General features: G+C 71.6%; 102 protein-coding genes. 55 read left to right on the top strand and 47 right to left on the bottom strand.

Annotated features, from left to right (window positions below; genetic code table 11):
- The first annotated feature begins 31 nt into the window (after positions 1–31).
- The 8 genes from ABT345_RS32000 (at position 32) to ABT345_RS31965 (ending at position 4,285) form a co-directional block, all read left to right on the top strand.
- Positions 32–238, top strand: a complete 207-nt coding sequence (locus ABT345_RS32000; RefSeq protein ID WP_345092666.1) for a DUF1427 family protein — start codon at positions 32–34, stop codon at positions 236–238.
- Entirely contained in the window at positions 235–525 is a 291-nt protein-coding gene (locus ABT345_RS31995) for a DUF1427 family protein (RefSeq protein WP_345092664.1), read from the top strand. The genes ABT345_RS32000 and ABT345_RS31995 overlap by 4 nt, the downstream gene beginning before the upstream one ends.
- Positions 526–533: 8 nt before the next feature.
- Entirely contained in the window at positions 534–1,217 is a 684-nt protein-coding gene (locus ABT345_RS31990; protein ID WP_345092661.1) for a DAPG hydrolase family protein, read from the top strand.
- Between the two features lie 296 nt (positions 1,218–1,513).
- Positions 1,514–2,272 (top strand): MBL fold metallo-hydrolase, encoded by a 759-nt coding sequence (locus tag ABT345_RS31985; RefSeq protein ID WP_345092658.1) that lies wholly within the window; start codon positions 1,514–1,516, stop codon positions 2,270–2,272.
- A 5-nt stretch (positions 2,273–2,277) separates the two neighbouring features.
- Positions 2,278–2,808, top strand: coding sequence for a carboxymuconolactone decarboxylase family protein (locus tag ABT345_RS31980; RefSeq protein WP_345092656.1), 531 nt, complete (start codon positions 2,278–2,280; stop codon positions 2,806–2,808).
- A 258-nt stretch (positions 2,809–3,066) separates the two neighbouring features.
- Positions 3,067–3,219: a DUF1427 family protein gene (locus tag ABT345_RS31975; protein WP_345092653.1), complete on the top strand. Its 153-nt coding sequence runs from the start codon at positions 3,067–3,069 to the stop codon at positions 3,217–3,219.
- Positions 3,216–3,479: a DUF1427 family protein gene (locus tag ABT345_RS31970; protein ID WP_345092649.1), complete on the top strand. Its 264-nt coding sequence runs from the start codon at positions 3,216–3,218 to the stop codon at positions 3,477–3,479. The genes ABT345_RS31975 and ABT345_RS31970 overlap by 4 nt, the downstream gene beginning before the upstream one ends.
- A gap of 11 nt (positions 3,480–3,490) precedes the next feature.
- Entirely contained in the window at positions 3,491–4,285 is a 795-nt protein-coding gene (locus ABT345_RS31965; protein ID WP_345092647.1) for a DAPG hydrolase family protein, read from the top strand.
- A 146-nt stretch (positions 4,286–4,431) separates the two neighbouring features.
- On the opposite strand, the gene ABT345_RS31960 is transcribed toward ABT345_RS31965, so the two are convergent.
- Complete coding sequence (locus tag ABT345_RS31960) at positions 4,432–4,893, bottom strand: pyridoxamine 5'-phosphate oxidase family protein (RefSeq protein WP_345092644.1); 462 nt, start codon at positions 4,891–4,893, stop codon at positions 4,432–4,434.
- A gap of 565 nt (positions 4,894–5,458) precedes the next feature.
- Here ABT345_RS31960 and ABT345_RS31955 point away from each other — a divergent pair.
- Positions 5,459–6,676 carry a cytochrome P450 gene (locus ABT345_RS31955; RefSeq protein ID WP_345092641.1) on the top strand — a complete coding sequence of 406 codons (1,218 nt, stop codon included), beginning with the start codon at positions 5,459–5,461 and terminating at the stop codon, positions 6,674–6,676.
- A gap of 430 nt (positions 6,677–7,106) precedes the next feature.
- Complete coding sequence (locus tag ABT345_RS31950) at positions 7,107–8,072, top strand: alpha/beta hydrolase fold domain-containing protein (protein ID WP_345092638.1); 966 nt, start codon at positions 7,107–7,109, stop codon at positions 8,070–8,072.
- Positions 8,073–8,329: 257 nt separating this feature from the next.
- On the opposite strand, the gene ABT345_RS31945 is transcribed toward ABT345_RS31950, so the two are convergent.
- Entirely contained in the window at positions 8,330–8,803 is a 474-nt protein-coding gene (locus ABT345_RS31945) for a nuclear transport factor 2 family protein (RefSeq protein WP_345092635.1), read from the bottom strand.
- Between the two features lie 1,088 nt (positions 8,804–9,891).
- Between ABT345_RS31945 and ABT345_RS31940 the strand changes: the two genes are divergently transcribed.
- From ABT345_RS31940 to ABT345_RS31880, 13 genes are all read left to right on the top strand, one after another.
- On the top strand, positions 9,892–10,176 hold the full coding sequence (locus ABT345_RS31940; protein WP_345092632.1) for a phosphopantetheine-binding protein: 285 nt from the start codon (positions 9,892–9,894) through the stop codon (positions 10,174–10,176).
- Between the two features lie 8 nt (positions 10,177–10,184).
- Positions 10,185–13,460, top strand: coding sequence for a non-ribosomal peptide synthetase (locus ABT345_RS31935; RefSeq protein ID WP_345092630.1), 3,276 nt, complete (start codon positions 10,185–10,187; stop codon positions 13,458–13,460).
- The gene (locus ABT345_RS31930) at positions 13,457–16,150 is read left to right on the top strand and encodes a type I polyketide synthase (RefSeq protein WP_345092626.1); all 2,694 of its coding nucleotides are present in this window, start codon (positions 13,457–13,459) and stop codon (positions 16,148–16,150) included. The genes ABT345_RS31935 and ABT345_RS31930 overlap by 4 nt, the downstream gene beginning before the upstream one ends.
- Positions 16,147–19,428 (top strand): non-ribosomal peptide synthetase, encoded by a 3,282-nt coding sequence (locus ABT345_RS31925; RefSeq protein ID WP_345092623.1) that lies wholly within the window; start codon positions 16,147–16,149, stop codon positions 19,426–19,428. The genes ABT345_RS31930 and ABT345_RS31925 overlap by 4 nt, the downstream gene beginning before the upstream one ends.
- Positions 19,425–20,261 carry a thioesterase II family protein gene (locus ABT345_RS31920; protein WP_345092620.1) on the top strand — a complete coding sequence of 279 codons (837 nt, stop codon included), beginning with the start codon at positions 19,425–19,427 and terminating at the stop codon, positions 20,259–20,261. Before ABT345_RS31925 ends, ABT345_RS31920 begins: the two co-directional genes overlap by 4 nt.
- Positions 20,254–20,445: an MbtH family protein gene (locus tag ABT345_RS31915; protein ID WP_345092617.1), complete on the top strand. Its 192-nt coding sequence runs from the start codon at positions 20,254–20,256 to the stop codon at positions 20,443–20,445. Before ABT345_RS31920 ends, ABT345_RS31915 begins: the two co-directional genes overlap by 8 nt.
- 17 nt (positions 20,446–20,462) lie before the next feature.
- Entirely contained in the window at positions 20,463–22,055 is a 1,593-nt protein-coding gene (locus tag ABT345_RS31910; RefSeq protein ID WP_345092613.1) for an amino acid adenylation domain-containing protein, read from the top strand.
- Positions 22,056–22,072: 17 nt separating this feature from the next.
- Positions 22,073–25,180, top strand: a complete 3,108-nt coding sequence (locus ABT345_RS31905; RefSeq protein ID WP_345092611.1) for a condensation domain-containing protein — start codon at positions 22,073–22,075, stop codon at positions 25,178–25,180.
- Entirely contained in the window at positions 25,177–26,064 is an 888-nt protein-coding gene (locus ABT345_RS31900) for a TIGR03621 family F420-dependent LLM class oxidoreductase (protein ID WP_345092609.1), read from the top strand. Before ABT345_RS31905 ends, ABT345_RS31900 begins: the two co-directional genes overlap by 4 nt.
- Before the next feature lie 308 nt (positions 26,065–26,372).
- Complete coding sequence (locus tag ABT345_RS31895; RefSeq protein WP_345092606.1) at positions 26,373–27,011, top strand: helix-turn-helix transcriptional regulator; 639 nt, start codon at positions 26,373–26,375, stop codon at positions 27,009–27,011.
- A gap of 465 nt (positions 27,012–27,476) precedes the next feature.
- Positions 27,477–28,088, top strand: coding sequence for a dihydrofolate reductase family protein (locus tag ABT345_RS31890; RefSeq protein WP_345092603.1), 612 nt, complete (start codon positions 27,477–27,479; stop codon positions 28,086–28,088).
- A 442-nt stretch (positions 28,089–28,530) separates the two neighbouring features.
- The gene (locus tag ABT345_RS31885) at positions 28,531–29,046 is read left to right on the top strand and encodes a hypothetical protein (RefSeq protein ID WP_345092601.1); all 516 of its coding nucleotides are present in this window, start codon (positions 28,531–28,533) and stop codon (positions 29,044–29,046) included.
- Positions 29,047–29,221: 175 nt separating this feature from the next.
- A complete protein-coding gene (locus tag ABT345_RS31880; RefSeq protein ID WP_351324070.1) occupies positions 29,222–29,764 on the top strand; it encodes a hypothetical protein in 543 nt (180 codons plus the stop codon).
- Between the two features lie 171 nt (positions 29,765–29,935).
- On the opposite strand, the gene ABT345_RS31875 is transcribed toward ABT345_RS31880, so the two are convergent.
- The 4 genes from ABT345_RS31875 to ABT345_RS31860 form a co-directional block, all read right to left on the bottom strand.
- The gene (locus ABT345_RS31875) at positions 29,936–30,946 is read right to left on the bottom strand and encodes an aldo/keto reductase (protein ID WP_345092595.1); all 1,011 of its coding nucleotides are present in this window, start codon (positions 30,944–30,946) and stop codon (positions 29,936–29,938) included.
- A 614-nt stretch (positions 30,947–31,560) separates the two neighbouring features.
- A complete protein-coding gene (locus ABT345_RS31870) occupies positions 31,561–32,169 on the bottom strand; it encodes a hypothetical protein (protein WP_345092591.1) in 609 nt (202 codons plus the stop codon).
- Between the two features lie 427 nt (positions 32,170–32,596).
- Complete coding sequence (locus ABT345_RS31865; RefSeq protein WP_345092588.1) at positions 32,597–34,783, bottom strand: GH92 family glycosyl hydrolase; 2,187 nt, start codon at positions 34,781–34,783, stop codon at positions 32,597–32,599.
- A gap of 181 nt (positions 34,784–34,964) precedes the next feature.
- Entirely contained in the window at positions 34,965–36,299 is a 1,335-nt protein-coding gene (locus tag ABT345_RS31860; RefSeq protein ID WP_345092585.1) for a GH1 family beta-glucosidase, read from the bottom strand.
- 62 nt (positions 36,300–36,361) lie between these two features.
- Between ABT345_RS31860 and ABT345_RS31855 the strand changes: the two genes are divergently transcribed.
- Positions 36,362–36,985, top strand: a complete 624-nt coding sequence (locus tag ABT345_RS31855; RefSeq protein ID WP_345092582.1) for a TetR/AcrR family transcriptional regulator — start codon at positions 36,362–36,364, stop codon at positions 36,983–36,985.
- 16 nt (positions 36,986–37,001) lie between these two features.
- On the opposite strand, the gene ABT345_RS31850 is transcribed toward ABT345_RS31855, so the two are convergent.
- From ABT345_RS31850 to ABT345_RS31840, 3 genes are all read right to left on the bottom strand, one after another.
- Positions 37,002–38,264, bottom strand: a complete 1,263-nt coding sequence (locus ABT345_RS31850; protein WP_345092579.1) for an MFS transporter — start codon at positions 38,262–38,264, stop codon at positions 37,002–37,004.
- Entirely contained in the window at positions 38,261–40,321 is a 2,061-nt protein-coding gene (locus ABT345_RS31845) for an alpha-galactosidase (RefSeq protein ID WP_345092576.1), read from the bottom strand. Before ABT345_RS31845 ends, ABT345_RS31850 begins: the two co-directional genes overlap by 4 nt.
- 159 nt (positions 40,322–40,480) lie before the next feature.
- Positions 40,481–42,547, bottom strand: coding sequence for a discoidin domain-containing protein (locus tag ABT345_RS31840; protein ID WP_345092574.1), 2,067 nt, complete (start codon positions 42,545–42,547; stop codon positions 40,481–40,483).
- Positions 42,548–42,764: 217 nt separating this feature from the next.
- On the opposite strand from ABT345_RS31840, the gene ABT345_RS31835 reads away from it, so the two are divergent.
- The 6 genes from ABT345_RS31835 to ABT345_RS31810 all read left to right on the top strand — a co-directional run bounded on the left by ABT345_RS31835 (position 42,765) and on the right by ABT345_RS31810 (position 48,800).
- Positions 42,765–43,781 carry an AraC family transcriptional regulator gene (locus tag ABT345_RS31835; protein WP_345092571.1) on the top strand — a complete coding sequence of 339 codons (1,017 nt, stop codon included), beginning with the start codon at positions 42,765–42,767 and terminating at the stop codon, positions 43,779–43,781.
- A 172-nt stretch (positions 43,782–43,953) separates the two neighbouring features.
- Positions 43,954–45,012: a beta-keto acid cleavage family enzyme gene (locus ABT345_RS31830; RefSeq protein ID WP_345092568.1), complete on the top strand. Its 1,059-nt coding sequence runs from the start codon at positions 43,954–43,956 to the stop codon at positions 45,010–45,012.
- Between the two features lie 26 nt (positions 45,013–45,038).
- Positions 45,039–46,010, top strand: a complete 972-nt coding sequence (locus tag ABT345_RS31825) for a quinone oxidoreductase family protein (protein WP_345092565.1) — start codon at positions 45,039–45,041, stop codon at positions 46,008–46,010.
- 60 nt (positions 46,011–46,070) lie between these two features.
- On the top strand, positions 46,071–46,946 hold the full coding sequence (locus ABT345_RS31820; RefSeq protein ID WP_345092562.1) for a TauD/TfdA dioxygenase family protein: 876 nt from the start codon (positions 46,071–46,073) through the stop codon (positions 46,944–46,946).
- A complete protein-coding gene (locus ABT345_RS31815; protein ID WP_345092559.1) occupies positions 46,930–48,216 on the top strand; it encodes an MFS transporter in 1,287 nt (428 codons plus the stop codon). The genes ABT345_RS31820 and ABT345_RS31815 overlap by 17 nt, the downstream gene beginning before the upstream one ends.
- Entirely contained in the window at positions 48,213–48,800 is a 588-nt protein-coding gene (locus ABT345_RS31810; protein WP_345092556.1) for an RBBP9/YdeN family alpha/beta hydrolase, read from the top strand. The genes ABT345_RS31815 and ABT345_RS31810 overlap by 4 nt, the downstream gene beginning before the upstream one ends.
- A 111-nt stretch (positions 48,801–48,911) precedes the next feature.
- On the opposite strand, the gene ABT345_RS31805 is transcribed toward ABT345_RS31810, so the two are convergent.
- Positions 48,912–49,937, bottom strand: coding sequence for a sensor histidine kinase (locus ABT345_RS31805; protein ID WP_345092680.1), 1,026 nt, complete (start codon positions 49,935–49,937; stop codon positions 48,912–48,914).
- Positions 49,938–50,008: 71 nt separating this feature from the next.
- A complete protein-coding gene (locus ABT345_RS31800; RefSeq protein WP_345092553.1) occupies positions 50,009–50,671 on the bottom strand; it encodes a response regulator in 663 nt (220 codons plus the stop codon).
- Between the two features lie 371 nt (positions 50,672–51,042).
- Between ABT345_RS31800 and ABT345_RS31795 the strand changes: the two genes are divergently transcribed.
- Positions 51,043–52,266 carry a DUF418 domain-containing protein gene (locus ABT345_RS31795; RefSeq protein ID WP_345092550.1) on the top strand — a complete coding sequence of 408 codons (1,224 nt, stop codon included), beginning with the start codon at positions 51,043–51,045 and terminating at the stop codon, positions 52,264–52,266.
- Positions 52,267–52,447: 181 nt separating this feature from the next.
- On the opposite strand, the gene ABT345_RS31790 is transcribed toward ABT345_RS31795, so the two are convergent.
- The 13 genes from ABT345_RS31790 to ABT345_RS31730 form a co-directional block, all read right to left on the bottom strand.
- Entirely contained in the window at positions 52,448–53,836 is a 1,389-nt protein-coding gene (locus ABT345_RS31790) for an aminopeptidase P family protein (protein WP_345092547.1), read from the bottom strand.
- Positions 53,837–53,936: 100 nt separating this feature from the next.
- The gene (locus tag ABT345_RS31785) at positions 53,937–55,172 is read right to left on the bottom strand and encodes a 4-hydroxybenzoate 3-monooxygenase (RefSeq protein WP_345092544.1); all 1,236 of its coding nucleotides are present in this window, start codon (positions 55,170–55,172) and stop codon (positions 53,937–53,939) included.
- A gap of 4 nt (positions 55,173–55,176) precedes the next feature.
- The gene (pcaDC, locus tag ABT345_RS31780) at positions 55,177–56,328 is read right to left on the bottom strand and encodes a bifunctional 3-oxoadipate enol-lactonase/4-carboxymuconolactone decarboxylase PcaDC (RefSeq protein ID WP_345092542.1); all 1,152 of its coding nucleotides are present in this window, start codon (positions 56,326–56,328) and stop codon (positions 55,177–55,179) included.
- A complete protein-coding gene (gene pcaB, locus ABT345_RS31775) occupies positions 56,325–57,713 on the bottom strand; it encodes a 3-carboxy-cis,cis-muconate cycloisomerase (protein WP_345092539.1) in 1,389 nt (462 codons plus the stop codon). The genes pcaDC and pcaB overlap by 4 nt, the downstream gene beginning before the upstream one ends.
- The gene (gene pcaG, locus ABT345_RS31770; protein WP_345092535.1) at positions 57,700–58,287 is read right to left on the bottom strand and encodes a protocatechuate 3,4-dioxygenase subunit alpha; all 588 of its coding nucleotides are present in this window, start codon (positions 58,285–58,287) and stop codon (positions 57,700–57,702) included. Before pcaG ends, pcaB begins: the two co-directional genes overlap by 14 nt.
- A complete protein-coding gene (gene pcaH / locus ABT345_RS31765; RefSeq protein WP_386458681.1) occupies positions 58,287–59,063 on the bottom strand; it encodes a protocatechuate 3,4-dioxygenase subunit beta in 777 nt (258 codons plus the stop codon). Before pcaH ends, pcaG begins: the two co-directional genes overlap by 1 nt.
- A 4-nt stretch (positions 59,064–59,067) precedes the next feature.
- Positions 59,068–59,217, bottom strand: coding sequence for a hypothetical protein (locus tag ABT345_RS31760; RefSeq protein ID WP_345092532.1), 150 nt, complete (start codon positions 59,215–59,217; stop codon positions 59,068–59,070).
- A gap of 2 nt (positions 59,218–59,219) precedes the next feature.
- On the bottom strand, positions 59,220–59,864 hold the full coding sequence (locus tag ABT345_RS31755; RefSeq protein WP_345092529.1) for a 3-oxoacid CoA-transferase subunit B: 645 nt from the start codon (positions 59,862–59,864) through the stop codon (positions 59,220–59,222).
- Entirely contained in the window at positions 59,864–60,628 is a 765-nt protein-coding gene (locus ABT345_RS31750; protein ID WP_345092526.1) for a CoA transferase subunit A, read from the bottom strand. Before ABT345_RS31750 ends, ABT345_RS31755 begins: the two co-directional genes overlap by 1 nt.
- Positions 60,629–60,702: 74 nt before the next feature.
- The gene (locus ABT345_RS31745) at positions 60,703–61,161 is read right to left on the bottom strand and encodes a MaoC family dehydratase (protein WP_345092523.1); all 459 of its coding nucleotides are present in this window, start codon (positions 61,159–61,161) and stop codon (positions 60,703–60,705) included.
- Between the two features lie 39 nt (positions 61,162–61,200).
- Positions 61,201–62,739 carry an acyl-CoA synthetase gene (locus ABT345_RS31740; RefSeq protein WP_345092520.1) on the bottom strand — a complete coding sequence of 513 codons (1,539 nt, stop codon included), beginning with the start codon at positions 62,737–62,739 and terminating at the stop codon, positions 61,201–61,203.
- A gap of 10 nt (positions 62,740–62,749) precedes the next feature.
- Complete coding sequence (locus tag ABT345_RS31735) at positions 62,750–63,622, bottom strand: amidohydrolase family protein (protein WP_345092674.1); 873 nt, start codon at positions 63,620–63,622, stop codon at positions 62,750–62,752.
- 16 nt (positions 63,623–63,638) lie between these two features.
- On the bottom strand, positions 63,639–64,550 hold the full coding sequence (locus ABT345_RS31730; RefSeq protein WP_345092517.1) for an SDR family oxidoreductase: 912 nt from the start codon (positions 64,548–64,550) through the stop codon (positions 63,639–63,641).
- A gap of 183 nt (positions 64,551–64,733) precedes the next feature.
- On the opposite strand from ABT345_RS31730, the gene ABT345_RS31725 reads away from it, so the two are divergent.
- Entirely contained in the window at positions 64,734–65,189 is a 456-nt protein-coding gene (locus ABT345_RS31725; RefSeq protein WP_345092514.1) for a MarR family winged helix-turn-helix transcriptional regulator, read from the top strand.
- Positions 65,190–65,297: 108 nt separating this feature from the next.
- Here ABT345_RS31725 and ABT345_RS31720 read toward each other — a convergent pair whose 3' ends face one another.
- Genes ABT345_RS31720 through ABT345_RS31700 form a run of 5 tightly spaced genes read right to left on the bottom strand, consistent with a single transcriptional unit; the run spans position 65,298 to position 70,618 of the window.
- Positions 65,298–66,164: an ABC transporter ATP-binding protein gene (locus ABT345_RS31720; protein ID WP_345092511.1), complete on the bottom strand. Its 867-nt coding sequence runs from the start codon at positions 66,162–66,164 to the stop codon at positions 65,298–65,300.
- Entirely contained in the window at positions 66,131–67,147 is a 1,017-nt protein-coding gene (locus ABT345_RS31715; protein ID WP_345092508.1) for an ABC transporter ATP-binding protein, read from the bottom strand. The genes ABT345_RS31720 and ABT345_RS31715 overlap by 34 nt, the downstream gene beginning before the upstream one ends.
- A gap of 5 nt (positions 67,148–67,152) precedes the next feature.
- Positions 67,153–68,037, bottom strand: coding sequence for an ABC transporter permease (locus ABT345_RS31710; RefSeq protein WP_345092505.1), 885 nt, complete (start codon positions 68,035–68,037; stop codon positions 67,153–67,155).
- Entirely contained in the window at positions 68,034–68,987 is a 954-nt protein-coding gene (locus tag ABT345_RS31705; protein WP_345092502.1) for an ABC transporter permease, read from the bottom strand. The genes ABT345_RS31710 and ABT345_RS31705 overlap by 4 nt, the downstream gene beginning before the upstream one ends.
- A complete protein-coding gene (locus ABT345_RS31700) occupies positions 68,984–70,618 on the bottom strand; it encodes an ABC transporter substrate-binding protein (RefSeq protein WP_345092499.1) in 1,635 nt (544 codons plus the stop codon). The genes ABT345_RS31705 and ABT345_RS31700 overlap by 4 nt, the downstream gene beginning before the upstream one ends.
- A 131-nt stretch (positions 70,619–70,749) precedes the next feature.
- Between ABT345_RS31700 and ABT345_RS31695 the strand changes: the two genes are divergently transcribed.
- The gene (locus tag ABT345_RS31695) at positions 70,750–71,799 is read left to right on the top strand and encodes a LacI family DNA-binding transcriptional regulator (RefSeq protein ID WP_345092496.1); all 1,050 of its coding nucleotides are present in this window, start codon (positions 70,750–70,752) and stop codon (positions 71,797–71,799) included.
- Positions 71,800–71,853: 54 nt separating this feature from the next.
- Here ABT345_RS31695 and ABT345_RS31690 read toward each other — a convergent pair whose 3' ends face one another.
- Positions 71,854–73,488, bottom strand: coding sequence for an amidohydrolase (locus ABT345_RS31690; protein WP_345092493.1), 1,635 nt, complete (start codon positions 73,486–73,488; stop codon positions 71,854–71,856).
- Between the two features lie 139 nt (positions 73,489–73,627).
- Between ABT345_RS31690 and ABT345_RS31685 the strand changes: the two genes are divergently transcribed.
- On the top strand, positions 73,628–74,338 hold the full coding sequence (locus ABT345_RS31685; RefSeq protein WP_345092490.1) for a TetR/AcrR family transcriptional regulator: 711 nt from the start codon (positions 73,628–73,630) through the stop codon (positions 74,336–74,338).
- A 118-nt stretch (positions 74,339–74,456) separates the two neighbouring features.
- Positions 74,457–75,851 carry an NAD(P)/FAD-dependent oxidoreductase gene (locus ABT345_RS31680; protein WP_345092487.1) on the top strand — a complete coding sequence of 465 codons (1,395 nt, stop codon included), beginning with the start codon at positions 74,457–74,459 and terminating at the stop codon, positions 75,849–75,851.
- Here ABT345_RS31680 and ABT345_RS31675 read toward each other — a convergent pair.
- Positions 75,811–76,515: a recombinase family protein gene (locus tag ABT345_RS31675; RefSeq protein ID WP_345092485.1), complete on the bottom strand. Its 705-nt coding sequence runs from the start codon at positions 76,513–76,515 to the stop codon at positions 75,811–75,813. The two genes, ABT345_RS31680 and ABT345_RS31675, sit on opposite strands and share 41 nt — an antisense overlap.
- A 14-nt stretch (positions 76,516–76,529) precedes the next feature.
- Here ABT345_RS31675 and ABT345_RS31670 point away from each other — a divergent pair, with 14 nt between their 5' ends.
- Complete coding sequence (locus ABT345_RS31670) at positions 76,530–77,150, top strand: flavin reductase family protein (protein WP_345092482.1); 621 nt, start codon at positions 76,530–76,532, stop codon at positions 77,148–77,150.
- 51 nt (positions 77,151–77,201) lie between these two features.
- Here the strand turns inward: ABT345_RS31670 and ABT345_RS31665 are convergent, their stop codons facing one another.
- The 3 genes from ABT345_RS31665 to ABT345_RS31655 form a co-directional block, all read right to left on the bottom strand.
- Complete coding sequence (locus ABT345_RS31665; protein WP_345092479.1) at positions 77,202–77,438, bottom strand: DUF2277 domain-containing protein; 237 nt, start codon at positions 77,436–77,438, stop codon at positions 77,202–77,204.
- A gap of 84 nt (positions 77,439–77,522) precedes the next feature.
- A complete protein-coding gene (locus tag ABT345_RS31660; protein ID WP_345092476.1) occupies positions 77,523–78,218 on the bottom strand; it encodes an alpha-ketoglutarate-dependent dioxygenase AlkB family protein in 696 nt (231 codons plus the stop codon).
- Between the two features lie 63 nt (positions 78,219–78,281).
- Positions 78,282–78,956, bottom strand: a complete 675-nt coding sequence (locus ABT345_RS31655; RefSeq protein WP_345092473.1) for a hypothetical protein — start codon at positions 78,954–78,956, stop codon at positions 78,282–78,284.
- A 510-nt stretch (positions 78,957–79,466) separates the two neighbouring features.
- Here ABT345_RS31655 and ABT345_RS31650 point away from each other — a divergent pair.
- Together ABT345_RS31650 and ABT345_RS31645 are read left to right on the top strand one after the other, a co-directional pair.
- Positions 79,467–80,216: a DUF4232 domain-containing protein gene (locus ABT345_RS31650; RefSeq protein WP_345092470.1), complete on the top strand. Its 750-nt coding sequence runs from the start codon at positions 79,467–79,469 to the stop codon at positions 80,214–80,216.
- Positions 80,217–80,517: 301 nt separating this feature from the next.
- Positions 80,518–81,291: an SDR family oxidoreductase gene (locus tag ABT345_RS31645; RefSeq protein ID WP_345092467.1), complete on the top strand. Its 774-nt coding sequence runs from the start codon at positions 80,518–80,520 to the stop codon at positions 81,289–81,291.
- A gap of 85 nt (positions 81,292–81,376) precedes the next feature.
- Here ABT345_RS31645 and ABT345_RS31640 read toward each other — a convergent pair whose 3' ends face one another.
- Positions 81,377–82,324 (bottom strand): ScbA/BarX family gamma-butyrolactone biosynthesis protein, encoded by a 948-nt coding sequence (locus tag ABT345_RS31640; protein WP_345092464.1) that lies wholly within the window; start codon positions 82,322–82,324, stop codon positions 81,377–81,379.
- A 192-nt stretch (positions 82,325–82,516) separates the two neighbouring features.
- Between ABT345_RS31640 and ABT345_RS31635 the strand changes: the two genes are divergently transcribed.
- Entirely contained in the window at positions 82,517–83,179 is a 663-nt protein-coding gene (locus ABT345_RS31635) for a ScbR family autoregulator-binding transcription factor (protein WP_345092461.1), read from the top strand.
- Between the two features lie 23 nt (positions 83,180–83,202).
- On the opposite strand, the gene ABT345_RS31630 is transcribed toward ABT345_RS31635, so the two are convergent.
- A complete protein-coding gene (locus ABT345_RS31630; RefSeq protein ID WP_345092457.1) occupies positions 83,203–83,874 on the bottom strand; it encodes a ScbR family autoregulator-binding transcription factor in 672 nt (223 codons plus the stop codon).
- A 541-nt stretch (positions 83,875–84,415) separates the two neighbouring features.
- On the opposite strand from ABT345_RS31630, the gene ABT345_RS31625 reads away from it, so the two are divergent.
- Positions 84,416–85,537, top strand: a complete 1,122-nt coding sequence (locus ABT345_RS31625) for a PP2C family protein-serine/threonine phosphatase (protein ID WP_345092454.1) — start codon at positions 84,416–84,418, stop codon at positions 85,535–85,537.
- Positions 85,538–85,616: 79 nt separating this feature from the next.
- Here the strand turns inward: ABT345_RS31625 and ABT345_RS31620 are convergent, their stop codons facing one another.
- Positions 85,617–86,591 carry a quinone oxidoreductase family protein gene (locus ABT345_RS31620; RefSeq protein ID WP_345092452.1) on the bottom strand — a complete coding sequence of 325 codons (975 nt, stop codon included), beginning with the start codon at positions 86,589–86,591 and terminating at the stop codon, positions 85,617–85,619.
- Between the two features lie 129 nt (positions 86,592–86,720).
- Between ABT345_RS31620 and ABT345_RS31615 the strand changes: the two genes are divergently transcribed.
- The gene (locus ABT345_RS31615; RefSeq protein WP_345092449.1) at positions 86,721–87,314 is read left to right on the top strand and encodes a TetR/AcrR family transcriptional regulator; all 594 of its coding nucleotides are present in this window, start codon (positions 86,721–86,723) and stop codon (positions 87,312–87,314) included.
- A 104-nt stretch (positions 87,315–87,418) separates the two neighbouring features.
- Here the strand turns inward: ABT345_RS31615 and ABT345_RS31610 are convergent, their stop codons facing one another.
- Both ABT345_RS31610 and gntA read right to left on the bottom strand, forming a co-directional pair.
- The gene (locus tag ABT345_RS31610) at positions 87,419–87,853 is read right to left on the bottom strand and encodes a VOC family protein (protein ID WP_345092446.1); all 435 of its coding nucleotides are present in this window, start codon (positions 87,851–87,853) and stop codon (positions 87,419–87,421) included.
- Between the two features lie 187 nt (positions 87,854–88,040).
- Positions 88,041–88,709, bottom strand: coding sequence for a guanitoxin biosynthesis heme-dependent pre-guanitoxin N-hydroxylase GntA (gntA, locus tag ABT345_RS31605; RefSeq protein WP_345092443.1), 669 nt, complete (start codon positions 88,707–88,709; stop codon positions 88,041–88,043).
- A gap of 568 nt (positions 88,710–89,277) precedes the next feature.
- Here gntA and ABT345_RS31600 point away from each other — a divergent pair.
- The gene (locus ABT345_RS31600) at positions 89,278–90,657 is read left to right on the top strand and encodes a family 2B encapsulin nanocompartment shell protein (protein ID WP_345092441.1); all 1,380 of its coding nucleotides are present in this window, start codon (positions 89,278–89,280) and stop codon (positions 90,655–90,657) included.
- The gene (locus ABT345_RS31595; RefSeq protein WP_345092439.1) at positions 90,644–91,981 is read left to right on the top strand and encodes a SufS family cysteine desulfurase; all 1,338 of its coding nucleotides are present in this window, start codon (positions 90,644–90,646) and stop codon (positions 91,979–91,981) included. Before ABT345_RS31600 ends, ABT345_RS31595 begins: the two co-directional genes overlap by 14 nt.
- An 80-nt stretch (positions 91,982–92,061) precedes the next feature.
- Here the strand turns inward: ABT345_RS31595 and ABT345_RS31590 are convergent, their stop codons facing one another.
- Positions 92,062–92,739, bottom strand: a complete 678-nt coding sequence (locus ABT345_RS31590; RefSeq protein WP_345092437.1) for a DUF4232 domain-containing protein — start codon at positions 92,737–92,739, stop codon at positions 92,062–92,064.
- Between the two features lie 148 nt (positions 92,740–92,887).
- The gene (locus ABT345_RS31585) at positions 92,888–93,103 is read right to left on the bottom strand and encodes a hypothetical protein (RefSeq protein ID WP_345092435.1); all 216 of its coding nucleotides are present in this window, start codon (positions 93,101–93,103) and stop codon (positions 92,888–92,890) included.
- A gap of 258 nt (positions 93,104–93,361) precedes the next feature.
- On the opposite strand from ABT345_RS31585, the gene ABT345_RS31580 reads away from it, so the two are divergent.
- A complete protein-coding gene (locus tag ABT345_RS31580) occupies positions 93,362–93,931 on the top strand; it encodes a GNAT family N-acetyltransferase (protein WP_345092432.1) in 570 nt (189 codons plus the stop codon).
- A 74-nt stretch (positions 93,932–94,005) separates the two neighbouring features.
- On the opposite strand, the gene ABT345_RS31575 is transcribed toward ABT345_RS31580, so the two are convergent.
- Complete coding sequence (locus ABT345_RS31575; RefSeq protein WP_345092429.1) at positions 94,006–95,700, bottom strand: DUF885 domain-containing protein; 1,695 nt, start codon at positions 95,698–95,700, stop codon at positions 94,006–94,008.
- A 244-nt stretch (positions 95,701–95,944) separates the two neighbouring features.
- Here ABT345_RS31575 and ABT345_RS31570 point away from each other — a divergent pair, with 244 nt between their 5' ends.
- On the top strand, positions 95,945–96,325 hold the full coding sequence (locus ABT345_RS31570; protein ID WP_345092426.1) for a hypothetical protein: 381 nt from the start codon (positions 95,945–95,947) through the stop codon (positions 96,323–96,325).
- A 24-nt stretch (positions 96,326–96,349) separates the two neighbouring features.
- Here ABT345_RS31570 and ABT345_RS31565 read toward each other — a convergent pair whose 3' ends face one another.
- A complete protein-coding gene (locus ABT345_RS31565; protein WP_345092423.1) occupies positions 96,350–96,667 on the bottom strand; it encodes a hypothetical protein in 318 nt (105 codons plus the stop codon).
- A 332-nt stretch (positions 96,668–96,999) separates the two neighbouring features.
- On the opposite strand from ABT345_RS31565, the gene ABT345_RS31560 reads away from it, so the two are divergent.
- Positions 97,000–97,209, top strand: a complete 210-nt coding sequence (locus tag ABT345_RS31560) for a hypothetical protein (protein WP_345092421.1) — start codon at positions 97,000–97,002, stop codon at positions 97,207–97,209.
- Between the two features lie 75 nt (positions 97,210–97,284).
- On the opposite strand, the gene ABT345_RS31555 is transcribed toward ABT345_RS31560, so the two are convergent.
- Entirely contained in the window at positions 97,285–98,199 is a 915-nt protein-coding gene (locus ABT345_RS31555) for a LysR family transcriptional regulator (protein ID WP_345092419.1), read from the bottom strand.
- Between the two features lie 72 nt (positions 98,200–98,271).
- Here ABT345_RS31555 and dapA point away from each other — a divergent pair, with 72 nt between their 5' ends.
- From dapA to ABT345_RS31525, 6 genes are all read left to right on the top strand, one after another.
- Positions 98,272–99,180, top strand: coding sequence for a 4-hydroxy-tetrahydrodipicolinate synthase (dapA, locus tag ABT345_RS31550; RefSeq protein ID WP_345092416.1), 909 nt, complete (start codon positions 98,272–98,274; stop codon positions 99,178–99,180).
- Positions 99,181–99,339: 159 nt separating this feature from the next.
- On the top strand, positions 99,340–100,308 hold the full coding sequence (locus tag ABT345_RS31545; RefSeq protein WP_345092413.1) for a LacI family DNA-binding transcriptional regulator: 969 nt from the start codon (positions 99,340–99,342) through the stop codon (positions 100,306–100,308).
- Positions 100,309–100,442: 134 nt separating this feature from the next.
- Positions 100,443–101,765: a histidinol dehydrogenase gene (hisD, locus tag ABT345_RS31540; RefSeq protein WP_345092409.1), complete on the top strand. Its 1,323-nt coding sequence runs from the start codon at positions 100,443–100,445 to the stop codon at positions 101,763–101,765.
- Positions 101,766–101,807: 42 nt separating this feature from the next.
- Complete coding sequence (locus tag ABT345_RS31535; protein WP_345092406.1) at positions 101,808–103,175, top strand: MFS transporter; 1,368 nt, start codon at positions 101,808–101,810, stop codon at positions 103,173–103,175.
- Between the two features lie 148 nt (positions 103,176–103,323).
- Complete coding sequence (locus tag ABT345_RS31530; protein ID WP_345092404.1) at positions 103,324–104,253, top strand: NADP-dependent oxidoreductase; 930 nt, start codon at positions 103,324–103,326, stop codon at positions 104,251–104,253.
- Positions 104,254–104,483: 230 nt separating this feature from the next.
- Positions 104,484–104,666: a hypothetical protein gene (locus tag ABT345_RS31525; RefSeq protein ID WP_345092401.1), complete on the top strand. Its 183-nt coding sequence runs from the start codon at positions 104,484–104,486 to the stop codon at positions 104,664–104,666.
- 192 nt (positions 104,667–104,858) lie between these two features.
- Here ABT345_RS31525 and ABT345_RS31520 read toward each other — a convergent pair whose 3' ends face one another.
- Positions 104,859–105,335 (bottom strand): (2Fe-2S)-binding protein, encoded by a 477-nt coding sequence (locus ABT345_RS31520; RefSeq protein WP_345092398.1) that lies wholly within the window; start codon positions 105,333–105,335, stop codon positions 104,859–104,861.
- 9 nt (positions 105,336–105,344) lie between these two features.
- Entirely contained in the window at positions 105,345–107,678 is a 2,334-nt protein-coding gene (locus ABT345_RS31515) for a molybdopterin cofactor-binding domain-containing protein (protein ID WP_345092395.1), read from the bottom strand.
- Positions 107,679–108,266: 588 nt separating this feature from the next.
- Between ABT345_RS31515 and ABT345_RS31510 the strand changes: the two genes are divergently transcribed.
- Positions 108,267–109,331 (top strand): 2,3-butanediol dehydrogenase, encoded by a 1,065-nt coding sequence (locus ABT345_RS31510; protein ID WP_345092392.1) that lies wholly within the window; start codon positions 108,267–108,269, stop codon positions 109,329–109,331.
- Positions 109,332–109,571: 240 nt separating this feature from the next.
- Here ABT345_RS31510 and ABT345_RS31505 read toward each other — a convergent pair whose 3' ends face one another.
- Complete coding sequence (locus tag ABT345_RS31505) at positions 109,572–111,899, bottom strand: excinuclease ABC subunit UvrA (RefSeq protein WP_345092388.1); 2,328 nt, start codon at positions 111,897–111,899, stop codon at positions 109,572–109,574.
- 74 nt (positions 111,900–111,973) lie between these two features.
- Here ABT345_RS31505 and ABT345_RS31500 point away from each other — a divergent pair, with 74 nt between their 5' ends.
- Both ABT345_RS31500 and ABT345_RS31495 read left to right on the top strand, forming a co-directional pair.
- On the top strand, positions 111,974–112,924 hold the full coding sequence (locus ABT345_RS31500) for a helix-turn-helix transcriptional regulator (protein ID WP_345092386.1): 951 nt from the start codon (positions 111,974–111,976) through the stop codon (positions 112,922–112,924).
- 171 nt (positions 112,925–113,095) lie between these two features.
- Positions 113,096–113,671: a transcriptional regulator gene (locus tag ABT345_RS31495; protein WP_345092383.1), complete on the top strand. Its 576-nt coding sequence runs from the start codon at positions 113,096–113,098 to the stop codon at positions 113,669–113,671.
- Positions 113,672–113,977: the final 306 nt, after the last annotated feature.

The raw sequence follows: 113,977 nt of genomic DNA, 5'->3' as shown, positions 1-113,977 counted from the left end.
ATGAATGTGTATTCATGTTCATGTTACGGTGATGGGACCAGACGGTGGCTGTGACGGGGCCACCCGCTCGAACCAGGAGGTCGCGGTGCTCACCTATGCCGCTGTCGCCGGAGCCGGTCTTGTCGTCGGCGCGATGTACGCGCTGCTGCGCGTACGCTCGCCCGCTCCTCCGCTGATCGCTCTGACCGGACTGGCGGGAATGCTGATCGGCTACGGAATTTCGGGAGCCCCGACATGACCGGCTTCCGCGCCACAGCCCGGCGCTACGCCGTGTCCCTCGGCGCGGGAATCGCCGCCGGACTGCTGTACGGGCTCATGGGCGTGCGCTCACCGGCCCCGCCGTGGCCGGCGCTGCTCGGCCTGCTCGCCATCGTGGCGGCCGAGAGCGCGGTGCGCGGTCTGCTGACGCGGATGCGCTCCGCACGTACCCGGCCGCGACCCCACCCCGGTACCGACCACGCGAGCCGCGGGACGCCGACTGAACCGGCCGCCCGCTCCGACCTTGCGATGACACACGGAAAGTGAGAACAGAAATGCCTTTCACCGGCCTTGACACCCTGCTCGACCCGACGCCGCTACCGCTGGAGACCGGCTTCGAACGTGATGCGGACGGAGTCCTCCACATCGCTTGCCGGACCGACCTGCACGGCGTCAGCGGTGAGATGTTCGAGTGGTGGTTCCGCTCCCGTCCCCTCACCCAGCAGTACATCTGGTGGCACCCGATCGACCACGTCGCCAGCAACTGGACCGAAGGGACCGAGGGAGAGCTGCCCGGCTCGATTCACCTCGCCGAGGAGCGCTTCGGGCAGCTGCCCGCGCAGCAGGTCGCCATCCAATTCCGTGACCCGGAGGAATTCTTCACCCCCGCCGCCTACCGGCAGGCACGCGGCGAGGGCCGGATCACCGGCGCGGTCTGCGGACGCATCGGCATGGGCTTCGACGCCGAACGCGACGAGGACGGACGGGTCCTGGGCAACCGGCTCCTGCACCTGTGCCGCGACACGCCCTGGGGCAGCGCCCTGCGCAGCAACTTCTACTTCGGCGTGGACCTCGTCGGCGAGCTGACGCCGCAGCAGATGGCCGAGACCTTCACGGACGAGTTCGGCCGCGAAGTGCTGCGGCACTGCTACAACGAGTTCACCTTCCTGTCGCGGTTCCTCCCCTCCCTCTACGCGGGCGAGCACCGCGACACCCTCCCGGTCCCCGAACCCTGGTGACCCTTCCCCGGAGCTCCGGTGAAGTCCTCCGGAGACGGTCCGGCACGCGCTGTCTCCGGGGGTTCGCCGTTGTCGCCGGTCGTGTGCCGCACGTCGGCGACCGGCCCGGCGGGCACCGGTCGCGGATCGCCGGGCGCCGTACGACGATGGTGATTGTCGCGCCTTGTGCCTCGCCGGTCGGCGTCACGTCCCGCACCGAGCGCCGGCCGGTGACGGCCCGCAGGGGCCGCACGGCATCGGCAAGGCGACGCCAGCCTCCAGGCGTCCACCCGCACCCACACCGCGAAAGGAATGCCATGAGTGAGGCTGCCGAGAACGTGTTCTGTTTCGGCGGAACCGATGTCAACTGGATCATCCTCCGTGAGGGCACGGATCTGACGCTGATCGACGGTGGATGGCCGGGCGACGTCCCGGCGGTGGAGGAATCCATCCGCTCGATCGGCCAGAAGCCCGAAGACGTCCGCGCGATCCTGCTGACCCACGCACACATCGACCACATGGGAGCGGTCGAGGACTTCCACCGCCGCTTCGCGACCCCCGTCTACGCCGACCCGATCGAAGTCCACCACGCACGCCGCGAATACCTCGAACAGGCCGGCGCCGACGACGTGGACAAGGGCCCGATGCCGCAGACGCAGGAGTGGTGGGAGAAGGTGCAGAAGGTCGGCGCGACCAAGGAACTGAAGATCGACGACGTCAGGCCCGTCGGCGCCGGACCGCTCGACATCCCGGGACGGCCGATCGCGGTGCCCACCCACGGCCACACCTCCGGTCACGCCGCCTTCCACCTGCCGGACTCCCGCGCCGTGATCACCGGAGACGCCCTGCTCACCGCGCATCCGACCTCGCTGTTCGACGGACCACAGCTGTGCCCCTGGTTCTTCGCCCATTCGCTGCAGGACGCGCTGGCGGCACTGGACGCCCTGGAAGTCCTCGACGCCGACGTCATCCTTCCCGGCCACGGCGACCCCCTGCGCAGGGACATCGCGGAAGCCGTCGGCATCGCCCGCCGGCACGCACACGACAGCGGCTACGACCCGTCACGGAAGGCATGAACCCCATGGCACGCATCGACCTCCCCGACCCCGCCACGATGCCGGACGCGGACCGCGCCGCATACGACCGATTCCCGGCGAACCTGACCCGCGGGCTGCTGCGCACGACAGCCGAGATCGCCGACGGCTACCTCTCCCTGGGCACGGCCTTCCCACGGTCCCCCCTGGACCCGAAACTCCGCGAGATGGTCATCCTCCGGGTGGGCGCACTCAGCCACAGCGCCTACGAGCGGATGCAGCACATCGGCATCGCCCGGTCCGTCGGTGTCACCGATGCCGAAGTCACCGCACTGGAAGCCGGCCGCTTCGACGAGTTGACCGAGAAACAGGCGGCCGTCCTGCGGTTCGTCGACGAGTTGTACGCCACCCCGAATGCCACCGCCACCTTCGATGAGGCCATCAAGGCGCTGGGCGAACAGGGAGTGGCCACGGTCACCCTCCTCGTGGGCCACTACATGATGACCGCACGGTTCCTCGAAACCCTCGGCATCGAACTCGACGCCGAACCCACGAGCTGGGAATCGGCCCGCACGTAGGCACCCGACCGGGGCCGCGGCCTCGTGGAAGAAGCCGCCCCCGTCACTCCGTCACCCGTACCGGCATGCGCCTGGACCGGCCCTTGAAGAGACTGTCCGAGCAAAGGGTGCTTGAAGAGACCTTCCGAGCAGGGGGTGGGGGCCGGGGAGAGTTTCCCTTTGCGACTGTTTCTCCTTTGTAGCTGTTTCTCCTTTACGGCTGGTCGGTCCATCCGTATCGCCGGTGGTGCACGGCGGCCTGATCGCAGGAGGTGAAGGGTGCTCGCGTATGCCAAAGCGCTGGGTGCCGGAATCGGCCTCGGAATCATGTACGCGCTGATCAGGGTGGACTCACCGGCACCCCCTCCGGTCGCCCTGACCGGACTGGCCGGCATGCTGATCGGCTTCGGCCTTCTCGAAGCCGTCGCATGAGCCGCACCATCGTCCGCTACGCGCTGTCCCTCGGCGCCGGGATCCTCGCCGGATTCCTGTGCCGGCTCATGGGCGTGCCCACTCCGGCCCCGCCGTGGATCGCGCTGGTCGGACTGCTCGGCATCTTCCTCGGCGAATCCGGAGGACGAACGCTTCTCACCCGGCTGCGCCGCCGCTCCGCCCCGTCGTCCGACGCGCCCGCTCCGGACGGCGGCGAGTCCGCCCGCCGCGCCAACGGCCGAAAGAACAGAAGGGCATAGCCATGCTTCCCGTGACCTACTATCCGGTCGCCACCCAGGAACTGTTCCGGCACAACAGTGAACGGATCAAGGGCAAGCCGTACGCCCAGTACTTCAACGGCGACCTGTGGCTTCACGACGACGTGATGCCCTTCATCCAGCGCCCCATGCCCTCCGACGCGGCCCTCACCACCTCGCCCGAGGACCTCAACACCCTGCTGGACGCCGGATACCACAAGGTCGAGACCGGCTTCTGCGTGACCGACGACGGCCACCCGTACGTCACCAGCCTCACCCGCTTCCCCGGCTGCACACCGGAGATGTTCACCTGGTGGTTCTGGTGGCATTCCGTCGAGCCCGAGCGCTACTCCCTCTGGTATCCCTACAACCACCAGCAGGCCATCCCCCGCGACCAGGACGTCCTCACCCGGCCCGGTGTCGCCGACGTCGACCGCTACCTCGGCAACACCCACGACATCATCGAGTACATCGGCCCCCTGCGCTCGGAACTCACCATCCAGTTCCGCCACCCCACCGAACTGGGCTTCGACGCCGACCGCTTCGCCCGGTCGGACGTCAGCGCCCATGCGTGCGGCAAGCTCAGCATCAACAACGGCCTCATGCTTCACCTCGTCCGTACCACGGCCGACGGTTTCGAACTGCGCAGCCGCTACATCTTCGACCGCGGCAAGACCTACAGCACCGCCGAGGAACGCGCCGAGGCACTCGGCTTCGCCTACGAGATGCTCCTGCACGACCAGACCGAATTCACCCACCTGTCCACCTTCCTGGCCTCCATCCACCAGGAATTCGGCACCCGGGGATGAGCCGCCCGGGGGCACCCGGGCGGCGCCGAAAGAGGAACGTGCCGTTGCCACGCGATACGGCGAAATCGCGGTCCGCCACGAGGTGACCGTCCTCGTCGCGCCCCTCAACGAACGGCTGTGACCGGCGCATTCACACCGCGCCCGGGCTACTCCAGCCACGCCCCATCGCGCATCACCACCCTGCCGCGAAGTTCCGGTACTCCGCGCCAGGCGCGCACTGTCTGCGGCGCGACGCACACGTACAGGAAGGGGGTCTCTTCCGTACGCGGATCCCAGCCGAACTTTCCCGCGAACGCGTCTGCGGCATCATGTGGCACTTCCCGCGCGGGATAGCACTTCGCCTCTCCTTGCAGCAGCACCACGTCGAAGGAATCCGGTAGCGCCAGCCGTACGCGCGGTTCCTTCTGCACATTGCGCGCGGTCGCGGAATTCGCGCCGGTACACATCCACACTGCCTGCCCGTCCCACAGAAACCACAAGGGCACCTGATGCGGACCGTGGTCGGGGTGGGCCGTCGACACCCATATGTCGCGCTCCGAGCCGAGCCGCTCCAGGGTGTCCCGCCTGCGCTCCGCCGTCGTGCGGCGAATGATCTCCGTAGCCTGCATGGGCGCCGACCTTAGCCAGCAGGCTCACCGCGCGCATGAGGCGCAGGCCCTAAGCCCAGAGGCGGACCATCACCAAGGCGCCCGACGGCGTCGGGCGCAGACGGGAGCCGTCGGGCGGTGTTAGCATGCACGCGTGATCATTGAGGTTGACAGACTGTAGCCGCTTCGAAGGCGGCGTTCCGGGTGCATGTTCGCCAGATGTGGTGAGTGTGCTGCACCGCGTTTTCCGGCGCGGGGTCGCTTCCGTGTGTGCTGTCACCTCTTTCCTTGGGCCGTGAGTGTGATCTCCGGCCCTCTCGTGGCGACCGTTTCCTTCCCTCTGCGCCGTGCGCGTCTGCGGTCTTCTCGTGGAATGTGACGGGCTGTCGCTTCGTGCGGTGCCGTGGGCGTTGTCCCGGCCTTCGAATCTTCGAATCTGTTGTTTCGTGCGGGCTGCCCCGGTCGGCTTCGGCTGCCGGAGGTGATCGTGCCTGCTCGCCTGCTGCGACCCACCGCGCCGCAGGGGCCGGCGTTGGTCTCGTAGCCGGCCGCTTCCCGTCACTTTTTGACATGAGGAGAGACACCGGTGTCACGTCACACGCATTCCGGCTTCCCCTTCGACCGCGCTCCTGGCTGCCCTTTCGACCCACCGCCGCTCTACGCCGCTCTGCGCGCGCAGGCGCCGCTCGTGCGGGTCCGGATCTGGGACGGGCAGACGCCCTGGCTTGTCACGCGGTACGAGGATCAGCGGGCCGTGCTGGCCGATCCGCGTTTCAGCGCCGATCCGAGCAGGCCCGGATTTCCTTCGCCGACCGAAGGGTTCAAGGACCGGAGCGGTCAGGAGGCGCAGGCGCTGAGCATGCAGGACGATCCGGAGCATGCCCGTCAACGCCGCATGCTCACCGGGAGTTTCACGGTCCGGCAGGTCGCCGCGATGGCTCCTCGGCTGGTGCAGATCATCGACGATCTGCTGGACCGGATGGAGGCCGCCGGGCCGCCGGCCGACCTGGTCGAAGCCTTCGCGCTGCCGATGCCTTCCCTGGTCATCAGCGAACTGCTCGGCGTCCCACGGCAGGATCACGCCCTTTTCCAGCGGTCGGCCGGCACGTTGATCTCCCGGGAAAGCAGCGTGCAGGAGTTCACCGCCGCTCGCGGCGAACTCGCCGGATTTCTCGGTGATCTGATCCGGCGCAAGGACGACGATCCGGGTGACGATCTGCTCAGTTCCCTGGTCGTCACGCGTATGCGCACCGGTGAACTCACCCCCGAACTCCTCGTCGAGACGGCGATGACGCTGCTGGTCGCGGGGCATGAGACCACCGCCAATCAGCTCGCCCTCGGGACGTTGGTGCTGCTGCGTCATCCCGAGCAGCTTGCCGTCGTCCGGGACAGTGACGACCCCGCCCAGGTGGCGTCGGCGGTCGAGGAACTGCTGCGTTACCTGTCCATCACGCAGAACGGGCTCTCCCGGGTCGCCACCGAAGACGTCGAGATCGCAGGACACATGATTCGCGCGGGTGAGGGAGTGCTGGTGCCGAACGCGGCCGGGAACCGTGATGCGGCTGCCTTCCGCGAGCCCGACCGGTTCGACATCGGCAGGCCCGATGTGCGCGGACACCTCGCATTCGGCTACGGCATCCACCAGTGCCTGGGACAGAACCTGGCACGTAAGGAACTCCAGCTCGCCTACCCCGCGTTGCTACGCCGCTTCCCCGAGCTGCGCACCACCCTGCCCGACCAGGACATCCGCTTCAAGCACGACATGATCGCTTACGGCGTGCATGAACTGCCTGTCAGCTGGTGAGCGGGGCTTCTCGCGGTCCGCGAGGCCTGCGATCTGTGTGATCCCCCGCTGCCCGCGTGCTCCGAACTGCGTGTATTTCGCTGCCTGGGCGCTACCGCCCACGTCCTTCCTGCCGCCTGAACGCTCCCACCGGCGCGCTGGGCTCTGCCGCCCGCGTGGCCGAGGCGTGCCGCCGTGCGGCCCACATCTGTCCAAAGAGGAATTCATGAACGCCCGCCCTGTGCCGGACGACGATCCGCAACAGCCCCCTACGACTCCACCACCCGCCACCGGCCCGGCAGCCTCAGCAGCGTCGACCGGTTCGACGGGCTGCACGGCTTCGACGACCTCCGGCGCTCCTGTGACCCCTGCATCTCCCGGGGCATCCGGGACTTCGGCGGACCCGGGGGCTCAGGGGGGTGCGGCGAATCCGGCTGCCCGGCCCGCTCCCGTGCCGTTCGACCCAGAGGCAGCACTCGTCCTGGGCCGGCTGGGTGATCTGCGCGGTGCCGAGCCATCGTCACCAGCGGACGTACCACGGTGGCGTGCGCAGCTCGCCGAGGCCGCCCCCGATCCCGGACTGGAGGAACTGCGCGACGGCGGAAAGTTCGAGGTGGCCGAGCGTGCGGCGCCAGGACCGGGCGGAGCGCCGGACGTCCCCCTGCTGATCGCCCGCCCGGCAGGACTGCCCGACGGCGCGCCCGTCGTCTACCACCTGCACGGCGGCGGCATGATCGGCGGGACCGGCCGCACCGGTGTGCCCGGCATCCTGCACGAATGGGCCGCGCCCCTCGGGACCATCGTGGTCAGCGCCGACTACCGCCTGGCCCCCGAGCACCCCTACCCGGCAGGCGTCGAGGACTGCTACGCGGGCCTGGTGTGGGTGGCCCGGCATGCCACGGAGATCGGCGGAGACCCGGGGCGGATCGTGGTGGCGGGCGGCAGCGCGGGCGGAGGGCTGGCTGCGGCCGTTGCGCTCATGGCGCGAGACCGGGGCGGGCCCCATCTCGTCGGCCAGTTGGCCATGTGCCCCATGCTCGACGACCGCAACAACACGTTCTCCGCCCAGCAGATGGCCGGCCGCGGCGTGTGGGACCAGCGGGCCAACGAGGTCGGCTGGGCATCACTGCTCGGCGACGCCCACGGAACCGAACGGGTTCCGCCGTACGCGGCGACCGCTCGCGCCACGGACCTGTCCGGCCTGCCACCGGCTTACATCGACGCCGGTGCCGCCGAAACCTACCGCGACGAAAGCATCGCCTACGCCCATCGCATCTGGCAGGCCGGAGGCGATGCGGAACTTCACGTCTGGTCAGGCGGGTTCCACGGCTTCGATCAGATGGCCCCTGACACCGCGGTCGCCCGCGAGGCCCGTGAGACCCGCGTCCGCTGGCTGCGCCGCATCCTCAGCCGGTGAGCCTGCGCCGGGCGAACCTGCGCCGTGGCCGGTGAACCCGCACCGTATGCCTACGCTGTGTTGTCCCTCGGCTCGTGGCCTGATGCTCTCCGGATGACTGATCGTTCGGGGTGAGGTTGGCGGTCGGCGAAGGCGTATGAGGCGCGGAGGCGTATGAGGCGCGGTGATGACGCGAAGCCATGGCCCCGGTCGGCGTATGGCCGCCGGGGCCGTTGGCCGGCGCACCGTGTCAGACGTCTGACGCTGTCTGACGGCATCTACCGTGGCGCGGCAGTCTGTCGCAAGTGGCGGCTCACGTCGCCGACCAGGCGGATGTCGACGTGCCGTTCGGTGAAACGCCACCGGCCATCGCGACACCCGAAACGATCACGGTACCGGCCGGCCGCAATGGGCTGCAGCGGCAGGTCGGGCAGAGCCTGCAGCACCGTGACACAGGAACGTGCCGACGCCGTGCCGGTCCCTTGCTCGACGTCGATGACGACGTTGGAGATGACGTGCTGGGTCCGCGGTGTGCCATCGGCGTGGATGATCACGGTGTCGTGGAACATCTTCGCGATCGCCTCCCGACCACTCACCGGTCCGCCGCTGCCGACGAACGTGGCATCTGCGAGCAGGAGACCAAGCCCCGCAAAATCACCGTCGTCCACAAGCTCCGCATACCGCGCAAGCAGACTCTCAACCGCTCGGTAGCTCGATGCCGGATCGGTGGGTGTGGCGGAGGGCGAGGGCACGGTCTGTCTCCTGGTACGAGGGCGTCGTTGGCGTCTGCTGCCCGTGATGGCGACCAGGCAGCGGGCGCGCCGAAGCGGCGATAGGGCGTTATGGCGATCCGGCGATCCGGCGATACGGCGACCATTCTGCGTCTGCAGGCACAACTGCTCGCGATTGCACCGCCGTTCAGAGGTCAACCGACCCGCTAAGCCTGCATGCGGATGAGGCTACTGGTGTCCCTCGTTGCAAACCACCGGTGCGAAGGCCCACGGGCACATCCCGCCTGATCACCTGGCCTGTACGGGCGAATGGCGCTCGGTGGAAGCCGTCATGGTTGCTGTACTCCGCTGCTGTACCGCAAGATCCCGAGCGGGGTGACTGTGGACCGCGACGTACTCATTCGACTGCTGGCTGGGGGCGCTGAGGCCATGACCGCGGCGCGCGACGCGCTGCTGGCAGGTGGCACCTGCACACTCTGGGAGGGGGTAATGCCCGCGGGCACCCTCGCCCAGGTCTACGAACGCCGCCTTCGAAGAACTCGCCGGATCGGCCAAGAGACGTTGGGGCTGGAGCAAGCGGTGCAGCGTCTCCGTCAGTACGAAGGAGCCGTTCGACTCGGCCGCGTCGACGCTTCCGTCGGCCCATGGGCCTTCATGCTCTTCCTCGACCCGGAGGGCCGGTCCGTTATCGCGTGCACTGGTGTCAGGCAGCGGAAAGGCTGACCTCCGGGTTGCACGTTCGGTTGGGCCTCCGAAGCGTCGGCCCATGGCTCGCCCCTGGCGCCGTGTAGGGATACCTCCGCTCGCGTGGAGTCGACTTTCCGGACTCGCCCCGGCCCGGGGCGTCGGCTGATCGGGGCGCCTCCGTTTGCGCGGAGTGGTCCGCAGCTTTCCGATGTCGGCCTTCGCCGTCTGCGGTTCATCTCCGGGCGTGCGTCCGCCGCAGGCGCCACCCGTGCCGCTGCCCGACAGTGCAGTGGGCATTTCCCCTTCGGGCGTGAGGGTGGGAACTGGCCGGTGCGGCTTACATCTTGTGGGGCGGACAGAGGTTTCACGCATCACGGCGGGAAACCGTCGCATCCTTCACAGCCGGAAGGGGGCTTGTGGCCATGGTTTCCAAGTCCGGGCCAGCGGATCAGATCTCGGGCGAGGACGTGCGGCGCGCGATCGGTGAGATCTGGAGACAGGTGCTGCGCGTCGAGAAGCTGGGCGACCGCGACAACTTCTTCGAACTGGGCGGTCATTCGCTGACGGCCTCGCAGATCATCTCCCGCATCGAGCGGTCGCTGCACGTCGAGGTCCCGATGGGCGAGTTCTTCGAGCGGCCCACCGTCGAGCAGCTCACGGAGTTCGTCCTGCGGTGTCGCGGATACGAGGGAAGTGCGCAGGCGTGAGCACGGGCATGAGCGCGGACACGGCCCTCTCCTCGGCCCAGCAACGACTGTGGTTTCTGTGGCAGTTGCGGCCCGACGGCAATGAGTACAACGTGCCCAGGGCCACCCGGCTGCGCGGCGAGCTGGACAGCGACGCCCTGCGCCGGGCTCTCGACCGGCTGGTGGCGCGGCACGACGCGCTGCGCGCCTCCTTCCCGACCGTGGCCGGTGCGCCGGTGCTGCGGATCGCCGCCGAGGCGAATGTGCCGCTGCCGCTGACCGATCTGAGCGCGCTGCCCACGGCCGAGCGGGACGCGGCGCTCGACGAGGCGGTGGCCCGCGCCGCCCTGGCGCCGTTCGACCTGGTGCACGGCCCGGTGCTGCGCGCGGAACTGATCCGTCTGGCCCGGGACGACCACGCGCTGGTCCTCACCTTCCACCACATCGCCGTCGACGGCTGGTCCATGGGCATCATCGACCGCGAACTGGCCGTCCTGTACGCGGCCATGGCGTCCGGCGGCGGCGACCCGCTGCCCGCGCCGGCACGCTCGTACCGCGACTGCGTCGCCGCCGAGCAACGGCTCCTGGCGGGGCCCCGCCGCCACGAGGCACTGGACCACTGGCGCGCCGAACTCGCCGGCGCACCGCTCGAACTGGCCCTGCCGACCGACCGGCCGCACCCCGCGGCACCGAGCTTCGCGGGGGACAGCCGTGTCTTCCCCGTCCCGCCCGAACTGGCGGAACGCGTCGACGCCGTCGCCGCCGGTCACCGCGTCACCCGCTTCATCACCCTGCTCAGCGGCTACGCGGCCCTGCTCTCCCGGATGACCTCCGCGCCCGACCTGGTCATCGGCGTACCGGTCAGCGGCCGTACGGAGATGGAGGTCGAGGGCACCGTCGGGCTGTTCGTCAACATGATGCCGGTGCGCATCCGCTGCGCCGCGGACACCACCTTCGGCGCGCTCCTGCACCAGGTGCGCGACACCGTCCTCGCCGGGCACGAATTTCAGGACCTGCCCTTCCAGCTGCTGGTCGAGGAGGTGCAGCCGGACCGCTCGACCGCCCGCCACCCGCTGTTCCAGACGGTGGTCACCTACGAGGACCTGCCCGCCGACGGCACCGCGCTGCCCGGTCTCGACGCGTCGCCGCTGCCGATCCCGACGCGGACGGCCAAGTACGAACTGGCCCTGCATCTGGCGGGCAACCGGCAGCGCACCGAGGCATGGGTGGGCTACCGGACGGACGTCTTCGACGGCCGCAGCGCCGAGCTGATCGGCGACCGCTACCTCCGCCTGCTGTCCGCGGCCCTCGACGATCCGGACACCCCGGTGTCGCGGCTGCCCGTACTCGGGTCCGAGGAGGAGCGGATGCTGCTCACCGACTGGGCCGGAGCCCCGGAGCGGGCGGCACGGCACGCCGGGCGGGAGCGGGTCGACCAGCTCGTCGAGCGGCAGGCGCGGGCCCACCCGGACGCCGTGGCGGTACGGAGCGACGACGGCACCTTGACCTATGCCGAACTGGACCACGCGGCCGACCGGATCGCGGCCGGGCTGCGCGCGGCGGGCGCGGGACCGGGAACCCTCGTGGCGACCTGCCTGCCGCGCGGCGCGGACCTGGTCACCGCGCAGCTCGGCGTCCTCAAGAGCGGCGCGGCCTATCTGTCGCTCGACCCCGCACATCCCGCGCCCCGGCTGACCGCCCTCCTCGCCGAGGCGCGTCCGCTGCTGGCGCTGACCGGCCCGGAGCACCGCGCGGGCCTGGAGTACGGGCGGGTGGAGACCCTCCACTCCCTGCGGGATGCGGCGGACGCACCGAACGGCCCGCCCGCCGCACCCGCCGGCCTGGATGATCTCGCCTATGTGATGTACACCTCCGGATCGACAGGACGGCCCAAGGGCGTACTGGTCGAACACCACGCGCTGGCGAACCTGGTGGCCTGGCACCGCGCGGAGTTCGGCATCGGACCGGGCGACCGCTGCACCCTCATCGCCGCCCCCGGATTCGACGCGTCCGTCTGGGAGACCTGGTCGGCCCTGACCGCCGGCGCCACCGTGGAAGTGCCCGCGGCCGAGACCGTCCTGTCGCCGTCCGAGCTGCGCTCCTGGCTCACCGAACGGCGGATCACCAGCGCCTTCCTGCCCACGCCTCTCCTGGAGCGCATGCTCCAGGAGCCCTGGCCCGCCGCGTCGGCCCTGCGGTCCGTGCTGACCGGCGGCGACCGGCTGCACGGAACGGGCCGGCACCCGCTGCCCTTCCGGCTGGTCAACAACTACGGCCCCACGGAGAACACCGTCGTCGCCACCTCGGGCACGGTCCCGGCCGACGGCGGCGAGCGCGACACCCTGCCCGGCATCGGGCGGCCGATCGCGGGTGCCGAGGCGTATGTGCTGGATGCGGAGTTGCGGCCGGTGCCGGTGGGGGTGCCCGGTGAGCTGTACCTGGGCGGGGAGGGGCTGGCACGGGGGTACCTGGACCAGCCCGCGCTGACCGCGGACCGGTTCGTGCCCCACCCGTTCAGCAGGGCGCCCGGCGCGCGGCTGTACCGCACGGGCGATCTGGTGCGCCGGCGGACGGACGGGAGCCTGGATTTCCTGGGCCGTAACGACCATCAGGTCAAGATCCGGGGTATCCGGGTGGAGCCGGGTGAGATCGAGAACGTGCTGCGCGCCCACCCCGGCGTCCGCGACGCCGTCGTGGCGGCCGTGAGTCCGGACGGCACCGCGGAGCCCGAACTCACCGCCTATCTGGTGCCCGCCGACGCGTCCGGCGCCCCCGACCTCGCCGCGCTCCACGACCACATGACCCGGCACCTGCCCCGCCATATGCACCCGCGCCGCTATCTCCTCCTGCCCTCGGTGCGGCTCACCGCCAACGGCAAGGTCGATCGCACGGCGCTCGCCGAGGGCGCCCGGGAACTCGCCCCGCCGCCCGCCACCGCCCACCGGCGCGCCAGGACACCACTGGAGCGGCTGATCAGCGACGTCTGGGCGGGGGCGCTCGGCCACGAGTCCTTCGGGACGGACGACAACTTCTTCGACGCGGGCGGCCATTCGCTGCTGCTGGCGTCGGTCCGCGACCGGCTCACCGCCGAACTGGGCACCCCGGTGCGGATCGCCGACCTCTACGCGTACCCGACCATCGCCACCCTCGCCCGTCAGCTGTCCGGCGCCCCGGGCAGCACCGCCGAGGAACGGCCCGCGGGCCGCAGCGGCGGGGACGGCGGCGCCGAACGCCGCCGGCGCGGCGCCGCCCGGCTGACGGCGATGCGGGCGCGGACCTCTCACGGAAGGGCTGAACGACAGTGACCGCCGAGCACATCAACGAGCACGTCGAGGCGGCGGGCGTCGCATGCGACGACGAGGCCGACGACACCCTCATCGCCGTCGTCGGCATGGCCTGCCGCTACCCCGGAGCCGTGACCCCGGAGGAGTTCTGGCGCAACGTGGCGACCGGCGTCGACGGCGTACGGACCCTGACCGCGGACGAGTTGCGGGAGTGGGGCCAGGACCCGGAGCAGTGCTCCGATCCGCGCTATGTCCGCGAGCACGGTGTCGTCGAGGACATCGGCGACTTCGACGCCGCGTTCTTCGGGCTCTCGGAACGCGACGCCGATCTGCTCAATCCGCAGCACCGGATCTTCCTGGAATGCGCCTGGGAAGCGCTGGAACGGGCGGGATACGACCCGCTCGCGGTCCCGGGCACCACCGGGCTGTACGCGGGCGCCGGACGCAACGGCTACGCCGCGGTGATACGGGGCAGGGCCGACCGCTTCCCCGGCGTGGACGACCTCACCCTCAGCCTCGCCAACGACCCCGAGCACCTGTGCACCCGGGTGTCGTACGCCCTCGGCCTGACCGGACCGAGCGTGGCGGTCATGACCGCGTGCTCGACCTCGCTGGTCGCGGTGCACACGGCGAGCCTGGCGCTGCTGGCCGGTGAGTGCGACACGGCACTGGCGGGCGGGGTCACGCTGCGGGCGCCCCGGTCCGGATACCGGCACCGGGAGGGCGGGACCATGTCACCGGACGGGCGCTGCCGGACCTTCTCCGAGGACGCGCGGGGCATCGTGGCCGGGGACGGCGCCGGGATCGTCGTCCTGCGCCGGCTGCGGGACGCGATCGAGGACGGCGACCACATCCACGCGGTGATCCGCGGCTCGGCCGTGAACAACGACGGCCACGACCGCGCCGGTTACACGGCCCCCGGCGTCCGCGGCCAGGCGGAGGTCATCCGCCTGGCGCACCTCGCGGCCGGGGTGTCCCCGGATGACATCTCGTACATCGAGGCACACGGCACGGGCACGCCGGTCGGCGACCCCATCGAGGTGACCGCGCTGGCCCAGGCGTTCGACGCGGACGGCACCGGCGGGCGCACCACGCGGGACACCGGCGCCGAAGAGCCCGTGGCCCTGGGCTCGGTCAAGACGAACATCGGGCACACCGACACCGCCGCCGGAGTCGCGGGCCTCATCAAGACCGTCCTGGCGCTGGAGGACCGCACGCTCCCGGCCACCTTGCACTTCACCGGGCCGAACCCGCGGATCGACTTCGCGGCCACGCCCTTCGGCGTCACCACCCGGACCCGCAAATGGGAGACCAGCAGGCTGCCGCGGCGGGCCGGGGTCAGCTCCTTCGGGATCGGCGGCACCAACGCGCACGTGGTGCTGGAGGAGGCGCCCGACGCCGTACCGGCCGCGCTGCCGCCCGCCCCCGCCGAGCAGCTCCTGGTCCTCTCGGCCCGCACACCCACGGCCCTGGACACGATGGCCGGGCGGCTCGCCGAGCATCTGCGCGGGCACCCGGAACTGCCGCTGGACGCCGTCGCCCGGACCCTCCAGCGGGGACGGCACGCGTTCGGCCACCGCCGTCACCTGGTCTGCGCCGACCGCGCCCAGGCACTCGCGGCGCTCGCGGCACCGGCGGACACGTCCATATGGCCGGAGGGCGAGCCGGACGGGATACCGGCCGTCCTCGCGTTCGCGGGAGCCGGCGCGTGGGAGACCGGCTCCGTCCGCCGGCTGTACGCGTCCTACCCTGCCTTCCGGGACGCTGCCGACGCCTGCTGCCGGGCGACGGCCGCGCCTCTCGGCCGGGACGTCCAGCGGCTGCTGACCACGGACGAGGCGGTGGCCGGTCCGGAGCCGGAGCGGGTGGCGCGCTTCACCGTCGCCTACGCGCTGGCCCGCACGCTCATGGACTGGGGGGTGGCTCCCGCATCCGTCACGGGGCGGGGGCAGGGCGCCCTGGTGGCCGCGAGCGTCGCCGGGGCGCTGCCGCTCGCCGACGCGCTGCGGATCGCCGACGCGGCGGCGCGGGGCGCACAGCCGCTGCGGGACGCGGTCCGGGCGGCCGCCTGGCGCAGCCCCGAGACGCCCTGGACCCATGCCGGCACCGGCGCACCGGTGAGCCTGGACGAGGCGGCCGACCCGGGCTTTTGGACGGAGCTTGCGGAGCACACACCGCCGCGGCCGGCCGACGCTCCTGCCCTGCCGGCGGGAGCCGATCGGCTGGTGCTGGAGATCGGGCCGGGGCGGACCGCCGACGCCCGCGCCGCGCTGCTCGACGCCGTGGGCCGGGCATGGTGCGGCGGCGCGACGATCGACTGGGACCGCCTGCACACCGGGCCGGACCGAAGCCGGGTGCCGCTGCCCACCTACCCCTTCGAGCGGCGGACCCATCTGGTGCGGCCCCGGCCCGCACCCGAGACGGCCCGCGCCCCGGAAACCGCCAGCGCCCCGGCGGAGACGGAACCGCCGGGGCCGGGCGCGCCCGAGCCGGTCGAGCAGGCCCTCCTCGCCCTCTTCCGGCAGGTGCTCGGCACACCCGAGGACCTCACCGACCCGGACTTCTTCGAGCACGGCGGGGACTCCCTCGCCGCCGTCGAGCTGCTCGCCCTCATCGAGGAGCGGTTCGGGGTGGGGATGTCGCTCGACGACGTCTTCGACCACCCGACGGTCAGCGACCTGGCCCGCGTCATCGAAGGGAGCCTCACATGACGGACCTGACAGCTCCCGCGACCGGACCCGCCGGCACGGCGGACGCGCACCCGTCCCACCCGGCTTCCTTCGCCCAGCGGCGCCTGTGGTTCCTGGACCAGCTCGACCCGGGCAACGCCGCCTACAACCTGGTGGCCGCCCTCCGACTGCGCGGACCCCTGGACACCGAGGCACTGCGCTGGTCCCTGAACCGCGTCGTTGACCGGCACGAGGCGCTGCGCACGGTCTTCCGGGCCGACGGCGAAGGCGAGCCCCGGCAGCATGTGACGCCCCGCCGCCCCCTCGCCCTCCCGGTCACCGACCTGACGCCGCAGCCGCCGGAAGAGCGTGACGAGCGGGCCCGGACGCTCATCGAGACGGAGACCGGGCGGGCCTTCGACCTCGCCACGGGCCCCCTCATCAAGGCCCAGGTGGTGCGCCTGGACCAGCGGGAGCACGTGCTCGCCGTCGTCTGCCACCACACCGTGTGCGACGGCTGGTCCATGGACCGGCTCTTCGCGGAGCTGTCCGAGCTGTACGCGGCGCGCACCGCCGGGCGCGCCCCGGCCCTGGAGCCGCTGCCCCTGCAGTTCGGGGAGTACGCGGCCCGGCAGCGCGGCGAACTCGCGGGCGCCGAGGCCCAGGCCGCGCTCACCCACTGGCGGACCCGGCTGCACGGGGCGCCGACGCTCCTTGAGCTGCCCACCAGCTTTCCCCGCCCCGCCGTTCAGGGCTTCGACGGCGCGACGCACACCGTGCCGCTGAGCCCCGGGACCTGGCAGGCGGTACGGGCCGCCGCGGCGCGGCACAAGGCCACGCCGTTCATGCTGCTGCTGTCGGTGTTCGCCCTCCAGCTCTCCCGCCTGTCGGGCGCCGACGACCTGGTCATCGGCAGCCCGAGCGCCGGGCGGGCCCGGCCCGAACTCGCCCCCTTGATCGGCATGTTCGTCAACACCTTGCCGCTGCGCATCGACCTGTCCGGCGAGGTGACGTTCGAGGAGTTGCTGCGCCGGGTGCGCCGCAGCGCCCTGGACGCCTTCCCCCGGCAGGACGTACCGCTGGAGCGGATCGTCACGGAGCTGGGCCCCGAGCGAGCGCGCAGCCACGACCCGCTGTTCCAGGCGATGTTCGCGCTCCAGCAGCCGCTGTCCGCGCCCGAACTGGCCGGGCTGGCGACGGACATCTTCCCGGTGAGCCCGCGGACGACCTTCACGGACCTCTGGCTGGAGATCCGGCCCCACGCGGCCGGCCCGGACGGCCCGGGCGGCGCGGACTGCTGCTTCCGCTACCGCACGGAACTCTTCGACGCGGAGACGGTGGGCCGCCTGGCGCGGCAGTACCAGCACCTGCTGCGCACCGCGCTGGACGCCCCCGGGACCCGGCTGTCGCGGTTCTCGCTCACGGACGGCCAGGAGACGGCCCGGCTGCTGCGCCAGGGGAACCGGAGCGCACAGGCACACCCGTGGGACGGCCCGGTGCACGAGGCGATCGACCGGCAGGCGCGGCGTACGCCCCGGGCCACCGCCGTGGTCTTCGCGGACGAGCGGCTCAGCTACGCGCAACTCGCGTGCCGGACAAGCCAGTTGGCATGGCACCTGGCCGCACACGGCGCCGCGGCGGACACCCCCGTCGCGGTCTGCCTGCCCCGCGGCACCGGCCTGGTCACCTCGGCCTTGGCCGTCATGGCGAGCGGCAGCGCGTATCTGCCGCTGTCGCCCGAGGACCCGCCGGCCCGGCTGGTGCGGATGCTCCGCGCGGCGGGCGCCGCCCACATCCTCACCACGCAGGAGCTGGCTCCCGTCCTCGCCGACGCGGGCGTGCCCGTCACGGCCGTGGACACCTTTCCCTGGGAGGAAGGCGGGTGGCCGGACCGGCCCATGGCCCCCGGCCGGGCCGGCCCCGACCACCTCGCGTACGTCATCCACACCTCCGGATCCACCGGAGCCCCGAAGGCGGTGGGCGTCCCGCACCGCGGACTGGCCAACCGCATCCACGGCATCCAGGACACCCACGGTCTGGACGCCACGGACCGCGTCCTGCACAAGACTCCCGTCACCTTCGACGTCTCCCTGTGGGAGCTGCTGTGGCCGCTGACGGTGGGGGCCACGCTCGTCGTGGCGGCGCCGGGCGGCCACCGGGACCCGACCTACCTCGTCGAGCTGATCGAACGCGAGCAAGTCACCACCGTGCACTTCGTGCCGCCGCTGCTCGCCGCCTTCCTCGAAGAGCCCGGGCTGCACCGCTGTGCGTCGCTGCGCCGGGTGCTCTGCAGCGGCCAGGAGCTGCCCCGCGCCACCCGCGACCGCTGCCTGGAGCGCCTGCCCGCCCGGCTGTTCAACGCGTACGGGCCCACCGAGGCGTCGATCGAGGTGACCGAGGAGGAGTACGCGCCGAAGGCCGCCGGGGGAGGGGCGCCCGATCCTCGGGTCTCCATCGGGCGGCCGATCGCGGGTGCCGAGGTGTATGTGCTGGATGCGGAGTTGCGGCCGGTGCCGGTGGGGGTGCCCGGTGAGCTGTACCTGGGCGGGGTGGCGTTGGCCCGGGGGTATCTGGGTCAGCCGGCGCTGACGGCGGACCGGTTCGTGCCGCATCCGTTCAGCCGGACGCCCGGTGCGCGGCTGTACCGCACGGGCGATCTCGTGCGCTGGCGGGCCGACGCGGGTCTGGATTTCCTGGGCCGTAACGACCATCAGGTCAAGATCCGGGGTATCCGGGTGGAGCCGGGTGAGATCGAGAACGTGCTGCGCGCCCACCCCGGCGTCCGCGACGCCGTCGTGGTCGCCACCCGCCCGGACGGCGCCACGGGGGCAGGGCTCACCGCGTATCTCGTGCCGTTCGAAACCGACGGACCGCGGCCGGCGCCGGACGCCGACGCCCTCGTCGCCGCGGTGGACGGCCGGCTGCGCGCCTCGCTGCCCGGGTTCATGGTCCCGTCGCGGACCGTCGTGCTGCCCCGCCTCCCGCTCAACGCGAGCGGCAAGGTCGACCGCGCCGCCCTGCCCGAGCCCGCCGCCCCCGCGCCGGCCCCGGCGACCGTCCGCGTGGCACCCGCGGACCACGTCGAAGGCACGCTCGCACGCATCTGGTCCCAGGTGCTCGACCGGCCGGGGACCGATGTCACCGAGGACTTCTTCGCCCTCGGCGGGGACTCCCTCAAGAGCATCCAACTGGTGCACCGGGCGCGGGAGGCCGGACTGTCCCTGCGCGTCGGCGACATCTTCCACCACCCCACCGTCCGCGACCTCGCGGCCCATGTGCGGCGCACGGCCGCCCCCGCCGAGCCCCGGGAGGACCGGTGAAGAGCCCCTGGCTGCTGCGCTTCCCGCCGCGCCCCGACGCCCGGGTGCGCCTGGTGTGCCTGCCGGGGGCGGGCAGCGCGGCGTCCATGTACCACCCGTGGTCGGCGCTGCTCCCCGAGGAGGTGGAGATCTGCGCCGTCCAGCTGCCGGGCCGCGGCGGGCGGTTGCGGGAAGCCGCGTTCCGCCGGATGGAACCGCTGGCCGACGCCCTGACCGAGGTGTTGCGCGCCGAGTGCGACCGCCCCGTGGTCCTCTTCGGCCACAGCCTCGGCGCCCTGATCGCGTACGAGGTGGCCGCGCGGCTGCGGGAGCTGCCGGACACCTCGGTGGCCGCGCTGATCGTCGCGGCGCACAAGGCGCCCCATCTGGGCAGCGCGGAGGTGTCCGGCCACGATCTGCCGGACGAGGAACTGCTGGCCTTTCTCGACCGGTTGGGCGGCACGCCCGCGGGGGTGCTGGCCCGGCCGGACATCCGGCGGCTGGCACTTCCCGCCCTGCGGGCCGACTTCGAGCTGGACTTCACCTACGCGCATCGCGAACGGCCCCCGCTGGACATCCCCCTCAGCGCGTTCGGCGGCACGGACGACGCCCTGGTGCCGGAATCCGAACTCGTCGCCTGGGGCCGGCACACGGCGCGTGCCTTCCGGGCGTGGCACCTGCCCGGCGGCCATTTCTTCCTCACCGGTCCGCACGGCGCCGACATGCTCACCCGGATGCGTGCCCAGCTGCTCACCCTCGCCCGGCCCGGCCTGCCGGACCACGGCACACCCCGCACCGGAATCCCCCGCACCGGAACCGTTCACACAGGAGAGGACCGAGTTGCCCATGTTTGAGGACGATGAGGACCGCCGGTACACAGTGGTCCGCAATCACGAGGACCAGTACTCCGTCTGGCCGGCGGACCGCCCCGCCCCGGCCGGCTGGGAATCCGTGGGCGTCACGGGCCCCAAGTCCGTATGCCTGTCCCACATCGATACGGCGTGGACCGACCTGCGCCCCCTGAGCCTGCGTTCCTGACGAGGAAGAGATCCCACGTGCTGGCACAACTGACGCTGCACCGGCTGTTCGAGGAACAGGCGGCGCGCACCCCCCACGCGCAGGCCGTGACGGACGGCCGGCAGACCCTGACCTACCGTCAGCTGGACGAGCGGGCCGCCCGCCTGGCCTCCGCCCTCCTGCGGCACGACCCCGCACCGGGCACCCGGATCGGCCTCTACCTGCGGCGCGGGGCCGACGTGGTGGCCGCGGTGCTCGCCGTCATGAAGGCGGGCTGCGCCTACGTACCGCTGGACCCCGCGTATCCGGACGACCGGGTGCGCTACATGGCCCGCGACGCGTCGCTGGACCTGGTGGTGACCGACCAGGACGCGGCCGCGGTGTTGCCCGACGCCACCGTCATCACCGTCGAGGACGCCGTACGCTCCCAGCCTCCCCTGGAGGGCGGCCGGGTGACGGTCACCCCGGACATGCCCGCCTACGTCATCTACACCTCCGGGTCGAGCGGCGACCCCAAGGGCGTCGAGGTGTCCCACCGGAACGTCACGGCCCTGCTGGCGGCCTGCGACCGGGTGTTCGCGCTGCGCGGCGACGACGTGTGGACGCTGTTCCACTCGCCCTGCTTCGACTTCTCCGTCTGGGAGATGTGGGGTGCCCTGGCCCACGGCGCCAAGCTGGTCGTGGTGCCGGCCGAGGTCGCCCGTTCGCCCGAGGCGACCCTCGACCTCGTGGTGTCCGAGCGCGTCACCGTCCTCAACCAGGTGCCCTCGGTGTTCCGCTATCTGTCCCGGTCGGCGGTGGCCCGCGCCGAGGACACCGCCGACCGGCCCGCAACGGCCCTGCGGTACGTCATCTTCGGCGGTGAGCCGGTGGATGTGGACGCCGTCCGCGCCTGGCGCCGGCTCCACGGCACCCGTACGGAGTTCTTCAACATGTACGGCATCACCGAGACGACGGTGTTCGCCACCTGCCGAAGGCTGCCGGAGAGCGAGATCGACCCACGGCCGACGACCGCCCCCGACGCCCCGGCTCCCACCGGCGCGGCCGCCGACCCGGAGCTGAACATCGGACGCCCGCTCGACGGCTTCGAGGTGGTGCTGCTCGACGAGTGGGGAGGCCCCACCCCGCCGGGGAGGACCGGCGAACTCTGCCTCGCCGGTGACCAGCTGGCGATCGGCTACCTGAACCGACCGGAGCTGACCGACGAGCGCTACCCCCTCCTCGACGTGGCGGGCACCGGCGAGGCACGGCGCTACTACCGCAGCGGCGATCTGGCCGTGGCCCGGCCGGACGGCAGCTGGGAGTACGCGGGACGCGCCGATGACCAGGTGAAGATCAACGGCTACCGGATCGAGACGGGCGAGATCGAGGCCGCGCTGCGCACCACCGACGGCGTCCAGGACCTCGTGGTGCTGCCGGTCACCAGCCGGATCGGCGAACGCATGCTCGCGGCCTGCTACACCCCCGGGCCCGGCGTCGACCAGGAGGAGCTGGGCGCGCGCCTGGCGGCCCGCGCCGCCGCGGCGCTGCCCGGCTACATGGTGCCGCGCCGCTTCGTGCCCGTGCCCGAACTGCCGCTGAGCCCGTCGGGCAAGACCGACAAGCGCGCACTCGCCGCACACGTGTCATGACCCACACCGGAGGCCCCATGACTGACGCGACCGGCAACCGGCCCCACGGCCGTGGCACCGGGTGGTCCGCGCCGCACGACGCCCTGCCCCTGTCCGCCGTACAGGAGGCCATGTGGATCGCCTGGCAGCGCGACCCCGGGACACCGGCACACGTCGTCCCGCTGGTCCTGGAGGTCAGCGGCGACCTGGACACCGAGCGGCTGCGGGCGGCCGTCACCGAACTGGCCCGCCGCCACCCCATGCTGCGGGCCCGCGTCGAACCGGGCGCCACGGGAACCCGCCTGACCTGGGCCGGGGCGCCTCCCGTCCCGTTCGCGGTCCGTGCCGTCGACGCGGCCGCCGAGGAAGCCGTCGTGGCCGCCCGCCGGCCCCTCGACCTGAGCCGCGGCCCGCTGGCCCGCGCCGAGGTGCTGCACTGCCCGGACCGCACCGTGGTGCTGCTCACCGTCCACCACCTGGTCCTGGACGGCACCTCGGTACCGCTGCTCCTCGACGACCTGCGCCGCGCCTACGCCGGAGACCTGCTCGGCGGGCCGGACGCCCCCGGCCCGCTCGTCGCCCACGCCCGGCGCTCGTGGGAACTGGCCCTCGGGGACGACGGCGCGCCGCTGCGCGCGTACTGGCGCACCGCGCTCGCGGGAAGCACCGCCCCGGCCCGCCCGCTGCCCGTACGGGCCGAACCGGCCGGCTACCGCCAGTGGCCCTGTGCCATCGACCCCGAACTGGTCCGGCGCGCCCGGAAGCTGGCCCGCGAACTGGACGTCACGTACTTCACGGTCATGTTCGCCGCCCTCTTCGTCACCCTGCACCGCCACACCGACGCCGACGACCTCATCGTCTCGGCGCCCTACCACGGACGGCGCGATCCGGCCCTCGCCGAGCGGGTCGGCTGCTTCGTCAACGTCCTGCCCTACCGCGAGCGGCTGTCCGGCGCGCGCACCTACGCGGAGCTGCTGACCGGCCTGCGCGCCCAGGTGCGCACCGGCACCGCCCACGGTGAGCTGCCGCTGCCCGCGATCCTGCGGGCCGCGGACCTGTCGGCACCGGACGAGCGGGACCGTACCCACCAGGTGGTGCTCTCGTACACGCAGTTCGGGAACCACCAGGGCACCGGCGGGCGCGGCGCCGACGTGAGCCGGATCGCGCTCACCGGCGGGGACGCACGCGGCGAGCTGCGCCTCCTGGACCTGGCCGATGTGGCGGACCACCGGCTCACCGCCCTGCTCGTCGAGGACGGCCGCGGCAGCCGCATGCTGTGGAAGGACCCGCACGGCACGCTGGGCGCGGACCTGCTCGCCTCACTGGCCCGCGACCACCTCGCCGTCGTGGCGGACATGGTCGACGCCCCGCACCGCACCCTCGCCGAGGCCCAAGACACGCTGCCCGCGCTCGGCGTTCCGCCCGCGTCCCCGGGCCCCGCGGCACCCGCGCCGGCGGTCGCGGACGGGCCGCGACCGGACGGGCCGCCCGCACCCGCACCCGCGGCCCGCACGCCAGTCACCTCCCTGAACTCGCCCACCGCCGCCGCGCTCGCCGAGATCTGGCAGCAGGTCCTGGGCGCGCCCGTGACCTCGGTCGAGGACTCCTTCTTCGAGATGGGCGGGCACTCCCTGCTCGCCACCACGCTCCTGACCCGGATCGGCTGGCGCTTCGGCGTCGAGCTGTCCTTGCGCGAACTCTTCGGCCACCCCGGCTTCAGCGAGCTGGTCCGGGCCATCGACGCGCGCCGGGCCCCCGCCCCGGCCGGGGACCGGGCCCGGGACCGGCCCGCGGACGCCCCGGTGGCCCGCCCCACGCCCGGCGAGGCGTTCCCGGCGTCCGGTTTCCAGGAGAGCATCTGGCTCGCCCAGCGCCTGGACCCCGTCCACGCGACCTATCACGTACCGCTGTCCTGGGAGGTGACGGGAGACCTGGATCCGGCGGCGCTGCACCGCGCACTCGCCCTGCTGATCTCCCGGCACGAGATCCTGCGCACCCGCTTCGTCGACCGCGACGGCCGCCTGTACCAGGACGTCACCGAGCCCTGGACGCCCGACGTGGAGCATGTCGACCTCACCCGGTGGAGCGCGGCCGAGCGTGAGGTACGGCTGCGGCGCTGGGCGGCCGACGCCGCGCACGACCTGGTGCCGCGCAGCGGACGGCTGCTGCGCGCCGCGCTGTTCACGGTGGCGCCGCACCGCCACGTCCTGGCGTTCTGCGTCCACCACCTCGTCCTCGACGGCGAGTCGGTGCCGCTGTTCGTACGGGAACTGGAGCGCTGTTACGCGGCGGCCGGGCCGGCGGCGGCCCTGCCACCGGCGCCCCCGCACCAGTACCGCGACCTGGTGGCCGCCGAGCGGAACGGCTCGCCGGCGGCCGGCCTCGCGTACTGGCACGACCGGCTGGCGGGTGCCCCCAGCTCCCTGGACCTCGGCGCACCCGCCGTCCCCGAGCCGCCGGGGAACCTCGGGCTGCGGCTGGCGCCCGGCCTGGCCGGGCGGCTGCTGCCCGTGCAGCGCGCCGAGAAGACCTCGGCCTTCATCATCCAGGCCACCGCGGTCGCCGCGGCACTGCACCGCTGGACCGGGCGGGAGGACCTGACCTTCGGCATCCCGGTGGCGAGCCGTGGCGAGGCGGGATTCCAGGACGTCATCGGACCGTGCCTGAACACGCTGGTGCTGCGCTCCCGCTGCACGCGCGAGACGTCGCTGGCCGCGTTGCTGCGGGCCGTCCGGGAGGACGTCATCGCGGCCTTCGAACACCGCGCGACCCCGTTCGACGACGTGGTGCGCGCCCTCGCGCCGACGCGCTCCCGCGGGCACACCCCGTACGTCGATGTCCTGCTCAACAGCGTCAGCCTTACCCGCTGGTCGGGGACGCTGGGCGCGGCCGAGCTGACTCCGGTGGACTTCGTCGCCGCGCGCACGGAAACCAGTAAGTTCCCGCTCACCCTCACCTTCGCGGAAAACGGCACCACGCTACGGGGCTCGCTGGCCTATCGCGGCGACCGGATCAGCGGTGTGTCCGCCGGGGAACTGGCGGATGAAATCTCCGCGGTTCTCCATGAATTCGGTGCCCTTCTCCGGCGGCCGGTGTTCACTCCGCAGCCCCTCGAACTCTCGGGAAGGAAACACGAGAACTCATGAATGCATTCCGGTTCGGGGTCAACCTGAATTCCGCGACGGGACACCGGGAATGGACGGAAAAGTGCCGTGCCGCGGAAGCGCTCGGCTATGACGTCCTCACGGTGCCGGACCACCTCGGTGTGCAGGCGCCCTTTCCCGCACTGGTCGCCGCCGCCTCGGTGACCGAGCGGATCCGGGTGGCCCCTTTCGTGCTCAACAGCGCCTTCTGGAACCCGGTGCTGCTGGCCCGTGAGGTGATGACGACGGACCGGCTCACCGACCGGCGGCTCGACGTGGGGCTGGGCACCGGATACGTCCGCGCGGAGTTCGAAAAAGCCGGCGTGGACTGGGGCACGGCCAAAAGCCGGGTGAACCGCCTGGAGGCGACGGTCGTCGAATTGACACGGCTGCTGGACAATCCCCGTGAACTCGGCGACACCCAGCCCCCGTTCCGGCCCCCCGTGGTGATCGGCGGCAACGGTGACCGGGTGCTGCGGCTGGCCGCGCGGCATGCCGACATCGTCGCGTTCACCGGCGCCGCCCTCAAACCCGGCGCGCGTCGGGGTACGTTGGAGCTGCTGGACGCCGCCGCGGTCGCGGAACGGGTCGGCTGCTTCGAGCGAGCGGCCGGGGAGCGCGCCGCCCGTGTCGAGCGCAACATTCTGGTCCAGGCGGTGGTGGTGACGTCCCACCGCCGGGAAGCGGCCGAGGCGTTGAGCCGCCGGATGCCCCACCTGACGGCCGAGCGGGCGGCGGACGCACCCACGGTGCTGATCGGTTCTGTGAAGGAGATCACGTCCCAGCTCTTGGAACGGCGCGATCGATTCGGTTTTTCGTACATCAGTGTGCATGAATCGGCCATGCGTGATTTCGGGCCGGTGGTCGAAGCGCTCGCCGGACGGTGATACGGCGGGAGGTGGTGCCGGGGTCGAGGAGGGTCAGGGCCCGGCGCTACCGCCGAAACGGGTGACTGAAAACAATCACCCCGAAGAGGTCATCCCAGGTCAAAGTTTAAAACGGATTATCCGAATACAGGATTCCGCTTGGGTTACATTGGCTCCGACCACATGACCCGTGCATGCGAGGGGTTGCCGGAATGCGTCAAGCACGCACGACACATTCCGGTACGGCATGACACGGCCCCGCGCAGCGGACTGCTCTCCCGCCAGGAGGGGCGGCCCGATTGTGCGGGGGCCCTATCAAGGGGGAATCCTTGGGAAGCTCGATCGCCGTAGCCGTGCTCGCCGATGACCCCATCACGGAAGAAGGGGCCATTGTGCGGTTGGCGTCGTACGAGGAGATAGCGCCGCGTTCCCTGGACTGCCGGACCGCCGACGTGCTTCTGGTGCTGGCCAACGAAGTGACCGGGACCATGCTGACGAGGGTGGAGCGCGTGGGCCGCGAGTGCGCCCGCAACGGCCGTCGGCTGCCCGTCGTGCTCGTCGCCAATGAATTCCCGGAACACTCCATGCTGCGCGCGATCGGCCTCGGACTGGTCAGCCTGCTGCACCGGCGCAACAGCAGCTTCGACGCCGTGGTGCGCGCCGTCGTGGCGGCCGCGCCCGGCCGCGCGAAACCGGGCGACGGCGTGCAGCAGCGGCTGATCAGCCAGATCCACGCGCTCCGGGACAACGCCCTGGTACCGCACGGCCTCAACGTCGCGGGCCTGGTGGCCAGAGAGGTCGAGGTGCTCGGGCTGCTCGCCGACGGTCTGAACACCAAAGAGGTGGCGGAGAAGATCGGTCGCTCCGAGCGCACGGTCAAGAGCGTCATCCACGATCTGGTGGCCCGCCACAATCTGAGAAACCGCACCCATGCCGTGGCCTTCGCCCTGCGTACCGGCGTGCTGTGACCCGACGCGCCCCGGCGGCCACCTGCCCCGGGAGCCCTGTATCGGCTCCCGGAGGTGCCGCCGCCCCCCGTGCCGCAGTTCCGCGCCGAGCCGGCCGCGCCGGTGGCCGGCCGCCACATGATCTGCGGGCGATCAACGTCAACGAAACCGCCCACCACACCTGCGAGTTGGTCGCCACCCACCGCTGGCCCCGGCACATCCCCGACCTGCCGGCGCCGCACGATCGCACGGGTGCCGGGGGCGTGCCGGCGTACGTTGGTCGGAGATTCTTGAACAGTGCGGTAGATCGCCTGCTGGGCCGGGGCGCTGATGCCGGGGGGCAGCTCGCCGGTCACCTCGGCCTCGATGCCGCCGGCATTGAGCGTCCGAGGGCGCGCCGCGGGGTGACCGATGAGTTTCCGCACGTCATGGCGTCTGAATGGGCGGGGACGGATGTCTCCTTGCCCGAGAGGGAAGTGGTGCGCGATGAGGTTGGTACTGCAGGAGTTCCTGTCGCTGGACGGCGTCTCCCAGGGGCCTGGCTCCCCGGACGAGGACACCAGCGACGGGTTCGCCCGGGGCGGCTGGTTCGTGCCGCACCTGGACGAGGCGTTCGACCGGGTGGCCACCACCTGGCTCGGCACGGCGGACGCGTTCCTGTTCGGCCGCCGTACGTACGAGAACTTTGCTCGGGACTGGCCGGAGATGACCGACCACCCGAACGCCCGCATTCTGAACGGCTCGCCGAAATACGTCGCCTCCCAGAGCCTGGTCAAGGCTGAGTGGGAGCCGGCCACGATCCTGTCCGGCGACGTCCCCGCCCAGGTCGCCGAGCTGAAGCGGCAGCCCGGCCGCGAGCTCCAGATCCACGGCAGCGCCCGGCTCGGCCGGTCCCTGCTGGCCGCCGGCCTGATCGACGAGCTGCGGCTCGCGATCGCCCCGGTGGTCGTGGGCAGCGGACGACGCCTGTTCCCGGCCGGCGGCACCCCGGCCGGCCTGCGCTTGTTGCACCACGAGACGACGCCGAGCGGAATCGCGGTGCACGTCTACGAGTCGACGGGCCTTCCGGAGTACGGGACGTACGGGGCCGACGCGTAGGCGCCGGACCGGACTGATCGAAGCGGGCCGCCGGACCCAGGGTCTCCCCGGTCATCCACCGACCCCTTCGAATCGATCATCCAGGACCAGGGCGTTCGGTCAGGATGCCTGTGCCTGTGCCTATGTCTCTGCGGGCGGTGAGGAAGGCGTCCTGTGAACGGCTTGCCGGACTGCCGCGAACGCCTCCGCGAAGTCCAGTTCGGTGCCGGACGGTTCCGCGGCAACCGGCGGGCAGGGCCCGGTGGGCTCCGCCGTGACCAGCATCGATGTCGTATCGCCTATCAATCAGGTAGTAATGCGAATGCGCCCGGGAGTATTCAACGGCAGCAGTTGAGAGCAGAGTTCGGGTCGTTGAAGTCAATGCATCCGGGGGACACACGTGAAAGCAAGAAACAACCGCGCCAACCGCCGGCGTTGGGCGCGAAGCAGCCTGGTTGCGTCGGTGCTCACTGCCGTCGTCGTAGGACTCTCCGCCCCAGGCACACACGCACAGAGCCCTGATCCGACGTCGCAACGGAGCGCCTCGGTCGCCGCATCCGCCGCGAGTGGCCCGAAGCACTGCGCCGTCGTCATCAAGAAGGTCGAGCCGGGGGAGGCGGAGTCGGAAGTCGTCTCGCAGCGGTGTGCCGACAGCGCGTCGGCGCTCAACGCGTCGGCGCCCGGCACCGCGGCCGACACACAGTTGTTCCGGCTGTACGGGGCGCGCGACTTCACGGGCACCGTGTACACCATCTACGGCTCGGACGGCCCCTGTGACGGCGCCGGCTACAGGTACCCCACGCTGGGCTGGGCGTACAACGACTTCGCGTGGTCGATTGAGCTGGCTGATCCCTGCAACACGGCCAACGTCCACGAACACGCGAACTGGGGCGGCGCGGTGGCCCGGGTCAACGGAAAGATGTCCGACCTCGGCTACCTCGGCGGTCGCGTCAGCTCGATCGCGGTCTGGCACAGCTGAGCGCTGCCTCGTAAATGATCTGGACATGCTGGTTGACCAGCATTGTTTCCCGGTCATTCGGCGTGCTGCAGATCATTTGCGGGACAAGCCTCAGGGCAGTCGTGGCCCTGCAGATCAGCCTGCTGCGGGCCGTGTAAGCACTACGCATGGGGGAGCTGTGCAGATACGCACGACCGTGAAGAAGGCGCTGGTGGTGGGATCGGCCACGGCGGCGCTGGCGACACTATCGGGGGCGGTGGCTCCGGCGGCTTCGGCCAGTCCGATTCCGCCGGGCCCGGCAGACTGCGCGCCGCCGCACCGCAAGTACCACATCATGAACAAGGAGAGCGGCGGGATGGAAGGCACGGTGGCGATCAACATCAACGCCTGCGGCCGATCCGACACTGCCGCATGGGGAGAGATCATCACCGAGGCGGAGGCCGGCGACAAGGTCGGTGTCTTCGGCGGCACGGTACTGGCGTCAGGCCCGGAGACGGTCGACCTGCGGGCGGACCGGCGGGTGATGACGACGCGGATCGACTACAAGCAATGCCTGCCGGTTCCAGTCGACTGGACCAATGTGGCGTGCATACGCTGGGCTTCGTGGCTCGTGGAGCACAGCATGATCAAGACACCGGATGGCAAGCTGTCGTACTTCGAGAAGATCACGCAGCTTCCGGTGTACGGACGCGACCCGAACCGGTGGCCGGGCAATGCGTGGCGCATCGACACCGAGTAGCCGCGTCGCAAGCCACGTCGGCGCCGCACCGTGTGGTGCGGCGCCGACGCGGCGTCACTCGTCCCATGCCGGTGCCTCACCCGCTGCACTCGGTGGACTCCGCAGAGCCGACGCCGAGCTGCGCGATCCGCCTTGCGCCACACCCGCTCCCCAGCCCGGCGGTGGCCCGGACTACCGGGAGCCCGCCGCAGGCCGCTGCTTGTAGAAGGACTCCTCCAGGTAGGCGGCCTCGTGCGGCTGGTAGGGCTCCTCCAGGTAGGCGGCCTCGTCTTCGTCGAGTTCGACGTCCACCGCGGCGACCGCGTCGGCCAGTTGGGTCGGCTTGGTGACCCCGACGATGGGCGAGGTCACCGTCGGGTGGCGCATGACCCAGGCCAGGGCGACCTGGGCCGGGGACAGGCCCCGCTTGCCCGCGATCTCGTGGACGCGGTCAGCCACTGCCTGGTCCCCGTCGCGGTAGAGGATCTTGCCGCCCGGGTCGGTCTCGGCACGCGCGGTGGTGGTGTCCCGGGCCCGCGTCAGCCTGCCCCGCGCCAGCGGGCTCCACGGGATCACGCCGATGCCCTGATCGGCGCAGAGCGGGAACATCTCCCGCTCCGCTTCCCGGTGGATGAGGTTGTAGTGGTCCTGCATCGACACGAACCGGGTCCAGCCGTTCAGGTCAGCCAGGTACAGGGCCTTGGCGAACTGCCAGGCGTACATGGAAGAGGCTCCGATGTAGCGGACCTTCCCGGACTTGACCGCGTCGTGCAGCGCCTCAAGGGTTTCCTCGATCGGGGTGTCGTAGTCCCAGCGGTGGATCTGGTACAGGTCGATGTAGTCCGTCCCCAGTCGCTTCAGGGAGGCGTCGAGCTCGGCGAAGATCGCCTTGCGGGACAGCCCGGCGCCGTTCGGACCGGGGCGCATCCGCATCCAGACCTTGGTGGCCAGAACGACCTCATCGCGCCGGGCGAAGTCCTTGACCGCCTGGCCGACGATTTCCTCGCTGCTTCCGGCGCTGTACCCATTGGCCGTGTCGAGGAAGTTGACGCCGCTCTCAAGGGCCTGCCTGATGATCTCCCGGCCGGCGTCCGCGCCCAGCGACCAGGGCTCGCCGCCCCGGTCCGGCTCGCCGAAGCTCATACAGCCGAGGGTGATGGCGGAGACTTTCAGTCCCGTCGTCCCGAGTCTGATGTATCGCATGCCTCCGAACCTAGGCGTCGGAGTGCGCTCCAACGCAAATATGTCTCGGCCCGGAATTCGGAGGCGTGAGGAACGGGTGCTCTATCGGGTTTCGGCTGTTTCGACCGGACGTACCGGAGCATCCAGCCGACGGTGCCGGGGGATGACCCCTGCGTGGCCGAAGAGACGGGTGCGGACGCGGACGACGCTCATGCCTGGGATGAGCGGCTGGGCTGGGCGTTCGGGCTGATAGCAGATCATCCGGCTGCGAGGGGTGCGGCACGCGCCGGCCGTCGCCCTGCGGCTGAACGGCGCGAAGAACATCGCCTCCGGCCGTCCGCCTCCGGTCGTCGCCGCCATACGCGTGACGCCCGCCGCCCCCTCACGCCCCTCGGCCTCGCCTGAGCGCGAAGTGGACCTCACCCGACTCCGCCGAAGCCCTGAGGGCTGTCGCGGAATAACTTCAGGCTCCGCTCTTGATCAGGCGGGCTTTCTCGCGAGGCCGTCGAGTGGAATGGCGCCTTGGCGTCCGTGAGTTCTTTTCCGACGGCTCCCTGGGCCGCTCAGGGGTCGAGCGGGTCCGGCGCATGCGTTCTCGGTGTTCTCGCAGGCCGAGAACGAGAGGTATCGCCGCCTCAGATGGTCGGGGTGTCGTCAACAATCGGCTTGTGAACCTCAATGACCGGCTTCCACCCGGTGGAGAAATTGAGGAAGTCCGCACGGGTGGGGTAGGTGTCGAATGCGCGACGGTCACGCTTGGGGCTGTCGCTCGCCTTGCGCCCCCGGGGAATCTGCTCCTCGAAGATGTCGACCTTCACGTCGGGAACCTCCTTGAGGCCCTGGCGCCAGATCTGCACGACGTCGGCGCCGAAGGCCTGCCGGGCCGCGGCGTAAAGGGCCGTGAGGGACCCCTTGTCCCCACCAGGGACGAAAAGTGCCAGGTCCAGCACGACACCGGCGGACTGGAGGACCTCGATGGTCGCCGGGCCGTTCTCGTCGGCCAAGTAGATTCCGGCGTCATTCTCGTCGTCGGGAAGGCAGGAGACCTCTTCCTGGAATACGGTCCTCGCCGTGATCGAGCCGCCCTCGAAATCCTCACCGGGCTTGGTCAGGAAAGCAGGGACATAGCAGTCGGGAAGCTTGAGTTCTGCCGTGTTGGCGGAAATGAAGAGCTTGTCTTTCACGCTGAGATTCGTCACCTCTTCCAGAGAGAGGCGGCGGGCGGCGATCTTCTCCGTGTTCACGATTTCCCTTTCAGGTCGCATTGTCCCTACGGACAAGGACGCTATCACGAAACCGCGAGGTCAACTGCCCAGCATTCTCTGGGTAGATGGCCTCCGTCGACCTGTACGGGAGATGCCGAAGCGAGTGCCGATCGGCCGGGAACGCGCATCCGCCAGGTAGTGTCCCTCGTCGTGCTGTGGGGGATCAACTGGCGGTTGCATTTCGGTGCGTTGGGTGGCACGGAGGAAGTAAAGAGAGTTTACGGAAGATATCGCCCATATCTCCTTCGGAGAGGTGGTGGCGCGATAAGGCGATCCATTCGTCGTGCATCTCGAAGAGCGCAGCGGAAAGCAACCGGATGTCCGGCAACGCAACAACGGAGGCCCCCGTCGGCAACATCTGCGTGAAGCGCGAACCGGAAGTCGCGTACCACCGCGCCCTCTTCGGTCAGGAGCCCCAGTTCTGAGGTGTGTCGCTCATCGTGAAGCGCAGCCTGCCGCCCTTCAGCAGGTCGGCGTGGCGCAGCACGGGCCGGTCGACGCTCTTGCCGTTCAGGAACAGCGACCTGATGTAGGGGGCGCTCGCCGCCCCCTCGGCGGAGATCACCAACGGGCGGGAAGCGCCGGGCAGGTGAACGTCGGCCCGGTCGAAGAACGGGCTGCCGACCGCGTACGTCGCCGATGCCGGGTTGACCGGATAGATGCCCAACGAGGACAGCACGTACCAGGCGGACATCTGCCCGCAGTCGTCGTTGCCGCTGAGGCCGTCCGGGCGGTTCGCGTAGTTCGCCCCGGCGAGCTGACGCACCGTCCTCTGCGTCTTCCACGGCTGGCCCGCGTCGTCGTACAGGTAGGCGACATGGTGGCTCGGCTCGTTGGTGTGGTTGTTGTGGCCGCCGGCGAAGTAGCCGTCCAGCCAGGACGTGAACTTCTTCTCGCCGCCCATCAGGCCGATCAGGCCCGGCACGTCGTGCAGGACGTCCAGCGTGTAGACCCACCTGTCACCCTCGGTCCAGCTCCAGGTCTCGTCGCCCCAGGAGCCGTCGAGGTTGCGAGGCCGCAGGAAACCGGTGGCCGGGTCGTAGAGCTTCTTGTAGTTGGCGCTGCGCCGGAGGAACATCCGCGCGTCGTCGTTCTTGCCGACCGCCTTGGCGACCTGGGCGACCGCCCAGTCCTCGTATGCGTAGTCCAGCGTGCGGGACGCGGATTCGGCGGTGCGGTCCGCGGCGACCCAGCCGTTCTGCCGGTACGTGGTCAGGCCCGCCCGGGCCTCCACCGGAGTGCCCTCCTGGCGGTCGTAGTAGGACAGTTCGGTGTCCTTGTCCGGCGGGGTCATCGCGTCCTTGTACACCGCCTCGTAGGCGAGTCCGCGGTCGAAGCCGGTGAAGCCCTTGGCGATGGCCTCGGCGATCACCGAGTCGGCGTTGGTGCCGACCATGATGTTGGTCTCGGTGAGGTTCTTCCACATGGGCAGCCAGCCGCCCTCCCGGTAATCCTGCAGCATCGACGTGACCATGCCGTCGATCCGTTCGGGGGCGAAGAGCGTCAGGAACGCGTTCTCGGCGCGGAAGGTGTCCCACAGCGAGTAGCCGGTGTAGCTCGTGCCGGAGTGGACCTTGTCGTCGTACGCGCTGTAGTAGCGGCCGTGTTCGGAGTTCTCCGACGGGTACTGCAGGGCGTGGTACATCGACGTGGAGAAGATCGCCTGCTGGTCCGCGGTCGCGCCGTGCAGGGTGACCCGGTTCAGCTTGCGGTTCCACTGCGCCCGGGTCTTTCCCGCGGTCTGTTCGAAGGACTGGCCGTCCGGGGCCTCGGCGGCCAGATTGGCGCGTGCCTGCTCCGGCGAGATGAACGACGTCGCGATGCGCACCTGGACGGTCCGGGTGCCGGAGGGAAAGCGTACGTACGCGGACAGGTCGCCGTCGGTGCGTTCGCCCTGGCCCTCGTGCAGCGTCGCGCCGGTGGCGGTGCCGTAGCTGTCGAAGGCGGTGTCGAAGCGGGCGACGAAGTAGCCCTTGAAGGAGGGGGCCTTGAAGGGGCCGAGGTTGCTGTCCTGGCGGTCGGGGTTGTAGCCGGTGATCTCCCGGGCGGCGGGGTCCACGTGCACGTTGCCGGTGATGCCCGAACGGGTCGCCTGTACCACGAAGTTGGCGTCCGCGTCCGCCGGATACGTCGTACGCAACAGGCCCACGCGTGACGTCCCGGTCATCTCCGTCGTCAGCGTCCGGCCCGAACCGGCCTGCATCCGGACCGAGTAGCGGTCGGGCGCGGCGTGCTCGTCGGCGTGGCGGAACGGCAGCGCCCGGTCGTCGGCCGCCGTCTTCACCGCCCCGATGCCGGGCATTCCCGTCACGTAGCCGGAGTCACCCATCCAGATCGCCGGCTGATGGGTGCCGATGAAGCCGCTGATCTTCTTGTCGTCGTAGTGGTACGGGGTGCGGCTGACGTAGTTCTGCCGGGTCATCGGCGACCAGCGGGTCATGGCGAACGGTGGGGCGGTGCTCGGGATCATCCCGCCGTACTCGCTGTCGCTCTCGCCCGATGTGCCGATGAATGGGTTGACCAGGTCCACGTCCGCGCGCCCGGCGTCCGCACGCCCGGCGGCGGCGGACGGCGGCGGTGCGGACGCGGCCACCCATGCCGTCGTGACGACAAGGGCCCATGCCAGGATGGCCGGCCGCCTGCGCCGCGGGCGGAGGGGGCCCGGGGCCGGGGATCTGCCGTGACGCATGAGACTTCCTCCATCGATGTGAGGTCGCTGCCGGAGTTCCGTGCGGGGGCGCGCGGGGGCGTGCGGCACGCCGCGGCGGGGAGGCTCAACCGCGCTGGGCGCGGATGAGGTCGCGGTACCACGCGAAGGACGCCTTCGGGGTACGGACCTGGGTGTCGTGGTCGACGTGGACGAGGCCGAAGCGCTGATGGAAGCCCTCGGCCCATTCGAAGTTGTCGATCAGGGTCCAGGTGAAGTAGCCGCGCACATCCACTCCTTGGGCCACGGCGGCGTCGACGGCCCGCAGATGGGTGTCCAGGTAGTCGATGCGGTCGGGGTCGTGGACGGTGCCGTCCGCGTCGACGACGTCCTCGACCGAGCAGCCGTTCTCGGTGATGTAGACGGGCGGGAGTGCCGGGTACCGCTCCTTGAGGCCGACGAGCAGTTCCCGGAGACCGTCGGGGACGACGGGCCAGCCGAAGGCGGTGTGACGGTAGCCCTCGATGGGCGCGTCGTCGAAGGGCAGCCCTTCGGAGGCCGGCGCCTGGATCCGGGTCGGGTTGTAGTAATTGATGCCGAGCGCGTCCAAGGGAGCCGAGATCAGCTCCAGGTCACCGTCCCGGACGGAGCCGCCCAGGGTGGCGTCCGCCCCGAAAGGCGACAGGTCGGGGTACCTGCCCGTGAAGATCGGGTCGTTGAACAGGCGGTTGTGCAGCGCGTCGTAGGCGTCCGCGGCCGCGCGGTCGGCGGCCTCGTCCGAGGCGGGCCACACCGGGGTGCAGTTGTTGGCGATCATCACCTGGAGGCCGCGCGCCCGCAGCTCCCTCAACGCCAGGCCGTGGCCGAGCAGTTGGTGGTGGGCGACCGGGAGGCAGTCCAGGAACAGGGCGCGGCCCGGCGCGTGGGTACCGAGACCGTAGCCCCAGACCATGTGGATGAACGGCTCGTTGAGCGTGATCCACTTCTGGACGCGGTCGCCGAGCCGGTCGGCCGTGAGGGCGGCGTATTCGGCGAAGCGGTGCGCCGTGTCGCGGTTCAGCCAGCCGCCGGCATCCTCCAGGGCCTGCGGGAGGTCCCAGTGGTAGAGGGTCGGGACGGGCTCGATGCCGCGGGCGAGCAGGCCGTCGACCAGCCGGTCGTAGAAGTCCAGGCCCCGCGGGTTGGCCTCGCCCGCGCCGGTGGGCCGGATCCGGGGCCAGGCGATCGAGAAGCGGTAGCCGGTGAGACCCGCCTCGGCCATCAGCGCGAGGTCCTCCTCGTACCGGTGGTAGTGGTCGCAGGCCACGTCGCCGGTGTGGCCGTCGCGGATTGTGCCCGGCCGGGCGGTGAAGGTGTCCCACACCGACGGCCCGCGGCCGTCCTCCTCGGTGGCGCCCTCGATCTGATACGACGCCGTGGAGGCGCCCCAGATGAAGTCGGCGGGGAGATGGTGCAGTGTCATGTCTGACCTCCTGAAACATGAGCGCTGCTCATGTTAACTTCTCCGGATGGGATGATGGAAGCGTGAATCACGACCGCAATGCAGGGATGCTGCGCAGGACGCCGGTCCAAAGGCGCAGCGCCGAACGCTTCGAACGTCTGCTGGACGCCTGCGCCCAACTCCTGGACGAGGTCGGCTATGCCGGACTGACCACGAAGGAAGTGGCCCGCAGGGCCGACGTGCCCATCGGCACCCTTTACCAGTTCTTCTCCGACCGGGAGGGGCTGATCGGCGCGCTCGCCGTCCGCAACCTGGAGTCCTTCCTGGCGCGGGTGGCGGGCCGCCTCGAACGCGAGGAGCCCGAGGGGATCGCGGGCATCGTGGAGGTCACCGTCGACGAGTTCGTCACCATGCGCCGGACGATCGCCGGGTTCGGCGTGGTCGACTTCGGCGCGGTGGGACAGGACCACGTCCTGGAGGCGACCTTGGACAACAACACCGCGGTCGCCGGCAGGCTGCGCTCGTTCACCGCCTCCCTGGCCGGGGGGCAGGACGACGCCGAAGTCGACATCGCGGTGCGGGTGGCGCTGGAGTGCGCGGACAGCGTGCTGAAACTCGCGTTCGCCACCGATCCGCAGGGCGACGCCCGGCTGATCGCCGAGTGCAAACGCGTCCTCAACAGCTATTTGCACGACCGGCTCCGATGACACCCGCCGGCCCGGCTCACCGGACGCTCCTGATCTTCCAGACCAGGGCCGCGCCCAGGACGGACATGCCCGCGGAGCAGAGGAAGAGCGAGCGGTAGCCCCCCGGACCGCCGAGCACGACCGAGGCGATGGGCGGGACCAGCACGTAGGGCAGCGACGTCATCAGGTTGGCCAGGGCCATGTCCTTGCCGCGGTCCGCCGAGGCGGGGAGCACCTCGGTGACCAGAGCGGTGTCGACGGCCAGGTACACGCCGTAGCCCAGGCCCAGGACGACGGCCGCGACCAGCGTCACGGTCCACGTGGGCGCCAGCGCGAGGGGGATCGCGGCGACGGCCATCGTGAAGCCGCCGAGGAAGACGAGCATGCGCCGCTTGCCCAGCCGGTCGGAGAGCCAGCCGCTCAGCACGACCGTCGAGATCGTGGCCACGCAGTTGACCCCGATCACGATGAGCAGGCCGTCCACCGTGGACCGTCCGGGGAACAACTGCTCGTAGTGCAGGACGTCTTCGAGGAAGTACGGCAGGTACAGCGTGCCCGTCCCGTAGCCGAGGCCCATGAGGAACCGCGAGCTCATCGCCCAGACGAAGTCGGGGTGCGCGCGCGGACTGATCCGGTAACCGCGCAGGAAGATACGCAGCGAGAACGGGTCGCGGTGCCGGCGGGGAAGGGGGGCGTCCTTCATCCTGAAGGCGAACAGCAGTATCAGCAGCGGGAGCGCGGCCATCAGCAGGTACTGCGCGGGGAATCCCGCGACGAGACCGAGCAGCAGCCCGCCCGCGATCAGGCTGCCGGCCTGGGGAACCATGGCCCAGCCGAGCACCACGCCGCGCTGCTCCACCGGGACCTGGTCGGGCACCACCGGGGAGAGCCCGGCGCCGATGACCATGAACGAGGCGGAGAGCACGAGGGAGCCGACCGCGACCCCGGTGACCGTCGTCTGCAGGCCGGTGCCGACCAGCGCCGCCATGCAGACCAGCGAGCCGATGACCAGCCACGGCCTGCGGCGGCCGAACCGGCCCGTGGTGCGGTCGCTGAGGGCGCCGGCCAGCGGTGCGATGACGATGCCCGAGATCGCACCCATCATGCTGACCCAGGCGTAGCTGCCGACCTTGCCCACCGGGTCGATCTCGGCGATCTGCTCGGGCATCAGGAACGTGGTCGGCACCTGCATCGGCAGGAACATCCCGACGTTGGCCAGGACGAACAGAACGACCCAGCCGGAGCCGACCTTGCGGACCGGCTCGGCGAGGACCTGCGGGCGCTCGGGGGCGAGGCTCATCGGGGCACCTTCCTGAGGTGGACCAGCTCGCTCGTCCGGTCGAAGGGCAGCAGCGGCGGCAGCCCGTGGCCGAGCAGGACGGCGCCGGCGTGGACGGTGCCGGTGTCCTCGTCCCGGTAGCGGGCACCGGGGTCGAGCGCCTTCAGCCGGGTGCGGGCGAGTGGCCGGGTGGGTGCGGACGGCTGGAGCCGGAGGACGACGACCTCGTCCTCGGTGAGGTACTGCACCGCGTCGTGCTCCAGGCGGTACTGGACGCCGCCGTGCACCACGGGCCGGATCCGCTTGTACTGCCCGACCAGCGTCCGGGCCCAGGCGAGATCCTCCTCGCCCCACTTTCCGAGGTCGCCGCCGATGCCCATCGCCCCGGCCATCGAGACATGGAAGCGGTACCGGATCGACGTCTCGCGGGCGGTGAAGCCGTGCGGGCTGTCGGTGACCCAGGCGCCCATGGTCCGGGCGGGCAGCAGCTGGCCGTGGCCGTGCTGGATGGCGACCCGGTCGACGGCGTCGGTGTTGTCCGACGTCCAGACCTGGTCGGCGCGGGCCAGCACCCCCAGATCGGCCCGGCCGCCGCCGCCCGCGCACGACTCCAGGTACAGGCCGGGGCGGGCGGCGCGCAGCCGGTCCATCACCTCGTAGACCCCGTGGGTGTGCTCGATCCAGACCCGGTCGGGGTCGGCGGACCCGGGCTGTCCGGCCTCGCTGAAGGGCCGGTTCATGTCCCATTTGAGGAAGGCCACGTCCAGCTCGGTGACGGTCCTCACGAGCCACTCCACCGCCCATTCCCGGACGTCGCGGCGGGCGAAGTCGAGCACGTGCTGATGGCGGCGCTGCGTAGGGGACCGGCCCTCCTGGTGGAGGATCCAGTCGGGGTGCGTACGGAAGAGGTCGCTGTCGGGGTTGACCCCCTCGGGCTCGACCCACAGGCCGAATCCCATGCCGAGCGCGCGGACGTGATCCGCGAGCGGGCCGAGGCCCTTCGGGAAGCGCTCGGGGCTCGGCCACCAGTCGCCGAGCCCGGCCCGGTCGCTGGTGCGGGCGCCGAACCAGGCGTCGTCCACGACGAAGACCTCGACGCCGATCCCCGCGGCCAGCTCGGCCAGCTCCCGCTGCTGCCGTTCGTCGATGTCGAACTCGGTCGCCTCCCACGAGTTGAAGATCAGGGGGCGTTCGGCGGGGCGGGCGGGGAGCACCTGGCGTTCGACGTACGCGTGCCAGCGGCGGCTGGTGCCGCCGAAGCCGTCGGGGGCGTAGAGCCCGGTGAAGACGGGGGTCTCCAGACGCTCACCGGTGCCCAGCTTCCACACCAGCCCTTCGTGTCCGAATCCGCCGGTCCAGGACGCCCGGCCGTAGGGGTCGCGGCGCAGCGTGATCCGGCGGCTGCCGCTCCAGGCCAGGGCCGCGCTCCAGACCTCGCCGTGCTCCTCGGCGGCGTCGTGCGCATCGAGCATCAGCCAGGGTCCGGCGTGCGGTCCCGTGATGCCGAGGCGGCTGGTGAACACGGTCTCGCCGACGGGCACCCGGTCGCGCCGGAGCTGGCACTCCCGGCCCCATTGACCCACCACATGGCTGACCCGGTAGTCGTCGCGGGCGGGCAGCGTCCAGGCGGCGGAGTCGCACCGCAGGACGTCGACCGGCTCTCCCGCGGTGAGGACGGCCCACCGCTCGATCTGGTCATGGCCGTCCCTGATCCGGTAGTGGAGGTCGAGTCCGAGGGAGCGGACGCGATCGGTGAAGGAGAGGGTGAGCAGCCCCTCCTCGACCGTGTGCGTCACGAACCGCCAGGCGAAACCGCGGACACCGTCGCCGAACCGGACGGTCAGCGACGGCACGCCGAACCGCAGGCCGCCCTCCACCCCGTACTCCTCACCGCCGGGATCGTCGCCGCCGGGGTCCTCGGCGGGCAGGTCGGCCGCGACCGCGACGGCCTGCTCCAGGGTCAGCGGCCGGCCCCAGTGCACGTGCCGGGGGACGTCGCCGGCGTCCAGCTGGAAGGCGTAGGAGGTGCCGGGGGTGCTCAGCAGCCAGAGGCGGGCTGCGGGGTGATGAGTGATCACACCGTTCCTCAAATATGAGTGGGGCTCATGTTCTGCTCGTACGGTAGGCAGACGAGCCTGCGATGCCAAGCCCCTGGCGGCCGGAAGATCACCGGGGCCGGCCGGATCGGGGGAACCGATCCGGCCGGCCCCGGCCCTGGACGGCGCCGCACGGGCGGCTCAGTCGGCGTGGATACCGACCTCGCGCAGCGAGTAGCCCCACCGGGTGCCGCGCTCCAGCCCCTTGACGCGCACGTAGCGCGCCCGGGTTTCGGCGAACCGTGCCGTGTCGAGGCCGCCGTCACCGGAGTCCGTGGACCACGCCGTCCTCCAGTCCGTGCCGTCGTCCGACAGCTCGACGCGGTACGACTTCGCGTACGCCGCCTCCCAGTCGAGGGTGACGCGCCTGACCGGCTTCACGGATCCGAGGTCGATCCGCAGCCACTGGTCGTCGTTCCACTCACTGGCCCAGCGCGTGCCCGTGTCGCCGTCGACGGCCTTGCCGGGCGCGAAGCTTTCGAACGGGTTCCACCACTCCGAGGAGGACGCCGAGGCGGTCGCGCCCGAGGCCAGGTTCTTCCCGGGCCGGTACTTCTCGGTGTTGGCCCAGGTGCGGAGGTAGGACTCGGCGCCCGAGAACAGGTCCTGGACGACCTCCTCGCCGCCGACGTTGCGGATGTCCTGGATCCAGTCCGGGACCATGCCGTAGTGCGCACCGCCGGCGGTGTTGAAGTCCCAGGTGCGCTCGCCGGTGGTCTGCTTGTCGATCACCGAGCCGCCGTCCACGCTGCGGAAGGGGTACGTCACCGGGGCAGGGGCGTCCGCGCCCCGCGGAGCGGGCCAGCCGCCGACACCGTTCATGTCGGTGCCGTAGCCGTAGCCGACGTGGTACTTGTCGCGCAGGTCCTTGGTGCGCGCCGCTTCCCCGATGAAGCCCTTGGACTGGCTCATGTACTGGGCGGCGAACCCGCCGAGCCTGTAGAGGCGTTCGGTCCAGCCGAGGTCCATCCAGCTGTGCGAGGAGATGACGCCCGGGTACTTCTCGGACTCCAGGATGTCGAGTGCCTGGCCGACGCCCTTGACGCTCATGTGGTCGAGTTCGAGCATCATGTTGCGCTTCATCATGCCGCGCACCGCGTACGCGCCGAGGTCGGTGAGGCCGCGGGTGTTGCACTGCGCGCCCGACGCGTAGGCCGGGACCTTCTCGCCCTCGGGCAGCCGCTTCTCCGCCTCCGGCGCCGGCGCGTTGCCGATGGGGTTGTCGTGCTGCGGGCCCCGGCAGTCCTCCGTCTTCCAGTACGTGCCGGTCGACAGGAACTGACCCACGTTGATGGCCGTGCCGAGCGCGCCGGAGTCGTAGCGCACCCCGCACAGGGCGTTGTCGAACTTGTGGCACAGGAACATGCTGCTGACGCCGAGTTCCTTCAGCTCGTCCAGGCCGCGGTCGATGTCGTCCTTGCCGCACTGCGCGACGTCGAGGATCTGCTTGCAGCCGAACGGCTCCGAGGTCTCGACGCCCAGGACGACGGCCAGCTTGCCCTGCTCGATGACCTGCCTGGCCTGCGCGCTGTCGGTGACGATCCGGAACCAGCCCTTGCCCGGGCCGCCGTACATCTTGTCGATGAAGTCCTGCATCTCGTACGACTTCTTCGCCTCGAGGCGGATGGCGGTCATCTCGTCGCAGCTGCGGTCCTTGAAGAAGTACACCGAGCAGATCACGCCGTTGGTGACCAGGTCGTTGACCAGCACCCGCTGGCCGCCGCGCCAGGCCCGCTCGATCCCGGCGTAGTAGTTCTGCTGGTGGGTCAGCGAGTCGTGGGCGGGCCAGTCCTTGAAGGTGGGCCACCCGGTGGGGTCGTGCCTGCCGTCGCCGCCCTTGGTGATCATGTCGAAGATGGCGAGCGAGCCGTCGGGGTAGTGCTCGGGGCAGTCCTTGAGCGCGTCGGCGACGCCCTGCTCCGAGAACGGCTTGCCGCAGATCAGCCGGCCGCCGAAGCCCTCGTTGGACATGATGTGGTCGTGGGCGTCGACGAAACCCCGCACGTTCCCCCGGGAGTCGGTGCCCTTGAAGGGCTCACCCGTGACGTTGATCCCGGCGTCGGGCGTGGGCCGCGCGATCGGATCCCACCAGGGGGACTGCGCCGCGGAGCTGGGCACGGGCCCGAGCATCAGGGACATCGCGGTGAGGAGCAGGAGGACCGCCGTGAGGGATCTGCGTCTGCGGCGCGGCGGGTGAAAGATGACCATCGTCGTGATCCTTAAATGTGAGAGGTGCTCACGTTTTGCTCAGACGATAGGGAGGCGAGCCCGTGACGCCAACCCCTCTGACGGGGCCGGCGCCGGGAAAGAGGCAAGGGGACGCGGCTCCGCGGTGGTGTCACACCAGGTCACGGCCCGGTGCATCGCTTGACCTCGGGGGGAACGAATGGCCTATCGGTTCGGGACAGATCACTGGAGCGCCACGATGAAGCCACTGGTCCGCAACGCAGCGCTGAACGGCTACATGGAGCTCGGCGAGTCCCTCGGCGTCGATCCGCGCGCCCTGATGAAGCGCGTGGGACTCGACCCGGTCGGGCTCGCCGTCCAGGACCGGTGGATATCCGGCACCGCCGTCACCGACCTCCTCGAACTCTCCGCCGTGGCCGCCCGCCGCGAGGAGTTCGGTCTGCTGCTCGCCGAGCGTCGCCGCTTCTCGAATCTCGGGCCCATCAGCCTCGTCCTGCGGGAGGAGCCCGATGTCCGCAGCGCCCTCCAACTCCTGATCCGCCACGAGCGGATGTGCAACGAGATGATGCGCAGCCGGCTCACCGAGGCGGACGGACTCGCCACCGTCAAGGTGAGCCTGGAGCTCGGTGAGGCGCACCGGGCCCGGCAGGCCATCGAGCTGGCCGTCGGAGCCTTCCACGGATTTCTGCGGGTCTTCCTCGGTGCCCGCTGGCGGCCGGTGTCCGTGTGCTTCACCCACGGAGCCCCGCGCGACGTCACCGCACACCGGCGTTACTTCGGGCCGGTGGTGGAATTCGACCGGGAATTCAACGGACTTGTCGTCCACGCTGCCGCGCTCGACACCCCCAACACGATGTCGGACCCCCTGCTGCGCGGCTACGCCCGCCAGTATTTCGAGTCCATCGCGGTGACGTCGGAGACCACCGAGCTGGACCGGGTGCGCGAACTGATCGAGGTCCTGCTGCCGACCGGGCGCTGCTCGATCGAACAGGTCGCGGGGAGCCTGGGCGTCGACCGCAGAACCGTCCACCGGCATCTGGCCGCGTCCGGCGAGACGTTCTCCTCGCTCGTCAACGCCACGCGCGCACAGCTCGCCGAGCAACTGGTGGCGAACCCGCGCCGCTCCCTGACGGAGATCTCCGGCCTGCTCGGCTTCTCCGCCCCCAGCGCCTTCTCCCGCTGGTTCCGTGACCGGTTCGGCGTCAGCGCACGCGAGTGGCGCGCCCGCCGGGAGGCCGGCCCTGTCCCCAACTGACAAGTCTCCTGTCACCTCTGGTGAAGCGCGGCACGTCACCCGCTCCTAACGTGGCCGTACCGCAAGGAAAACCGCAGCTCCCGCGAGCAACGGCCTTGCGAACACACCGAGTTGGCCCGACGGCGACCGGCGGTCCCTCAGGCCGTCGCCTGCGCTCACCAGGAGATGACCCGTGCACTTCCTCGATGACTCCCTGCTGCCCGAGAACCAGGAGAAGCTGGTGATCCAGGCCGCTCCCTACGGCCCGGAGTGGCTCCCCGGCGACACCGACGACCTGCCCCTGACCATGGACGAGCACGTCCAGGCCGCCGTCGACTGCTACCGGGCCGGCGCCACCGTGCTCCACATCCACGTACGCGAACTGGACGGTCACGGCTCCAAGCGCATGTCCATGTTCAACGAACTGCTCGCACGGCTGCGCGAGGCCGTTCCCGACATGGTCCTGCAGATCGGGGGATCGATCTCGTTCGCCCCCGAGGACGAGGGCGCCGAGGCGAAGTGGCTGAGCTACGACACCCGTCACCTGCTGGCCGAACTCACCCCGCGCCCCGACCAGGTGACGATCGCCATCAACACCAGCCAGATGAACATCGTCGAGATCATGTCGGACGACGACCTGGCCGGCACCTCGATCGCCAAGCCCGACTACTACCGGGCCTACCGCGACATGGTCGTCGAGGCCGGTCCCGACTTCTACCTCGAACACCTCAAGCGCCTGCACGACAACGGCATCCAGCCGCACTTCCAGCTCGCCACCATGGCCCAGCTGGAGACCGTCGAGCGCCTCATCCGCAGCGGCGTCCACACCGGCCCCCTGGTCCTCAACTACGTGGCCATCGGCGGCGGGTTCGCCGGGCGCCACCCGGCCGATCTGATCGAGTTCGTCCGCCGGGTCCCCGACGGCGCCGTTCTCACCATCGAGTCCTCGATGCGCGCCGTCGCCCCCATGAACGCCATCGCCATCGCCCTGGGCGTCCACGTCCGCGTGGGCAACGAGGACAACCTGTGGGCGCGCAAGGGCGAGCGCATGAGCTCCGTCCGGCAGGTCGAGCAGATGGTGCGGATCGCCGACGCTCTCGGCCGCGACATCGCGAGCGGCGCGGAGGCCAAGGAGATCTACCACCTCGGCGAGGACTACGCCGACACCGACCAGACCCTGACCCGCCTCGGCATGGTGCCCAACCGGCGCCCCGGACAGCGCGGGTTCATGCTCCGCGACACCACCCGCTGACCACCACCGAACGAAGAGAGCACCCCGTGGCACACGCCATCCGCTTCCACGAGACCGGCGGCCCCGACGTCCTGCGACGGGAGCAGGTCACCGTCGGCTCACCGGGCCCCGGACAGGTCCGCGTCCGGCACGAGGCCATCGGCCTCAACTTCGCCGACACCTACTTCCGCACCGGCCTCTACCCCGCGCCGCTGCCCGCCGGTCTCGGCGTCGAGGGCGCCGGGGTCGTCGAGGCCGTCGGCACGGGCGTCACCCACGTCGCCGAGGGCGACCGCGTCACGTACACCGGCAGCCCGCTCGGCGCCTACAGCACCGAACGGATCATGCCGGCCGCCCCGCTGATCCGGTTGCCCGACGGCATCGACTGCGAGACCGCCGCCGCGATGACCATGCGGGGCCTCACCGCTGCCTACCTGCTGCGCCGGATCCATCCGCTGAAGCCGGGGGACACGATCCTGCTGCACGCCGCCGCCGGCGGTGTCGGCCTCATCGTCTGCCAGTGGGCGAAGCTGCTGGGCCTCACCGTGATCGGCACGGTCTCCACGCAGGCCAAGGCCGAACTCGCCCGGGCCCACGGCTGCGACCACACCATCCTGTACCGCCAGGAGGATGTCGCCGCGCGCGTGCGGGAGCTGACCCGTGGCGCAGGCGTGCCCCTCGTCCTCGACAGCATCGGCAAGGACACCGTCGCCGGGTCCATGGCCTCCCTCAGCCGCCGCGGCCTGCTGGTGTGCTTCGGCACGGCGTCCGGCGTGCCGCCCCTCGACGCGATGCAGCTCGCCGTCCACGGCTCGCTGTTCGTGACCCGGCCCGCGCTGGCCGACTACATCGCCGAGCCGGCGGAGCGGGACGATCTGGCCGGCGAGCTGTTCGGCCATGTCGCCGCCGGCCGGATCGCGATCCAGATCAACCAGCGCTACGCCCTCGACGACGCCGTGGCGGCGCACCGTGCGCTGGAAGCGGGCCGCACCACGGGTTCGTCCGTCCTGCTCCCCTGAGCCCCCGAACACTCCGAGCCACCCCGCCGTTTCGAGCCCCCGAACCGCAGGAGCGCACCCATGACTCAGACCTCCACCCGGACCCGGATCCAGGCCGAACCGTTGACCTGCACCATCGGAGCCGAACTGCACGGCGTCCAGCTCGGCGACGCCACCCGCGACGACGCACTCTTCGCCGAGATCAAACAGCTTCTGCTCCGCCACAAGGTGCTGTTCCTGCGCGATCAGGACCTGACCCGGGCCGAGCACGTCGCCTTCGCCTCCCGCCTCGGCCCGCTGGAGGACCACCCGGTCCTCGGCAGCGACCCCGAGCACCCGGGCCTCGTCCGCATCTACAAGGACCTGGACAGCAAACCCGAACACTACGAGAACGCCCTGCACTGCGACGCCACATGGCGCGACTGCCCGCCGATGGGCGCCGTGCTGCGCTGTGTCGAGACCCCCGAGGTGGGCGGCGACACGATCTGGGTCAACATGGTGGAGGCCCACCGCAGGCTCCCCGAGCACATCCGCACGCAGATCGCCGGTCTGCGTGCCCGGCACAGCATCGAGGCCAGTTTCGGCGCGGTCATGCCGAGGGAGGAGCGTCATCAGCTCAAGGCCCGCTACCCGGACCCGGAGCACCCGGTGGTCCGCACCCACCCGGAGACCGGGGAGAAGATCCTCTTCGTCAACGCCTTCACCACCCACTTCGTCAACCACCACACTCCCGAGAACGTACGGTTCGGCCAGGACCACGCCCCCGGCGCGAATCTCCTGCTGAACTACCTGATCAGCCAGGCGGCGGTCCCCGAGTACCAGGTCCGCTGGCGCTGGACGAAGAACAGCGTGGCCATCTGGGACAACCGCTCCACCCAGCACTACGCGGTCCAGGACTACTGGCCCGCCGTCCGCAAGATGGAGCGTGCCGGGATCGCCGGTGACCGGCCCTGCTGAGCCGGTGACCCGCCGCTACGCGTGGCTGGTGTTCGCCCTCAGCTTCGGACTGCTGCTGTCCGACTACATGTCGCGGCAGGTCCTGAACGCGGTGTTCCCGCTGCTGAAGGCCGAATGGGCGCTGTCCGACGCCCAGTTGGGGTCGTTGAGCGGCGTCGTCGCCCTGATGGTCGGCGTGCTGGCCTTCCCGTTGTCGCTGCTCGCCGACCGCTGGGGCCGGGTCAGGAGCCTGGTCGTGGCCGCGGTGGTGTGGAGCCTGGCGACCCTGGGCTGCGCCGTCTCCGCGAGCTACGGCCAGATGTTCCTGGGCCGCTTCATGGTCGGCGTGGGGGAGGCGGCCTACGGAAGCGTCGGCATCGCGGTGGTGCTGAGCGTGTTCCCGGCCCGCCTGCGGGCCACCCTCTCCGGCACCTTCATCGCCGGCGGCGCCTTCGGGTCCGTACTCGGCGTGTCGGCCGGCGGGGTCCTCGCCCAACATGTCGGCTGGCGCTGGACGTTCGCCGCCATGGGCCTGTTCGGACTGGCCCTGGCCGCGGTCTACGGCATCGTCGTGACGGACCGGAAAACGGCATCGACCGATGCCGGAACGGGCGGCGCGCCGGACACCGAAAGACCGCTGCGGACGCTCCTGCCGCGGCTGTTCTCCCCCGTCTCCGTCCTGTGCGCCTACGTCGGCAGCGGATTGCAGATGTTTCTCGCGATGGCGCTGCTGGCCTGGATGCCGAGCTTCCTCGACCGCTCCTACGGCCTGGCGCCCGCCGAGGCCGGACTCGCCGCCGGCGCCTTCGCGCTGATCACCGGGGTCGGCATGGTCGGCGGCGGCATGGTGTGCGACCGGCTGGGGCGCCGGAACGCCCAGCTGAAATGGACCGTCGCCCTCGTCTGCAGCGCCGGTTCGCTCATCCTCCTCACGGCAGGGTTCCACCTCCCTCCCGGCGCACCGCAACTCGTCCTCGTCGGCCTCGGCACCTTGCTGTCCAACGCCACGGCCGGACCTGCCGCCGCCATGGTGGTGAGCCTGACCCCGGCCGCCGTCGCGGCGACGGCCATGGCCACGCTCACCCTCGCCAACAGCCTGCTGGGCCTGGCACCCGGACCAGCGGTGACCGGAATCCTCGCCGACCACCTGGGCCTGCCCGCCGCCCTCCGCATCATCCCGCTCGTCTCGCTGGTGGCGGGCTCGGCCTTCGCGCTCGGCAGACGCCATCACGACAAGGGCCTCGTCCCGCTCCCGGGCCGGGCCCTGCGAGAATCGGAGCTCCCGACATGAACCCCACCCCCACGGTCGTGCTCGTGCCCGGTCTGCGTGACCACGTGCCCGACCACTGGCAGACGGTACTCGCCACCCGGTTCGCCGGAGCCGTGACCGTGCCGCCCGCGGCGGACGCCCGGCTCAGCCGCGACACGCAGGTGACGGCCTTGCACGACACGCTGTCCCGGATCCGGGGACCGGTCGTGCTCGTCGCGCACAGCGCCGGGGTGCACACCACCGTCCACTGGGCGGCCCGGCACCACCGCCCGGTGCGCGGCGCCCTGCTCGCGACGCCGCCGGACTTCGACACCCCGCTGCCCGCAGGCCACCCCGCACCACGGACCCTGCGGGAGAACGGCTGGCTGCCGACCCCGAGGACGCCGCTCCCGTTCCCCGCCGTCGTCGCGGCGAGCACGGACGACCCCATGGCCCGGTTCGGCCGGGTCGTCGAAATGGCCCACGACTGGGGCAGCCGCGTCGTGGACCTCGGCCCGGTCGGACACCTCAACCCGGCATCCGGATACGGGGACTGGCCCCAGGCCCTGGACCTCCTCCGGGAATTCGGCTGCCGCCCGGCCCCGGACACCGAGGCGTCCGCATGAGCGCGCACCACCGCGACACCGCCGGCTTCCTGCGGCGGCAGGAGAAGCAGGTCGCGGCGGGCAGGGAGCACACCCGCCCGCGGATGTCCGGACGGATCCCGTCGCCCGCCTTCACTCCGTCCATCTGGGCGCGCGCAGCCGCACCGCGTATCCGCCGTCAGCCGTCGGCCCGGAGGTCAGGGTGCCGCCCAGCAGCTCGGCGCGTTCGCCGAGACCGATCAGCCCGTGGTGGGAGCCGGGCAGGGGCAGGGCCGGGCGGTCCGGTCGCGTGTTGGTGACGTCGACGCCGAAATGCGTCGCGTCGTGCCACAGCCGCACGGTCGCACGGGCGCCGGGGGCGTGCTTGCGTACGTTGGTCAGGGATTCTTGAACGGTACGGTAGACCGCCCGCTGTGCCGGGGCGCTCAGGTCGGGGGGCAGCTCGCCGGTCACCTCGGTCTCGATACCGCTGGTGTCGAGGAGCTGACGCAGGTCGGCGAGGGTGGGTTGCGGCGTGAGCTCGACGGAGCGGCGGCCGGAGGCGCGCAGCAGGGTGACCATGTGCCGCAGTTCGTCCAAGGTGTCGACGCTGAGCGTGCGGATGGTGCGGGCGGCGTCCTCGGTGTCCGGGTCCCGGGCCGCGACCTGGAGCGCTCCGGCGCGTACCGCGATCAGGCTGACCTGGTGGGAGACGACGTCGTGCATCTCCCGGGCGAGCTGGGTGCGCTCGCGGGCCAAGGCGGCTTGGGCGTGCAGCTGCCGTTCGTGCTCGCGGACCTCGCCGATCTCCACCAGCCGCAGCGCGAGGTCACGCCGGGCCTGGACGAGCTGGCCGAGCAGGACCGGCGCGGCGGCGGTGGCCAGGGTGTAGACGAAGCTGATGAAGGTCCAGGTGCGGCCCTCGAAGCCGGACAGCGGCCAGGGCACCGTGCCGGCGACGGCGGAGACGACGGCGCAGGCGGTGATGAGCCGGCGGTTCCGGGAAGCGTCGGCAAGGGTGTACAAGGCGGCGAACGGGACGACCACCAGGTCGGCGATCACGGTGGCCGGGAGGGTGAGGAGGAACACCAGCAGCGGATGGCGCCGTCGCAGGGCGAGCGCTCCGGAGGCCAGGGCGGTGAGCGCCAGGTGGGCCGGGGTCGGCGCGGCGGGGTTCATGAGCCAGGCGTCCAGAGCGGCGAGGACGATGATTCCCGCATCGATGAGCCAGTGGGGCACGGACCGGCGGGTCACCGCTGCCCCTCCGGTCCGTCCAGCAGCCCGGCCCGTTGGGCCAGGAGCGCGGCCTGGACGCGGCCGGCGACCCGCAGCTTGGTGAGGATCGCGCTGACGTGATCCTTGACGGTGCCCGCGCTGAGGTGGAGGCGCGCGCCGATGTCGGCGTTGGACAGGCCTTCCGCGATCAGGACCAGGACGTCGCGCTCCCGGTCGGTGAGCCGGTCGACGCGGGCGGCCTCGGCGTCGCCGATACCGCCCTGCTCGGGATGGTCGTGCAGGAGGGCACGGGACGCCCTGGGGGAGAGGACGACGCCGCCCGCCGCGAGGGTGCGGACCAGCTGGGGCAGCTGGTCGGGTTCGGTGTCCTTGAGGAGGAACCCGGCAGCGCCCGACCGCAGTGCGGTGAGGATGTACTCGTCGGTGTCGAAGGTCGTCAGCATCGCCACCACCGGCCCCTCGGGCAGGGTCCGCAGCGCGCGCAGCACGCTCAGACCGTCGACGTCGGGCATGCGGATGTCGAGCAGGACGACGTCGGGGTGTGCGCGCCGTACGGTGCCGACCGCGTCCCGGCCGGTCGATGTCGCGACGACCTCGATGTCGTCCGAGGCGTTCAGGATGAGCTCGAAGCCGGACCGGACCAGCGCCTCGTCGTCCACCACCACTACCCGGATCAATGCGCACCTGCCTCGCTGTCGCACTCGCCCACGGAGCACCTGATCGTCTTCGTGCCGACCCTAAGGGCTGACCCGTGCTCCCCGGCTGACGCCGCGCGCCCGCCGGGGAGCACGGGACAGCCCCTGGAGGCGGTGGCCGCGCCACGGCCCCTGCGGCCGGGTGCGGCGATCGAGCGGCGGGGTACGCCCGGCCGTTCGGCGGGCGGGCACGGGACGCCCACCCCTCGGAGGCATCGCCGCAGGCATGTCGCGGAAGGCGGGGGAAGAGACCGGGTACCGCTGGTCGACGGGGTGATACCCGCCAGGTGGGGGGTGCGCACCGGACATCCGCCGGGTGTCCGAGGGGCTGCGTGCTTCCCGAACCTGGAAGCATGCATCAGACCTCACTTTCCGCAGCGGCTCCCGCACCGCAGCCGGCCGGTCACCCGGCCGGGGCGGCGACGGCTGCGGCCCCCGCCCGCGGCACGGGCCGGCTGGTCGGGGTGGACCTCGCCCGGGGCCTGGCGGTCTTCGGGATGTTCGCGGCGCATGTGGGCACCGACCCCTCCGAGGGCGGAACCACAGGCTTCCTGATGGAGCTCTCCCACGGACGGGCCTCGGCGCTCTTCGCCCTGCTGGCCGGCTTCTCGGTCGTCCTGATGACCGGCCGCCGCGCTCCCAAGACCGGGCGCGAGGGCCGTCAGGCCGTCGTCAAGGTCCTCATCCGGGCCGCGATCCTGCTGGTGCTGGGCACGCTGCTGACCATGACCGGCACTCCCGTCGAGGTGATCCTCGCCTACTACGGGTTGTATTTCGTGCTGGTGCTGCCGCTGTACCGGCTCGGCGCCGGGCCGCTCGCCGCCCTCGCCGTCGGCACGGCGCTCGTGCTCCCGCAGGTGCGGTTCGTGGTGGCGGGAGCGATCGAGAGCGGCGGTCCGGGAGCGGGCGGTCTCGGTGGCGGCCTGGTCGATCTGCTGGTCACCGGCAGTTATCCCGCGCTGAGCTGGCTGCCGTTCGTCATCGCCGGGATGGCCGTCGCCCGCCTCGACCTCGCCTCCACGGCGGTCCGCCGCCGCCTCGCGCTCACCGGCGCCGCCGCCGCCGTCCTCGGCTACGGCGGGTCCTGGCTCGCCCTGCACCTGGTGCCGGGCGCCGCGGGAGCCCTCGCCGGGGCATACGAGTCCGGTACCGGCACCGGAGCGGTGATGTCGGCGTGGTGGTCGGACATCGCGGGCGATCCGGTCCACGACACCCCGGCCTGGCTGCTGACCGCCGTACCGCACAGCGAGACCACGCTGTCCATCCTGGGCAACACGGGAGTCGCCGTGCTCGTGCTGGTCGCCTGCATCGCCGTCTGCGACCGTCCGGCTTCCTCCCGGCGCCTGGCCCAGCCGGTGATCGCGGTCGGCACCATGTCCCTGACCGCGTACGTTTTCCACATCGTCGCGATCAACCTGCTCGGTTTCGAGGAGCTGCCGGGCGAACCCCTGCCGGTCCTGATCGCATTCACCGTGGTGACCGCGCTGTTCGCCGTCTCCTGGTCACGGCATTTCCCGCGCGGACCGCTCGAATCCTGTCTCCACGGCGCCACCCGGATCGCGCGGCACATCAGGTGAACCGTGCGGCCGATGCGGCGGCACCGCTCCCCACCGGCGCCCCGGCAGCGAAGCGAGCCGGGGCGCCCAGGGTGGCGGGCGCGGCCACCGGGAGCGGGCGGGGCGGCCCGCCGGGGGCGCGTGGGCACACGGGTGACGCTCCGGCCGCCCAGGGCGCGTCACCCTTCGGTGCGCCGCCCTCTCAGCCCTCCAGGAGAGCGCCCATCCAGGCTTCGATCGCGTCCGGAGTCCTGGGCAGTGCCGAGGACATGAGCTGAGCCCCCTCGGCGGTGATGACCAGATCGTCCTCGATGCGCACGCCGATGCCGCGCAGTTCGGGCGGCAGCGTCTCATCGTCCGGCTGGAAGTACAGCCCGGGCTCCACGGTCAGGACGTTGCCCTGCGCCAGAACGCCGTCCAGGTACGCCTCGGCGCGGGCCTGGGCGCAGTCGTGCACGTCCAGGCCCAGCATGTGGCCGCTGCTGCACAGCGTGTAGCGGCGATACCGGTCGCCCTCCGGAGACGTGAGGATTCCCCACTCGGCCAGCCCCTCGGCGATGACCCGCATCCCCGCACGATGGAAGTCGCGGAAGGTCGCCCCGGGGCGCAGAGCCGCCATGCCCGCTTCCTGTGCCGCGAGGACCAGTTCGTACACCTGGCGCTGGACGGGGGAGAAGCGGCCGGACAGGGGCAGAGTGCGGGTGATGTCGGCGGTGTAGAGGCTGTCGGTTTCGACCCCGGCGTCGAGCAGGAGGAGCTGGGCCGGGTCGAGCGGGCCGTCGTTGCGGATCCAGTGCAGGACGCATGCGTGGGCACCGGAGGCCGCGATGGTGTCGTACCCGGTGCCGTTGCCCTCCGCGCGGGCCCGCAGGTGGAACACGCCTTCGATCCAGCGCTCGCCGCGCGGGTGGGCGAGGGCCCTGGGCAGTGCCCGCACCACGTCGCCGAAGCCGGCGGTGGTGTACTCCACGGCGAGCCGTAGCTGCGAGACCTCCCACGCGTCCTTGACCAGCCGCACCTCGCTGAGCGCTGCGCGCAGCTCGGGATCGGTGGCGGCATGGCGGCCGGGCGGCAGCTTCCCGGAGCCGTCGAGGGGGGTGCAGCGGATGCCGGTCAGGCGCTCGGTCTCGTCGAGGTCGGGCCGGCGCCCCACCCAGAATTCGCCGTGGCGGCGGTCACGGTAGAACTCGTCGCTGCCGACGCGGCGGGGGGAGCGGGGCCGGATGTGCAGAACCGCCTCGTGTCCCGAAGGCCCGCTCGGCTCCAGGACGAGGACGTGACCCACCTGATCCTCGCCGGTCAGGCCCGTGAGATGGGCGTACGCGCTGTGCGGACGGAACCGGTGGTCGCAGTCGTTGGAGCGGACGCTGAGCTCACCGGCGGGGACGATGAGCCGTTCACCGGGGAAGCGCGCGGACAGGCGCGCCCGCCGTTCGGCCGTCAAGTCCGTGACGGGGAGCGGGGTTTCACCGATGGACGGGCTCCCGGCCCAGTCGGCCGCCATGAACGCGGCCAGTTCCGGGGACACGGGGAGGTCGTGGCTCGTGGTGTTGAGGCGCCCGGAGGCGGGTCGTGCGGGCAAGCCGGCCATGGGGTCTCCAGGGGGCGGGTGCCGCACCGGCTGAGGTGGCGGCAGCGGGTCCGTGAACGCTCTCCGGACCTCGGGCGGCTCCGGAGGCATCAGTGCAATGTCACATTGCCAGATCCCTCGGCGCGGCGGTACCACGCCTTTCGGAAATCCGGGGGAGAGCGGTCCCGGTGTAGTTCGCCGCGAGTTCCGCCGCCGCGTGCGGTGAGGAGGCGAGGCGGTCCAACTGGGCCTGCTGGAGGCGGGCATCGAAGGAGGACTGGTCCGGCGCGGTGTGGAGCGCCGTCGTCAGGACGTACGAGAAGTGCTCGGCCCGCCATATGCGCCGCAGACAGATGTCGGAGTAGGCGTCGAGCAGTTCCGTGGAACCCGAGTCGTACAGCTCGGCGAAGGCGGCGGCGAGGACCGTGACGTCGGAGGCGGCGAGGTTGAGACCCTTGGCCCCGGTCGGCGGGACGGTGTGGGCGGCGTCGCCGGCCAGCAGGATCCGGCCGTACCGCATCGGTTCGGTGACCCGACTGCGCATCGGCAGAACCGACTTGGCGGTGAGGGGGCCGCGGTGGAGCCGCCAGGAGGTGTCGGCGCCGAGCCGCAGGTCGAGTTCGTCCCAGATCCGGTTGCCGCTCCAGGCGTCGGGGTCCTCGCCGTTGGGGACCTGGAGGTAGAGGCGGCTCACCGACGGGGAGCGCATGCTCGCGAGGGCGAAGCCGCGAGCGGAGTGGGCATAGATCAGCTCGTCGTAGGCGGGTGGGGCGTCGGCGAGGACGCCGAGCCAGGAGTAGGGGTACGTGCGCTCGTGCACCCGGGTGGCTCCTGCGGGGACGGCGCCGCTGACCACGCCGTGGAAGCCGTCGCACCCGATGACGTAGTCACAGGTGAGGGTGCGAGGCTGTCCCTCGTGGGTGTAGTGGACGACGCAGCTGTCCGAGTCCGCTCCCTCCACCGCGTGGACCGGCGCGTCGAAGTACAACGGCGCACCGTCCCTGAGCTGAAGGGCGATGAGGTCCTTCACGACCTCGGTCTGGGCGTACACCCACACGCGGCTGCCGTCCGTCAGGGACGGGAAGTCGATCCGGTGGCGGACCCCGCCGAAGCGCAGCTCGATGCCGTCGTGGGGCATGCCCTCCCGTTCGAGCCGGGCGGCCGCGCCCGCACGGCGGAGCGTGTCGACCGTGCCCTGTTCAAGGATTCCGGCGCGCTGGCGCTGTTCGACGTAGCCGCGGTCACGGCTCTCCAGGACCACGCAGTCGATGCCGCTCCGGTGGAGCAGACGGGCGAGCAGCAGTCCGGCGGGGCCGGCTCCGACGACGGCGACGCGGGCACGGACGGGACGGTTCACGGGGTCACTCCTCGGAGAACGCGGTGTCGAGGACGCGTTGGGCGACGGTGAAGGCGGCGTTGGCGGCGGGGACGCCGCAGTAGACGGCGGACTGGAGCAGCACCTCGCCGATCTCGTCCGGTGTGAGGCCGTTGGTGAGGGCCGCGCGTACGTGCAGGGCGAGCTCGTCGTGATGACCGCCCGCGGTCAAGGCGGTGAGGGTGAGGCAACTGCGGGTCCGGCGGTCGAGGCCGGGGCGGGTCCAGATCTCGCCCCAGGCATACCGGGTGAGGAAGTCCTGGAAGGCGGCGGTGAAGGGGGTGGTACGGGCGGTGGCCCGGTCGACGTGCGTGTCGCCGAGGACGGCACGCCGGACGGCCGTTCCCGCCCGGTGGCTGCCGGACGCGCCGAGGTGGTCCAGGAGGGCCGCTGCCACGGCGTCGGGGCGTTCGGCGCCGGCCAGATGCGCGGCGCCGGCGATCTCGGTGAGAGAGGAGCCGTCGATGCCGTCGACGAGTTCCCGGGCCTGGGAGGGCGGGGTGACCGCGTCCCGGCGGCCCGCGATCACGAGAGCCGGGGCGGTGATCAGACCGAGCTGGTCCCGCAGGTCGTAGGCGGCCAGCGCGTCGCAGCAGGCGGCGTAGGCATCGGGGGCGGTGGCGGCGAGGTCGGCCAGCAGCGCCTTGCCGAGGGGCGTGCCGGCGGTCGACCGGTCGGCGAACCAGCGCCGCGGCGTGTCGGGCAGCAGCGGTCCGGTGCCGTGCGAACGGACCTGCCCGGCACGCTCGCGCCAGCCGGCCGGGGGCCCGAAGCGGGCGGAGGCGCAGACGAGGGCGAGGGAGGTGAGGCGTTCGGGGTGATGGACGGCGAGGTGGGCGCCGATCGCGCCGCCGAGGGAGATGCCCGCGTAGTGGAAGCTGTCCCAGCCGTGGTGGTCGGCGACGTCGAGGACGAGCGAGGCGAGGCGGCCGACGGTCGTTCCGTGCGCGGCGGGCGCGTGCAGGACGGCTGCGGGGGAGGCGCCGTGCCCGGGAAGGTCGTAGCGCAGGACCCGGTGCCCGCGGGTGAGGGCGGCGAGTTGCGGCTCCCACACGCGCAGGGACGTGCCGAGCGACGGCCCCAGGATCAGCCGGGCCCCGTGGAGCGGACCGTCGATACGGTGGTGAAGGACTGTCACATGATCTCCTCGGTGGTGCCATATGCGGCAGGCCGCTCCGCGAGGGCGCGGTCGACCAGGAGGGGGCCGCAGCCGAGATAGCGGTCCGGAGCCGCGAGGTCGTACCAGACGGCGTCGGGGACACCCGCGAACGGCGGTGAGGCACGCAGGACGTCGGCGAGCGGGAGGCGTTCCGCCCTCGCGCGCGACGCGGCGTCGGCGAGCAGGGCGCGCAGCGGGACGTCCCCGGCGTAGGGGGCGAGCGCGACGGCGAAGCGCTCCGACACGATCGCGCCGCCGGTGACGTCCAGGTTGGCGCGCATCCGGGCGGGATCCGGACGCAGCTCCGCGGAGAGTTCGGCGGCGCACCGGGCCGCGCCCCCGGTGAGCCGGAGGGCCTCCCGCAGGGTGTGCCACTCGGCGTGCCAGGCACCCGCGGGGCGTTCGTCCTCCGCGACAAGGGCCCCCTGGAGCACCGCCGCGAGCCCGGGGACCTGACGGGCGGCAGCGGCGATCAGGGTCGCGGCGACGGGGTTGGACTTGTGCGGCATGGCGGACGAGGCACCGCCCGCGCCCACGCTCAACTCCGCGATCTCACTCCGTGACAGCACCAGGACGTCGGCCGCGAACTTGCCGAGGGCGCCGGTGGCGAAGGCCAGGACTCCGCCGAGGTCGGCGACGGGCGCGCGCAGCGCGTGCCAGGGCAACGCCGGCTCCGCCAGCCCCGTCTCCTGGGCGTAGACGGTGACCAGACGCAGGGCGGCCTCCGGGGTGGCGGACTCCGCGAAGGCCGCCAAGGTGCCGGCCGCGCCGCCGAGTTGCGCGGGCAGCGAGTCGCGTACGGCGGCCACCCGCCGCCGGGCGTCCCGCAGCAGCGAGCACCAGCCCGCCGCCTTGAGCCCGAAGGTCGTCGGAACGGCGTGCTGGGTGAGCGTGCGTCCGGGCATCGGGGTGTCACGGTGCCGCGCGGCCAGTGCGGCCGCCTGTCCGATGGCGCGGTCCAGATCGGTCAGCACCAGGGCGCAGGTCCGGCGGGCGACCAGCATGGCCGCGGTGTCCAGCACGTCCTGGCTGGTGGCGCCGCGGTGCACCTGGCCGGCCACGGCGGGGCCCACGGCGGTCCGCAGCGCGGCCACCAGCGGGAGCACCGGGTTCCCGGTGGCTTCGGCCTGCCGGGCGAGGTCCGCCGGGTCGAAGGCGTCGGCACGGGCGGCGGCCGTGACCGCCGACGCGGCGGACGCGGGCGCGAGGCCGAGGCGGGCCTGCGCACGGGTCAAGGCGGCCTCGGCGTCCAGCATGGCCTGGAGGAACGCGCGGTCACCGGTGGCCGCCTCGGCGGCGGACCCCGCCCGTACGGGAGAGAGCAACCCGACATCGGCGCCGTCGCGGGCGTCAGCGGAAGTCAAGGAACACCGTCTCCCGGTCGCCCTGCAGGTGGACGTCGAACCGGTACCTGCGGTCGCGTTCGGGCACGGCGAGCAGAGTGCCCCGGCGATCCTCCGGCAGGGCGCCGAGCACCGGATCGTCCGCCAGGGCGTCGGCGTGCTCCGGCAGATGGATCCGGGTGTGGAGGTGGTGCAGCAGACCGCGGGCGAAGACGGCCACGGCCACATACGGGACGGCGCCTTCCGGGTGCGCGCCCGGTGCGAGGGTGCACACCGCCCAGTGCCCGTCCCCGTCCGTGGGCACGCGGGCGAACCCGGTGAAGCGGACGCCGTCACGGCCGACGGCCCGTCCGGTCACGGGGTCCCGGCGCAGCGTTCCGGGGGCGCCCGCCGTGGATCCGGAGGGGTCGGCCTGCCAGAACTCCAGGAGCGCATCCGGCACCGGTGCGCCCGCGCCGTCGTACACATGGCCGTGGACGGTGACGGCGCCGGGCTCCCCGGCAGGGGCGAGGTCGCCGCCGCGCGCGAACGGCAACGCCAACCCGTGGAAGGGCCCCACGGTCTGCGACGGGGTGGGCGGCAGGAGGGGGGCCATCAGTCGCGTCCTTCCTCGAACCAGGTGGCGGCCGGGCCGTCGAGGACGATGTCCCAGCGGTAGCCGAGGGCGTGGCCGGGCGTGGAGAGGTCGTGGTCGTAGGCGGCGATGAGCCGGTCCCGGGCGGCCGGGTCCGTGACGGACTGCAGGATCGGGTCGTACGGGAGCAGCGGATCGCCGGGGAAGTAGAGCTGGCTGACGAGGCGCTGGGTGAACGCCTCGCCGAACAGCGAGAAGTGGACGTGGGCGGGCCGCCAGGCGTTCGCGTGATTGCGCCACGGGTAGGCGCCGGGCTTGATCGTGGTGAAGGAGTAGCGGCCCTCGCCGTCGGTCAGGCAACGGCCGAAACCGGTGAAGTGGGGGTCGAGGGGCGCCGGATGCCGGTCCGCCAGATGGGCATAGCGCCCGGCGGCGTTGGCCTGCCAGATCTCCACGAGCTGGCCACGCAGGGGGCGGCCCCGGCGGTCCAGGACGCGGCCGGTCAGCGTGATCCGTTCGCCCAGGGGCTCACCGGTGTGCTGCCGGGTCAGGTCCCGGTCGGGGGCGGCCACGTCGGTGGTGCCGAACACGGGGCCGGTCAGCTCGACGGCTTCGGGATCGCGTGGGTGCACCGGCGCCTGCTTCGGGTGGCGCAGCGCGCTGCTCCGGTAGGGCGGGAAGTCGCGCGGCGGGTGGCCCTGCCAGGCGCCGTCCGAGGCGGCGCGGGCCTGGGCGCGACAGATCTGGACGTCCATGTCCCGCTGGGAGGGGAGCGGGGGAGACGGAGGTGTCGTCATGGTGTCAGCGGCTTTCGTATTGCGTCGTGGACTGCTCGGCGTTCGAGTCCCGCGGGGTGTGGGTGGCGAGGCCGTCCGGACGGGCGGCGGCGAGGGCGTCCGCGGAGCGGCCGAAGGGGGCGCGGACGGGCGCGACGACGTGGACCGCAGGCACGGTTATCGCAGCTCCTCGGGGATGCGGAGCTCGGCGGCGGTGGCCGCGAGAAGGTCATCGGCGCCCACCTCCGGGGCGCGTTCGACGAGGACGAGGCCGTCGGCGGTGACGTCGAGGACGCCCAGGTCGGTGATGATCCGCTGGACACAGGCCCGTCCCGTGAGCGGCAGGTCGCAGGTGGTCACGACCTTGGGGCGGCCGTCCTTGGTGGTGTGCGTCATGAGCACGATGACGCGCCGTGCACCGTGCACGAGGTCCATGGCGCCGCCGATTCCGGTGACCGTCTTGCCGGGGACGGCCCAGTTGGCGAGGTCGCCGCCGGCGGACACCTGCATGGCGCCGAGCACGGCGGTGTCGATATGACCGCCGCGGATCATCCCGAAGGACAGGGCGGAGTCGAAGTACGACGCGCCCGGCAGGACGGTGACCGTTTCCTTCCCCGCGTTGATCAGGTCCGGGTCGATGTCCTCCTCGGCGGGGTACGGACCGGTCCCCATGATCCCGTTCTCCGAGTGCAGCACCACGCGCACCCCGTCGGGCAGCTGCTCGGGGATGAGCGTCGGCAGGCCGATACCGAGGTTGACGTATGTGCCGTCGCGCAGTTCACGAGCGGCGCGTGCGGCCATCTCCGTTCTGGTCCACGCCATCAGTTCGGCTCCTTCTTGACCGTGCGCTTCTCGACGGCCTTGGCCGCTGCCTGTTCCGGGGTGAGCCGCACCACGCGCTGGACGAAGACGCCGGGCAGATGAACGGCGTCGGGGTCGAGTGCGCCCGGTTCGACGAGCCGCTCGACCTCCGCGACGGTGACCCGCCCCGCCATCGCCGCGAGCGGGTTGAAGTTGCGGGCGGACTTGGTGAAGACGAGGTTGCCCTCGGGGTCGCCGACGGCCGCTCGCACGAGCGCGAAGTCGGTACGGATGGCGTGCTCCAGGATGTGTGTGACGCCGTCGAAGACGCGTCCCTCTTTCCTGGGGGACGCGACGGCCGTGCCGCCGTCCTTGTCGTAGCGCCAGGGCAGACCGCCGTCGGCCACGAGGGTGCCCACCCCCGCCGGGGTGTAGAACGCGGGGATGCCGGCGCCGCCGGCCCGCAGCCGTTCCGCGAGCGTGCCCTGGGGAATCAGCTCCAACTCCAGCTCACCGGCGAGGTATTGGCGGGCGAACTCCTTGTTCCCGCCGACGTAGGAGGCGGTGACGCGGTCGATGCGGCGGGCCGAGAGCAGGACGGCCAGCCCCTCGTCCAGGGCTCCGCAGTTGTTGGACACGACGTGGAGCCCGGTGGACCCCCGGTCGTGGAGCGCGTCGATGAGTGTCTTCGGTACGCCGCTGAGGCCGAAGCCGCCGACGGCGAGTGAGGCGCCGTCCGCGATGTCCGCCACCGCCTCGGCGGCCGTGGCCACCACTTTGTCCATGGCCTGTCGGTTTTCCTTCCGGGAGTGCCGGCCGGCCGCGCGGCCATGGGCCGCGGTCCGTCGCCGGGCGCGGGTCAGGCGTAGTGGCGGTGGACGGCCCGTGCCACGCACACGGGCTTGTCGCTGCCCTCGGCCTCGACGGTGAAGGTCATCTGCATCTGGACGCCGTTGCCCTTGACCTTCTCCACGGCGTCGACCGCGCCGTGCAGGCGGATCCTCGCGCCGACCGGCACGGGATGGGGGAACCGGACCTTCTCCAGGCCGTAGTTGACGCTCAGGGAGGTACCCGTGATCTCCAGCAGCTCTCCGAACAAGGGGATGATCAGGGAGAGCGTGAGGTAGCCGTGGGCGATGGGTCCGCCGAAAGGGCCTGCCGCGGCCCGCTCGGGGTCGGTGTGGATCCACTGGTGGTCATCGGTGGCGTCGGCGAAGGTGTTCACCCTCTCCTGGGTGATCTCCAGCCAGTTGGTGCGGCCGAGGTCGCTTCCGGAGAGGGACATGAGCTCTTCGAGGCCGTTGACGTGGGTGGGCATGGTGTCCTGTTCTCTCGGGGGTGCCCGGACGGTGCCGGGTTACGGGTGGGAGGGGTTCGCGGGGGGCGTGGTGCGGGCCGCGGGCAGGGCGGACTTGACGACCTTTCCCGTGGCCGTGCGGGGCAGGCTGTCGGCGAAGGCGACGGTCCGCGGGATCTTGTACTTGGCGAGCCGGCCCCGCAGATGTTCCAGGATCGCCCGATCGTCGAGGTGCGCGCCGGTCTCCAGGACGACGACCGCGTGCCCGACCTCGCCCCAGATCTCGTGGGGCACGCCGATGACGGCGCACTCACGGACGGCGGGGTGGGTCAGGACCGCCTCTTCGACCTCGGCCGGGGAGACGTTCTCGCCGCCCGAGACGAACATGTCCTTGATCCGGCCGACGACGTACGCGTAGCCGTCCTCGTCGGTGTGTGCGAGGTCGCCGGTGCGCAGCCGGCCGTCAGGGGTGAAGGCGGCCGTGGTGTCCTCGGTACGTCCCCAGTAGCCGGTCATGACGGTGGGCCCGCTGACGAGGATCTCCCCGCGCTGCCCGGGCGCGGCGGCGCGGCCGTCCGGCAGCACCACGCGGGCGTCGGTGAAGAAGTGCGGCACTCCCGCCGAGCCGGCCTTGGCCGAGGCCTGTTCCCGGTCGAGGAAGAGGACGCCGGGGGACGCCTCGGTCATGCCGTAGCCCTGGCTGAAGGCCAGGCCGCGGGCGAGGTAGGTGGCGATGGTACGCGCCGGCACCGGCGCGCCCCCGCAGATGAGGGTCCGCAGGCCGGACAGGTCCGCCGTCGCCCACCGGGGCCGGGCGGCGAGGGCGTCGTACATCGTGGGGACGCCGAACATGCAGGTCACACGCTGCCGTTCGATGACGTCCAGGACCTGCTCGGCGTCGAAGGCGCCGAGCAGCACCACCCGGCCGCCCTTGAGGAGGGTGGGCAGGCACGTCATGTTGAGCCCGGCGGTGTGGAACAGCGGGGCGGCGACGAGGGTTACCTCGTCGCCGGCGAGGTCGGTGTCGACGAGGACGTTGACGCTGTTCCAGATGATGTTGGCGTGGGAGAGGACGGCGCCCTTGGGGCGTCCCGTGGTCCCGGAGGTGTACATGATCATGCAGGGGGCGTCGGGGGTGACGGTTTCGTCCAGCGGTGCCGTCCCCGCGCCCGCGAGCAGCTCCTCGTAGCCGACGGCATCCCCCGCGGCCAGGCCGATGCGGTGCCGGATCCCCGCCTCCCGCGCGGCGCTCGCGGCGGCGCCGGCCTGCTCGGGGCCGTGCACGAGGACGGTGGCCCCCGAGTCGGCGAGGCAGTACGCCAGTTCCGGGGCGGCGAGCCGGGTGTTGAGCGGGACGAAGACGGCACCGAGCACGCCGGCCGCGAACAGGGTCTCCAGGAAGGCCGGATGGTTGGGGCCCAGGTAGGCGACGCGGTCGCCGCGGACGGTTCCGAGGGCGCGCAGCGCGTGGGCCAGGCGCAGCACCCGTCGGTGCAGTTCCCGGTAGGTGAGCGCCTCGTCCCGGTGGACGACCGCGATCCGGTCCGGTGTCCTGCGGGCCCGGCGCGCGGGCCAGGAACCGATGCCCTGGTTCAGCACGACGTCTCCCTCAGTCCTTGGCCAGGCCGAGCAGGCGGGCGGCGTTGTCCTTGAGGATCTTGGGGCGGACCTCGGGCCTGATGTCGAGCTTCGCGAAGTCGGCGAGCCACCGGTCGGGGGTGATGACCGGGTAGTCGGAGCCGAAGAGCACCTTGTTCTTGAGCAGCGTGTTGGCGTACCGCACCAACTGCGGCGGGAAGTACTTCGGCGACCAGCCCGACAGGTCGATGTGCACATGCGGCTTGTGCGTGGCCACGGCCAGCGCCTCGTCCTGCCAGGGGAACGACGGGTGGGCCAGGATGATCCTCAGTTCCGGGAAGTCCACGGCGACGTCGTCGATCAGCAGGGGGTTGCTGTACCCGAGCCTGATGCCGCCGCCCCCGGGGACGCCGGCGCCGATACCGGTCTGCCCCGTGTGGAAGAGCGCGGGGACACCGAGCTCCTCGATGGCCTCGTAGAGCGGGTACGCCATCCGGTCGTTCGGGGCGAACCCCTGGAGGCCGGGGTGGAATTTGAAGCCGCGCACTCCGTGCTCCGCCACCAGGCGTCGGGCCTCCCGCACGCCCGCCCGGCCCTTGTGGGGGTCGACGCTCGCGAACGGGATGAGCACGTCGGCGTGGGCGGCGCAGCCCTCGGCGACCTCCTCGTTGGCGATGCGGGGGTGGCCCGTGGCGTGCTCGGCGTCGACGGTGAACACCACCGCGGCCATGCGGCGTTCGCGGTAGTGGGCGGCGATCTCGTCGATGGTCGGCTGCCGGTGGCCGTGTGCCTTGAAGTACTGCTCGGAGGCGCCGAGGAGTTCGGGACTCAGGGCACCGTGACCGGTCCGGGAGATCTCGGCGTGGGTGTGGACGTCGAGGGCGGTGAGCGCGTCGACGTCGATCGGCTGGTCGCCCATATCAGACCTCCGGTGCCTGCGGAGCGGGGATTCCGTACGTTTCGGGCTCGGCCCCGACACCGCTGTGCCACCGCGCGCCGATCTCGTCGGCGCTCCACCCGCCGTCGGCGAAGGCGACGGACTTCTCCGTGGGGTGGGCCCACAGCGCCAGGCGGTCCCCGCCGATGCCGATGGCCTGGCCGGTGACGTCCTCGGCGGCGTCCGAGGCCAGGAAGGTGATCAGACCCGCCACGTCCTCGACGGTGCCGAGGCCCTCGTCCTTGCGCAGCCGGTCCGGCAGTGGAGTGCCGGTGCGCTCGGCCTCCGCGATGACAGGGGCGAAGGCCGGGATGGTCTTGGTCATGTCGGTGGCCGCGACGGGGATGACGGCGTTGACGGTGATACGGGCCTTGGCCAGTTCCATGGCCCAGGTCCGTGCCATCGCCACCACTCCGGCCTTGGCGGCCGCGTAGTTGGTCTGGCCGAAGTTGCCCCGCTGCCCGGCCGGGGAGGAGATCAGGACGAGACGGCCGCCGGTTCCCTGTGCGCGCATCCGGATCGCGGCGGCGCGGGCGCAGGTGAAGGTGGCGCGCAGATGGACCTTGACGACCGCGTCGAAGTCGTCGTCCGCCATCTTCCACAGCACGCGGTCGCGGAGGATGCCCGCGTTGGTGACGAGTACGTCCAGACGCCCGAATTCCCGTACCGCGGTCTCGACGAGTTGCTCGGCCGCCGCCGTGTCGCCCACGGCTGCCACGACGCCCACGGCTCTGCCGCCCGCCGAGGTGAGGGTGCCGACCGCGGTGTCGACCGCGGTGGGGTCGATGTCGTTGACGACGACGGCGGCTCCGGCGGCTGCGAGGGCCTGGGCGTATGCCAGACCGAGTCCGCGTCCGCTTCCGGTGACGACGGCGACCTTGCCCTGGAGATCCATGACTGCCCTCTTCGCTGAGATGTGTGGTGGTGCCCGGGTGAGGCCGGTGGCGTCGGGCGGGCACCCACCGTCAGATCGACAGGAATCCTGTCGGTTGCTTCAGTGTGGTCATTCGTCAGGATTCCTGTCAATGCCCTAGAGTGGGCCGATGAGATCCAGAACGGCACCTCGGGGAGGCACGGCATGACGGAAGGCGCAAAGTCCGCGGCCGTCGAAAAGGGCGAGACGGGCCCGTCGTTGCTCTATCTGCTCAAGCGGGCCGAGCTGGTGGTGCGCGCCCGGTTGGAGGAGCTGCTCAAGCCCGCGGGCGTCACCGCCCTGCAGTACACGGCACTCACCGTCCTGGAGCGACAGGACGGGGTGTCCGCCGCCCAGTTGGCCCGGGACTCCTTCGTGACGGCCCAGTCCATGGCCGACATGGTGCGCGCCCTGGAGGGCCGCGGCCTCATCCGCCGTGAGCCCAACCCCCGCAACCGGCGCGAGAAGGTCATCCTGCTCGCGGACCCGGGCCGCCGGCTGCTCGCCGCGTACGCGGAACCGGCCCGGCAGCTCGAAGAACGCATGGTCGCCGACCTGCGGTCCGATGAGGTCGCACAGTTCCGCGAAGCGTTGCGGCGCGCCCACCGGGCGCTCTCCTGACGCCGGGAGCGCTCCCAGGGCGGGCGGCGGCGCGCCCGGTGGGTGCCGGGCCCGTGCGGAGGCCGGACCCGGGCCGGGCGGACGTCCGCCCGGCCCGGGCGCCGGTGATCACCCCGGCAGCCGGCGCTCCGGTGCCGCGGGGGAGGCGTGCCACCCGCGCCCGGGAACGGAGCTGAGGAGCAGCCTGGTGTAGGGGTGTTCCGGCGCGTCCAGCACCCGGGCGGTCGGCCCCGCCTCCACGGCCCGGCCCCCCTTGAGCACCAGGACCTCGTCCGCGACGTGCCGGACCACGGTCAGGTCGTGCGTGACGAAGAGGTAGGAGACCTCCGCCTCGCGGCGGATCGTGGCGAGCAGATCGAGGATCTGCGCCTGGATGGACACATCCAGCGCCGCGACCGCCTCGTCCAGTACGAGGATCCGCGGTTCGACCGCGAGGGCACGTGCGAGCGCCGCCCGCTGACGCTGCCCGCCGGACAGCCGCCGGGGCAGTGCCGTCGCCTCACGCGCGCCGAGGCCGACCTTTTCCAGGAGTTCACGTACCCGCGCCGTGCGGGCCACGGGGGTGAGCCGGGTGTGCAACCGCAGCACCTCGGCCACGCAGTCCGCCACCGTCACCCGGGGATCCAGCGAGAGGTACGGGTCCTGGAAGACCATCTGGATCTCCCGGGCCCGGGCCAGCCGTTCGCCTCGGCTGCGGGCCCGCGCGGAACGGTCCCGGCCGTCGAGGCGCACCGTGCCGCCGTCGGGGCGCTCCAGTCCGACGAGCATCCGTACGGTGGTGGTCTTGCCGCTGCCGGACTCCCCGACGAGAGCGAGGCAGGAGCCCGGAGCCACGGTGAACGACACATCGTCGACCGCCTGATGGCCGCCGTACCGCTTGCGCAGCCCCTCGACGACGAGGCCGTCCGCCGCGGTGGTCACCGTGGTCCTCTCGGTCCGCTTCACGGCGTGATCCCTTCGTCGGCGCGATGGCATGCGGCGAGACCGTCGCCGTCCCACGCCAGTTCGGGGGGCTCCTCGGAGCAGCGCGGCAGGGCGTGGGCGCAGCGCGTGGCGAAGGCACATCCCGGCGGGGCCTCGGCGAGCGAGAGCGGCCGGCCGGGGAGGGGCCTCGGCGGCGGCGCGTCCCGTTCGATACGGGGCGTGCAGGCGAGCAGCCCCGCCGTGTACGGATGACGCGGCCGGTCGAACAACTCGTCCGTGCCCCGCGTCTCGACGATCCGGCCCGCGTACATCACGTACACGCGGTCGCAGATCGCAGAAGCCAGTTCGAGGTCGTGCGTGACGAACAGCAACCCGGTGCCGCGCTCGGCCCGCAGCCTGGTGAGGAGCGCGATGATCTCCGCCTGGGTCGTGACGTCCAGTGCGGTGGTCGGCTCGTCGGCGATGAGCAGCGCGGGCTTTGCGGCGAGCGCCGCGGCGATCACCACGCGTTGCAGCATGCCGCCGGAGAACTGGTGGGGGTGGCGGCGCAGCGCGCCCCGCGGATCACGGATGCCGACCGCGTCGAGCAGTTCCTCGGCCCGTGCCGTGGCCGCCGCGGCGGGGGTTCCTGCCGCGCGCAGCCCCTCGGTGAGGAAGTCCCCGATGCGCCGGAGCGGATTGACGCAGGCACGGGGGTCCTGGAAGACCATGGCGACCTGCCGGGTCCGCAGCGCGGTCAACTCCGCGCGGCTCATGGTGAGCACGTCCCGGCCGGCGACCCGCACCTCACCGGTGACGCGCGCGCCGGGCGGCAGCAGGCCGAGGACGCTGCGGCAGGCCACCGACTTCCCGGAGCCGGACTCGCCGACCAGGCCGACGGTCTCTCCCGCAGCGACCCGCAGGCCGACCCCGGCGAGGATCGGACGCGCGGCCCGGTCACCGGGCAGCTCGACGCCGAGCCCGTCGATCTCCAGGACCGGTGCGCCGGGGGGAGGAGCGCCGGCGTCGTGCGCGGGGTTCTTCTGCTCGGTCATGCGGTTCACCGCTCCCGCCGTGCGATCCGGTCGGCGAGCCCCTCGCCGACGATGCCGAATGCCACCACGGCGAGCACGATGCAGGCCGAGGGCGCGAGAGCGGGCAGCATCGCTCCCTGAAGGACGGCCGCCTGACCGTCGTTGATCATGGCACCCCAGTCGGCGGCCGGCGGCTGGACCCCGAAGCCGAGGAAGGACAGCGCCGCGAGGTCCATCAGCGCGTACCCGAAGTTCATCGCGGACTGCGCGAACACCGTCGGCGCGATGTTGGGCAACAGATGCCGCACACAGATGGTCCAGCCCGACCAGCCCTGCACCCGGTAGGACTCGATGTAGGGGCGGGCCATCTCCTGCCGGGCGATCCCGCGCACCAACCGGCCCACGTACGGGGTGTAGGCCACGGCCATGGCGGTCACGGGCGCCGCCATGCCGGAACCGGCCACGGCGACCAGCAGGATCGCGAGGAGCAGCCCAGGGAACGCGAACACCAGGTCCATCGACCGGGACAGGAAGGTGTCCGTCCAGCCGCCCCGCCACGCCGCGGCCGCGCCGAGCACGGTGCCGACAGCGGTGGAGACCCCGATGACGAGCAGCGGACCGAGCAGTCCGGTGCGCGCACCGTGGATCAGCCGGGAGAGGATGTCCCGCCCGGACTGGTCGGTGCCGAGCAGATGGTCGCCCGAGGTCCCGGCCAGGCCGGCCGAGAGGTCGAGCGCCTCGGGATCGTACGGAGCGATGACCGGGGCGAACACGGCGACCAGGACGAGCACGGCGAGCACCGCGACGGAGACCGTGAACAGGGGGCCCTGGCCGAGCAGCCGCAGGCCGCGCAGGCCCGGACGGCGAGGCGGCGCGAGGGAGGCGTGCGCCGCGGTGATGGGTGAGGTCATGAGGTGCCTTCCCCCCGGAGGGACAGACGGGGGTCGATGAGCGGGGCCAGCAGGTCGACGACGACGTTCACCACGGCGAAGGCCGCCACGCTGAGCAGCGTGATCGCCTGGACGACGGCGAAGTCCTTGGCCGTCACCGACTGCACGAGCAAGGACCCGAGCCCGGAGACGTTGAAAGCGGTCTCGACGATCGACGTGCTGATGAGCAGTCCGGCGAACATCGTCCCGCCGACGGTGACGACCGGGCCGAGCGCATTGCGCAGGACGTGCCTGCGCACCACCGTCCGCCCCGCGATGCCGCGGGCGCGCGCCACCTCGACATGGTCACGGCCGAGTTCGTCGAGCATCGCCGAGCGGGTCACCCGCGCGAGCAGTCCCGCGAAGGACAGGGCCAGGGCGAAGGCCGGGAGCGTCAGGTGGTACAGCCGCTCCGGCAGGCCGGAGGGCGTGCCGCCCGGACCGGGGAACCAGCCCAGGCGTACGGAGAAGACGGCCACCAGCACGATGGCGCCGACGAACGCGGGTGTCGCGGTGGCCACTCCGGTACCGATGAGCACGGTGCGGTCGAGCAGCCCCGGACGCAGCGCGGCGCCGATGCCGGCGGCCACTCCGAGCAGGGTCACGAGCAGCGCGGCGTACCCGATGAGCAGCAGCGTCCCCGGCAACCGGGAGCTGATGAGGGACGACACGTCCTGGTGGTACTGGGCGGAGACACCGAAGTCACCCCGCAGCGCCGAGCCGAGCCACTCCGCGTACTGCACGGGCAGCGGGGCGTCCAGGTGGTACCGGGAGCGCAGCGCTTCCACCGCCTCCGGGGTCGCCGGCCGGCCGTGCAGCAGGAAGGACACCGGGTCGCCGGGCGCGAGATGGACGGAGCCGAAGACCACCAGGGAGGTCACGAACAGGACGGCGACCAGGCCGAGCAGCCGCCCGGCGAGAAAACGGATCATCGCTTCGCCGCCCCGATGGTCGCCGCCCACGGGTAGTAGAGCTGCGCGATGCCGGTCGGCGCGCCGGTGATGCGGTTGCCGAGGAAGACCGTGTACGGGGCCTCGTACAGCGGGATGATCGGGAGTTCCCGCACGGCGATCCGCTGGAGTGAGGCGGTCAGCGCGGCGCGCGCCTTCGGGTCGGGTTCGGCGTTCGCCTTGTCGAAGGCGGCGTCGAACCCGGGGTCGGAGTACTTCCCGTAGTTCCCGAAGTCGCCGGTGCGCAGGTACTGGTAGAACTCCAGCGGGTCCGGGGTGTTGTCGTAGCCGTTGGTGACCACCAGGTCGAGACCGGCGCGTGCCGACGGGTCGGTGAAGATGCTGCCGTACGAGTCCGGGGAGACGGTCCTGAGCCGGACGTCGAGGCCGATCTGCCGGCCGGCCGCCTGCACGGCGTTGGCGACGACGCTGATCTCGGGGGAGAACGAGCTGGTCGCCATCGTGATCTCCCGGCCGGCCGCGCCGGCCTCCCGCACGAGCTTCTTCGCCGCCGCGACGTCGTACGCGGGCTCCGGAAGCGAGTCGTGGTACTCGCCGGTCTTGTCCGGGAGCAGCGCCCAGGCGCCGCGTGCCGCCGGAGCCCTGGCGGGGACGCCCACGCCGCCCGCCGCGGCCTTGACGATCCCCTTGCGGTCGAGCGCCATCGACAGGGCCCTGCGGACCCTGACGTCGCCGAGCGGGCCCTTGAAGTCGAGCACGGCGAGATCCGCGGCCGCCGTGTTGGGGCCGAACAGCACCTTCCCCTTGCCGCTGCCGCGCAACTGGGCCAGGGACGAGGGCGCCAGCAGATAGCCGCCGTCGGCGGTGCCGGAGAGGAACGCGTTGGCGCGGGCCGCCGGATCCTCGATGAAGGTGAACGTCACGGACTTCGACAGGGGGCGAAGCGAACGGTCCCAGTAGCCGGGGAACTTCTTCAGCGTCAGGTGGTCGCCGCCGGCCCACTTGTCGAAGGCATAGGGGCCGGTGCAGTTGACCCCGCCCCCCGCGGTGCCGTACTCCTTGCCGGTCTTCTTCAGGAAGGCGGCGCTCTCGACGGTGCCGGGCGACGCGGCCATCAACTCGTGCAGCAGGACGTCGGGCCTGGAGAGACGGATCGTGACCTCCAGCGGGCCGGTCTTGTCGATGGCCTTGACGTTCTTGAACGCCGAGGCCCAGGGCGAGCCGACGGCCGGCTTCCGGTGGCGCTCCAGGGAGGCGACCACGTCGTCCGCCGTCATGGTCGTGCCGTCGTGGAACCTGACGTCCGGGCGCAGGGTGTAGACGAGAGTGCGCGGGTCGGGGCGTTCGTATCCGACGGCGAGACCGGGCTCGATCCTGTGGTCGGGGGTGACCCGCATCAACTGCTCGCAGACGTTGGCGAGGACGGTGTTGGGCGGGTAGTCGTAGGCGAGGGCGTAGTCGAGGGTGTAGGGCTCCGCGTAGAGGGACCAGGTGACGGAGTCCAGTCCGCCCTTCGCGCGAGGTGAGTGCGGGCCGACCCGGTAGTGGGCGGCTCCGGCCTGCTGGGGGAAGTCGGCGCCGGAACAGGCGGTGGAGGCGGCCGCCAGGGTGGCGGTGCCGGCGAGCAGGGCGGCGGTTTTGCGCAGGCGCATACGAACCAACCCCTTTACGGGTGTTGTGACGGGCGCGGGGAGATGGAGTGAGTATTGATGCGGGAACGTTCCCGCACAAGGCTTTGCGGGAACGTTCCCGTGGAGGTCACGAGGGTGGCACCATCACCTGCATGACCGAAGCCCCACGCCGGCCCGGGAAGCCCCCGCGCGTCCGGCTCGTCGATGTCGCCCGGGAGGCGGGCCTGTCGAAGACCACCGTCTCGGCGGCGCTCAACGGCACCGGACGCCTCTCCCCGGCCGTACGGGAGAAGGCGCGTGAAGCCGCGCGGCGCATGGGCTACCGGCCCAACGCCACCGCACGTCAACTGCGCGCAGGACGCGCCCGGTTGATTGGATACGTGGTCGGGGAGAGGGCCCACGCCCCGTGGACGTTCCTGGAGTCCCCGTACTTCGCCCAGCTGACCGGTGCCACCGCGGCGACCGCGCTCCGGCGGGGCTACGCGGTGGTGCTGCTGCCCGCCGGGTCCTTGCAGCAGGAGTGGGCCGACCTGCCGCTCGACGCGGTGGTCGTCGCCGATCCCGTCGCGGGTGACCGCATCGTCGACGATCTGCTCGCCGCCGGGATCCCGGTGTTCAGCGACCGCTCCGTCGAGGGGCGGGCGGGCGCCCACTGGGTGGATGTCGATGCCTCCGCGGCCATCCGCGGGGCGCTGGACCATCTCCGGCAGGAGGGGGCCCGGCGCCCCGCGATGGTGCTGCCCGGCAGCGCGACCGGCTTCCACGCGGGGGTGCTCGCCGCGTACCGCGACTGGTGCGCCGCGCGCGCCCTGCCCGAGCGGATCGCCCACACCGCGACGCCCGGGAACGGGCCGGTCATCGCGGCGGTCGAGAGGGCCCTGACCGGGTGCGAGAAGAGCGGACGACCCGACGCCCTGCTGGTGGTCGCCGAGGCGAGCCCGCCCCTCGTCCTGGAGGCGGCCCGCCGCAACGGTTACGAGGTCCCCCGCGACCTGCTCCTGGTGTGCGTGAGCGAGGACATGACCGCCGAGCACACCCGGCCGACCACGACCACGCTCAGCCTGCGGCCCCAGGAGGTCGCTCGCGTGGGCACCGAACTCCTCATGGCCGTTCTGGAGGAGGGGCGTACGGAAACGTCCGGGGTATGGGTACCCAGCCGGCTCGATGTGCGGGAGTCCTCGCGGCGCCCGCGGTCCGGCTGAACGGTGTGGCGGCAGGGGCCGCCCCCTGCACGGTCCCTGCCGCCACGGCACGGGTCAGGCCGAGTGGACGAGGCGGCCGCCGACGTACGTCCGTTCCACCCGCGCCTGCGCGATGTCCTCCGGGGGCGCCGTGAAGATGTCCCGGTCGAGGACCACCAGGTCGGCGAGGTGTCCGGCCCGCAGGCTGCCCGCGTCGTCCAGGCCGTTCACATGGGCGCTGCCGGCGGTGTAGGCGGCGACCGCAGTCTGGAGGTCGAGCCGCTGCTCGGGCAGGAAGACCCGGTCGTCGGCGGTCTCCGGCTCCCTGCGGTTCACCGCCACGTGGATGCCTTCGAGCGGCGCCGGGCTGCTCACCGGCCAGTCGCTGCCGGCCGCCAGGGTCGCGCCGGCCCGCACCAGATCACCGAACGGGTACTGCCAGGAGGCGCGTTCGGGCCCGAGGAACGGGATGGTCAGCTCGTCCATCTGCGCCTCGTGGGCGGCCCACAGCGGCTGGACGTTGGCGATCGCGCCGAGCCGGGCGAACCGCGGTACGTCGTCGGGGTGGACGACCTGGAGATGGGCCAGGTGGTGGCGGTTGCCGCGCCATCCGTTGGCGGCGAGCGCGGCTTCCACGGCGTCGAGGGCCTCGCGGACCGCGCGGTCGCCCAGCGCGTGGAAGTGGACCTGGAAATCCAGCGCGTCGAGGCGCGTGACGTACTCGCGCAGCGCGACGGGGTCGACGAAGCTGAGGCCGGTATTGGCGGTGGCGCAGCCGCAGCCGTCGAGGTACGGAGCGGTCATGGCGGCGGTGAAGTTCTCCGCGATGCCGTCCTGCATGATCTTCACGGACCCCGCGCGGAACCTCCCGTGCGGCGACTCCGCGCGCCGGGCGACCAGGTCATCGATCTGTTCGGCGCCACGCTCCCGGTCCCACCACAGGGCACCGGTCACCCGGGCGGTGAGCGAACCGTCACGGGCCGCCGAGAGGTAGGCGTCCGACGGATCGGGCTTGCCGCCGAACACACCGAGCAGCGCGTCCTGCCAGCCGGTGACGCCGAGGGAGTGCAGCAGTTCCTGCGCGCGCAGCAGCCCGGCGAGCCGCTCCTTCGGAGTGGACGGCGGAATCAGCCGGGCGACCAGGGCGGTCGCGCCCTCCTGGAGCATTCCGGTCGGTGTGCCGTCCGGGTCCCGCTCGATCCGTCCGTCGGCCGGGTCGGGGGTCCGCGCGGTGACCCCGGCCAGTTCCAGCGCCCGGCTGTTGGCCCAGGCGCCGTGGTGGTCCCGGTTCGTCAGGAGCACCGGGCGGTCCGCGACGACCGAGTCCAGCAGCTGCCGGGTGGGCATCCCGCCCTCGAAGCTCTCCAAGGACCAGCCGCCCCCGGTGATCCACGCGTGGTCGGGATGGGCTCTCGCGTACGCCCCGATCAGGTCCAGGTACTCGGCGGCCCCGACCGTCCCGGTCAGGTCGCACTCGGCCAGCTCGACCCCGCCGTACACGGCGTGCACGTGGGCGTCCTGGAATCCCGGGAGCAGGAGCTTTCCCCGCAGGTCCACGACCTCGGTGGTGCGACCGATGAGGTCGCGCACCTCGTCGTGGCCGACCGCGGCGATCCGGTCGCCGACGACGGCGAGCGAGGATGCCCGGCTGCGGGCCGGGTCCGCGGTGAAGACGGGCCCGCGGGTGAAGACCAGATCGGCTGTGGTCATGGACGCTCCAGAGGACGGGGGGACAGCGGTCGGCGCGGCGCAGGGAGCCTCGGGGAGAGGGGCGCCGCGGAAGAGGAGGCGGACACCATGCAAGAGCGGGACGATCCGCACGTCAATGGTGTTGACGTAAGGTCGCGGCATGACCGACCGAGTGGTTCCCGAAGGCAGGCGGCAGCGCCGCAGGCCCACCAAGCAGGGCGCGGTGCTCTCCGAGCGGCTGATCGTCGAGACCGCGCTGAACCTGATCGCATGGCACGGCGCCGAAGCGCTCTCCGTACGGCGGCTCGGCGCCGCGCTGGGCGCCGACCCCAGCGCGCTGTACCGCTACTTCCGCAACACCGACGCCCTGCTGCTCGCCGTCGCCGACGAACTGATCGGCCGCGCCCAGCAGGGCTGGACCCCGACCGGCTACTGGCGGGCGGACCTGCGCACCATCGGTCTGCGGATCCACGCCTCGTACTGTTCGAATCCCCAGGCCGCGCTGCTCGCGGCGCACCGGACGACCGGCCGCCCCCACGAGATCCGCGCGGTCGAGACGGTCCTGGGCGTGCTGCGGGAAGCGGGCTTCCCGGACGGGCTCGCGGTGCGGATCTACCACGCCTTCGTGGACCAGGCCCTGGCCTTCGCCGCCCAGGACGCCGCGGCTCTCGCCCTGCCGCCCGCCGCCCGGGCGACCGACGCCGAGGTCTGGCAGGAGGTGTACGGGAGGCTGACGCCCGACACGCACCCGCACATCGCCGCTGCCTTCCCGCTGCTCGCCGCGGACATGAGGAGCAGCGGATATCCCTTCGCGCTGGAGCTGATGCTCGATGCGGTGGCGGCGCTCAAGCCCGCAGCCGATGCGGGGTAGCGAGGGGAGCGCCGCTTACGTCAACGCCATTGACGTTGAGGATGAGGGTGGATCTCATGGGCGGCACTTCGGAGGGCCCGCGCCCCGGCCACCTCCATGATCCGAAGGAGCCCGCCCCGTGAACCCTCTCGCCTCACTCGCCGACGCCGTCCCGACCCCGTTCTGGCTCGACGATCCGCAGCGCCCGGAACCGCACCCCACGCTCATCGGCGGCACCCGCTGCGATCTGCTCGTCGTCGGAGGGGGCTACACCGGCCTGTGGACCGCCCTCGTCGCCAAGGAACGGGACCCGGACCTGGACGTCGTGCTCATCGAGGCCGACCGGATCGGAGGCGCCGCCTCCGGCCGCAACGGCGGATTCTGCGAGGCGAGCCTCACCCACGGACTGGGCAACGGCCTGCAGCGCTGGCCCGACGAGATCGGACTGCTCGAACGGCTCGGCCGCGAAAACCTCCAGGCGATCGAGGACACCCTCGTCCGGCACGACATCGACTGCTCCTGGGAACGGACCGGATCCCTCGTCGTCGCCACCGAGCCCTACCAGCTCGACGGCCTGGCCGAAGAGGCCGAGGCATCCGCCCGGTACGGCGGCAACCCGCTCCTGCTCGATGCCCGGGCCGTCCGGACGGAGATCGATTCACCGACGTTCCTCGGCGGCCTGTGGGCCAGGGACGACGTGGCGATGGTCAACCCCGCCCGGCTCGCCTGGGGCCTCAAGCGCGCCTGCCTCGGCCTCGGCGTCCGGGTGTACGAGCACACGCCCGCCACCAGGCTCGACGGCCACGGCACGGTGATCACCGTCCGCACCCCCTACGGCCGCGTCACCGCCCGCAACGCCGCGCTCGCCACCAACGCCCACCCCTCGCTGCTCCGCCGCCACCGCCTGTACACCGTGCCGGTGTACGACTACGCGCTGATGACCGAGCCGCTGACCGAGACGCAGCTGGCCTCCGTGGGCTGGCGGAACCGCCAGGGCTTCGCGGACTGCGCCAACAAATTCCACTACGTACGGCTCTCCGCCGACAACCGCATCCTGTGGGGCGGCTACGACGCGGTCTACCGCTACGCGGGCCGGGTCCGCGCCGAACACGACCAGCGGCCCGAGACGTTCGCCACCCTCGCCCGGAACTTCTTCACCACCTTCCCGCAGCTCGAAGGGGTCGAGTTCACGCACGCCTGGGGTGGAGCCATCGACACCAGCACACGTTTCTGCGTCTTCTTCGACACCAGCCACCAGGGGAAAGTCGCCTACGCGGCCGGATTCACCGGTCTCGGGGTCGGCGCCAGCCGCTTCGGCGCCGAGACCATGCTCGACCTGCTCGCGGGCACCCGCACCGAACGCACGGGTCTGGAACTCGTCCGCCGCAAGCCCCTGCCGTTCCCGCCCGAGCCCGCCCGCGCTCTCGGCATCGGCATCACCCAGTGGTCCATGGCCCGCGCCGACCGCCATCAGGGCCGCCGCAACGCATGGCTCAAGACACTCGACCGCTTCGGCCTCGGCTTCGACAGCTGACCACCGGCCCCCGGGACCGGCTTCCCGGCGGCGGGGCGGTGCCGTGGATCCTCCGTGTGATGTCACCGGTCCTGCGCTGTACGGAGCGGTGCCCGACGAGGCCGCGGTGGCACTTGGCGCAACGCAGAATTCCGGAGAGGAAGTACCGGACCACCGGCGCCACGCCTGCCTCGCTCGGCTTGATGCCGGCCTTCTGGCCTTGGATCTCGCCGTCCTGGGCGGCGGAGAGATGCTGGCGGGCGACGCGGCGTGCGGTGTCTTCGGAGGACTTGAGGGCCGTCACGCACATCATGCGGGCCATGCGCCGGTCGTTGTCGTTGATCAGGTTCATGCGGCCGCCGGTGACTCCGGTAACGGGGCGTTGGGCGTATTCGACGATGTCGATGAGGTCTTCGAGGTCGCGTGGCTGACGGACGAGCCGGTCGGGGGCGTAGAAAATGACACCGTCGATCACCCCGAGGGTGAGGTCGGCGAGCTGCTGACGGAACTCAGGCCGTAGGACAACCCAGTCGATGGTGCCGTCGGGCTTGGTGATCTTGCGCTTCTTGAGGGCGGAGGTGTCGGCTCCTGGCGCTCGATGGTCCCGATCCCGGGCACTTTCCGACGAACTCCGCGGTGGGGCGGTGTGCCGTGAACCGTCCGTGGAATCCGCGGCTTCGCCCATGGATACTGATGATCATGCGCGTTGACTTCGACCCTGCCGAGATGCCCCGTACCGACTTCTACCGGCTGCTGACCGCCACGGTCGTGCCCCGGCCCATCGCCTGGGTGTCGACGGTCACCGCGGACGGCACACCCAACCTGGCCCCGCACTCGTTCTTCACCATCGCCGCCGTCGCCCCGCCCGTCGTGCAGTTCACCTCCGTGGGCCGCAAGGACTCGCTGCGCAATGTCGAGGCCACCGGTGAGTTCGTGGTCAACCTCGCTCCCGAGGGGCTCGCCGCGCAGGTCAACGACACCGGGACGAACTTCCCGCACGGTGTCAGCGAGTTCGAGGCCGCGGGGGTCGCCGCCGAGCCCAGTCTGCGGGTCGGGCCGCCGCGGGTCGCCGACTCGCCGGTGGCGCTCGAATGCGAGCTGCACAGCACGTTGCGGATCGGCGACTCCACCGTCGTCTTCGGACGCGTGGTGCACGCCGCGGTCGCCGAGGAGGTGCTGGTCGACGGGCATGCCGAGATCGGCCGGCTGCGGCCGCTGAGCCGCCTCGGCAAGGACGAATGGGGCACGCTCGGCGACGTCCGCGAGCTGTCCCGCATCCGCCACGCCGACTGGCAGGGACCGGCCGCCTCCGGCTCCTGACCGGCGGAGGGCGCGCGTCCGGCCGCGGCCGGACGCTGCCCTGGGGGCCCCTTACCGCGCCTCGCCCCCGGCGGCCGGATGGCCGCCCCGGACCCGGAGGCCGCCCAGCAGCTCCCGGGTCGCGGTGGTCACCGCGTCCACCGCCTCGTCGAACGCCTCGCGGTTGTGGGCGGCGGGCGCGCGGAAACCGGAGACCTTACGGACGTACTGCAGGGCCGCGGCCCTGATGTCGTCCTCGGTGACCTCGGGGGTCATGGGCGGGCGGAGCGTCTTGATGCTGCGGCACATGCTCCCAGTCTGCCTCCGTCCGGCCCCGCCGGTCAGCCGGACGGAAGCGGCTGCGCGCGCCACCCGGAACGAAGCGGATCCGGGTCAGCCGAGGCCCGTGACCCGCATCGTGATGTTGAGCCGCCCGCCCCGCAGCCCGCACGCGGGATCGCCGCTGCCCGGATACACCTTCGGCACCCCGTGGTACGCGAACCGGGACGGGCCGCCGAACACGAAGAGATCCCCGGACCGCAGCTCCACATCGGTGTACGGCTTTGCGCGGTTCTCGGTGTTGCCGAACCGGAAGACGCAGGTGTCACCGATGCTCAGGGACACCACCGGCGCCCCGGACCGCTCCTCCTTGTCCTGGTGCATGCCGAGCCGCGCCGCCTCGTCGTAGAAGTTGATCAGCGCCGTGTCGGGCGTGTAGCCACCGCCCGCCGCCGCGTCCCCGTACGCCTCGGTCACCGCTCGCCGCCCCAGCTCCACCATCCAGTCCGGGAAGGCGGCCACCTGCGCGCCGTTCACATCGTCGGCGGTGCGGGTGTACGCGTACGGCTGCCAGTGCCAGCCGATGCAGACCGTCTGGACCGACATCACCCCGCCGCGGGGCAGCTTGGTGTGCCGGATCGGCACCGGGCCGCGCGCCCACTCCCGGCACGCCGCGACCAGCTCCTGCTGCGCCGGCAGGTCCAGCCAGTCCGGGACGTGCACCGCCCCGGGCGCGAGCTGCCGACGGACGCGCGGTGCGCCGCCCGCCGGGGCGCCGAGCCCCTCGAACCCGGGCAGTGGCGTCGTCATCGGTATCCCTTCACTCCGGGTGGGCTGGTGCCGTGTCCCTTCCAGGCTGCCACCCCGACCGCACTACGCGGGCGGCGCCGGCAGGGTGCGGGTGACCCAGCCCCGGTCGATCACCCAGGTGTGTCCGTCGGCGGTGGCGCCCCGCATGCCGTCGAGGGTGCCGGGGCCGACGAGCGCGGCGAGCCGGGAGTCACCGAGGGCCGCGAAACCGACCGTACGGGCAGGGTCCCAGCCGGTGCTGTGCCGCAACCGCCGGCTCATCTGGGCCCAGCCCGGTGCCGTCGCGGCGATCACCCAGGCATCCGGCTCCGGAGCGGTCAGCCGGTCGGCGAACCGGAGCCATGAGGCGGCTTCTTCCGGCCAGTCGACGGTGGCCCACACCTGCCGCCCGGCCGCCCGCCACGCGCCGGCGAACGCCCGCGCCGCCGCGGCCGACGCCGCGTCCCGGCTGTGCCCGACGACGACCGCGTCGATCCGGTGGCGGCGGGCACCCGGCGGCTCCGTCAGCAGGCCGAGCACCGCGGCCAGTTCCGCGTCCGTGTGGTCGGCGGGTGCGGGGACGCCGCCGAGCTGCGCGGTCACCTCCGCCGCGGCGAGCAGCGGACTTGCCGCGCGCCGTCCCTCTCCGCCGCGCGCCGACATCGCGTCCTCCTCGTCCGGGGCCCGCGCGGGCGTCCCGGCGGCGCCCGCCACCGGAACCCCGACCGGCCGCTGCCGCCTCCTGCCATGGATGTTCACACCTCGATTCTGCGCCGCGGCCCGGCGGCGGACCGGCGGAAATCCGCCATGGTGATCGGCCGCCCCGACGGCTCGTCATCCCCGCCGCGACGGTGACGATCACCCGCCTTCCGGCCCTGGACACGGCGCGGGCGTCCGCCGTATCGTCCGCCGGCGTACGCCGTGCAGGCCGCCCCTGAACGACGTACCCGCCCTACGTAACGGAACCCGTCGGCGGCTGGACGCCCCGGCGGCCCGCTCCGGGGCGGCCGGAACCCCGCTCCACGCCCGGGACCTGGGACTTCGTGAGGGACTGCGGTGTCCGAAGGCGCCGCGGCGGCGGGAGGTTCATACTGCCGTCGAGGGGCGGCGCGGCCGGCGGGCGACCGAACGCGGCGGATTGTCGTTAGTGAGGCGTTAGCGCCCCGTTAGCCACCTGCCAGCGCCCCGGGGCACGCTGGCCGGGCAGCCGATTCGACCGTGCGTACCCACGCAAGGCGGGTACCCACCCACCACCCGAGGGGGAGCCGCATGTCGCTCACCAGCAAGGCTCTCGGCCGCGGCCGCCGTCTGGCAGCCGGGTCACTGATCGCCGTCGCCGCGCTCGCACTCACCGCCTGTCAGGACGGCTCCGGCAGTTCCGGTTCGCACGCCGCCCCGGCCTCGTCGCCCACCGCCGCAGGTCAGGACGCGCCCCGGCCGTCCGGTGGCGAGACCGGTCCCGCCGGCGGACCGAGCGCCGGAGCCAAGGAATCCACCGCGCCCGGCGACACCCCCGGAGCGGGCGACGCGACCTCCGCGAGCCCCGGGCACCACCAGGCCGAGCCCAGCCCGGGCACCAAGGAGGAGCCCCCGTCCGCGCTCGCCGCCTCGGACCGCTGCACCTCCGACCAGATGTCGCTGAGCCTGGGCGCCCCCGACGCCGGCGCCGGCAACTTCCGCTACCCGCTGACCTTCACCAACAAGGGCAAGAAGGCCTGCACGCTGCGCGGATACCCGGGCGTCTCGCTGATCTCCCGCGACGGCGGCAAGATCGGCAGGCCCGCCACCCGCGAGGGCGGCGCGGGCGGCGCCGTCCGTCTGGCGCCCGGCGCGAGCGCCCACGCCCTGATCCACACCGTCAACGAAGGCGTCTCCGACACCCCGTGCTGGAAGCGCGGCGCCTACGTGTACGTCTACGCGCCGGGCTCGAAGGAGTCCATGACGACCGGCAGCGGCAACCTCCGGGTCTGCGGCGGGGAGTTCACCGTCACCGCGGTCGAGCCCGGCACCTTCAGCTGACGCGGCGCGTCCGCCCGATCCGGCCCCACGGCGCGGTCACCCCACCGGTGACCGCGCCGTCCGCATGCGAGGGGGGAGCGGCCCGGAAGCGCCATACCACTCCGCCGCTCCCGCATTCCCGAAATGCGCCGGGCGCGTAATTTCCAAACCGTACGGTCTGGAAATTACGGCGCTCCGTACGCCGATGAGGCGCCCGAATGCGACCTTCCGGGTGCCCGTGTGCGGGCATCGCACAGAAAACCAGACCGCGGCGTCCCATTCTCCGGGAAATCCCCCGAAACGGGCGTGGCACAATCCGGCCGTGACTACCGAACACGGCCTTCTCGCCGGAAAAGTCGTTCTGATCACGGGGGCCAGCAGCGGCATCGGCGCCGCCGCGGCACGGGTCTTCGCCGCCGAACAGGCCACCCTCGTGCTCGCCGCCCGGCGCACCGACCGGCTCGCCGAGATCGCCGCCGAGCTGCGAGAAAAGGGCACTCAGGTGGAGTACGCGCCGACGGACGTCACCCGGCCCGACGAGGTGCGCAGGGTCGTGGATCTCGCGCTCGACACCTTCGGCCGTCTCGATTCGGCGTTCAACAACGCCGGGGTCGGCGGCGACCAGGACGCCATGCATCTCATGGACGACACGGTCTACGAACAGATCATGGAAACGAATGTCCGCGGCACCTGGAATTGCCTGCGGTACGAAATACGGGCGATGCTGCAAAACCCGCGCGGCGGCTCCATCGTGAACAACAGCAGCGTCGGCGGATTGCAGTCCATTCCGGCCGCCGCACCGTACGTCGCGTCGAAACACGCCGTCGCCGGGCTGACCAAAGCCGCCGCGGCCGAATACGCGAACCGGTCCATCCGCGTCAACAGCGTCGCGCCGGGCACCACCCGCAGCGAGATCATCGCCGACTGGTTCGCCCGCAACCCGGGGCTGGAGCCCCGGCTGCACGCCGCCACCCCGCAGGCGCGCACCGCCCGCGCCGAGGAGATCGCCGAGGCCGCGGCCTGGCTGTGCAGCGACCGCTCGTCGTTCGTCACGGGAGTGGTGGTGCCGGTCGACGGCGGCTTCACGATGGTGTGAGGCGACCGCCCCGGCGACGGCCGGAGCGCCGCGGTCCGCGGGTCGCCGCCCACGGCCCACCGGCCTCCGCCCGCCGGGGGCGGCGTTACGTCAGCGTGCTGCGGAAGACCTGCCGGTCGTGCTGGTAGCCGCGGACCACGACCCGGAAGCCGTCCCCGCCGGCCTCGCCGCCGTCGGTCTCCGCCTCGATCCAGCACGGCGCGTCGAACTCGACGTACTGGTTGAACGCCGACGTGACCGTCCGGGGCACGAACGAGGCCGGCGCCGTCAACCGCGCCGCCTGATGGGCGGATTCGATCAGCACCAGCCCCGGGATGTGGTCGACCGGGTGGTCGTACAGCAGCCGGTTGGCGAAGTCGCACCGCAGCTGCCAGCGCCGGGCCCGCTCGGTCGGTGACAGCGTCACCTGAGCCGGGTCGTGGCGCCCCACCCGCTCGGGTGCCACCGGCGCGGGCAGCGGCGGCTGGTCCCGGACGGCCTCGACGTGGCTGCCGCGCAGCCGCCGGTAGACCGCCGGGGCGATCCACTCGTAGTCCGATACGGCACTGCCGATCCGCACGCCCTCCGGGGTGGTCAGCTCCATCTCCATGCGCATCTGCGGCCGGCGGGTGCCGCGCCGGCCCCGCTCCGTGCCGCACACGTGCACGACGAGGTCGACCGGTACCCCCTCGGGGGGCTGGAAGGACGGCTCCAGACGGAAGTTGAAGGTCCGCAGCAGCACCGCGTGGTTCAGCGGCGCCCCGAGCTCCGCATGGGTGATCAGCAGGCCGGCCTGTCGGATGGTCTGCGCCACGAACAGCGGCTCGTGGCGCACTCCGCCGCGGGCCCCGGCTCTGGTGAAGCCGGGCCAGCGTGCCGTGAGGGCGAATTCCCTTTCCCCGCGCCGCTCGCATCCCGTCAGAAAGACGGAGTCGTCGAAGCTGAGATGGAGGAATTCCTTGCGCACCGCGGAGGTTGCCCGCTCCGGCGCATCGGGCTGACGTGAGCTGTGCGGCAGTTCAGGCCGGCCGGAGTGGCTCGGTATGAGCAACATTTGGCACTCGACTCCCCTGATGCGGTGGTCTGTACTGAACCGGCGGTTCCGGCAAATGCTAAGATACGTACTGCCCGGTTTTCTTTGCAATGCGTCGCTGCAGATAATGACGAACCGGTGCTCGGGCCCACCGGGACCCCGGCTCGTGCGATGCCGGTGGCACCGACAGCGACAGATGAATGAGGTCTCCTGATGGCGCGGCAGGCGCGGGCGATCCAGACCCGGCACACGATTCTGGAGGCGGCCGGAGAGGTCTTCGACGAACGTGGCTACGACGCCGCGACCATCGCGGAGATCCTCAGCCGGGCGGGCGTGACCAAGGGCGCCCTGTACTTCCACTTCACCTCGAAGGAGGACCTCGCCCGCGGCGTGCTCGGCGAGGCGCTGACCGTCGAGGGCGTCCTGCCGCAGGACTCCAAACTGCAGGAATGGGTCGACGCCGGCATGGTCCTGGCCCACCGCCTGCCCCGGGAGCCGCTGCTGCGCGCCTCCATCACGCTCTCCGCCGACCAGCACGCCCGCGCGCTCCTCGGCACCTCCTGGCCCGGCTGGATCGACTACCTCGGCGCCCTGCTGCGACGGGCCAAGGACCAGGGCGAACTGCTGCCGCACATCGACCCGCAGGAGACCGCGGCGCTCTTCGTCGGCGCCTGGACCGGCGTCGAGGTGGTGAACTCCGCCATCTCCGGCGGCAGCCTCGAAGCGAAGATCGCGGCGCTGTACGACCATGTGCTGCCGGGCGTGGCCGTCCCCGGAGTGCTCGGCCGGCTGGACACCGCCGTCGACCGCGGCGCCCGGATGTGGCGCGCGCACCAGCGCTCCCACGGCGCGGACACCCCCGCCTCCTCCGTCTGAACGCCCCCGCCGCGGCGGGGGATTCACCCGCCCGGCTGGCGGACCAGTGCCGGGGCCGTCCGCGCACGGCCCCGCGGCGCCCTGCGCGGACCGGACGGCTCCGGGGACTGCGACGCCCCGGGGCCCGCCAGTATCGGCAGGAACGACCGCCACAGGCCCGTCACCGCGGGCGGGGCGAGCCAGCTCGCGTCCTCCCGCGCCAGCACCTCGAAGCCGGTCGTCGCCCCCACCAGCGCCGCCGCCGACTCCTCGGCCACCAGGCCCGGCACCAGCAGGTCCTGCTCCCCGGCCCGCCGGAGGAGTTCGCATACGCACACATGCCAGTGTGCCCGCAGATCGGGTCCGGAGCGGTGCGCGGACTGGCAGTTGAGACGGTATCCGGCGCGGGCGACGACATCGGTGGCCAGCTGCCGTGCCAGGACATGCGTGGTGTCGACGAGTGCCTGGAGCGGATCGGGGGTGAGGTGGCGCACGGTGCGGGTGGCCTCGCGCAGCGTGCGCGCCGCCTCCTCCTCGACGGCCGCGGCCACCGCCGCCTTGGTGTCGAAATGGAAGTGCAGCGCGCCGGTGCTCACCCCGGCCCCCGCACTGATCTCGCTGAGCTTCGCCCGCGGGTAGCCGTGCTCGTCGAAGGTCCGGGCGGCGGAGCGGATCAACGCCCGCCGGGTCTGCACGGACCGGGGCTGCCGGCTCATCGGGCACCTCCCGGGGCCCGGACGCACCGGACCGGACCGGACGCCGCGCCCGCGAGGCGGGACGCGGGGATGGGAGGAAGAGGCAGGTGGGGGCGGCTCATGGCCCCATAAAACCAACGCCCCGGTCTGATTTCCACCGCCCGGAAGAGTGGTCGCGGCACGGGATCCCCTGTGCGGAAGGGGAGTTGGGGAGGGGCGCGGGGCCGGTCGGGGAGGCGTAGGCGAAGCGGTCGGCAGGAGGCCTCCGGAGGGATGCCTCGGCTCGGCCTCCCGGCGCGGTGCCTGATCCTGTCCGCCCGGCCCGGCCGGGCCTCGATGCGGGCCTCGACGCGGCGCTCCGGTCGTCCGGTCCTGTCCGGTGCTCCGGGAACCCGTCGCAACGGCCCCTCGCCCGCCCGCGGAGCGGGACGCCATGGACGAGTCCCGGCCCGCCGCACCGCGGGCGCGCGCCCTGCGGGCAGTCGAGGGAACGGGCGCGGCGCGGGCCCCGGCTCGTCACGGGTCGCCGGGCGCGTCGGCCGCAGCGGTGCGAGCATGACACATGGCCTTTCGTGAGCCGGGCACACCGCGGGAACGCCGGTTCTCCGCGCGGTACCTCGTGCTGATCCCGATCACGCTCATCTGCGCCGTCACCGTGATCGACAGCCTCTTCCCGCCCGAGGTGCACCTCGGGCCGCTGCTGGTGGCCGCCCCCACGTTCACCGCGGCGTTCGCCGGACCGCTGCTCACGGGGGCGATCGCGGCGCTCGCCGTCGTCGCCCAGGTCGTCATCGGGTTCATCAGCGGCGAGCCGGCCTCCCGCAACCACCAGGTGCAGATCGCCGCGCTGATCATCGTCGGCACCCTGGTGGTGCTCTTCACCGTGGTCCGCGACCGCACCGAGAGGCGGCTGGCCACGACCCGTTCGGTGGCGGCCGTCGCCCAGCGGGTACTGCTGCGCCCGCCGCCCGCCCGCAGCGGCCCCCTGGAGATCGCCTCGCTCTATCTCGCTGCCGAGGAGGAGGCGGAGATGGGCGGCGACCTGTACGCCGCCGCCCGTACGGACGACAGCACCCGGCTGCTCATCGGCGACGTCCGCGGCAAGGGGCTGCCCGCGTACGGGCACGCCGCGCTGCTCCTCGGGGCCTTCCGGGCGGCCGCACACCGCAAGGCGTCGCTGCCGGCCCTCGCGACCCATCTCGACGGCGCGATCCGCTGGGACGCCGCGCAGTGGGGGAGCGACGCCCCGGACGAAGAGGAGGTCTTCGCCACCGCCACCCTGCTCGACATCCCCGACCGCGCCGCACAGGTCCACACCATCACCTGCGGACACCCCTCGCCCCTGCTGCTGCGCGACGGGGAGGTGCGCACCCTCGGTGCCCGGCACGGCGCCCTGCCGATCGGCCTCGGCGGTCTCGGCGACCCCGGCGGCCCCGGGCCTTTCCGGGTCGACACCTTCCCCTTCGCACCGGGCGACCTGCTCCTGCTCTTCACGGACGGCGTCACCGAGGCCCGGAACGCCGAGGGCGTCTTCTACCCCCTGACCGACCGCGCCGCCGCATGGGGCGGACACGGCCCGCGCGAGGTCCTGCGGCTGCTCCATGCGGATCTGCTGACGTACACCAGCGGACGGCTCGGCGACGACGCGGCGGTCCTCGCGATCCGGCGCGGAGGGGCGCCGTAGAGGCCCCGTGCGGGCCGCAGCGGCGCGCACGGGGCCATCGGCGAGCCGCCCCGGCTCGCCGCCGGCCGCGCCCGGGCGCCTACGGGACGACCAGGATGCGGCCCTGCTGGGCCCGGCTCTCCAGCAGCCGGTGGACCTCGGCGGCGCCGGTCAGCGGCAGCCGGGCGTGGACCGCCGTGCGCAGCAGCCCCCGGATCGCGTACCCGGTGAGTTCGGCCAGGTCCTTGCGGGCCTGCTCGGGGGCGGCCGCCCGCGCGGCCAGGAGGGAGAAGCCGGTCACGGATCTCAGGGCGAACAGGTCGGCGACGGGGACGCTGCCGAGTTCCCCGCTCGCGGCGCCGTACGCCACCAGCCGCCCGTAGGGGGCCAGTACGTCCAGGCTGCGGCGGAGGATGTCGCCGCCGGCCGCGTCGAGGACGACGTCCACGCCGCCGGGCGCGGCCGCGCGGACCTGCTCCGGCCAGTCCTCGTCGGTGTAGTCGATGCCGATGTCGGCGCCGTGGGCGCGGGCGAAGTCCAGCTTGGCGGCGCCGCCGGCGGTGGCGATGACCGTACCCGCCCCGAGCACCTTGGCCAGCTGGACGGTGAGGTGGCCGATGGCGCCCGCGGCGGAGTGCACCAGGACGGTCTCGCCGTGCGCGAGCCGCCCGGCGCGCAGCACGCCCAGCGCCACCGGTGCCACCATGGGGAGCGCGCCGGCCGTGCCCGCGTCGAGCCCGTCGGGCACCGGGACGAGCCACTGCGCGTCCGCCACGACCAGATCGCAGAACGCGTCCTCGCAGGCCGCGGCGGTGCGTTGCCCGATCAGACCGGGATCCGTGCCCGGCCCGACCGCCTCGACCGTGCCCACCACATCGCCGGTGAGGGGGCGGGGGAAGGGGCGCGGGTAGAGCTCCGCCTGGGCCATCCCGCGCCGGAGCTGGGTGTCCACGAAATTGGCGCCGATCGCCTCGGGCCGGATGAGCACCTGCCCCGCCTCCGGGACGGGTACGGGGGCTTCCTCCAGGGCGAGGACCTCGGGGCCACCGTAGGAGTGGTAACGGATACGTCGCATGACAGCTCTCCCTGCACAGCGCACGGGTTAAACTGGACCGGCGGTCCAATTGGACCGTACTGGACCGATGGTCCAGTTGTCCACGGGGTTGGTCGGCCATGGCCGCGGTCCCGGAGGAGGGGAGAGGTGATGACCGAGGTCCGCCGCGAACGCGCCGATGCGGCCCGCAACCGGCGCGCGATCCTGGAGGCCGGCGAGCGGCTGCTCGCCGAGTACCCCCCGGAGCAGGTCTCGATGGAGCGCATCGCCGCCGCCGCCGGGGTCGGGAAGGGCACGGTGTTCCACCGCTTCGGCAGCCGGGCCGGGCTGATGCGGGAGCTGATGGTCGAACGCGCCCACGCCCTGCGCGAGGCGGTCACGGACGGGCCCCCGCCGCTGGGCCCGGGCGCCGCTCCCCGGGACCGGCTGCTCGCCTTCCTCGACGCGGTCGTGGACGTGGTCGGCCGCAACAAAGGGCTGCTGGCCGCGCTCGGCGAGACGGTAACGGCCTCCTGCGACGCCCCGGACGACGCGCGCGAACAGCACTCCGTCTACGGGTTCTGGCACGGCCACCTCCGCGCGCTGATCGCCGAGGAGCGCCCCGACCTGGATGCCGAACTGCTCGCCCACATCCTGCTGAGCGCCCTGCAGAACGGGCCGGTCGTGCGCCTGCTGGGGCAGGGGGAGGCCCAGCGGCTCGGGGCATCGCTGCGCCTGCTGGCCACGGGCGCGCTGGAGGCGTGACGGCCCGGGCTCACCGGCGGAAGGCGGGGCGCCCCGCCCCTACGGGACCGCCTCGGGCCTGAGCCCGAGGCGGTCGGCTACCGTCCCTCCGTCTCGAAGGGCGCTCAGTCGAGGCAGAACTCGTTGCCCTCGATGTCCTGCATCGCGATGCACGACTCGTTGAATCCGTCGGCGACCAGCACCTGCACGCAGGTCGCGCCGAGTTCGGTCAGCCGGGCGCGTTCGGCCTCCAGCGCGGCGAGGCGCTCCGCCCCCACCAGCCCGGTGCCGACGCGGACGTCGAGGTGGACGCGGTTCTTGACGACCTTGCCCTCGGGGACGCGCTGGAAGAACAGCCGCGGGCCCGCACCGGAGGGATCCACGCAGGCGAACGCCGAACCCTGCCGCTCGGGCGGCAGCGAGCGGTCGAAATCGCCCCAGGAGGCGAACCCCTCCGGCGGCGGCGGAACGACGTACCCCAGCACCTCGCACCAGAACCGGGCGACGCGCTCGGGGTCCGCGCAGTCGAAGGTGATCTGGACCTGCTTGATCGATGACATCGGCGCACCATAACAGGGCGCCCCGCGGTTCATCTCCCGCTGTGGACAAGCGGGTTGCCGGACGGGCGGGCGGGCGCCGCCGGCCGGCGGTGTGCCGCACGCCCGGAAGGGGCGCGGAGCCGGTGGCCGCGGCAGGCGAAGGGCCCGGCCGGAGTCGCCCGGCCGGGCCCGCGCCGTGTCCGACGGATCAGCCGTTCACCTGGGCGGAGAACGGGCACACCCAGTCCGCCGGCTTCGGGCGGCCCGAGTAGCGCCGGGCCTCCGACAGCTTCTCGTACTCCAGCAGGTTGGGGTTGATGTCGCCCTGCAGGTCGATGTCCTGCTTGCGGATCTTCTCCTGGAGGCGGTCCCAGAGCCCGGCTGCCTTTATGCGGTCGAACTGCTCGTGGGAGTTGAACGCCAGCATCGGGAACGGAGGGCGGCGGCCGACGCGGACGTGCGTCTCGTGCAGCCCGATCACGAAGAACGGGTGCCCGGCGACGCTGAAGGCGAACGCCCCGGACTGCGGGTCGTGGTCGTACCCCTCGGCCCAGCCGTGCGTACGGCTGTCGTGGTCGTGGACGCCCTGCAACTGCTGCCACATCAGCCGCTCGAACTCGGTCTCCGGCACCTCCAGCGGCCCGGAGAACGTCGCGACGAAGCTGGTGAAGGGCTTGGCCGTCCAGTCCACGGCCGCCACATACGCCTCAAGATCCTCCGCCAGCTGCCGCGCCGCCCCTTCGTCACCGAGCCAGGTGTAATGGCGATGGGTGATCCCGCCCTGCCGCCAGGCCGAACGACCGGCCAGGCAGGCGAACGAGTCACCGAGCAGGAACTGCCCGACCACTTCGGTGGCGGAGGGGGCGTCAGCCAGCATGTTCACGACCTTCGATGAGAGGTGCCCCGTGGCGGGGATGACCGTGGCAGTCAAGAACGATCACGCCCCCGGCGTCAAGAAAACGCCAGAAGTGCCTGGTCGGCCATGGTGCACAAGAGGTCCTGGGCGGCGCGTCCGCCTGACCCCGTCAAGAACCCTGCTTCGCGGGACCACATGGACGCGGCGGCGGGGGGAGAGCGGAGGACTTATGGGGCGATACGCGCCGGGTGAAGCGTGGACTGATGTCCGGTCATATTGGTGATATAAGCCGCACTTGAGGGTGGGCAAAGCTCTCGCGCGAGGCAAATCGCGTCGTGTAGCGGGACGTTCGCGGAACGCTGCGGCACGGCACGACGGAATCCGGCGACACGGACGCGCGCAGCGCAGCGGCGGTGCGGCGGCGGAGGTTCGATCAGAGGTGCGGAAGCCGTGCCTCCTCTCCGCCGAAGCTTTCCGGCCGTGCCCGCGCAGCCGCCGGTTGCGGCGGGCGGGATCGGAAATCGACGATCGGCGCACCGCGTACCAACCGGCGCCGCCCGGTGGGTACTTCCTTCGGCAAGGAGCCTCTGTGAGCGACCGGACCAGCCTCACCCCCGATGCCGCACGGCAACTCGCGACCACCACCAAGACCACCCCCCAGATGCGCGGCATCACCCCGCGCTACCTCCTGCGCGCCCTGCCCTGGGTGGACGTCGAATCCGGCGTCTTCCGCGTCAACCGCCGCCGCACCTATGTCCTCGGCGACGACCGCATCAGCACCCACCACGACGGCGGCACCACCCGCGTCGTCCCGGGCGACCTGCGCGAGGTGCCCTACCTCCGGGAGGCCGACGACGCGCTGCTCACCGAGCTGGCGGACGCCTTCACCGAGGTCGCCTTCGACGCCGGACAGATCCTGGCCGCGGAGGGCGAGGCGCACGACCGGCTGTGGGTGCTCTCCCAGGGCCGCGCCGAGAAGCGGGTGAGCGGTCGCTACGGCGAGGACGCCCTCCTCGAAGTGATCGCCGACGGCCAGTTCTTCGACCTCGACGCCTGGAGCCGCACCACCGCGCTGCCGTACCGCGTCAAGGCGCTCACCCCCGGTGTGGCGCTCTGTATCGACCGCGCCGTGCTCACCGGGCTCTGTGACCGCGCCCCGGAGGTACGGGCGGCGCTCGACGCCTACCTCGCCGACGGCGTCCTGCCGGGCACCGAAGTACCCGTCGACCTCAGCGCCGGGCACCACGGCGAGCCGGAACTCCCCGCGACCTACGTCGACTACGAGGACACGCCCCGCGAGTACCACATGACCCTCGCGCAGACCGTGCTGCGCGTCCACACCCGGGTCTCCGACCTCTACAACGGGCCCATCGACCAGACCCGCGCCCAGGCCAACCTCACCGTGCACGCCCTGCGCGAGCGCCAGGAAGCCGCCCTGCTCAACCACCCGGAGTTCGGCCTCTTCCACAACGTGGCCCCCGGCCAGCGGGTCCAGACCCGCACCGGCGCCCCGACCCCCGACGATCTCGACGAACTGCTCACCCGGGTCTGGAAGCAGCCCGCCTTCTTCCTGGCCCACCCGCGCGCCATCGCCGCGTTCGGCCGGGAGTGCACCCGCCGGGGCGTGCCCCCGGTGATCGACAACAGCTTCGGCAGCCCGCTGCTCACCTGGCGCGGTGTGCCGCTGCTCCCCTCCGACAAGGTGCGGTTCTCCGGCGGCGCCGGTGTCGGCACCACCGAGATCCTGCTGATGCGCGTCGGCGAGGCCGAGCAGGGCGTGGTGGGGCTGCGCCCCGCGAAGGTCGAGGACGAGGTGGAACCCGGCCTGGCGATGCGGAACATGGGCGTCGACGGCAAGGGCGTCACCTCGTACCTGATGACGGCGTACTTCAATGCGGCGGTGCTGGTCGAGGACGCCCTCGCGGTGCTCCAGAACGTCGAGGTCTCCCACTACCATGACTACTCCTGACCCGCTCCGGGGCTGGCGGCCGGGCCGGCCACCGGAACCGTCCCCGAACCGCGAGACCGCGCCCGCCACGCCCGCGCCGGCTCCCTCCGGTCTCCCAGGCCGGCGCACCGGCTTCTCGCCGGAGGCGGCGCGTGCGGACTTCCCGGTCCTGCACCGCACGGTGAACGGCCACCCGTTGGTCTGGCTGGACAACGGCGCCACCACGCAGAAGCCGCGCCAGGTCATCGAGGCGCTGGCGGCCTTCTACGGCTCCGCCAACTCCAACATCCACCGCGGCGCGCACACCATGGCCCGCGAGGCCACCGAGGCGTACGAGGAGGGCCGGGCGGCCGTCGCCGAATTCCTGGGGGCGCCGTCGCCGGACGACATCGTCTTCGCCCGCGGCACCACCGAGGCGGTCAACCTCGTCGCGCAGAGCTGGGGGCGCACCCACCTCGGGCCCGGCGACGACATCCTCGTACCGGTCCTGGAGCACCACTCGAACATCGTCCCCTGGCAGATGATCGCCAAGGAGACCCGGGCCCGCGTGGTGCCCGTACCGCTGCGGCCGGACGGGCAGATCGACCAGCGCGCCTACGCCGACCTGCTCTCCATGCGGACCCGGATCGTCGCGCTCAGCCATGCGTCGAACGTACTCGGCACCGTCCCGCCGGTCCGCGAGATGACCGCGCTGGCCCACCGCTACGGCGCCAAGGTGCTGGTCGACGGGGCCCAGGCGGTGGCGCACTTCCCCGTCGACGTGCAGGAGCTGGACGCCGACTTCTACGTGTTCTCCGGCCACAAGCTGTTCGCTCCCACGGGCATCGGCGCGCTCTACGCGAAGCCGGACGTCCTGCGGGAGATGGAGCCGTGGCAGGGCGGCGGCAACATGATCGAGTCGGTCTCCTTCGACCGGACCACCTTCGCGCCCGCCCCGCACCTCCTGGAGGCCGGCACCGGGCACATCGCCGGCGTCGTAGGCCTGCTGGCCGCGCTGAACTGGCTGACCGCCTTCGACCAGGACGCCGTCGTCGCTCACGAGACGTCCCTGCTGGCCCACGCCCACCAGGCGCTGGCGGACATCCCGGGGCTTGAGGTGCTGGGCTCGGCGCCGGAGCGGATCGCGGTGCTGACCTTCACCCTCGCCGGACACGACCCGGCCGAGGTCGCGTCCTGGCTCGACCGCGACGGCATCGCCGTACGGGCCGGCCACCACTGCGCCCAGCCCGCCCTCGCCCACTACGGCGTGCAGAGCGCGGTCCGCGCCTCGCTCGCGCTCTACAACACGACGGAGGAGGTGGACAAGCTGGCGGAGTCCCTCAGGCGCCTGCAAGGGGCGGACTGAGCTGCGGCTTCCGGGCCTACGCGGCGCCCGGCAGCGGTCGGTGGCGCACCGGCCGCTGCCGGGCCGCGGGCCAACGGCCCCTACCTGAGGGCGTCTTCCTCGGTGGACTGCCAGGAGGTGACGCGGGTGCTCGGATTGATCTGCAGTCCGGCCGGGCCGGGGGAGGAGACGGCGGTGTGGCCGTCCGTGCCGGTGTTGCCCTTGCCGGCGAGCGTGACGTCGAAGGTCTTGGTGCGGTGGTTCTGCGTCGACTCGGTGCGCGCCAGGGTGATCGCCGCATAGGCGGTCCTGCCCGGCGCCAGCACCACCACGGCCTGCGGCTCGGTGTCCGGGGCGACCGTGAGAGTGTGACCGGCGACCGGGTCCGCGACGAACGGCGCGTGGTACATCGAGCACGGCGTGGAGCCGTTGTTGGTGGCCGTCAGCAGCGCCGCCGACGGCTTGCCGGCGGCTTCCTTCAGGGCGAACTCGGTGGTGCCGAGTACGCAGCCGTCACCGGCGGCCCCGGCGTCGCTCTTCGGGTCCCTGGCCGGCGCGGCCGACGACGGGGCCTGGGCGTCGTCGCTCCCCTTCGCCGGCTTGCCGGGGGAGCTGTCGACGGCCTTGCCCGCGCCGCCCTCGGACCGCGTGGCCGAACTGCTCGCGGAGCCGGACGCCTTCGCCCCGTCCGCCCCTCCGTCACAGGCGGTCAAGGAGAGGGAGAGTGCCACGGCGGACGCGAGTCCGAGCGCGGAGCGGGTGCGAAGTGCGGTGCGCATGATGGTGGTACCCCAGGAGGAACGGATGGTGCGGTGGATCGTGCCGCCCACAGCATGCGTTCCGTTTCTCGCACTCCACCAACGATGAGTGAATCTTTCACCCATGCTTTTCCGGAGGTGTGTTCGGTGTGAAGGGTGAAGATCCTGGTCAGGGCAGTAGACGCAGCCGCGGGGGCGGTGGAGTCTCGTCGTCGGGCCCTTCGGAGGACTCGGGCTCGGGCTCGGGGGTGCGCCGCCTCTCGTCGTCGGAATCGGGTTCGGGGTCCTTCGGATGCCCTTGAAGAGCCGCCATCGCAGCTTCCAGCGTTTCCTTCGTCACCTGCATCCGGATCCGGGCCAGCCGTTCCAATTCGCTTCTCGACACGGTGTCAGCCTAGTGGGCTGGCCTGGACCTGTCCTTGATCGGGTCGTTCCCGCACACCGGATCGCTCCTTCCTCCTCATCGGCGCCCGCCGCGCGCCCTCTTTCTGCCAACTCCTCCCTCTGACAACACCATTGACGCCCGGATGGTTGCCTGCCGCGTGTACCGGAGGTGCGATCGTGCGCGCATCGCCCCCGAACCGCCCCAGCCGTCGATGCCACCGTGCCTCCGGCCGCGCCCCGTCCGTGACAGCATCGGCGTATGCAGTACCGCCACGCCACCGAGGCCGACGCGCCCGCCATGGCCGCGCTCTTCGCCGCCAACCACCACGACGCCCTCACCCCGGAACACCGCGCCGGTCAGGGCTTCGTCCAAGGCAGCCTGGACGAGCGCGGGTTGCGGGCGATGGCCGGGCGCGGGGAACTCCTCCTCGCGGACGACGACGGGCAGGTCGCCGGGCTCCTCGCCCTCTCCGCCCCCGACGGCCTGCCCGCCCCACCGCCCCCGGTCCGTGCGCTGCTCGCCGCGCAGGACACCCTCCGCTGGCAGGGCCGCCCGCTGCGCGCGGTGCGCTGGCTGCTGTACGGACCGCTGGTCGTGGACGCGTCCCACCGGGGCCAGGGCGTCGCCCGGCGGCTGTTCACCCTGGCGTGCGGCGCCGCCGACGGCCGCGCGGACGCGCTCGTCGCCTTCATCGAAGCCGCCAACCGGCCGTCCTGGCGCGTCCACGTCGACGGCTTCGGCATGACGCCCCTGGGGGACGTCGCCGTGGGCGAGCGCGTCTACCACGTGGTCGCGGTGGCGCCCCGAACGGCCGCGCCGGAGCGCTGACGGGCGGCGCCGCACAGGCGCCGCCCGCCGGGGCCACCCGCCGGGACCCGGGCGCGGGCCCCGGCCGGACGGCCTCAGAGCGCGGAAAGCTCCGCGAGCAGATCATCCAGGCCCAGCGAACCCTGCGACAGCGCGGCCATGTGCCACGCCTTCAGGTCGAAGGCGGCGCCGTGCCGGGCGCGGGCGGCCTCGCGGCCCTGGAGCCAGACGCGTTCGCCCAGCTTGTAGCCGATCGCCTGCCCGGGAATGCCCTGGTAGCGGACGACCTCGCTCTCCACGTAATCGGCCGGGCGGCTGCAGTGCGCCGCCAGGAAGGCGTGCGCCAGCTGCGGCGTCCACGTCTCACCGGGGTGGAACGGCGAGTCCGCCGGGATCTCCAGCTCCAGATGCATACCGATGTCGATGATCACGCGGATCGCCCGCATCATCTGCGCGTCCAGGTACCCCAGCCGCCGCTCCGGATCGGTCAGGAAGCCCAACTCGTCCATCAGCCGCTCCGCGTACAGCGCCCAGCCCTCGGCGTTGGCGCTGACCATGCCGCAGGTGGTCTGGTAGCGCGAAAGATCGTCCGCGACCTGCACCCACTGCGCCAGCTGCAGATGGTGCCCCGGCACGCCCTCGTGGTACCAGGTGGTCACCAAGTCGTACACCGGGAAACGGGTCTCGCCCATCGTGGGCAGCCAGGTGCGGCCGGGGCGGCTGAAGTCCAGCGACGGCTGCGTGTAGTACGGCGCGGCGGCGCTGCCGGGCGGCGCGATCCGCGACTCGACCCGCCGCACCTGCTCGGACAGCGCGAAATGCGTGCCGTCCAGCTCCGCGACGGTGTCGTCCATCAGCTCCTGGAGCCAGCGCCGGGTCTCCTCCACGCCCTCGATGTGCGTACCGTTGCCGTCCAGCCAGGCCAGCGCCTCCCACGGGGTGGCGGCGCCGGGCAGCACCTTCTCCGCCTCGGTACGCATCTCCGCCAGCAGCCGGTGGAACTCCGACCAGCCGTACGCGTACGCCTCGTCGAGATCGAGGTCCATCCCCGTGTAGTACCGCGCCAGCCGCGCGTAGCGCTCCCGGCCCACCACGTCCGGGGCGCCGGCGACGGCCGGGGCGTAATCGGTGTGCAGCCAGTGGCGCAGCTCCGCCAGCGCCCCCGTGGCCACCGCAGCCGCCTCCTCCAGCTCGGTCCGCAGCGCCTGAGGACCCGGCGCGACGAACTCGGCGAACCAACTGCGCGCACCCGCACCGATCCACTCGTCCAACTGCTCCACGACCGTGGCGACCTGCAACGGCCCGGCGGGCAGCGCACGGCGCAAACCGGCGTCGAGAGCGGCGCGGTACCCCTCCAGCGCGTCCGGCACGGCGCGCAGCCGCCGGGCGATGGCCGCCCAGTCCTCGTCGGACTCGGCCGGCGTGAGGGTGAAGATCTCGCGGACGTGGTGCAGCGGCGAGCCCAGGTTGCTGACCGCCCGCAGGCCCTCACCCGCCTCGTGCACCGCCAGCTCCGCCGTCAACCGCTCGCGCAGCAGCCGGGCGCAACGCTGCTCGACCGGGTTCGCCGCCCCCGGCAACGCCTCGGCGACCGCGAGGCGCTCCAGCGTGGTGCGGGCCAGCTGGGCCAGGGCCTCCTGCCCGGTGGGCGACAGATCGGGCAACCGGTCGGAGGAGGCGGCATCACCGAGGTAGGTGCCGGTGATCGGGTCCAGCGCGATGAGGGCGTCGACATAGGCGTCGGCGACCTGACGGGGCAGCGACTCGTCGGAGGTGTGGGTGTTCGACATACGGCCATCCTCGTACGCCCCACCCGTCCGCGTCACGAATTTCGGCCGGGGCGGACAGAGGTCACACGGGCGGACGGAACGGCGGAACCCGCCACGGAGCGGCTGCCGTGCCCGCTCCGGCGGCAGACGGCGGTCGTAGAGCCAGAGGGAGCGGGCCGGGGCCCGTTCATCTCGACGAAGTAGCCGGTGGCCTTCGGCGGGCACGACCGGGCCCCGCACGGCCCGGGTGCGCGACCATGGAGCCATGGAGACCGACGCGCCCGGGGAGCCCGGCCCCACCGCGGAACGAGACGCAACCATCGAGATCGACGTACTCGTGGTACCGGACTGCCCGAACCGGCAGCTCGCCGAGGAGCGGCTGCGGCAGGCGCTGGACGAGACCGGTCTGCGCGCCGCCCGCCTCACCACCCGGACCGTCACCGACGGGACGACGGCCGCGCGGACGGGCTTCACCGGCTCCCCGACGATCCTGATCAACGGCCGCGACCCGTTCGCCGAACCGGGCGCCGTCCCCTCCCTCACCTGCCGGATGTACCGCACCCAGGACGGCCTGGACGGCGCACCCGCCGCCGCCCGCATCCGGGAGGCGCTGCGCGCGGCGGCCGCGGCCGGCGGGGGAGCGTGAACGTACGGGCGCGGTGCCCGCCGCTCAGGTGCGCCGTGCGTCCCGCGCGGCCTGCTGCGCCTTTTCGAGGTGTGCGGCGAGGGTGGTGGCGCTGGTCACCGCCTCGCCGACGCACCGTGCGGCCTCGGCGGCGTGCTCCGGGTTGCGGGCCGTCTGTTCAAGAACGGACGATGCGCGGCTCAGCAGCAGCGGCATGTGCTCGGAGATCTGCTGGAGGTACTTGAAGACGCGGACCGCGTTGTCCGCGTTCTCGAAGGCTCCCCGGCCGTTGGTCAGCTCCTCGGCGAGGTAATTGATCTTCCGGGCGCCTTCTTTGACCAGGTCGCTGGGTTCGTACGTCATTGCTGCCCCTCGGGTTGACGGATCACCGCCATTCTTGGGTGAACTGCCGGGCGGGGGAGCGGCGTTCGGCCAACGCGATCGGGACCTGCCGCGTGGCCCGTCCGGCGTCACGGGGCCCGCAGCCCCGCCACCCATGGCATGATCACCTCATGACGTTCTCCCGAAAGGCGTATGCCGCGTAGACGGCCCGGGCGCCTGCGCGCCGAACAACAGCCACGCCATCCCTGCATCCGCCATCCCCGTCTGCGGCGCCCCTTCCCCGTAGCCTGTCACCCGCCGCCCTCGCCGAGGTCTCCCGGGTCGAGCGGGACCGCAACTACCTGTGGCAGGGCGTGACCGCCGCCGCCCTGCTGCTCTGGCGCGATTTCGTCCGCGACCCGGCCCGCAGGCTCTGGACCGAGGACAGCGGGTGCGGGGAGTGGGGATGCTGCGGCAGCCCGTTGGAGGCGCGCGCCTTCCTGGAAGGCGTGCTCCGCGGAATGTCCCGCCGCCGCTCCCGCGAGCTGAGAGCCGTCGTCGATGCCCTCGACGACGCCTACTGACGCGGTGCGCCCCCCCCCGCGTCCCGCCGCTCCGCCCGCCGCGTTCCCGCGGAGGCGGACACCGCCGTACCGCGCCTACTGGACTTGAGCAGCCGTCGCCTGCCGCGGCAACTCCGCCAACAGCGCGCGGATCGCCGGGCTGGCCTGGGCGCTCCGCCGCCAGGCCGCGTACACCTCCCGCTTCGGCGGTTGCCGCAGCGGCCGGACGACCAGCCCGTCCGGCAGGGGCGGGCGGGCGAGGCGCGGGATCAGCGCGATGACCTCACCGGAGGCGACCAGCGACAGCTGGGTGGAGAAGTCGTCGATCAGATGCCGCACCTCCGGCTCCTTCGGCAACTCCGCCACCAACCGCCGGAACCACTGGTGGCACACCGTGTGTGGCGGGCTCGTCGCCCAGACGTGGCCGGCCAGATCGCCGGCGGCCAGCGGCGAGGCGTCCGACGCCAGCGGATGCGTGCGGTGCATCACGATGTCGCCGACGTCGGTATGGAGATGACGCTGCGTCAGCGACGGCGGCAGAGGCACGGGCAGCCCGTCGACGTCGTGCAGCAGGGCGAGATCGGCGGTGGCCGCGTCGACGCAGTGTAGCGCCTGACCGGGCTCCTGCTCGGTGATGTGCACCCGCAGCTCCGGGCAGCGCTCCGCCACCCGCGCCATGACCGGCGCGAGCAGCCCGCGGATGCCCGTCGAGAACGACACCACCCGCAGCGTCCCGCGCGGCGCCCCCTCCGCCACCGACCGCGCCGCCTGCGCACAGCGCTCCAGCGCCTGGAAGACCTCGGGCGCCGCATCGACGATCGCCCGCCCGGCCAGCGTCAGCACCACCCCGCGCCCCGCCGGCGCCAGCACCGGCACCCCCACCTGCCGCTCCAACCGCTTGATCTGCTGCGACACCGCCGAAGCGGTGAAGCCCAGCTCCTCGGCCGCCCGCGTCAGCGTCCCCAGCGCGGCCACCGACCGCAGCGCCTGCAAGGCCCCCACATCCATCATGAAGCCACACTACGCAGTACCCACGAAAAAGCATCGATGGACCGGCGGAATCGCACCGGGCAGGATCGCCCCATGAGCGACCCACAGCGCACCCCCGACCAGCTCTTCGGCTCCAACCTCGTCGCCATGGCGACCCCGATGCAGCCCGACGGCACGCTCAGCGCACCAGGGCTCACCGCCCTCGTCGACCACCTGCTGACCACCGGTTGCGACGGCATCGTCGTCGGCGGCACGACGGGGGAGTCACCCACCTTGACCCCCGCGGAGACGACCCACCTCATCCGCACCGTCGCGTCCCTGGCGCGCGGCCGCGCCCGCGTCGTCGCCGGCGTCGGCACCCACAGCACCGCCGAGAGCGTCCACCGCGCCCGCGAGGCCGAGGCCGCCGGGGCGGACGCCCTGCTGCTGGTCTGCCCCTACTACTCCCGGCCCACCCAGGACGGCGTCCGCGCCCACTGCACGGCCGTCGCCGACGCCACCGCCCTGCCGGTGATGCTCTACGACGTCCCGGCCCGCACCGGCATCACCCTGGAGGCCGCCACCCTCGTCGACCTCGCCCGCCACCCCCGCATCCGCGCCGTCAAGGACGCGAAGGGCGACCTGTTCGAGGCGATGACCGTCATGGACCGCACCCCGCTCGCCTACTACTGCGGCATCGACGAACTCAACCTCCCCTACCTCGCCTGCGGCGCCACCGGCCTGGTCAGCGTCGTCGGCAACGTCGCCGCCGACCGCAACGCCGACCTCATCCGCGCCGTCCGCCGCGGCGACCTCGCCACCGCGAAGGCGATCCAGGCGTCCCTGATCCCCTTGACGGACGCCCTCATGCACACCTCCCAGGGCGCGATCATGGCCAAGGCCGCACTGGCCGAACGGGGCGTCATCCCGCACGCGACGGTCCGCGGCCCCCTGAGCGAGTCCCCGACGTCCCACCTCCAGGTACTGAAGGAAGCGCTGACCACCTTGGCCGTACCGGCCTGAAGCTGACAGACCGTCAACCGGCATGCCATGGAGGGCCGTTCCGTCGAGCCCGTGCCCCGGGCGCGGGCTCCGGGGCGCGGCCCCGGCCCCGGTCCGTATCCTTGTCCCGGGACAACCCGGAGGTGAGGACCCATGGCGCGGCGGTCGACCGTCACGAGCGTGCAGATCGCGCGTGAGGCAGGGGTGGCGCAGTCCACGGTCTCCCGCGTCCTCAACGGCGGAAGCGTCGCCCCCGAGACCCGGCGCCGGGTGCTGGAGGTGGTCGCCAAGTACGACTTCCAGCCCAGCCAGGCCGCCCGCAGCCTGGTCGGCGCCCGCTCCGGCCTGATCGGCGTCGTCATCCGGGACCTGACCAACCCGTTCTACCCGGTCATGGTCAAGGCCATGGAGCGCGTCCTGCACGAGCACGGCATGCGGCTGTCGCTGGTCACGGACGTGATGACCGCCGAGGAGGGGCTGGCGCTGCTGCGCCGCGAGGGCGTCGACGGCGTCGTGTTCACCTCCGCCGTGCAGGACGAGCCCCTGGCACACCGCATGATCGGCCACGGCATCCCCGTCGTCCTGTGCCACCGCACCCTCGACGACTTCCCCGCCGACCAGGTCGAGGCCGACAACGACACCGCCGGGGAACTGGCCGCCGCGCACCTGCTGGACCTGGGGCACCGGCGGATCGCCATGGTCTGCGGGCTGGCCGGGGCGAGCACCGCCCGGCAGCGCGGCCACGGCTTCCGCAAGCGGCTGCGCACCGCCGAGGGCGTCACCCTCACCGAGATCGACGGCGCCTACGACTACGCCACCGCGTACGAGGCGGTCACCGCCCTGCTCGCCGGCGCCGAGCCCCCCACCGCGCTCTTCTGCCACAACGACGTCATGGCGTACGCGGCCCTCAACGCGGCCGCCGCCGCGGGCGTCGCGGTGCCGGACGAGCTGAGCGTGGTGGGCTGCGACGACGTGCCGCTGTCGGCATGGGAGCGCATCGCCCTGACCACGGTCCGCCAGCCCCTGGAGCGCATCGCCCAGGTCGGCGTCGAGCTGCTGCTGGAGCGGCTGGACCACCCGGAGCGGCCGCACCGCCACGAGGTCCTGCCGGTGGAGTTCGTCGGACGTTCCACCACCGGCCCCGCCTGACACCGGCCGGCGCCCCGTCGCGCCGGACCTGAATTTTTCCCCGGCCACACCCCTTGACCGCTGTGCCCTGCGGTGCTCATGCTGTGGATACGTATCCAATGGATACGTATCCATCACGAGCGAAGGAGCTGGGCGTGTCCCGCACCCTCAAGGCCGCCGTCACCTCGTCCACCGCACCGTCCGGCAACGACGCCGTCGGGCGGACCGTCCGCGAGCTGATCGCCGACGTGCGCACCCGCGGAGACGAGGCCGTCCGCGCACTGTCCGCGCGCTTCGACCGCTGGGAGCCGGAGTCGTTCCGGCTGGGCGACGAGCAGCTCGCCGAGATCATCGGCACGCTCGACCCGCAGGTCATCGAGGACATCAAGACCGTCCAGGCCAACGTCCGCCGCTTCGCCGAGGCGCAGCGCGACTCGATGTCCGAGATCGAGGTCGAGACCGCGCCCGGCGTCTTCCTCGGTCACCGCCATGTGCCGATCCGCTCCGTCGGCGCCTACATCCCCGGCGGTCGCTACCCGCTGACCGCCTCCGCCCACATGACGATCGTGACCGCCAAGGCCGCCGGGGTGCCGCGGGTGATCGCGTGCACCCCGCCGATCCGCGGCGAGATCCCCGCCGCGACCGTCGCCGCGATGCACTTCGCCGGCGCGGACGAGATCTACATCCTCGGCGGCGTCCAGGCCATCGCCGCGATGAGCGTCGGCACCGAGACGATCACCCCCGTGGACATGCTGGCCGGTCCCGGCAACGCCTATGTGGCCGAGGCCAAGCGCCAGCTGTTCGGCGAGGTCGGCATCGACCTGTTCGCCGGGCCCACGGAGATCCTGATCGTCGCCGACGACACCGCCGACCCGTTCGTCGTCGCCGTCGACCTGCTGTCCCAGGCGGAGCACGGCCCGGACTCGCCCGCCGTGCTGGTGACGACCAGCGAGCGGGTCGCCGCCGAGGTGCAGACGCACATCGACGCGATCCTGCCGGGCCTGCAGACCGGTGACATCGCCGGGCAGGCCTGGCGCGACCACGGCCAGATCATCCTCGCCGACGACCTCGACGAGGCCTACCGCGTCGCCGACGGATTCGCCTTCGAGCACGTCCAGATCCTCACCGCGCACCCCCGCGAGGCCCTGGAGAAGATGCACGCCTACGGCGCCCTGTTCCTCGGCGAGGGCACCTGCGTCTCCTACGGCGACAAGGTCATCGGCACCAACCACGTCCTGCCCACGCGCGGCGCCGCCCGCTACACCGGCGGCCTGTGGGTCGGCATGTACCTGCGCACCGTCACCTACCAGGAGGTCCGCGACCCGCAGGCGTCGGCCGACCTCGGTGTGCTGTGCGGCCGGGCGGCCCGCGTCGAGCTGTTCGAGGGCCACGCCCGCTCCGGTGACGTCCGCGCCGCCAAGTACGCCGGCGCCACGCTGCCGTGGACCGACCACTACGAGGCCGCCGCCCGCTCCTGACGCCCGTCCCCGCCCCACTCGCCCCCGATCAACGGAGATCCCATGGCACCCGCCGCCACCCCGACGCCGGAGCAGATCCGCCGCCGGTCACTCCAGTCCGGCACCATCGGCGCGATCGTCGAGTGGTACGAGTACACGATCTACGGCGTCGCCGCCGCGCTGGTCTTCGGGAACCTGTTCTTCCCGGACCTCTCGCCCGGCGTCGGCCAGATCGTCTCGCTCGCCACCTTCGGCGTGGGCTTCCTGGCCCGCCCGATCGGCGCGTTCGTCGCCGGGCACCTGGGGGACCGGATCGGGCGCAAGTCCACCCTGGTCCTGACGTTCTCGGTGATGACGGCGGCGACCGCCGCGATCGGCTTCGTGCCGACGTACCACCAGATCGGGGTGGCGGCGCCGCTGCTGCTGTGCGTGCTGCGGCTCGCCCAGGGCTTCGCGGTCGGCGGCGAGTGGGGCGGGGCGGCCATCGTCGCGGTGGAGAACGCGCCGCGCGCCCGGCGCGGCTACTTCGGCGCCTGGCCGCAGATCGGCGTCTCCGCGGGCCTGCTGCTGGGCACCGCCGCCGTGTCCTTCGCGTCCTGGGTCTCCGGGGACGCCTTCGACGAGTGGGGCTGGCGCCTGCCGTTCTGGCTCAGCGTCGTCCTCGCCGGCGTCGGCTTCTTCATCCGGCTACGGGCCACCGAGAGCCCCGCGTTCCTCGCCGAGAAGGCCAAGATGGACGCCGAGCTGGAACGCCGCAAGGCGCCCGCGGCGGTCCTCTTCCGCCACCACCGCAAGGCGCTGCTGATCACCGTCTTCGGCCGCTTCGCCGAGGCCGGGAACTACTACCTGTTCACCACCTTCATCCTGTCGTACGTCACCACCACGCTCCATGTGCCCCAGAGCTACGGGCTGACCGCGTCGATGATCGGCGCCGCGGTCAACATCGTGATGATCCCGGTCTTCGGCGCCGTCTCCGACCGCATCGGACGGGTGCGGACCTTCCTGATCGGCGGCGCCCTGATCGCCGTCACCACCTGGCCGGTCTTCGCGCTGGTCGGCACCGGCCGCCTCTGGGCGATCGTCGGCGGCGTGGTCCTCTTCCTCGCCCTCGGCCACGCCATGGTCTACGCCCCGCTGCCCGCGCTGTACTGCGAGATGTTCCCCACCGCCGTGCGCTACTCCGGCATCTCCATCGGCTACCAGATGGCGTCGATCCTCCTGGCGAGCTTCACCCCGGCGCTGGCCGGCGCGATGGTCCTATGGGCCGGCGGCAGCCTGTGGATGGTCACCGTGTTCGTGATCGCGACCACGCTGATCGCCATGGCGGCCATCGCCTGCGCCCCCGACCACCGGGGCCGCGAGCTGGACGAGATCGGCACCGACCGCACCACCGCGCACCAGGCGCCGGACCTCGTCCCGGCCGCGGACTGAGCCGCACCACCCGCGAGTGGGCTCACGGATGCCGTCACGGAGTTAGCTCCCAGGCGCGGTATACATTTACACGCGGTAAGAAATCTCATGCATGTACCGTCGTGTGCAAGTATTGGCCGAGGGTGCTGAATCTGGAGGTGGTCACCCCATGAAAGCGATCGCACTGGACGGCTACGGCGGCCCGGAGGCCCTGCGCCTGACCGAGCTGCCCGACCCCAAGGTGGCCCCCGGCGAGGTGCTCATCCGGGTCAGGGCCGCCGGCGTCAACCCGGTCGACTGGAAGCTCGGCGCGGGAAATCTCGATGCGCTCATGGAGACGCATTTCCCGCTGGTCCCGGGCTGGGACGTGGCCGGTGTCGTGGAGCGGGTCGGCTTCGACGTCGAGGAGTACGCACCCGGCGACGAGGTCTTCGGCTACGTCCGCAAGGACACGGTGCAGCTCGGCGCCTATGCCGAGCTGGTCTCCGCACACGTACGGATGCTGGCCCGCAAGCCCGCCGCCCTGTCCTGGGAGCAGGCCGCGGGCGTGCCGCTCGCCGGACTGACGGCATATCAGGCGATCAAGCGGATCGGCATCGGCACCGGTGACACCGTGCTGGTGCACGCCGCCGCCGGCGGGGTGGGCGCCTTCGCGGTCCAGATCGCCGTGGCACTGGGCGCCCGGGTGATCGGCACGGCGAGCCCCGCCAACCACGCCTTCGTACGGGAGCTGGGCGCCGCGCCGGTGGCATACGGCGACGGGCTCGTGGAGCGGGTGACGGAGCTGGCACCCGGCGGCGTCGACGCGGCCCTGGACTTCGTCGGAGGGGAGGCCGTGGACGCCTCGCTGCGCCTGCTGAAGCAGCCCGGCCGGCTCGCGTCCATCGTCGAGTCCGAGGCGGCGGCCAAGGGCGGGCACTACGTCTGGGTCCGCCCGGACCCGTCCGATCTGGCGGAACTGGCCGCGCTGGCGGAGGACGGCAAGCTCACCGTGCACATCGAACGGACCCTCCCGCTGGCGGAAGCGGCCCAGGCATGGCGCCTGAACAGCGAGGGCCACACCCGCGGCAAGATCGTCCTGTCGGTACCGGGGAACTGAGCCGCCGGGACTTGCGGGTGGTGCCTGCGGCCGCCTCCGGGGACGGAACGGGCGCGGGCACCACCCGCGTGGCGCGGGCACCCGCCGCGGAAACGCCCTTCCCTGCCCTCGCGCCCGAGCCCGTTCCCGCCGAGCCGCCCCGGCCGCATCGAACGTGCGATCCGGTGGAACGCCGGATGGCCGAGAGACCCGCTGTTACTGTCGAAGGACAGACAACTGGGGGTAACACCATGACCATTCGCTCCGGACCGCTGGCCAAGGTCGCAGCATTCCTTCTGCACGGCCGCCGCGCCCGCCTGAGCCACCCTGACGCGCATCGCCCCGCCCGGCCCCACCGGGACACCGGTCTCGCGATGCACTACCGGCCCTCGTCGCCCTCGGCCGGCAACTTCGGCAACTCGACCACCTTCTGAGCCCGAGCGGCACCCGCCCCGGCCCCGGGAAGCCGGAGCGGGCGCCGCTTGCCGGAACGCGGAATTCTCCGGGCGGCGAGGCTCCGGACGCGGACCGCCCTTGATCACACCCGGACCGCTGACGCCCGCTCCACGCACTCCGCGTGCAGCGGGCGTCAACGGCTTCCGGCGGCCGCCCACACCAGCCGCGCCTCACATCCGCGCAGCCCCCGCCTTGATCGCCTCGCGGATCCGGTTGTACGTACCGCAGCGGCAGATGTTGCGGATCTCGTCGAGATCCGCGTCGCCGATCTCATGGCCGGCGGCCCGGGCCTGCTTCACCTTGGCCACCGCCGCCATGATCTGCCCCGGCTGGCAGTAGCCGCACTGCGCCACGTCGTACTCGATCCAGGCCTCCTGCATGGGATGCAGATCCGCCTCCACCGTGTCGGCCAGGCCCTCGATCGTGGTGATCTCGTCCTCCGCCGCCACGTCCTTGACCCGCACCGAACAGGGATTGAACGCCTTGCCGTTGATATGTGACGTACAGGCCTTGCACACGTTGATGCCGCAGCCGTACTTCGGTCCGGTGACGCCCAGCACGTCGCGCAGGACCCACAGCAGCCGGACGCTGTCGTCGACGTCGACGGTGACGGGCTTGCCGTTGAGGATGAAGGTGTGCGTGCTCATGAGGGCTCCTCAGAAGGTGTGGCTCAGGCCGTCGGACGGCGACTCGGGGACGGGCGGGACGAACGGTTTGACCTCGAAGGAAACCCTGCCGTGGTTGATCGGGAAGCGAGTGGGCACGGTGCCCGTCGCCCGGGCGTACGCGCACGCCACCGCCGCCACGGACGCGGCCACACCGGCTTCCCCGGCACCACCGGGCTGCTGCGAGTCCGAGGGCATCACGACACACCGGAAGTCCGGAGGAACGTTCCACTGCCGGGTGTAGAAGTAGTTGTCCCAGCTCGCTTCCAGGAAGTGCCCCTCGCGCAGATGCAGACTGCTGGTGAGCGCCAGCGCGATCCCGTCCGAGACCCCGCCCATCATCTGGGCCTCCAGCCCCTTGGGGTTGATCACCAGCCCGGCATCCACCGCGATCACCGCCTTGGTCACCCGCGGACCGGCCACCCCGTCACGGACCTTGCGGTTCACCGTCCCGGGCCGGCAGTCGATCTCCACGAGCACCGCGGTCGCGCCCTTGTACTCACTGTGGACCGCAATACCCTGAGCCATGCCTTCGGGCATCGTCCGGCCCCAATCGCCCACCTTGGCAACCTTCTTCAGCGCCGCCTTCACCCGCTCGTGCTTGAGGAACGCCAGCCGGAACGCCAGCGGATCCTTCCCCATCTTCGCCGCGAGCTGATCGACCACCAGCTCATTCGCGCACGCCACGTCCGGCGAGTAGATGTTGCGCATGCTGCCGGTGTTGAACCGCCCGTCCGCCTCGCTCAGCAACTGCGTGACGACACCGAAGTGGTAAGGGAGTTCCTGGGTCAGGGTGAAGATCGTCTCGGAGAACGCCAGCCCGCCCAGCCCGCCGGGCAGCCGGTCGATGGACGCCGTGATCATCTCGCCGAGCCCATGGCTGAAGTCGGTGACCACGCTCGTGTGCCGCTGCTCGAACGACAGCACCTGCCCGCCCAGATACGACGCACGGATCCGCGACGTCGCCATCGGGTGCACCCGCCCCTGCCGGGGCTCGTCCGCACGGTGCCACATCAGCTTGACCGGCTTGCCCATCGCCTTGGACACCTTCGCCGCCTCGACGGCCGCATCCCCGAAAAGCTTGTGCCCGAACGACCCACCGCCGGTCACCACATGCACCGTCACCGCACTCATCGGCAGCCCGACGCTCTTCGCGATGTCCCCCTGCGCAACAATCGGCGACTTCAGCCCCGCCCACACCGTCGCACGGTCCGCCCGCACATCGGCAATCGCACAGTTCGGCTCCAGCGCCGCACTGCTGCGGAACATGAACGTGAAGTCCGCCTCGACCGTCTTCGCCAGCACCGGAATCTTCGGAACCGCCAAGGGCAACTCCGCCTTCCGCAGCCGCGCCAGAACCGTCGCGTCGGACTCGCCCTCCACCGAGCCCGCCGCCCACTCCACATCGAGCGCCCGCACCGCATCGATGCACTGCCCGAACGTCTCGGCACGCACCGCCACCCCGGTGTCGACCAGCGCCACATCCGTCACACCCGGCATGCCCAGCACCGCCGCCTCGTTACGGACCGACGTCGGCGACCCGTTCAGCGTCGGCGCCCGGCAGACCATCGTCGGCAGCGCATCGGGCACCTGAAGATCCATCGCGAACTTCTTCTGCCCCGTCACCGCGAGCCGGGCGTCATCCCGGCCGTGCGGCTTCCCGATCACCGCATACCCCGACGCCGGCTTCAGCTCGGCCTTCACCGCCCGCACCTTGCGGCTTGCGGCCTTGACCGCAAGCGCACCGTAGGACAGCGACGAACCGCCGGGCGCCGATATCACCCCGGCCTTCGCCTCCAACTGCGCCACCGCCGCGCCCAGTTCGATCGCCGCCGCCTCCAACAACGCCTTCCGGGCGATCGCCGCGGCAACCCGCACCGGCGTGAACATCGAAACCGTACTGTTCGACCCACCGGTCATCTGATTCAGCAACAACTCCGGCCGCGCCGGCGCCAACGTCACCCGGACCTTCTCGACCGGCAGATCGAGCTCCTCCGCAATGATCATCGCCATCGATGTGGTGATGCCCTGACCCACCTCCATCCGCGGCAGCTCGAACGACGCCGTGCCGTCCTCGTTCACCACGATCTTGATCAACGCGGAGGTCGGCAGCGCCGCATCCGTCTGCAGATCCTCCAGGTCGTACAACTCCGGAATCTGCGGCACCGACGGCACCGCAGCATGCGCAGGCGCGCCCAACCCAAGATCCGCAGCAACCGCAAGCGTGGCACCGGCCAGCACATACCCCATGAACGCACGGCGCCCCATCGGCACACGCTCACCGCGCCCACTGCTGTGACCACCCCTGGCAGGGACGTCGGTCATCGGCGTTCCTCTCTGCTCCCAGTTATCCGATTCGACCCCAACTGCCCACCCCGGCAAGGACCGTGACGGCAACTCCGGCAACAGGCGCGGCAGAAAGCATGGGGGGCACCATCATGCTTGACCCTTACAGGTGCGGAGAACCTCGGGTCCCTCAAGATCTCCGGATCTTCCCCAAGATCCCAAGATCCCCGGATCGCGGATCGCGGATCGCGGACCGGGAGGCGGGGGGCGGGGAAAAACGGCGGCACCATGACCGTCGAGCGGGCGCGATCTGGTTCGGCAACGCCGCACGGAGGGAACCAGGTCCGGCCGTCGGCCCTGCCCGCCGACCCGCGCGCGGCCTCGCGCCGGAGCCTGCGCCTGCCCGGTGCCGACGGCATCCAAGCCCTCCGCCCCAGGTCACAGAAGTGCACACGGCGCACCTGCGCCTCGATGGCCCCGGGTGCACCCTGGACCGGGGGCACCGGGACGAACACCCGGGCGTATTGTTTAACAATGAACAACATGCACCGCGCGGGGTACCTGCCTCACTCTGCGGCATGACCCGACACACGGTGTGAGCAGAAGACGGCGAAGGAGTCGGAGCAAGTGAAGGCTGCACGCTATTACGACCGCGGTGACATCCGGATCGAGGACACCCCGGAACCCACCGTCCGACCGGGCACGGTGGGCATCGACGTCGCCTACTGCGGGATCTGCGGGACCGACCTGCACGAGTACCTCGACGGGCCGATCTTCGTCCCGCCGGCCGGCCACCCGCACCCGGTGTCGGGCGAGTCCGCGCCCGTGACCCTCGGCCACGAGATGTCGGGCACCGTGTACGCGGTGGGCGACGGCGTCGAGGACCTGAAGCCGGGCGACCGCGTCGTCGTCGAGCCCTACATCCTGCGCCCCGACGTCGACACCAGCGAGAACAACCCGACCTACCACATCTCGCCCGACATGAACTTCATCGGGCTGGGCGGCCGCGGCGGCGGACTCGCAGAGAAGATCGTCGTCGAGCGCCGCTGGGTCCACCCGGTCGGAAACGTCCCGCTGGACCAGGCAGCCCTCATCGAGCCCCTGTCGGTGGCGTACCACGCGTTCGAGCGCTCGGGAGCGAAGGCAGGCGACTTCGCCCTCGTCGGCGGCGCCGGCCCCATCGGACTGCTCACCTGCGCGGTCCTCAAGGCGATGGGCGTCAAGGTCGCGGTCTCCGAACTCAGCTCGCTGCGCCGGCAGAAGGCCCTGGACGCCAAGGTCGCCGACCACGTCATCGACCCTGCCGTCTCCGATGTCGCCGACGAGGTCCGGCGCCTGACCGGCGGCAAGGGCGCGGACGTCGCATTCGAGGCCACATCCGTCAACGTCGTCCTCGACACGCTGTTCGACGCGATGAAGCCGGGCGGCGTCATCACGGTCATCTCGATCTGGGGCAAGCCGGCATCGATCGACATGCAGAAGCTGGTCCTCAAGGAGGTCGACCTGCGCGGCACGATCGCCTACGTCAACTCCCACCCGCAGACCATCAAGCTCGTACAGGAAGGCCGCATCGACCTGGCGCCGTTCATCACCAAGACCATCGGCCTGGACGACCTCGTCAGCGAAGGCTTCGAGACCCTGATCCACCACAACGAGACGGCCGTCAAGATTCTGGTGAACCCCCGCGCCTGACCCGCGCCGGGACGGCCGAGCCCTCGGATTCCGCCGCCTTCCGGCCGTGCCCGGTGGTGGGATGAGGGCAGGGGCGGCCCGGTCGTGATGGAGCTGCATGGCCGCGTTCAGGCCGGCCCGGCGGCGACGATCTCGAACAGCGCCTGGTCGACATCGAATCCAGCGGCCTGGTCCGGCAACGCTCGACCAGCCTTTGACGCCCCTCGTATGTCAGGGGTGCGTTCTTGTGGCTCACCCGGATTACCCCTTCCGTACCCGGGTCGAAGGCCGTGCCGGCGCAACTCGCCCTCGGAGGTGCTGGCCGGTCATCGAGTCAGGTGCGTCGAGAAGTCCCCGCGGCGTGCCTTGGTAGAGGAGGGTCCCGCCGTTGTGGCCGGCTCCTGGACCGACGTCGATCACGTGGTCGGCTCGGGCGATGACGCGTTGGTTGTGTTCGATCGCGATGATGGTCGCACCGTGGTCTACGAGGTCGTCAAAGAGTGTGAGGAGGCGGTCGACATCGGCGCCGTGCAGGCCGGTGGTGGGTTCGTCCAGGACGAGTCGGAGATCCTCTGTGGTGGTGGTGTCGGCGAGGTGTCTGGCGAGGAGCAGCCGTTGCCGTTCGCCGCCGGAGAGAGTGTCGACGCTTTGTCCGATGGTGAGGTAGTCGAGGCCGACGCGGCTCATCCATGACAGGCGCCGGCGGATCGATTTGTGTTCGCGGAACAGCTCGACCGCGTCCTCTGGGTTCATCGTGAGGACGTCAGCGATGGTGTGGCCGTGATATCGGGCCGCGAGCGCTTCGGGATTGAAGCGCACGCCTTCGCAGGCGTCGCATTCGGTGCGCACGTCGTCGAGGAAGGAGAGGTCTGTGATGACGACTCCCTTGCCCTTGCAAACGGGGCAGGCCCCGCGGGCGTTCGCGCTGAACCACGGTGCGGGCAGGCCGCTGGCGGCGGCGAACACAGTCCGGATCGCCTCGGCGATGCCAAGCACGGTCGCCGGGGTGGACCGGATGCCGCCACGCAACGGCGCCTGGTCGACGGCGACGAAGTCCGGATGCTGGCGTGGCAGTTCGTCGACGAACAGGGTGCTCTTACCCGAGCCGGCGACACCGCTGACCGCGACCAGGACGCCGAGGGGAACGTCGAGGGTGATGTCGCGGAGGTTGTGCCGGCGGGCGTTGCTGATCCGCACCTTCCCCGTCGGCGCGCGCGGGCTGGTGTTCAGCGGGACGGCCTGGCGGAGGAAACGCCCCGTTGCAGTGTCCGTAGCGGCCAGGTCTTCCGGTGCTCCTTCGAAGGTCACGATCCCGCCGTGAGTTCCGCCGCCGGGCCCGAGGTCGATGATGTGGTCGGCTGCATTGATGACGGCCGGGTGATGCTCGACAACGAGGACCGTGTTGTGCGCGTCGCGAAGTCGTGCAATGAGATCGAGGAGTCGCTGCACGTCGTGGGGATGCAGTCCGGCGCTGGGCTCGTCGAAGACGTAGCACACGTCGCTGAGCGGGCTACCGAGATGCCGAACGATCTTGACCCGCTGCGCCTCGCCACCGGACAAAGTGGAGGACTCCCGGTCGAGGGACAAGTACCCCAGCCCGACGAGCTCGAGGGCGTGGAGGCGTTCAAGGACCATCGTGACCAGTGGCGCCACGGTCGGATCATTCACCGAGGCTGCGATGTTGTGCAGGTCTGTGATCGGAAGGTTCGACCAGTCGGCGATCGACCTGCCACCGATCAGGCTGCCCCTTGCCGCGTCGTTGAGCCGAGTTCCGTCGCAGCCAGGACAGGCTCGGCGGAAGACGACGTGGGAGAGCGCCGATTTGACCTCGTCGGTCAACCGCGACGCAGCCTTGCGCAGATAGGAGTTCCGCAGTCGCGGGATGACGCCGTCGAACGTCCCATGCTTGGGGTAGCCCGGCAGCGGGTTCGTCAGCTTGATCTCTTCGGCGTACAACAGCGTGTCGACGACGCGTCCCGGCAGACTACGCAGAGGTGTGTCCACATCGGCCAGTCCGGAGTCCACCAGCCGCTTCCACCGGTACGTGCCCGGCTCGAACGTAGGAAACCGGATGGCGCCCTCCCGCAGGCTGAGCGACCGGTCGAGTAGCCGGTCGAGGTCGATGTCATCGACGACGCCGAGCCCCTCGCAATGCGGACACATCCCGGTCGGGTCGTTGAACGAGTAGGCCGGGGAGAAGCCCGCGCTGGGGCACCCGACCCGCGAGAACAACAGCCGCAGCATCGGAGCGATGTCGCTGGCCGTGCCCACGGTCGACCGTGCGCTGCCGGTGAACCGCCGCTGATCGATGATCGTGGTGAAGGTCAGCCCGTCGATTCGGTCGACGTCCGCCGCCGGGTGCTGCGGCAGCCGGTTGCGCACGAACACCGGATAGGAACCGGTCACCAGGCGGTCGGCCTCGGCGGCGATGGTGTCGAAAGCCAGCGACGACTTCCCCGACCCCGACACTCCGGTGAACACCGTCAGCCGATGCTTGGGCACCCGCACAGTGACCTCTCGGAGGTTGTGCGTGCGCGCTTTCTCGACCGTGATCCAACGTGCGCGGTCAGGGAATCGTTTGTGGGCCATGGAACGACGCTACAAGCAATTGTGGCCATACCATTGCCACAATTATTTCGATAAGCGACGATCGAGAGGACGCCATGGCGACACCGGTCCAGCGGGCACTGAAGTTGCTGTCGCTGCTGCAGTCCGGCCGGCGGTGGACCGGTGAGGATCTCGCCCGAGCGTTGGAGGTGCCCGGCCGCACGCTCCGACGTGATCTCGACCTGTTGCGCGAGATCGGGTATCCCGTCCAGAGCACTCGCGGGCCCGGTGGCCACTACCAGCTCGTCGCGGGCGCTGCGCTGCCGCCGCTTATGCTCGACGACGACGAAGCCATCGCCATCGCCCTCGGGCTGCGCTGGGCAGCGGCGGGAGGCACTGGAGTCGAGACCGTCACCGAGTCCGCTCAACGTGCCGGGGACAAGCTTCGACGGGTCCTGCCATCGGCCCTGCGGCACCGCACCGAGCAAGTCCTCGCCGCCGTCGAATTCGCTCACACCACGCCCCCACAGACTGACAACGCCGTCCTCCGCTCACTGGCGACAGCGATCTCCAAGCACGCCCCCGCCACCTTCGACTACCAGGGAAAGGCGGGCTCCTCGCGGCGCACGGTCGAGCCGATGCGAATGGTCCAGATGCGCGGCCGCTGGTACCTCTACGCCTGGGACCGAGACCGCCACGACTGGAGGAACTTCCGTGTCGACCGGGTCGGCACGCCTCACATCGAGGCAGCGAGATTCACCCCGCGCGCCCTCCCGGCAGACGATCTCGCACGCCACCTCCAGGACCGCTTCCACGGCCCCAAAACCGTCCGCATCGTCCTCACGCTCAACGCCGACGCTCGTGACGCCGCTAGCAGGCTTCACCGGATCGACGGTGAACTCGAACCGATCGATGACCACCACTGCCGCTACACCGCCCACGTCGACTCCTTCGAATGGATCACCGTCGTCCTAGCGGCCACCGACATCGAATTCACCATCGACGAGCCCACCGAATACCGAGACTTCCTCAATATGACTGCGCAACGCCTACTACGCGCAGTCTGACGTCGGTGCCAAATAACAAACCATCGATCAACATTTCATTTCGTCAACAACCTCCTGACGCGCAACAACTAGACGAGACAGATGATTCTGGAGCGCAGATTTCAGAACGCATGGTGTCTGCTTATTGACGTAGTATGGGGGTCGTGAATCGAGTGTGGGAGGGGGTGTCAGGTGCCGGATAGGAACATTGAGTTCGGTAAGTTTGGTGCCCGGGGGGTTAAGGGGTTTGAGGCGGTTGCGAGGCAGTTGGACAGGCTAGCTGGTTTTGTTGCTACGCCTGTTACGGTGCGTCGTGGTTTGATGGCGCGTTTGCATTATTTGACTCGTTCTGATCATGCTCGTGCTGCTGCGCGGGAGGCTGGGTTGACGGTTACGGATCGTACGTTGAAGGCGTGGCTGGAGGGTAAGCGTGCTCCCAGCCGGCGTAACTTGGCTCGGATCGAGGAGGCTTACCGGGCGGTGCGTCGGAAGAATGTTGCTCGGTATCTGCTCGGTCGCCTCAATCGTGGCGGGCGTGGGACGCGGGTGGAGTTTCATCCGCTCAATCAGTCGCAGGTCAGCCGTCCTCATCAACGTGTGGTGGCATACCGGACGTTGAATGTGCGTCACTGGGATGCTGTGGTTCGGGCGTGGGCGGACAATGATGACGATGCGCTTGATCATGCCTGGTTCGACGGCGTCACCATCGAGCTGGGTAGTGACTACGGTGCGTATGAGTATGTGACCAACATCGGGTTCGCTGCGTGAGGCCCGGGATTATTTTTGACAGGTCGTCCGGAAGTTATCTGACGGTAATAAGCTCTCAGTTTTCGATACCGAACATACGCGAGAAGTTGTGCGGTGAAATGGCGTCTACCTGCAATGGATTCTTGAGCTAAAACATTATTAAGTCAGCAACATTTCCTACTGTTTGATGGGCCGTCGAATGAACCGCTAGGCTCCAGAAAGCGACCCTCATCCGTAGCTGGCCGAGGAATTCGCGGAGCGAATTCCTCTCTGTGCCCGAATCGCGGAGCGAATTCGGGCACCAGCCAACGGAGTTGGCTGAGCATT

It is taken from the genome of Streptomyces sp. NPDC000404, assembly GCF_040300365.1.
Taxonomy (GTDB): domain Bacteria; phylum Actinomycetota; class Actinomycetes; order Streptomycetales; family Streptomycetaceae; genus Streptomyces; species Streptomyces ramulosus.
Note: the sequence above shows the minus strand (reverse complement) of the source record. Positions and strands in the feature narration are given on the sequence as shown.

What these genes read in the sequence shown, in the direction of transcription:
- ABT345_RS31535 (WP_345092406.1), top strand. Translation starts at nt 101,808, where the DNA reads ATGGCACCCGCCGCCACCCCGACGCCGGAGCAGATCCGCCGCCGGTCA.
- ABT345_RS31820 (WP_345092562.1), top strand. Translation starts at nt 46,071, where the DNA reads ATGACTCAGACCTCCACCCGGACCCGGATCCAGGCCGAACCGTTGACC.
- ABT345_RS31515 (WP_345092395.1), bottom strand. Translation starts at nt 107,678, where the DNA reads ATGACCGACGTCCCTGCCAGGGGTGGTCACAGCAGTGGGCGCGGTGAG.
- ABT345_RS31745 (WP_345092523.1), bottom strand. Translation starts at nt 61,161, where the DNA reads ATGCCCACCCACGTCAACGGCCTCGAAGAGCTCATGTCCCTCTCCGGA.
- ABT345_RS31500 (WP_345092386.1), top strand. Translation starts at nt 111,974, where the DNA reads ATGGCGACACCGGTCCAGCGGGCACTGAAGTTGCTGTCGCTGCTGCAG.
- dapA (WP_345092416.1), top strand. Translation starts at nt 98,272, where the DNA reads ATGAGCGACCCACAGCGCACCCCCGACCAGCTCTTCGGCTCCAACCTC.
- ABT345_RS31720 (WP_345092511.1), bottom strand. Translation starts at nt 66,164, where the DNA reads ATGCCATCGCGCCGACGAAGGGATCACGCCGTGAAGCGGACCGAGAGG.
- ABT345_RS31810 (WP_345092556.1), top strand. Translation starts at nt 48,213, where the DNA reads ATGAACCCCACCCCCACGGTCGTGCTCGTGCCCGGTCTGCGTGACCAC.
- ABT345_RS31610 (WP_345092446.1), bottom strand. Translation starts at nt 87,853, where the DNA reads ATGTCATCGATCAAGCAGGTCCAGATCACCTTCGACTGCGCGGACCCC.
- ABT345_RS31595 (WP_345092439.1), top strand. Translation starts at nt 90,644, where the DNA reads ATGACTACTCCTGACCCGCTCCGGGGCTGGCGGCCGGGCCGGCCACCG.
- ABT345_RS31715 (WP_345092508.1), bottom strand. Translation starts at nt 67,147, where the DNA reads ATGACCGAGCAGAAGAACCCCGCGCACGACGCCGGCGCTCCTCCCCCC.
- ABT345_RS31860 (WP_345092585.1), bottom strand. Translation starts at nt 36,299, where the DNA reads ATGACACTGCACCATCTCCCCGCCGACTTCATCTGGGGCGCCTCCACG.
- ABT345_RS31625 (WP_345092454.1), top strand. Translation starts at nt 84,416, where the DNA reads ATGGCCTTTCGTGAGCCGGGCACACCGCGGGAACGCCGGTTCTCCGCG.
- ABT345_RS31925 (WP_345092623.1), top strand. Translation starts at nt 16,147, where the DNA reads ATGACGGACCTGACAGCTCCCGCGACCGGACCCGCCGGCACGGCGGAC.
- ABT345_RS31970 (WP_345092649.1), top strand. Translation starts at nt 3,216, where the DNA reads ATGAGCCGCACCATCGTCCGCTACGCGCTGTCCCTCGGCGCCGGGATC.
- ABT345_RS31635 (WP_345092461.1), top strand. Translation starts at nt 82,517, where the DNA reads ATGGCGCGGCAGGCGCGGGCGATCCAGACCCGGCACACGATTCTGGAG.
- ABT345_RS31660 (WP_345092476.1), bottom strand. Translation starts at nt 78,218, where the DNA reads ATGACGACGCCACTGCCCGGGTTCGAGGGGCTCGGCGCCCCGGCGGGC.
- ABT345_RS31790 (WP_345092547.1), bottom strand. Translation starts at nt 53,836, where the DNA reads ATGGCCGGCTTGCCCGCACGACCCGCCTCCGGGCGCCTCAACACCACG.
- ABT345_RS31805 (WP_345092680.1), bottom strand. Translation starts at nt 49,937, where the DNA reads ATGAACCCCGCCGCGCCGACCCCGGCCCACCTGGCGCTCACCGCCCTG.
- gntA (WP_345092443.1), bottom strand. Translation starts at nt 88,709, where the DNA reads ATGCTGGCTGACGCCCCCTCCGCCACCGAAGTGGTCGGGCAGTTCCTG.
- ABT345_RS31505 (WP_345092388.1), bottom strand. Translation starts at nt 111,899, where the DNA reads ATGGCCCACAAACGATTCCCTGACCGCGCACGTTGGATCACGGTCGAG.
- ABT345_RS31750 (WP_345092526.1), bottom strand. Translation starts at nt 60,628, where the DNA reads ATGGACAAAGTGGTGGCCACGGCCGCCGAGGCGGTGGCGGACATCGCG.
- ABT345_RS31940 (WP_345092632.1), top strand. Translation starts at nt 9,892, where the DNA reads ATGGTTTCCAAGTCCGGGCCAGCGGATCAGATCTCGGGCGAGGACGTG.
- ABT345_RS31960 (WP_345092644.1), bottom strand. Translation starts at nt 4,893, where the DNA reads ATGCAGGCTACGGAGATCATTCGCCGCACGACGGCGGAGCGCAGGCGG.
- pcaG (WP_345092535.1), bottom strand. Translation starts at nt 58,287, where the DNA reads ATGGCCCCCCTCCTGCCGCCCACCCCGTCGCAGACCGTGGGGCCCTTC.
- ABT345_RS31575 (WP_345092429.1), bottom strand. Translation starts at nt 95,700, where the DNA reads ATGTCGAACACCCACACCTCCGACGAGTCGCTGCCCCGTCAGGTCGCC.
- ABT345_RS31555 (WP_345092419.1), bottom strand. Translation starts at nt 98,199, where the DNA reads ATGATGGATGTGGGGGCCTTGCAGGCGCTGCGGTCGGTGGCCGCGCTG.
- ABT345_RS31915 (WP_345092617.1), top strand. Translation starts at nt 20,254, where the DNA reads ATGTTTGAGGACGATGAGGACCGCCGGTACACAGTGGTCCGCAATCAC.
- ABT345_RS31695 (WP_345092496.1), top strand. Translation starts at nt 70,750, where the DNA reads ATGACCGAAGCCCCACGCCGGCCCGGGAAGCCCCCGCGCGTCCGGCTC.
- ABT345_RS31520 (WP_345092398.1), bottom strand. Translation starts at nt 105,335, where the DNA reads ATGAGCACGCACACCTTCATCCTCAACGGCAAGCCCGTCACCGTCGAC.
- ABT345_RS31570 (WP_345092426.1), top strand. Translation starts at nt 95,945, where the DNA reads ATGGAGACCGACGCGCCCGGGGAGCCCGGCCCCACCGCGGAACGAGAC.
- ABT345_RS31995 (WP_345092664.1), top strand. Translation starts at nt 235, where the DNA reads ATGACCGGCTTCCGCGCCACAGCCCGGCGCTACGCCGTGTCCCTCGGC.
- ABT345_RS31690 (WP_345092493.1), bottom strand. Translation starts at nt 73,488, where the DNA reads ATGACCACAGCCGATCTGGTCTTCACCCGCGGGCCCGTCTTCACCGCG.
- ABT345_RS31875 (WP_345092595.1), bottom strand. Translation starts at nt 30,946, where the DNA reads ATGCGATACATCAGACTCGGGACGACGGGACTGAAAGTCTCCGCCATC.
- ABT345_RS31640 (WP_345092464.1), bottom strand. Translation starts at nt 82,324, where the DNA reads ATGTTGCTCATACCGAGCCACTCCGGCCGGCCTGAACTGCCGCACAGC.
- ABT345_RS31980 (WP_345092656.1), top strand. Translation starts at nt 2,278, where the DNA reads ATGGCACGCATCGACCTCCCCGACCCCGCCACGATGCCGGACGCGGAC.
- ABT345_RS31905 (WP_345092611.1), top strand. Translation starts at nt 22,073, where the DNA reads ATGACTGACGCGACCGGCAACCGGCCCCACGGCCGTGGCACCGGGTGG.
- ABT345_RS31935 (WP_345092630.1), top strand. Translation starts at nt 10,185, where the DNA reads ATGAGCGCGGACACGGCCCTCTCCTCGGCCCAGCAACGACTGTGGTTT.
- ABT345_RS31725 (WP_345092514.1), top strand. Translation starts at nt 64,734, where the DNA reads ATGACGGAAGGCGCAAAGTCCGCGGCCGTCGAAAAGGGCGAGACGGGC.
- ABT345_RS31900 (WP_345092609.1), top strand. Translation starts at nt 25,177, where the DNA reads ATGAATGCATTCCGGTTCGGGGTCAACCTGAATTCCGCGACGGGACAC.
- ABT345_RS31580 (WP_345092432.1), top strand. Translation starts at nt 93,362, where the DNA reads ATGCAGTACCGCCACGCCACCGAGGCCGACGCGCCCGCCATGGCCGCG.
- ABT345_RS31620 (WP_345092452.1), bottom strand. Translation starts at nt 86,591, where the DNA reads ATGCGACGTATCCGTTACCACTCCTACGGTGGCCCCGAGGTCCTCGCC.
- ABT345_RS31615 (WP_345092449.1), top strand. Translation starts at nt 86,721, where the DNA reads ATGACCGAGGTCCGCCGCGAACGCGCCGATGCGGCCCGCAACCGGCGC.
- ABT345_RS31700 (WP_345092499.1), bottom strand. Translation starts at nt 70,618, where the DNA reads ATGCGCCTGCGCAAAACCGCCGCCCTGCTCGCCGGCACCGCCACCCTG.
- ABT345_RS31685 (WP_345092490.1), top strand. Translation starts at nt 73,628, where the DNA reads ATGACCGACCGAGTGGTTCCCGAAGGCAGGCGGCAGCGCCGCAGGCCC.
- ABT345_RS31850 (WP_345092579.1), bottom strand. Translation starts at nt 38,264, where the DNA reads ATGAGCCTCGCCCCCGAGCGCCCGCAGGTCCTCGCCGAGCCGGTCCGC.
- ABT345_RS31565 (WP_345092423.1), bottom strand. Translation starts at nt 96,667, where the DNA reads ATGACGTACGAACCCAGCGACCTGGTCAAAGAAGGCGCCCGGAAGATC.
- ABT345_RS31755 (WP_345092529.1), bottom strand. Translation starts at nt 59,864, where the DNA reads ATGGCGTGGACCAGAACGGAGATGGCCGCACGCGCCGCTCGTGAACTG.
- ABT345_RS31990 (WP_345092661.1), top strand. Translation starts at nt 534, where the DNA reads ATGCCTTTCACCGGCCTTGACACCCTGCTCGACCCGACGCCGCTACCG.
- ABT345_RS31840 (WP_345092574.1), bottom strand. Translation starts at nt 42,547, where the DNA reads ATGGTCATCTTTCACCCGCCGCGCCGCAGACGCAGATCCCTCACGGCG.
- ABT345_RS31675 (WP_345092485.1), bottom strand. Translation starts at nt 76,515, where the DNA reads ATGGGCGAAGCCGCGGATTCCACGGACGGTTCACGGCACACCGCCCCA.
- ABT345_RS31705 (WP_345092502.1), bottom strand. Translation starts at nt 68,987, where the DNA reads ATGATCCGTTTTCTCGCCGGGCGGCTGCTCGGCCTGGTCGCCGTCCTG.
- ABT345_RS31985 (WP_345092658.1), top strand. Translation starts at nt 1,514, where the DNA reads ATGAGTGAGGCTGCCGAGAACGTGTTCTGTTTCGGCGGAACCGATGTC.
- ABT345_RS31590 (WP_345092437.1), bottom strand. Translation starts at nt 92,739, where the DNA reads ATGCGCACCGCACTTCGCACCCGCTCCGCGCTCGGACTCGCGTCCGCC.
- ABT345_RS31630 (WP_345092457.1), bottom strand. Translation starts at nt 83,874, where the DNA reads ATGAGCCGGCAGCCCCGGTCCGTGCAGACCCGGCGGGCGTTGATCCGC.
- ABT345_RS31710 (WP_345092505.1), bottom strand. Translation starts at nt 68,037, where the DNA reads ATGACCTCACCCATCACCGCGGCGCACGCCTCCCTCGCGCCGCCTCGC.
- ABT345_RS31665 (WP_345092479.1), bottom strand. Translation starts at nt 77,438, where the DNA reads ATGTGCCGCAGCATCAAGACGCTCCGCCCGCCCATGACCCCCGAGGTC.
- pcaH (WP_386458681.1), bottom strand. Translation starts at nt 59,063, where the DNA reads ATGACGACACCTCCGTCTCCCCCGCTCCCCTCCCAGCGGGACATGGAC.
- ABT345_RS31530 (WP_345092404.1), top strand. Translation starts at nt 103,324, where the DNA reads ATGAAAGCGATCGCACTGGACGGCTACGGCGGCCCGGAGGCCCTGCGC.
- ABT345_RS31650 (WP_345092470.1), top strand. Translation starts at nt 79,467, where the DNA reads ATGTCGCTCACCAGCAAGGCTCTCGGCCGCGGCCGCCGTCTGGCAGCC.
- ABT345_RS31670 (WP_345092482.1), top strand. Translation starts at nt 76,530, where the DNA reads ATGCGCGTTGACTTCGACCCTGCCGAGATGCCCCGTACCGACTTCTAC.
- ABT345_RS31890 (WP_345092603.1), top strand. Translation starts at nt 27,477, where the DNA reads ATGAGGTTGGTACTGCAGGAGTTCCTGTCGCTGGACGGCGTCTCCCAG.
- ABT345_RS31525 (WP_345092401.1), top strand. Translation starts at nt 104,484, where the DNA reads ATGACCATTCGCTCCGGACCGCTGGCCAAGGTCGCAGCATTCCTTCTG.
- ABT345_RS31835 (WP_345092571.1), top strand. Translation starts at nt 42,765, where the DNA reads ATGAAGCCACTGGTCCGCAACGCAGCGCTGAACGGCTACATGGAGCTC.
- ABT345_RS31730 (WP_345092517.1), bottom strand. Translation starts at nt 64,550, where the DNA reads ATGGATCTCCAGGGCAAGGTCGCCGTCGTCACCGGAAGCGGACGCGGA.
- ABT345_RS31795 (WP_345092550.1), top strand. Translation starts at nt 51,043, where the DNA reads ATGCATCAGACCTCACTTTCCGCAGCGGCTCCCGCACCGCAGCCGGCC.
- ABT345_RS32000 (WP_345092666.1), top strand. Translation starts at nt 32, where the DNA reads ATGGGACCAGACGGTGGCTGTGACGGGGCCACCCGCTCGAACCAGGAG.